Source organism: Aeromonas sp. 1HA1 (assembly GCF_029237385.1).
Classification (GTDB): domain Bacteria; phylum Pseudomonadota; class Gammaproteobacteria; order Enterobacterales; family Aeromonadaceae; genus Aeromonas; species Aeromonas popoffii.
On the sequence record NZ_JAACGC010000007.1, the window covers coordinates 1 to 107,722 of the forward strand.

Annotated in this window: 100 protein-coding genes, 2 pseudogenes and 1 riboswitch; of the genes and pseudogenes, 72 read left to right on the forward strand and 30 right to left on the reverse strand. The window is 60.3% G+C overall.

From position 1 onward, the window contains the following. Positions 1 to 310: 310 nt before the first annotated feature. From GWQ22_RS03745 to GWQ22_RS03765, 5 genes are all read right to left on the reverse strand, one after another. Positions 311 to 766: a hypothetical protein gene (locus GWQ22_RS03745; protein ID WP_275929496.1), complete on the reverse strand. Its 456-nt coding sequence runs from the start codon at positions 764 to 766 to the stop codon at positions 311 to 313. A 203-nt stretch (positions 767 to 969) separates the two neighbouring features. After that, entirely contained in the window at positions 970 to 1,182 is a 213-nt protein-coding gene (locus tag GWQ22_RS03750; RefSeq protein ID WP_042038728.1) for a hypothetical protein, read from the reverse strand. Positions 1,183 to 1,374: 192 nt separating this feature from the next. Further along, positions 1,375 to 1,716 carry a DUF1294 domain-containing protein gene (locus GWQ22_RS03755; protein ID WP_042038729.1) on the reverse strand — a complete coding sequence of 114 codons (342 nt, stop codon included), beginning with the start codon at positions 1,714 to 1,716 and terminating at the stop codon, positions 1,375 to 1,377. Next, positions 1,713 to 2,303, reverse strand: a complete 591-nt coding sequence (locus GWQ22_RS03760; protein ID WP_212513446.1) for a sugar O-acetyltransferase — start codon at positions 2,301 to 2,303, stop codon at positions 1,713 to 1,715. Before GWQ22_RS03760 ends, GWQ22_RS03755 begins: the two co-directional genes overlap by 4 nt. A gap of 77 nt (positions 2,304 to 2,380) precedes the next feature. Further along, a complete protein-coding gene (locus GWQ22_RS03765) occupies positions 2,381 to 3,643 on the reverse strand; it encodes an MgtC/SapB family protein (protein ID WP_275929497.1) in 1,263 nt (420 codons plus the stop codon). A gap of 208 nt (positions 3,644 to 3,851) precedes the next feature. Between GWQ22_RS03765 and GWQ22_RS03770 the strand changes: the two genes are divergently transcribed. The 7 genes from GWQ22_RS03770 to cbl all read left to right on the forward strand — a co-directional run bounded on the left by GWQ22_RS03770 (position 3,852) and on the right by cbl (position 9,828). Further along, a complete protein-coding gene (locus tag GWQ22_RS03770) occupies positions 3,852 to 4,853 on the forward strand; it encodes a sulfate ABC transporter substrate-binding protein (RefSeq protein WP_275929498.1) in 1,002 nt (333 codons plus the stop codon). A gap of 56 nt (positions 4,854 to 4,909) precedes the next feature. Next, the gene (locus GWQ22_RS03775; protein ID WP_275929499.1) at positions 4,910 to 5,485 is read left to right on the forward strand and encodes an alpha/beta hydrolase; all 576 of its coding nucleotides are present in this window, start codon (positions 4,910 to 4,912) and stop codon (positions 5,483 to 5,485) included. A gap of 278 nt (positions 5,486 to 5,763) precedes the next feature. Next, positions 5,764 to 6,603 (forward strand): sulfate ABC transporter permease subunit CysT, encoded by an 840-nt coding sequence (gene cysT, locus GWQ22_RS03780; RefSeq protein WP_181364798.1) that lies wholly within the window; start codon positions 5,764 to 5,766, stop codon positions 6,601 to 6,603. After that, the gene (gene cysW / locus GWQ22_RS03785; protein ID WP_275929500.1) at positions 6,600 to 7,490 is read left to right on the forward strand and encodes a sulfate ABC transporter permease subunit CysW; all 891 of its coding nucleotides are present in this window, start codon (positions 6,600 to 6,602) and stop codon (positions 7,488 to 7,490) included. The genes cysT and cysW overlap by 4 nt, the downstream gene beginning before the upstream one ends. A 152-nt stretch (positions 7,491 to 7,642) precedes the next feature. Next, positions 7,643 to 8,713: a sulfate ABC transporter ATP-binding protein gene (locus GWQ22_RS03790; protein WP_275929501.1), complete on the forward strand. Its 1,071-nt coding sequence runs from the start codon at positions 7,643 to 7,645 to the stop codon at positions 8,711 to 8,713. 39 nt (positions 8,714 to 8,752) lie between these two features. Next, entirely contained in the window at positions 8,753 to 8,884 is a 132-nt protein-coding gene (locus tag GWQ22_RS03795) for a hypothetical protein (protein WP_258224749.1), read from the forward strand. Then, on the forward strand, positions 8,881 to 9,828 hold the full coding sequence (gene cbl / locus GWQ22_RS03800) for an HTH-type transcriptional regulator Cbl (RefSeq protein WP_042038740.1): 948 nt from the start codon (positions 8,881 to 8,883) through the stop codon (positions 9,826 to 9,828). The genes GWQ22_RS03795 and cbl overlap by 4 nt, the downstream gene beginning before the upstream one ends. A gap of 74 nt (positions 9,829 to 9,902) precedes the next feature. Here the strand turns inward: cbl and gbpA are convergent, their stop codons facing one another. Together gbpA and GWQ22_RS03810 are read right to left on the reverse strand one after the other, a co-directional pair. After that, a complete protein-coding gene (gene gbpA / locus GWQ22_RS03805) occupies positions 9,903 to 11,324 on the reverse strand; it encodes an N-acetylglucosamine-binding protein GbpA (RefSeq protein ID WP_275929502.1) in 1,422 nt (473 codons plus the stop codon). Positions 11,325 to 11,390: 66 nt separating this feature from the next. Further along, positions 11,391 to 11,476, reverse strand: a riboswitch (cyclic di-GMP riboswitch). 263 nt (positions 11,477 to 11,739) lie between these two features. Continuing rightward, the gene (locus GWQ22_RS03810) at positions 11,740 to 13,422 is read right to left on the reverse strand and encodes a methyl-accepting chemotaxis protein (RefSeq protein ID WP_275929503.1); all 1,683 of its coding nucleotides are present in this window, start codon (positions 13,420 to 13,422) and stop codon (positions 11,740 to 11,742) included. A gap of 295 nt (positions 13,423 to 13,717) precedes the next feature. Between GWQ22_RS03810 and GWQ22_RS03815 the strand changes: the two genes are divergently transcribed. After that, entirely contained in the window at positions 13,718 to 15,565 is a 1,848-nt protein-coding gene (locus GWQ22_RS03815) for a M3 family metallopeptidase (protein WP_275929504.1), read from the forward strand. 67 nt (positions 15,566 to 15,632) lie between these two features. Here the strand turns inward: GWQ22_RS03815 and GWQ22_RS03820 are convergent, their stop codons facing one another. Next, positions 15,633 to 17,822 (reverse strand): glycoside hydrolase, encoded by a 2,190-nt coding sequence (locus GWQ22_RS03820; protein WP_275929505.1) that lies wholly within the window; start codon positions 17,820 to 17,822, stop codon positions 15,633 to 15,635. Positions 17,823 to 18,153: 331 nt separating this feature from the next. Here GWQ22_RS03820 and GWQ22_RS03825 point away from each other — a divergent pair, with 331 nt between their 5' ends. From GWQ22_RS03825 to GWQ22_RS03840, 4 genes are all read left to right on the forward strand, one after another. Continuing rightward, positions 18,154 to 18,816 carry a hypothetical protein gene (locus tag GWQ22_RS03825; protein WP_275929506.1) on the forward strand — a complete coding sequence of 221 codons (663 nt, stop codon included), beginning with the start codon at positions 18,154 to 18,156 and terminating at the stop codon, positions 18,814 to 18,816. A 21-nt stretch (positions 18,817 to 18,837) separates the two neighbouring features. Continuing rightward, entirely contained in the window at positions 18,838 to 20,181 is a 1,344-nt protein-coding gene (locus GWQ22_RS03830; RefSeq protein WP_275929507.1) for a M12 family metallo-peptidase, read from the forward strand. Between the two features lie 46 nt (positions 20,182 to 20,227). Next, entirely contained in the window at positions 20,228 to 20,428 is a 201-nt protein-coding gene (locus tag GWQ22_RS03835; protein ID WP_275929508.1) for a hypothetical protein, read from the forward strand. Between the two features lie 178 nt (positions 20,429 to 20,606). Then, entirely contained in the window at positions 20,607 to 21,896 is a 1,290-nt protein-coding gene (locus tag GWQ22_RS03840; protein ID WP_275929509.1) for a ferric reductase-like transmembrane domain-containing protein, read from the forward strand. Here the strand turns inward: GWQ22_RS03840 and GWQ22_RS03845 are convergent. Next, entirely contained in the window at positions 21,879 to 25,028 is a 3,150-nt protein-coding gene (locus GWQ22_RS03845; RefSeq protein WP_275929544.1) for a S41 family peptidase, read from the reverse strand. The two genes, GWQ22_RS03840 and GWQ22_RS03845, sit on opposite strands and share 18 nt — an antisense overlap. 263 nt (positions 25,029 to 25,291) lie before the next feature. Here GWQ22_RS03845 and GWQ22_RS03850 point away from each other — a divergent pair, with 263 nt between their 5' ends. From GWQ22_RS03850 to GWQ22_RS03875, 6 genes are all read left to right on the forward strand, one after another. After that, the gene (locus tag GWQ22_RS03850; protein ID WP_042038753.1) at positions 25,292 to 25,768 is read left to right on the forward strand and encodes a L,D-transpeptidase family protein; all 477 of its coding nucleotides are present in this window, start codon (positions 25,292 to 25,294) and stop codon (positions 25,766 to 25,768) included. 140 nt (positions 25,769 to 25,908) lie between these two features. Then, positions 25,909 to 26,628: an AzlC family ABC transporter permease gene (locus GWQ22_RS03855; protein WP_042038754.1), complete on the forward strand. Its 720-nt coding sequence runs from the start codon at positions 25,909 to 25,911 to the stop codon at positions 26,626 to 26,628. A gap of 2 nt (positions 26,629 to 26,630) precedes the next feature. Further along, positions 26,631 to 26,963, forward strand: coding sequence for an AzlD domain-containing protein (locus tag GWQ22_RS03860; protein ID WP_275929510.1), 333 nt, complete (start codon positions 26,631 to 26,633; stop codon positions 26,961 to 26,963). A 115-nt stretch (positions 26,964 to 27,078) separates the two neighbouring features. Next, positions 27,079 to 28,617 carry a YjjI family glycine radical enzyme gene (locus GWQ22_RS03865; RefSeq protein ID WP_275929511.1) on the forward strand — a complete coding sequence of 513 codons (1,539 nt, stop codon included), beginning with the start codon at positions 27,079 to 27,081 and terminating at the stop codon, positions 28,615 to 28,617. Continuing rightward, positions 28,617 to 29,516 (forward strand): YjjW family glycine radical enzyme activase, encoded by a 900-nt coding sequence (locus tag GWQ22_RS03870; protein WP_275929512.1) that lies wholly within the window; start codon positions 28,617 to 28,619, stop codon positions 29,514 to 29,516. Before GWQ22_RS03865 ends, GWQ22_RS03870 begins: the two co-directional genes overlap by 1 nt. Before the next feature lie 206 nt (positions 29,517 to 29,722). Next, positions 29,723 to 30,046 carry a DUF1820 family protein gene (locus GWQ22_RS03875; protein WP_275929513.1) on the forward strand — a complete coding sequence of 108 codons (324 nt, stop codon included), beginning with the start codon at positions 29,723 to 29,725 and terminating at the stop codon, positions 30,044 to 30,046. Between the two features lie 109 nt (positions 30,047 to 30,155). Here the strand turns inward: GWQ22_RS03875 and GWQ22_RS03880 are convergent, their stop codons facing one another. Together GWQ22_RS03880 and GWQ22_RS03885 are read right to left on the reverse strand one after the other, a co-directional pair. After that, entirely contained in the window at positions 30,156 to 31,079 is a 924-nt protein-coding gene (locus tag GWQ22_RS03880; protein WP_212513430.1) for a LysR family transcriptional regulator, read from the reverse strand. Positions 31,080 to 31,137: 58 nt separating this feature from the next. Continuing rightward, positions 31,138 to 32,334 carry an amino acid aminotransferase gene (locus GWQ22_RS03885; RefSeq protein ID WP_042038764.1) on the reverse strand — a complete coding sequence of 399 codons (1,197 nt, stop codon included), beginning with the start codon at positions 32,332 to 32,334 and terminating at the stop codon, positions 31,138 to 31,140. Positions 32,335 to 32,504: 170 nt separating this feature from the next. Between GWQ22_RS03885 and GWQ22_RS03890 the strand changes: the two are divergent. Beyond that, positions 32,505 to 32,864: pseudogene (locus GWQ22_RS03890) on the forward strand (cation transporter); the annotation flags it as partial. 56 nt (positions 32,865 to 32,920) lie between these two features. Here GWQ22_RS03890 and GWQ22_RS03895 read toward each other — a convergent pair. Next, positions 32,921 to 33,331, reverse strand: coding sequence for a hypothetical protein (locus GWQ22_RS03895; protein ID WP_108536060.1), 411 nt, complete (start codon positions 33,329 to 33,331; stop codon positions 32,921 to 32,923). Between the two features lie 270 nt (positions 33,332 to 33,601). Here GWQ22_RS03895 and pulA point away from each other — a divergent pair. Further along, a pseudogene (gene pulA, locus GWQ22_RS03900) lies at positions 33,602 to 36,904 on the forward strand (pullulanase-type alpha-1,6-glucosidase); the annotation flags it as partial. 223 nt (positions 36,905 to 37,127) lie between these two features. Here pulA and GWQ22_RS03905 read toward each other — a convergent pair. Beyond that, complete coding sequence (locus tag GWQ22_RS03905) at positions 37,128 to 39,578, reverse strand: zinc/cadmium/mercury/lead-transporting ATPase (RefSeq protein WP_275929515.1); 2,451 nt, start codon at positions 39,576 to 39,578, stop codon at positions 37,128 to 37,130. 239 nt (positions 39,579 to 39,817) lie between these two features. On the opposite strand from GWQ22_RS03905, the gene tpx reads away from it, so the two are divergent. Continuing rightward, positions 39,818 to 40,318, forward strand: a complete 501-nt coding sequence (tpx, locus tag GWQ22_RS03910; protein WP_042038768.1) for a thiol peroxidase — start codon at positions 39,818 to 39,820, stop codon at positions 40,316 to 40,318. Positions 40,319 to 40,387: 69 nt separating this feature from the next. On the opposite strand, the gene GWQ22_RS03915 is transcribed toward tpx, so the two are convergent. After that, a complete protein-coding gene (locus GWQ22_RS03915; protein WP_275929516.1) occupies positions 40,388 to 41,215 on the reverse strand; it encodes a transporter substrate-binding domain-containing protein in 828 nt (275 codons plus the stop codon). Between the two features lie 152 nt (positions 41,216 to 41,367). Between GWQ22_RS03915 and GWQ22_RS03920 the strand changes: the two genes are divergently transcribed. Then, complete coding sequence (locus tag GWQ22_RS03920) at positions 41,368 to 42,588, forward strand: DEAD/DEAH box helicase (RefSeq protein ID WP_275929517.1); 1,221 nt, start codon at positions 41,368 to 41,370, stop codon at positions 42,586 to 42,588. Positions 42,589 to 42,669: 81 nt separating this feature from the next. On the opposite strand, the gene GWQ22_RS03925 is transcribed toward GWQ22_RS03920, so the two are convergent. The 5 genes from GWQ22_RS03925 to GWQ22_RS03945 form a co-directional block, all read right to left on the reverse strand. Next, entirely contained in the window at positions 42,670 to 43,458 is a 789-nt protein-coding gene (locus tag GWQ22_RS03925; RefSeq protein WP_275929518.1) for a hypothetical protein, read from the reverse strand. After that, positions 43,455 to 44,771, reverse strand: coding sequence for a sphingomyelin phosphodiesterase (locus tag GWQ22_RS03930; RefSeq protein ID WP_275929545.1), 1,317 nt, complete (start codon positions 44,769 to 44,771; stop codon positions 43,455 to 43,457). Before GWQ22_RS03930 ends, GWQ22_RS03925 begins: the two co-directional genes overlap by 4 nt. A gap of 303 nt (positions 44,772 to 45,074) precedes the next feature. Next, the gene (locus GWQ22_RS03935; RefSeq protein ID WP_275929519.1) at positions 45,075 to 45,905 is read right to left on the reverse strand and encodes a type II CAAX endopeptidase family protein; all 831 of its coding nucleotides are present in this window, start codon (positions 45,903 to 45,905) and stop codon (positions 45,075 to 45,077) included. A 208-nt stretch (positions 45,906 to 46,113) separates the two neighbouring features. Continuing rightward, positions 46,114 to 46,413, reverse strand: a complete 300-nt coding sequence (locus GWQ22_RS03940; protein ID WP_042038776.1) for a hypothetical protein — start codon at positions 46,411 to 46,413, stop codon at positions 46,114 to 46,116. Between the two features lie 50 nt (positions 46,414 to 46,463). After that, a complete protein-coding gene (locus GWQ22_RS03945; RefSeq protein ID WP_042038777.1) occupies positions 46,464 to 46,838 on the reverse strand; it encodes a YacL family protein in 375 nt (124 codons plus the stop codon). Between the two features lie 208 nt (positions 46,839 to 47,046). Here GWQ22_RS03945 and GWQ22_RS03950 point away from each other — a divergent pair, with 208 nt between their 5' ends. From GWQ22_RS03950 to GWQ22_RS03980, 7 genes are all read left to right on the forward strand, one after another. Further along, on the forward strand, positions 47,047 to 48,162 hold the full coding sequence (locus tag GWQ22_RS03950) for a sugar diacid recognition domain-containing protein (protein WP_275929520.1): 1,116 nt from the start codon (positions 47,047 to 47,049) through the stop codon (positions 48,160 to 48,162). A gap of 119 nt (positions 48,163 to 48,281) precedes the next feature. Continuing rightward, the gene (locus tag GWQ22_RS03955) at positions 48,282 to 49,544 is read left to right on the forward strand and encodes an SLC13 family permease (protein WP_275929521.1); all 1,263 of its coding nucleotides are present in this window, start codon (positions 48,282 to 48,284) and stop codon (positions 49,542 to 49,544) included. A gap of 9 nt (positions 49,545 to 49,553) precedes the next feature. After that, a complete protein-coding gene (locus GWQ22_RS03960) occupies positions 49,554 to 50,687 on the forward strand; it encodes a glycerate kinase (RefSeq protein WP_275929522.1) in 1,134 nt (377 codons plus the stop codon). Positions 50,688 to 50,899: 212 nt separating this feature from the next. Then, positions 50,900 to 51,463 carry an NnrU family protein gene (locus GWQ22_RS03965; RefSeq protein WP_275929523.1) on the forward strand — a complete coding sequence of 188 codons (564 nt, stop codon included), beginning with the start codon at positions 50,900 to 50,902 and terminating at the stop codon, positions 51,461 to 51,463. Between the two features lie 67 nt (positions 51,464 to 51,530). Next, positions 51,531 to 52,064, forward strand: a complete 534-nt coding sequence (locus tag GWQ22_RS03970) for a glutathione peroxidase (RefSeq protein ID WP_108537405.1) — start codon at positions 51,531 to 51,533, stop codon at positions 52,062 to 52,064. 82 nt (positions 52,065 to 52,146) lie between these two features. Continuing rightward, positions 52,147 to 53,082: a LysR family transcriptional regulator gene (locus GWQ22_RS03975; RefSeq protein WP_042038929.1), complete on the forward strand. Its 936-nt coding sequence runs from the start codon at positions 52,147 to 52,149 to the stop codon at positions 53,080 to 53,082. A 182-nt stretch (positions 53,083 to 53,264) separates the two neighbouring features. Further along, a complete protein-coding gene (locus GWQ22_RS03980) occupies positions 53,265 to 54,461 on the forward strand; it encodes a NupC/NupG family nucleoside CNT transporter (RefSeq protein ID WP_275929524.1) in 1,197 nt (398 codons plus the stop codon). 526 nt (positions 54,462 to 54,987) lie between these two features. On the opposite strand, the gene GWQ22_RS03985 is transcribed toward GWQ22_RS03980, so the two are convergent. Both GWQ22_RS03985 and arfB read right to left on the reverse strand, forming a co-directional pair. Continuing rightward, positions 54,988 to 55,506 carry a methylated-DNA--[protein]-cysteine S-methyltransferase gene (locus GWQ22_RS03985; protein ID WP_275929525.1) on the reverse strand — a complete coding sequence of 173 codons (519 nt, stop codon included), beginning with the start codon at positions 55,504 to 55,506 and terminating at the stop codon, positions 54,988 to 54,990. Between the two features lie 43 nt (positions 55,507 to 55,549). Then, positions 55,550 to 55,966: an alternative ribosome rescue aminoacyl-tRNA hydrolase ArfB gene (arfB, locus tag GWQ22_RS03990; protein WP_042038790.1), complete on the reverse strand. Its 417-nt coding sequence runs from the start codon at positions 55,964 to 55,966 to the stop codon at positions 55,550 to 55,552. Positions 55,967 to 56,167: 201 nt separating this feature from the next. On the opposite strand from arfB, the gene glnK reads away from it, so the two are divergent. From glnK to GWQ22_RS04015, 5 genes are all read left to right on the forward strand, one after another. After that, a complete protein-coding gene (gene glnK / locus GWQ22_RS03995) occupies positions 56,168 to 56,506 on the forward strand; it encodes a P-II family nitrogen regulator (protein ID WP_042038791.1) in 339 nt (112 codons plus the stop codon). 251 nt (positions 56,507 to 56,757) lie between these two features. After that, positions 56,758 to 57,765: a Fe(3+) ABC transporter substrate-binding protein gene (locus GWQ22_RS04000; RefSeq protein ID WP_042038792.1), complete on the forward strand. Its 1,008-nt coding sequence runs from the start codon at positions 56,758 to 56,760 to the stop codon at positions 57,763 to 57,765. A 39-nt stretch (positions 57,766 to 57,804) separates the two neighbouring features. Beyond that, on the forward strand, positions 57,805 to 59,430 hold the full coding sequence (locus GWQ22_RS04005; RefSeq protein ID WP_108537210.1) for an iron ABC transporter permease: 1,626 nt from the start codon (positions 57,805 to 57,807) through the stop codon (positions 59,428 to 59,430). Positions 59,431 to 59,504: 74 nt separating this feature from the next. After that, on the forward strand, positions 59,505 to 60,539 hold the full coding sequence (locus GWQ22_RS04010; RefSeq protein WP_042038931.1) for an ABC transporter ATP-binding protein: 1,035 nt from the start codon (positions 59,505 to 59,507) through the stop codon (positions 60,537 to 60,539). Between the two features lie 102 nt (positions 60,540 to 60,641). Beyond that, complete coding sequence (locus GWQ22_RS04015; RefSeq protein ID WP_275929526.1) at positions 60,642 to 61,547, forward strand: Dyp-type peroxidase; 906 nt, start codon at positions 60,642 to 60,644, stop codon at positions 61,545 to 61,547. A gap of 87 nt (positions 61,548 to 61,634) precedes the next feature. On the opposite strand, the gene argR is transcribed toward GWQ22_RS04015, so the two are convergent. Further along, positions 61,635 to 62,105 carry a transcriptional regulator ArgR gene (gene argR, locus GWQ22_RS04020; protein ID WP_005308670.1) on the reverse strand — a complete coding sequence of 157 codons (471 nt, stop codon included), beginning with the start codon at positions 62,103 to 62,105 and terminating at the stop codon, positions 61,635 to 61,637. 201 nt (positions 62,106 to 62,306) lie between these two features. Here argR and GWQ22_RS04025 point away from each other — a divergent pair, with 201 nt between their 5' ends. The 6 genes from GWQ22_RS04025 (at position 62,307) to GWQ22_RS04050 (ending at position 67,456) form a co-directional block, all read left to right on the forward strand. After that, entirely contained in the window at positions 62,307 to 63,047 is a 741-nt protein-coding gene (locus GWQ22_RS04025) for an ATP-binding cassette domain-containing protein (protein ID WP_042038796.1), read from the forward strand. 25 nt (positions 63,048 to 63,072) lie between these two features. Continuing rightward, positions 63,073 to 63,810 carry a transporter substrate-binding domain-containing protein gene (locus GWQ22_RS04030; protein WP_275929527.1) on the forward strand — a complete coding sequence of 246 codons (738 nt, stop codon included), beginning with the start codon at positions 63,073 to 63,075 and terminating at the stop codon, positions 63,808 to 63,810. A gap of 3 nt (positions 63,811 to 63,813) precedes the next feature. Next, entirely contained in the window at positions 63,814 to 64,464 is a 651-nt protein-coding gene (gene artQ, locus GWQ22_RS04035; RefSeq protein WP_042038799.1) for an arginine ABC transporter permease ArtQ, read from the forward strand. 3 nt (positions 64,465 to 64,467) lie between these two features. Beyond that, positions 64,468 to 65,130 (forward strand): arginine ABC transporter permease ArtM, encoded by a 663-nt coding sequence (gene artM, locus GWQ22_RS04040; RefSeq protein ID WP_042038800.1) that lies wholly within the window; start codon positions 64,468 to 64,470, stop codon positions 65,128 to 65,130. A 221-nt stretch (positions 65,131 to 65,351) separates the two neighbouring features. Further along, on the forward strand, positions 65,352 to 66,287 hold the full coding sequence (gene mdh / locus GWQ22_RS04045; RefSeq protein ID WP_275929528.1) for a malate dehydrogenase: 936 nt from the start codon (positions 65,352 to 65,354) through the stop codon (positions 66,285 to 66,287). A 569-nt stretch (positions 66,288 to 66,856) separates the two neighbouring features. After that, the gene (locus GWQ22_RS04050) at positions 66,857 to 67,456 is read left to right on the forward strand and encodes a flagellar protein MotX (protein WP_275929546.1); all 600 of its coding nucleotides are present in this window, start codon (positions 66,857 to 66,859) and stop codon (positions 67,454 to 67,456) included. Positions 67,457 to 67,557: 101 nt separating this feature from the next. Here GWQ22_RS04050 and hmpA read toward each other — a convergent pair whose 3' ends face one another. Next, positions 67,558 to 68,751 carry an NO-inducible flavohemoprotein gene (hmpA, locus tag GWQ22_RS04055; RefSeq protein WP_275929529.1) on the reverse strand — a complete coding sequence of 398 codons (1,194 nt, stop codon included), beginning with the start codon at positions 68,749 to 68,751 and terminating at the stop codon, positions 67,558 to 67,560. Positions 68,752 to 68,862: 111 nt separating this feature from the next. On the opposite strand from hmpA, the gene GWQ22_RS04060 reads away from it, so the two are divergent. Beyond that, entirely contained in the window at positions 68,863 to 69,330 is a 468-nt protein-coding gene (locus GWQ22_RS04060; RefSeq protein WP_042038804.1) for an Rrf2 family transcriptional regulator, read from the forward strand. 30 nt (positions 69,331 to 69,360) lie between these two features. Here the strand turns inward: GWQ22_RS04060 and GWQ22_RS04065 are convergent, their stop codons facing one another. Further along, complete coding sequence (locus GWQ22_RS04065) at positions 69,361 to 70,641, reverse strand: CNNM domain-containing protein (protein ID WP_108536166.1); 1,281 nt, start codon at positions 70,639 to 70,641, stop codon at positions 69,361 to 69,363. A gap of 43 nt (positions 70,642 to 70,684) precedes the next feature. Then, positions 70,685 to 71,476 (reverse strand): cytochrome c biogenesis protein CcsA, encoded by a 792-nt coding sequence (gene ccsA / locus GWQ22_RS04070; protein WP_042038807.1) that lies wholly within the window; start codon positions 71,474 to 71,476, stop codon positions 70,685 to 70,687. A gap of 202 nt (positions 71,477 to 71,678) precedes the next feature. On the opposite strand from ccsA, the gene ffh reads away from it, so the two are divergent. The 5 genes from ffh (at position 71,679) to rplS (ending at position 75,196) form a co-directional block, all read left to right on the forward strand. Beyond that, on the forward strand, positions 71,679 to 73,055 hold the full coding sequence (gene ffh / locus GWQ22_RS04075; protein ID WP_042038808.1) for a signal recognition particle protein: 1,377 nt from the start codon (positions 71,679 to 71,681) through the stop codon (positions 73,053 to 73,055). Positions 73,056 to 73,237: 182 nt separating this feature from the next. Then, complete coding sequence (rpsP, locus tag GWQ22_RS04080; RefSeq protein WP_021141082.1) at positions 73,238 to 73,486, forward strand: 30S ribosomal protein S16; 249 nt, start codon at positions 73,238 to 73,240, stop codon at positions 73,484 to 73,486. A gap of 24 nt (positions 73,487 to 73,510) precedes the next feature. After that, on the forward strand, positions 73,511 to 74,032 hold the full coding sequence (gene rimM, locus GWQ22_RS04085; protein WP_042038809.1) for a ribosome maturation factor RimM: 522 nt from the start codon (positions 73,511 to 73,513) through the stop codon (positions 74,030 to 74,032). A gap of 34 nt (positions 74,033 to 74,066) precedes the next feature. Further along, the gene (trmD, locus tag GWQ22_RS04090) at positions 74,067 to 74,816 is read left to right on the forward strand and encodes a tRNA (guanosine(37)-N1)-methyltransferase TrmD (RefSeq protein WP_005340400.1); all 750 of its coding nucleotides are present in this window, start codon (positions 74,067 to 74,069) and stop codon (positions 74,814 to 74,816) included. A 32-nt stretch (positions 74,817 to 74,848) separates the two neighbouring features. Beyond that, positions 74,849 to 75,196 carry a 50S ribosomal protein L19 gene (gene rplS / locus GWQ22_RS04095; protein WP_005313505.1) on the forward strand — a complete coding sequence of 116 codons (348 nt, stop codon included), beginning with the start codon at positions 74,849 to 74,851 and terminating at the stop codon, positions 75,194 to 75,196. Positions 75,197 to 75,325: 129 nt separating this feature from the next. Here rplS and GWQ22_RS04100 read toward each other — a convergent pair whose 3' ends face one another. Together GWQ22_RS04100 and mutH are read right to left on the reverse strand one after the other, a co-directional pair. Beyond that, a complete protein-coding gene (locus GWQ22_RS04100) occupies positions 75,326 to 75,649 on the reverse strand; it encodes an isoamylase early set domain-containing protein (protein WP_042038811.1) in 324 nt (107 codons plus the stop codon). A gap of 82 nt (positions 75,650 to 75,731) precedes the next feature. Further along, complete coding sequence (gene mutH, locus GWQ22_RS04105; protein ID WP_042038813.1) at positions 75,732 to 76,406, reverse strand: DNA mismatch repair endonuclease MutH; 675 nt, start codon at positions 76,404 to 76,406, stop codon at positions 75,732 to 75,734. A gap of 732 nt (positions 76,407 to 77,138) precedes the next feature. Between mutH and rppH the strand changes: the two genes are divergently transcribed. The 8 genes from rppH (at position 77,139) to GWQ22_RS04145 (ending at position 84,829) form a co-directional block, all read left to right on the forward strand. Beyond that, on the forward strand, positions 77,139 to 77,666 hold the full coding sequence (rppH, locus tag GWQ22_RS04110) for an RNA pyrophosphohydrolase (protein ID WP_108536555.1): 528 nt from the start codon (positions 77,139 to 77,141) through the stop codon (positions 77,664 to 77,666). A 13-nt stretch (positions 77,667 to 77,679) separates the two neighbouring features. After that, the gene (gene ptsP, locus GWQ22_RS04115; RefSeq protein ID WP_275929530.1) at positions 77,680 to 79,959 is read left to right on the forward strand and encodes a phosphoenolpyruvate--protein phosphotransferase; all 2,280 of its coding nucleotides are present in this window, start codon (positions 77,680 to 77,682) and stop codon (positions 79,957 to 79,959) included. Positions 79,960 to 80,026: 67 nt separating this feature from the next. Further along, positions 80,027 to 80,854: a prolipoprotein diacylglyceryl transferase gene (lgt, locus tag GWQ22_RS04120; protein ID WP_275929531.1), complete on the forward strand. Its 828-nt coding sequence runs from the start codon at positions 80,027 to 80,029 to the stop codon at positions 80,852 to 80,854. A 91-nt stretch (positions 80,855 to 80,945) separates the two neighbouring features. Then, on the forward strand, positions 80,946 to 81,740 hold the full coding sequence (thyA, locus tag GWQ22_RS04125) for a thymidylate synthase (RefSeq protein ID WP_042038818.1): 795 nt from the start codon (positions 80,946 to 80,948) through the stop codon (positions 81,738 to 81,740). Between the two features lie 226 nt (positions 81,741 to 81,966). Then, entirely contained in the window at positions 81,967 to 83,157 is a 1,191-nt protein-coding gene (gene nhaA / locus GWQ22_RS04130) for a Na+/H+ antiporter NhaA (protein ID WP_275929532.1), read from the forward strand. A 20-nt stretch (positions 83,158 to 83,177) separates the two neighbouring features. Further along, positions 83,178 to 83,558, forward strand: a complete 381-nt coding sequence (locus tag GWQ22_RS04135) for a hypothetical protein (protein ID WP_275929547.1) — start codon at positions 83,178 to 83,180, stop codon at positions 83,556 to 83,558. Next, entirely contained in the window at positions 83,545 to 84,477 is a 933-nt protein-coding gene (nhaR, locus tag GWQ22_RS04140) for a transcriptional activator NhaR (RefSeq protein ID WP_042038824.1), read from the forward strand. Before GWQ22_RS04135 ends, nhaR begins: the two co-directional genes overlap by 14 nt. A gap of 49 nt (positions 84,478 to 84,526) precedes the next feature. Continuing rightward, a complete protein-coding gene (locus tag GWQ22_RS04145; protein WP_275929533.1) occupies positions 84,527 to 84,829 on the forward strand; it encodes a metalloregulator ArsR/SmtB family transcription factor in 303 nt (100 codons plus the stop codon). A gap of 48 nt (positions 84,830 to 84,877) precedes the next feature. On the opposite strand, the gene rpsT is transcribed toward GWQ22_RS04145, so the two are convergent. Next, positions 84,878 to 85,141 carry a 30S ribosomal protein S20 gene (gene rpsT / locus GWQ22_RS04150; protein WP_005892298.1) on the reverse strand — a complete coding sequence of 88 codons (264 nt, stop codon included), beginning with the start codon at positions 85,139 to 85,141 and terminating at the stop codon, positions 84,878 to 84,880. Positions 85,142 to 85,332: 191 nt separating this feature from the next. On the opposite strand from rpsT, the gene murJ reads away from it, so the two are divergent. From murJ to tapY2, 12 genes are all read left to right on the forward strand, one after another. After that, positions 85,333 to 86,892: a murein biosynthesis integral membrane protein MurJ gene (murJ, locus tag GWQ22_RS04155; RefSeq protein WP_275929534.1), complete on the forward strand. Its 1,560-nt coding sequence runs from the start codon at positions 85,333 to 85,335 to the stop codon at positions 86,890 to 86,892. Positions 86,893 to 87,063: 171 nt separating this feature from the next. Then, on the forward strand, positions 87,064 to 88,038 hold the full coding sequence (ribF, locus tag GWQ22_RS04160; protein ID WP_275929548.1) for a bifunctional riboflavin kinase/FAD synthetase: 975 nt from the start codon (positions 87,064 to 87,066) through the stop codon (positions 88,036 to 88,038). Then, on the forward strand, positions 88,038 to 90,899 hold the full coding sequence (gene ileS, locus GWQ22_RS04165) for an isoleucine--tRNA ligase (protein ID WP_275929535.1): 2,862 nt from the start codon (positions 88,038 to 88,040) through the stop codon (positions 90,897 to 90,899). Before ribF ends, ileS begins: the two co-directional genes overlap by 1 nt. Continuing rightward, positions 90,899 to 91,414: a signal peptidase II gene (gene lspA / locus GWQ22_RS04170; RefSeq protein ID WP_042038832.1), complete on the forward strand. Its 516-nt coding sequence runs from the start codon at positions 90,899 to 90,901 to the stop codon at positions 91,412 to 91,414. Before ileS ends, lspA begins: the two co-directional genes overlap by 1 nt. A gap of 8 nt (positions 91,415 to 91,422) precedes the next feature. Then, positions 91,423 to 91,875: an FKBP-type peptidyl-prolyl cis-trans isomerase gene (gene fkpB / locus GWQ22_RS04175; protein ID WP_181364586.1), complete on the forward strand. Its 453-nt coding sequence runs from the start codon at positions 91,423 to 91,425 to the stop codon at positions 91,873 to 91,875. Next, the gene (gene ispH / locus GWQ22_RS04180) at positions 91,875 to 92,810 is read left to right on the forward strand and encodes a 4-hydroxy-3-methylbut-2-enyl diphosphate reductase (RefSeq protein ID WP_275929536.1); all 936 of its coding nucleotides are present in this window, start codon (positions 91,875 to 91,877) and stop codon (positions 92,808 to 92,810) included. The genes fkpB and ispH overlap by 1 nt, the downstream gene beginning before the upstream one ends. 110 nt (positions 92,811 to 92,920) lie before the next feature. Then, entirely contained in the window at positions 92,921 to 93,328 is a 408-nt protein-coding gene (gene tppA / locus GWQ22_RS04185; protein WP_219615116.1) for a type IVa pilus pseudopilin TppA, read from the forward strand. Between the two features lie 3 nt (positions 93,329 to 93,331). Beyond that, entirely contained in the window at positions 93,332 to 93,898 is a 567-nt protein-coding gene (tppB, locus tag GWQ22_RS04190; RefSeq protein ID WP_275929537.1) for a type IVa pilus pseudopilin TppB, read from the forward strand. Continuing rightward, positions 93,895 to 94,881: a type IVa pilus pseudopilin TppC gene (gene tppC, locus GWQ22_RS04195; RefSeq protein WP_219615118.1), complete on the forward strand. Its 987-nt coding sequence runs from the start codon at positions 93,895 to 93,897 to the stop codon at positions 94,879 to 94,881. The genes tppB and tppC overlap by 4 nt, the downstream gene beginning before the upstream one ends. Further along, positions 94,878 to 95,315: a type IVa pilus pseudopilin TppD gene (gene tppD / locus GWQ22_RS04200; RefSeq protein WP_275929538.1), complete on the forward strand. Its 438-nt coding sequence runs from the start codon at positions 94,878 to 94,880 to the stop codon at positions 95,313 to 95,315. Before tppC ends, tppD begins: the two co-directional genes overlap by 4 nt. 11 nt (positions 95,316 to 95,326) lie before the next feature. Further along, on the forward strand, positions 95,327 to 98,938 hold the full coding sequence (locus GWQ22_RS04205) for a PilC/PilY family type IV pilus protein (RefSeq protein WP_275929539.1): 3,612 nt from the start codon (positions 95,327 to 95,329) through the stop codon (positions 98,936 to 98,938). Next, positions 98,935 to 99,210, forward strand: coding sequence for a type IVa secretion system protein TapY2 (tapY2, locus tag GWQ22_RS04210; RefSeq protein WP_265461900.1), 276 nt, complete (start codon positions 98,935 to 98,937; stop codon positions 99,208 to 99,210). Before GWQ22_RS04205 ends, tapY2 begins: the two co-directional genes overlap by 4 nt. 3 nt (positions 99,211 to 99,213) lie before the next feature. On the opposite strand, the gene tppE is transcribed toward tapY2, so the two are convergent. Continuing rightward, complete coding sequence (gene tppE, locus GWQ22_RS04215) at positions 99,214 to 99,711, reverse strand: type IVa pilus pseudopilin TppE (RefSeq protein WP_275929540.1); 498 nt, start codon at positions 99,709 to 99,711, stop codon at positions 99,214 to 99,216. Positions 99,712 to 99,857: 146 nt separating this feature from the next. Between tppE and GWQ22_RS04220 the strand changes: the two genes are divergently transcribed. From GWQ22_RS04220 to luxS, 4 genes are all read left to right on the forward strand, one after another. Further along, the gene (locus GWQ22_RS04220; protein WP_275929541.1) at positions 99,858 to 101,480 is read left to right on the forward strand and encodes an NAD+ synthase; all 1,623 of its coding nucleotides are present in this window, start codon (positions 99,858 to 99,860) and stop codon (positions 101,478 to 101,480) included. Positions 101,481 to 101,489: 9 nt separating this feature from the next. After that, a complete protein-coding gene (gene glnB / locus GWQ22_RS04225) occupies positions 101,490 to 101,828 on the forward strand; it encodes a nitrogen regulatory protein P-II (protein WP_005308848.1) in 339 nt (112 codons plus the stop codon). A gap of 61 nt (positions 101,829 to 101,889) precedes the next feature. Next, a complete protein-coding gene (locus GWQ22_RS04230; protein WP_275929549.1) occupies positions 101,890 to 102,483 on the forward strand; it encodes a hypothetical protein in 594 nt (197 codons plus the stop codon). A gap of 18 nt (positions 102,484 to 102,501) precedes the next feature. Further along, positions 102,502 to 103,011, forward strand: a complete 510-nt coding sequence (gene luxS, locus GWQ22_RS04235) for an S-ribosylhomocysteine lyase (protein WP_005340462.1) — start codon at positions 102,502 to 102,504, stop codon at positions 103,009 to 103,011. 62 nt (positions 103,012 to 103,073) lie between these two features. Here the strand turns inward: luxS and GWQ22_RS04240 are convergent, their stop codons facing one another. Then, positions 103,074 to 104,096, reverse strand: coding sequence for a GGDEF domain-containing protein (locus GWQ22_RS04240; RefSeq protein ID WP_275929542.1), 1,023 nt, complete (start codon positions 104,094 to 104,096; stop codon positions 103,074 to 103,076). Between the two features lie 134 nt (positions 104,097 to 104,230). Here GWQ22_RS04240 and rnr point away from each other — a divergent pair, with 134 nt between their 5' ends. Next, positions 104,231 to 106,591, forward strand: a complete 2,361-nt coding sequence (rnr, locus tag GWQ22_RS04245) for a ribonuclease R (RefSeq protein ID WP_042038847.1) — start codon at positions 104,231 to 104,233, stop codon at positions 106,589 to 106,591. Positions 106,592 to 107,034: 443 nt separating this feature from the next. After that, positions 107,035 to 107,601 carry a hypothetical protein gene (locus GWQ22_RS04250; protein ID WP_275929543.1) on the forward strand — a complete coding sequence of 189 codons (567 nt, stop codon included), beginning with the start codon at positions 107,035 to 107,037 and terminating at the stop codon, positions 107,599 to 107,601. Positions 107,602 to 107,722: the final 121 nt, after the last annotated feature.

Sequence of the window (107,722 nt, forward strand, 5' to 3'; positions counted from 1 at the left end):
TCGGCCGCACGATGAAGAGCAAAAGTTAGCATGATCGTTACCATGTTCGGGAGTCACATAGGAGATCAGATCCTGGAAATCGGGAAAAGTGCCAATCAGTTCACAATATTTGTGTATAAGAGTCAGGCCTTATGCCGTAAGACTTAATAATCTAGACACTTCATTCTGATACCTACAGGCGCATGGGCAGGTAGAGATGGCAGAGTCTATGTTGAGTCCACCATCGTCGCTGCCACAGCAATAGATTATCCCGTCTGGTCTCAATAAAAACGGCAATCCAAGGTTGCCGTTTTTATGTGTTTATTTGCAATCACGCACTGGCATTAAGCAGTTTGCCAACCCCCTCTCCCTTGCCATTGGGCAAGGTCTGTTTAAAGGCGCCGAGCAGCTGATCGAGGTTGAGATCGCTGGCACCGAGGGAATCCTTGAGGGTATTGAGCTCGCTTTGCAGCGCATCGAGGCGTGTACTCTGGGTGCCGCTCGCCAGCTGGCTGCGAGCGCTATCGATGGCGGCAGGGAGGGATTGACCATTATTCTCCTGCCCCAGGGTCTGCAGCAGCTCGCTCATGAAGTGGTTGATGGCCGAGCGGTTCTGTTCGCTGTCGGCATCCTTGACCCCCAGCCGCTGGAACAGGCTCTGGACTGTGGGCGGCAGGCGTTCTTCCTGTACCGGCGCAGGTGCGGGCTGGGCCTTGGCGTTGCTGCTCAGCAGATAGCTGCCCAGCTTGAGGGCGATCGAGGCGATGGGAAGCAGGGTGCTGATCATGGTGTCACTCTCCGGTACGGCTGGTGACAGTGATAGAGCAGGGATTGGGCCAGTTTGGTTAAGAATGCGGCAGTCGTGGGCAGGTCGCTGATCCTGCTCCGAATTTAGTTTTTGGGGCGAAACGGGGGAGGGGGAAGGGGGGCGGGAGAAGCGGCAAACCCTTGCAGCGCCAGGCTGGCCGGTTTGCCGCCGTGGCTGCCAGTTCACAGATTCTTGAACGGGCGGCGCTTCTCCTCTTCGATGACGATGGCTTCCAGATTGGCAATCCGTTCCTGCAGCTCCTTGATGAGCACATCCTGTTTGCCGAGGCGATCCGTGATGCGGATATCCCCCAGCTGATAGCGGGCGCGCTTGCTGAGATAACCAAACAGCATGCTGATAAAGACGATCAGGACTATGCCTGTCCACATGGTCATGGGTGACTCCTTGTCGATAAACACGCGAGAAAACCTGCCTTGCAGGCCCTTTGTTGTCTCATACGCCGGGATGGGTCGCAATGCCCGCACTGGTCGGAAGTATGAGCCTTCAGCTCAGGACAGTGCCGATGCACAAACCGCCTCACTCTTTTGATCGTCTGGCCGCTTGTAGTGCTGGAGCCCTGGCGCTCCTTAAATCCCTTGCCAGAGTGGTCGGCCGAGCCAGAGTCCCCACAGGGTGAGGTGCAGCAGCACGATAAACCAGAACACCAGCCGGTAGCTGCCCTTCTGGGTCTTGTGGCGCAGCCAGTGACGGGCCACGAGGGCCCCGGGCCAGCCGCCGCACAGCTCCAGCAGGTGAAGGCGGGATTCGGGAATGCGCCAGCCACCGCGAATGGCTTGCCGCTTGTCGTGGGCATAGGCCAGCGCCGTCAGCAGGCTCATGGTGGTGACGATGGCCAGCGGCCACCAGTTGGCGTCAGCAAGGCCAAGCCAGGCCGTCCCGAGCAGGGGGAGCAGGGCAAGCCAGATCACAGTGCCAGCTCCCTGTTACGGTGGGCATCCGGGGTCAGGGTGCGGATCACCTTGGCGGGGTTGCCCACCGCTACCGAGTCTGCCGGTATGTCGCGGGTGACCACGGCACCGGCGCCTATGATGGATCGCGGTCCTATGGTGACGCCGGGGCAGATGATGGCGCCACCACCGATCCAGCAGTCGTCGCCAATGTGAACCGGCTTGCTGTAAGCGGCCCAGTTGCGCCGCTCCAGATACTCCGTACTGTGGGTGGCAGTGTAGATCTGCACGTTGGGGGCCAGCAGCACATGGCTGCCGATATGCACCTCGCCCACGTCGAGTATGGTGATGTTGAAGTTGAAGAAGGTCTTCTCGCCGATATGGATGTTGCGGCCAAACTCGCAGGTGAAGGGGGTGCTGATCCAGCAGGAGTCGGGGCAGTGGCCGAACAGTTCACGGCAGATCTGCTGGCGCAGGGGCTGATCCCCTGCCGGGGAGGCATTGAGTTGTGCCAGCAGCGCCTGGCCGCGGATCCGGTCGTTCGCTATCTCCTCGCTCTGGCTATCCAGGGCGCCGCCCGCCAGTACCTTGTCCCAATCGCTTGCCATGCCTACCTCCGAAAGATGCAAGAGGCGCCATTATACGCGAGCACTCCGGCGCCGTCAGGCTGTCACTTGCAGCAACATCAGGCACCCGGCCAGATGAGCGGCAGGATCAGCAGGGCAGAGATGAAGTAGGGCAGCAGCACCCTCAGCCCCAGCCTGCGCCCGCCGATCCCGAGCGCCAGCAGCCCCTTCACCAGCGAGTTGACCAGCCCGGCGAGCAGGATGCCGCGGGCAGCCACCTCCAGCGCCAGCTCCTTGTGGGAGAGTTGGGAGAGCGACAATGTGATGGCGTCCACGTCCGTGATCCCTGATACCAGCGCGAGCAGATAGACCCCGGAGTTGCCCACCTTGCTCTGTAGCAGGGTGGCCATGAAGCCGATCAGCGCCAGCAGCAGGCCGAACTTGATGGCGGTGGCGAGATCGAGCGGGTTGCTGGTTTGGGGCTGCACCGGGCTATCGGTCAGCTCCTCGCGCTGGCGCCAGAACCAGAAGGCGAAGCCGTAGACGGTCGCCGCCAGCAGCAGCAAAGGCGCCGCCAGGCGCATCGCCAGCTCGCTGTGAATGAGCAACGCCAGCACCAGCAGCCGCAGCCACATGGTGGCTCCCGCCAGCAGGATGCCGGTGGCTAGCAGCCGCTCCAGCCCGCCCTGTTCCCTGTTGAGGCGGGCAAACTGCAGGGTGAGGGCGGTGGAGGAGGCGAGCCCGGCCAGTATGCTGGTGAGCACCAGTCCCGACCGGGTGCCGAGCAGGCGTACCGCGAAGTGTCCCGAAAACGAGATGCCAGCGATCACCACCACCATCAGCCAGATCTTGAAGGGGTTGAAGGCATTGAGGGGCCCCATCTCCTCGTTGGGCAGCACAGGCAGCAGCACCAGGGAGATGAGCAGAAAGCGCAGGGTCGCGTGGAATTCGGTCTCGCTCAGAAACAGCATCCCCTGCTGGATCTTGCCCTTGAGCCCCATCAAGAGGGCTGCCAGCACGGCGCAGGCCACCGCCTCGCTCGGGCTCAGCAGCACAGACATCAGGCCAAGCAGGTAGGTGAGCAGCATGGCGACCGAACTGGTGAGGCCGAACTCCCCCTGCCAGCGCTGTGCCAGCCAGACCGAGAGGCCGCAGCCCGTCACCACCGCCAGCAGGCCGAGCAGCGGCAGCCAGGGGCCCAGCGTCGGCAGCAGCAGGGCGCAGACACCGCCGAGCAGACCGATGAGGCCGTAGGTCCGCATCCCGGCGATGCGCTGGTTGTCCCCCAGCTGGCGCACCTGCCAGCCGCGTTCCAACCCTATGATGAGGCCGATGGCCAGCGACACCATGGCCCCATTGATGGGGTCCGCATTGATCCACATAACGACTTCCTTTTCGCTGTGTCATGGCCTGGATCCCATGATGGCACAGCCAACGGGGGGGCAGGGAGGCATGGCTCACAGAGTGTGCGAGCGGAGCCGGTCGGCGGGTTGATATGAGCAAAAGAGATAAGCAAAGCGTTATTTCTTGGTTCTCGGCATAACAAGCCCACGGCATGCTGCATTCAACCCAACGATATGGAGTATCACCATGACACTGCGAATGACCGCCCTCACCCTGTTTTCTCTGCTGGCCCTCGGCCAGGCGAACGCCGCCGAGATCCGCCTGCTCAACGTCTCCTACGATCCGACTCGCGAGTTGTTTCAGGAGTACAACGGCGCCTTCGCCAGGGAGTGGAAAGCCAAGACGGGTGACGACGTCGTGGTGAGCCAGTCTCACGGTGGCTCCGGCAAGCAGGCCCGCGCTGTGGTGGACGGGCTGGAAGCAGACCTGGTGTCGCTGGCGCTGGCCTATGACATCAACGCCGTCGCCAGGCAGGGTTTGATCGCCGCCGATTGGCAGAGCCGGCTGGCCAACAACGCATCTCCCTATACCTCCACCATCGTCTTTCTGGTGCGCAAGGACAATCCCAAGCAGATCAAGGATTGGGGCGACCTGGTGCGCAAAGACATCGCCATCGTGACGCCGAACCCCAAGACCTCCGGCGGGGCGCGCTGGAACTATCTGGCGGCCTGGGGCTATGCCCTGAAACAGAGCGGCAGTGAGGAGGGAGCCAAACAGTTCGTCGGCGATCTCTACAAGAATGTGAAAGTGCTGGATTCCGGGGCCCGTGGTGCCACCACCAGCTTCATCGAACGCGGCCTCGGCGACGTGCTGCTGGCGTGGGAAAACGAAGCCCTGCTGGTACTGGGTCAGCCCGGCAACCGCGACAAGTTCGAGCTGGTCGTGCCGTCGGTCTCCATTCTGGCGGAGCCGCCGGTGGCCGTGGTGGACAAGGTGGCCAAGAAACATGGCACCGAAGCGGTTGCCAAAGCCTATCTCGAGTACCTCTACTCCGACGAGGGGCAGCGCATCATCGCCAAATATCACTACCGCCCCAGCAATCCGGCGATCCTGAAGGAGGCTGCGGCCCAGTTCCCGCAACTGACTCTGTTTACCGTCAAGGATCTGGAAGGGGATTGGGACAAGGCCCAGAAGAAACACTTCGCCCAGGGTGGTCTGTTTGACCAGATTTACCAGCCGGGTCGTTGATAGCCGCCATATCCATCACTGAACTGGCCCCTGTGCCAGCTGATAGGAGTACCAAGATGAACAAGATCCTCCTGGTTCCCGGTCTGCACAACAGTGGGCCGGATCATTGGCAGAGCCGCTGGCATCAATATTTCCCTCACTGGCAGCGTATGACTGGCCTGCCGTGGGACAAGCCGGACCTGACGGTCTGGAGCGCCAAGCTGGCGAGCAAGCTGCGCAGTCGGCGCGGCCGGGCCCATCTGGTGGCTCACTCCTTCGGCGCGCTGGCGGCCATCACGGCGGCGCGTCAGCAGCCCGACAAGGTGGCCTCGCTGTTTATCGTGGCGCCGGCCGACCCGGCCCACTTTGGCATAGTGGATGAGGCGCTGGCGGGTTCGCTCAAGGTATCGGCCCAGCTGATCGCCAGTCGCAACGATCCCTGGATGAGCTTCGAGCGGGCCGAATACTGGAGCCGCCAGTGGCAGGTGCCGCTGTTCGATGCCGGCGAAGTGGGCCATATCAATGCCCAGTCCGGCCATGGAGAGTGGAAGCAGGGGCTCAATCTGCTCGGCACTCTCTATCGGCGGGCCGAGATGGTGGTCGAACCGGCGCCGGCCGTGTGGGGGCGGCGCGCAGCTCTCAGTTTCCGTTGATGTTCTCGCGGATCAAGTTCAATACGCTGACAAGGAGAGAGATAGCGCCAGACACCATAACAGTTGATGTTTGATGGCTTGGTACATGGCACGACGCGCCATTTTTTAGGTCTTTTATTTATATAAAAGACCTTTTTTTCATTTTATGGCTCTAAAAGCCTGATCCGCCGTTGTTAGATAAAAAAGTGCTTAGCAAAGGCATTATTGGTGTTTGTTGCCCCAAACAGGAATGCGCAGAATCGCGATATCGAATGTTTTTCATAACAAACGGAAGCGTTATGCGATTTGGTTCTTACTCCGTCCTGCCGGGCTTTGGCCCAACCCTCGGCTTCAGCCTGCTCTACCTGGGCGTGCTGGTGCTGCTGCCGATCTCCGCGCTGGTGCTGTTCGCGGTGAACAATCTCACCCTCGCCGAGTTCTGGCAGGTGATAGGTTCTCCGCGGGTGCTCGCCTCCTTTCGCCTGAGTTTCGGGGCCGCTTTTATCGCGGCGCTGCTCAACAGCCTGTTCGGCCTGATCCTGGCCTGGGTGCTGGTGCGTTACACCTTCCCCGGTCGCCGGCTGGTGGATGCGCTGATCGATCTGCCGTTCGCCATGCCCACCGCCGTCTCCGGTATTGCCCTGTGCGCCATCTTCGCCCCTAACGGCTGGATCGGACAGTGGGTTGCCCCGTTTGGGATAGAGCTCGCCTACAACCCCATCGGGGTGGTGATTGCGCTCACTTTCATCGGCCTGCCCTTCGTGGTGCGCACCCTGCAGCCCGTGCTGCGGGAAGCAGAGACAGAGCAGGAGGAGGCTGCCGCCAGCCTGGGTGCTGACCGCTGGCAGACCTTCCAGCGCGTGCTGTGGCCTACCCTGGTACCTGCGTTGATCACCGGTTTTGCGCTGGCATTTGCCCGTGGGGTGGGGGAGTACGGCTCCGTCATCTTTATCGCTGGCAACCTGCCCATGGTTTCCGAAATCGCGCCGCTGATGATCATGAGTCATCTGGAGGAGTACGACTATGCCGGTGCTTCCGCCATCGCGGTGGTCATGCTGCTCATCTCTTTCATCCTGTTATTGCTGATCAACAAGTTGCAGGCCTGGAGCTGGGCGCGCATAGGAGGGAGCCGGATATGAGTTCATCTGCCATCACCATTGAGGTTGCCCCTGTGGAGGCGGCGCCCGGCCGCAAGGCGCCGACCGTGATCCGTGAACCCCAGTGGGTCAAGTGGTTGCTCATCACGGTTGGCCTCGGCTGGTTTGCTGCCCTGCTGCTGCTGCCGCTGGCCACCGTCTTCATTCAGGCGCTAAGACCGGGGCTGGCCTTCTTCTGGCACGCCATCAGCGAGCCGGATGCCCTGAGTGCGCTCGGGCTGACCGCCCTGGTCACACTTTGCGCGGTTCCCCTCAACCTGCTGTTCGGGCTCGCGGCGGCCTGGGCCATAGCGCGCTTCCGTTTTCCTGGCCGGCAGCTGCTCATCACCATCATAGATCTGCCGTTCTCTGTCTCGCCTGTGATTGCAGGGCTGATGTTCGTGCTGATGTTTGGCAGCCGCGGCTGGTTTGGCGACTGGCTGAGCGAGCACGACATCAAGGTGATCTTCGCCACCCCTGGCATCATTTTGGCGACCACCTTCATTACCGTGCCCTTCGTGGTCCGCGAGCTGCTGCCCCAGATGGAGGCGCGCGGCCCGGAAGAAGAAGAAGCCGCCATCATGCTGGGGGCGAGCGGTTTGCAGATGTTCTGGCGGGTCACCCTGCCCGGCATCCGCTGGAGCCTGATGTATGGCCTGCTGCTCTGTACTGCCCGGGCGGTGGGGGAGTTTGGTGCCGTCTCCGTGGTCTCAGGCCATATTCGTGGCCAGACCAATACCCTGCCGCTGCACATCGAGATCCTCTACAACGAGTACCAGACCGGCGCCGCCTTCGCGGTGGCCAGCCTGTTGGCCCTGTTCGGGATCTTCACCCTGCTGGGAGAGACACTGCTGGCCCGGCTGCGTGGGCAGCCCACCAAGTCCCATTGATGTTATTGCGACACGGGTCTGGCCGCGCGGTCAGCCCGACCCGGATACCCCATTGATATGGATTGGGGAGTGATGGCGAGCATGGCCAGCTGAGCGGGCTGGCCAGCTCAGAGACGCCATCCACCCCGATTTAACGGTTTAGAGAGGCAGCCATGAGCATTCAGGTTCAACAACTCAACAAGCATTTCAATCAGTACGCGGCCCTGGCCGATATCAACCTCGACTTTCATGATGGCGAGCTGGTGGCCCTGCTCGGCCCTTCCGGCTGCGGCAAGACCACCTTGCTGCGGATCATCGCCGGGCTGGAGCAGGCCGACAGCGGCAGCGTCATCATTCGCGGGGAAGATGCCTCGGATCTCCATGTGCGCGAGCGCAACGTCGGCTTCGTGTTCCAGCACTATGCCCTGTTTCGCCACATGACGGTGTTCGAGAACGTGGCGTTCGGCCTGCGGGTCAAGTCGCGCAGCGAGCGTCCGGCCGAGGCGGCGATCCGAGTCCGGGTCAAGGAGCTGCTGGATTTGGTGCAGCTCAGCCACGTGGCCGAGCGCTATCCGACCCAGCTCTCCGGTGGCCAGCGCCAGCGGGTCGCACTGGCCCGCGCCCTGGCGGTGCAGCCCAAGGTGTTGCTGCTGGACGAACCTTTCGGCGCCCTCGATGCCCAGGTGCGCAAGGAGCTGCGCCGCTGGCTGCGCGAATTACACGACGAGTTGCACGTCACCAGCCTGTTCGTGACCCACGATCAGGAGGAGGCGCTGGAGGTGGCGGATCGGGTGGTGCTGATGAACGCCGGCCGGGTCGAGCAGATTGGCACCCCGGCCGAGGTCTATGACCAGCCCGCCAGCTCCTTCGTCCACAGCTTCCTCGGCAGTGTGAATCAGTTTCGCGGCCGGGTGGCGGAGCAGGGCCTGGGTATTGGCGAGCAGTGGCTGGGCGGCCCCATCAGCGCTCATCATCTGGCTCATGGCAGTGCGGCTATCGCCTATGTGCGCCCCCACGAGCTGGAGATACTGCCGGCGGATGCGCCCGGCGGGATCAGCGCCACCATCACCCGTCTGTTACCCATGGGGCCGCGCATCCGGGTGGAACTGCGTGGTAATGGGGATACAAACGGTGCACACTTCGAGGCCGAACTGAGCAAGGAGGAGGCCAAAGCCTTCACATCGGGTCAGGAGGTACGACTGGTCGCCAAACAGGCTCAGCTCTATCCGGACTACCAGATCTGACGGTCATCGACGATTGAAATGGACAGATAGGATGGCGGTGTGAGCCCGCCTGGGATACAAGGGTGTCAGGCCGTTGCCGGACTCGATGAGGAGTCAGGTCAGGCAGATAACAAGAAAACGGCGGCGGGGTCGACCCCGACCGGCCAGTCAGCGCAGGAGGCGATGACGTGAATTTTCAGCAGTTACGTATTATTCGGGAGGCGGCGCGGCGGGATTACAACCTGACCGAGGTCGCCAATGCCCTGTTCACTTCCCAGTCCGGGGTCAGCCGCCATATCCGCGAGCTGGAGGAGGAGCTGGGAATAGAGCTGTTCATTCGCTATGGCAAGCGGCTGCTCGGCATGACGGAGCCGGGCAAGGAGTTGCTGGTGATCGCCGAGCGCATCCTCAACGACGCCAACAACATCCGCAAACTGGCCAGTACCTTTGCCAATCGCGAATCGGGCCGGTTGCTGGTGGCGACCACTCACACCCAGGCACGCTACGCCCTGCCACGGGTGGTGAAGGCCTTTCGTGAGCAGTTTCCGCTGGTGCAGCTGGAGCTGCACCAGGGTAGCCCGGAGGAGATAGTGCGGCTGGTGCAGGCTGGCGAGGTGGACATAGGCATCAGCAGCGAGCAGCTCGACAAGAGCGAAGGGGTGGTGGCGTTTCCCTATTACCGCTGGCACCACAACATAGTGGTGCCCGAGCAGCACCCCCTCACCGCCGAGCGGGAGCTGACACTGGCGGCACTGGCGAACTGGCCCATCATCACCTATCAGGCCGGGCTGACCGGACGGGCGCGGGTGGATGAGGCGTTTGCCGAGGCGGGGATTGCGCCGCAGATCCTGCTGACCGCCCAGGATTCCGACGTCATCAAGACCTATGTCGAACTGGAGATGGGGGTCGGCATACTGGCGGACATGGCGTTCGACACCCAGCGTGACAAGGGGTTGGTGCAGCTCGACGGCAGTCGGCTGTTTGCGCCGCACACCGCCTGGATCGGTCTCAAGCAGGGGCAGTTCCAGCACAACTTCGCCTGGCAGTTCATCCAGCTCTGCAACCCCGAGCTGGCGCTGGCGGACATTCAGGCTCGCGCCATGGGCGGCGAGCCAGCCCTCGACTTCCAGATCTGAGGCTTGTCACACCATACACAACGGGGAGCCAGTGGCTCCCCGTTTTCGTGATGGCGTTATGGCTTGGAGCCGGATCAATTCAGCGCAATCCAGGCGCCTTGCCAGTGGGTACCGATGCCAGGTTCATATTGGGTGGTGCTGGCTGACCACTGGCTGCACCAGCCACTGGAGGGGAAGGGCCTGCACTGATAGACCTTGCCGTTCTTGGGTTGCAGCACCTTGGTGCCGTCGGTGTAGGACTTGAGCCCTTCCGGGAAGGTGAACTGGTAGTCACCACCGGACGGATCCTTGAGCATCAGATCCAGCGTCTGCTGCAGGGCTTCGCCACCCGCCTTCGGCTTGGCCTCGATCACCAGCTGATGGTGGCCGGCGCTGAGTCCCGCGAGCGGCATGGTGAAGCTCTGGCTGCTGTCCTTGATGTCGGCAGAGGAGTGGCCCTTGGCCACACCACCGTGGTCATACAGGGTGTTGGTGACGGCCAGATCCCCTTGTGCTGTGACGGTGAAGTCGAGGGTCAGCCTGCCGTTGTCGAGCAGGTATTCGCTCTCCAGACCGCTCACGCTGATGTCGTTGCCCACCGGTGGCTCCAGCTGTTCGAGCTGGATCTCGACCCGTTCCAGCGTGCTGCCTGCCTTGAGGTAGACGGGGTTCTGGCCGTAGACAGGGTTGAATTGGCCGTCGGCGTTCTGCTGACCGGCGCGGATCTGGCTCTGCTCGGTATTGATCTTGCTGGCCAGGGCATGGGCCCAGTTGTTTTTCTGGCCCTGCTCTGTGGTGGTGATAGTCAGCTCGGTCTGCAGATCGGGGCGTACACCATTGGCGTCGAATACCAGGGCTCTGGCCCTGTCACCGGCCGCCAGATCGGTGGAAGGGTAGATGGTGCCGCCCTGGCTCCAGCTCAGTGGTGGCTGGGTGCCACCCTTGAAGTTGGCGTCGATCAGGTTGTAGAAGCTGTTGCTGGTGTCGCCCACTTCCCACACCCCCAGGATCAGCTGATAGCCGGTGCGTTCTGGCAGGGTGCACCAGTGTGTGACCTGTTTGGGCGGCTGTACCATGTTGCCATCCACCACGCAGAAGGGGGTGAGATCGAAGGCCGCGCGGGTCAGCGACTGGTTCGGGTTCCAGTCCTGTTTAGTGAGGTAGTAACGCCAGTTGCGGGTGACGTGGTTGGCGGTGAAGGTCCAGCTGATGGCGAAGGGGCCGGCCTGCACTTCCCGCCGGGCCCAGCGATCGCTGGTCTGGGCGTTGAGTTCGCTCCAGTTGGGACTGCCCGCCGAGGCAATCTGACCATCCTGAGGGCCGGATTGCGGGAAGCCGGAAGGGCCTTCCACGCTCTGGGGCTCCCACTGCACCGCGCCACACTGGCTGTTGCCACCGGTCTTGCACAGATAGTTGCGCGATTCCGGCTGGCTGATATAGCCGTGGGCGAGCACACCCCCGCTGGCCAGCAGCGCCAGCGCCGTCGCGATATGATTGAGTTGGATTTTTGCTGCCATACAGTCCTCTGTTCGATAGATGTGGGCAGTCAAGTTGGCAGGGGAGTTCCCCGATACACACCTGCGTGTGGCAACCCCGCTATCCTGGACGACATGTCTTTAGACCGGAGGCTTTGCGTCCTGGCCTTTCAACCAGTTTGCAAAATGACTACATAAAGGGTCGTGCCGTCTCGTTTGACGACAATCTCATCATGACTAGTTTTGATTAAATAATTAAATATAAATGTTTGAGCTTAACCGCCTTGGCGTGGTGCGAATGCTTAACTTGATGTTCTTAAATGTATATTTAAGCTACTCACCTTGCTGAATGTCGTGAATCATCTCGATAAGATGCAAAAAAACGACATTTTTTATCAATAAAAAAAACCTGCCAGCGAGGCTGGCAGGGATGGGCATTGCGACAGGGCCGGACGGATCAGTGACGAACGCGGGGACGTTCGGTTTGACCGGTCTGCGGATGCAGGGGCGCCCGTTGCCGGTCTATGGTGCTGCCGAGTTTGAACACCGCCAGTCGCTCGTCCAGGCTGCGGGAGAGGCCGGCCAGCAGCTCGCTCTCCTGGGCCAGTTGCGAGGCGGACTGGGACATCTCCAGTGCCGAGTCGTTGATGCCGCTGACGTTGCGGTTCATGTCCTCGGCCACCATGCTCTGCTGTTCGGCGGCGGTGGCTATCTGGGTTGCCATATCGCTCACGTGCTGGATGTGATTGACGATGAGGGAGAGATCCTGCCCTGCCTTCTCCGACTGGCTGACGCTGCTCGCCGCCAGCTTGCGGCTGGCATCCATGGCGCTGGCTGCGGTGACGGCCCGCTGTTGCAGTTGGGCTATGGTGCTCTGGATCTCCTCGGTAGACTGGCGGGTACGGCTCGCCAGGTGGCGCACCTCGTCGGCCACCACGGCGAAGCCGCGTCCCTGTTCTCCGGCGCGGGCTGCCTCGATGGCGGCATTGAGCGCCAGCAGGTTGGTCTGTTCCGAGATGGCGCTGATGACGGTGGTCACCTCGCTTATCTGCATCACCCCCTCCTTGAGCTGATTGACCTGCAGTGTGGCCTGCTCCACCTCGGTGGCCAGTGCCTGAATACCATGCACGCTGGCATGCACGTCCCGGTTGCCGAGCCCGGCCTCGCTGGTGGCATCCTGGGTATCGCGGGCAGTATTTTCCGCGTGGCCCGCCACATCCGAGATGGTCGCGCTCATCTCGTTCATGGCGGTGGCGAGTTGAGCCAGCTGATCCCGCTGGCTGTTGACCGCCTGATTGGTCTGCTCGGCGGCTGCGGCGATGCGCAGGGCGGCATCCGCCACGTTGCGGGCACCCTGGCTGGCCTCGATCAGCGCGTGACGGATGGCGTCGAGCCCCTGGTTGGTGCAGGTGGCGACGACCCCCAGCTCATCCTTGCCGTGTATCGGTATGCTGACCACCAGATCCCCGGCAGCCACCTGCTGCATGGCCCGCTTGATCTCGGCCAGCGGATTGACGATGGAGCGACTGATGGCAAAACCCAGCAGCCCCATCAGCAGGATCACCAGCAGGGTGGCGCCTCCCATCAGCTGGTACTGGGACCAGATGGTGGCCTCGATGTCTTGCAGCGGCACGCCGGATCCCAGGATCCAGCCCCAGGGCTGGTAGCCCGCCACCAGCGACATTTTCTGGGCCGTCTCACCCGTGGGGGCAATCCATTGATATTCCAGCCGGCCATGCTGGCCCCCCTTGCCAAGATCCACCATGCGCTGCCAGTGCGCCCCGGTGGTTGTGCCGCTCTCTCCCATCTGCTGGCCGACCAGCTCCGGTTTGGTGGGGTGCACCACCACGTGGCGGGTCTCATCGATCACGAACAGATAGTTGTCGCCATCGAAGCGCATGCTGCTGAGCATGGCCTTGGCTTCGGCCTGGGCCTGAGCGGCGGGCAGTGTGGTAGCGAGGGCCTGGATCCGGCTCATGGCGAGATCCAGCACAGCCTGCAGTCGTGCCTCCCGCTCACTCATCAGATTGCGATGCAAGGCACTGGCCGAGATGAGCAGCAGTGCGATAAAGCCGACCAGTGCCAGTGAGAGCAGCAACATCAATTTGCGGCTCACGGCGATATCACCGAGCTTGAACATAAGCTATTCCTTCTTTCCCGTACGGGTCTGGTTATGGCCAGTCATGACGATGGCCCTGGTTATTTCGGTGTTAACATTTAATTAACTTTCAATGATTTGTGGTGACTGAACGCTAATTGAGCGTGTTGACAATTAGTATAGCCAGCAGACAGAAACCCTCACTTTTGGTAGCGTGGTTGTGCGCATCCCGGCGCACTATTTGCCTGCCCTATTTGCAAAAAGTGTGAATGAGTTGGCATTTCACCAAAAAAAGGAGTGGGCGCCCCAGGGGCTGCCCCATAACAAGAGGGAATTTATGAGTTCCATTGCCAGGAATTACTTGAACCAGCTCAACGCCGACTACCTGCAGGTACACAGGCACAAGGAGGACCTGTTCTGGTCCACCTACATGGGCACCAGTGACAATCAGGCCGGTTTTACCGCCGCCGAGCAGGCCTACAAGGCCTTCTGTGCCGATCCTGCGCGCCTGCCGGTACTGAGGGAGATGCAGGCCCTGGCCGAGGAGACAGAGCTCAAGCGAGGTCTGGGGGGCTGGATTGCCTTCTTCGAGTGCAATGTCATCGAGGATCCGGCGGCGGCCGCCCTGATGGATGAGCTGGTAGCGGCCGAGGCGGCGCTGTTCGCCCGTCGCCGGGAGCTGAAGCTGACCTTGTTGGACGAGCAGGGCCGCCAGGTGTCCGGCAGCCTGCCCGCCGCCAGCACGGCACTGGCTGCCAGCGCCGATGAAGCGGTGCGCCAGAGCGCACTCGCCATGTTCCATACCCTGGAGCAGTGGGTGGTCGACAACGGCTATCTGGAGATAGTGCTGCTTCGCAACCGCTTCGCCCGCGCCATGGGCTATCGCGACTATTTCGATTACAAGGTGCGCAAGAACGAGCAGATGAGCCCGGCGCAGCTGTTTGTTGTGCTGGATGACTTCATCGCCCGCACCGAGCAGCGGGTGCAACAGAGCCTGGCGGAACTGGCGGCCAAGGGGGAGGCGGCGCTCTTGCCCCACAACCTGCGTTACTTCGTCAGCGGCGACGTGACCCGTCAGCTCGATCCCTATGTGCCCTTCTCCCGGGCGCTGAAGGATTGGGTCGAGAGCTTCCGCCGGCTCGGCATCCAGTATCGGGACGCGACCCTCACCCTGGATCTGCTGACCCGGGAGGGGAAATACGAGAACGGCTTCTGCCACGGCCCTGTGCCCAGCTTCTGGCAGGAGGGCAAGTGGGTGCCCGCCGTGGTCAATTTCACCAGCCTGGCCAACCCATCTCAGGTAGGCAGCGGCTGGAGCGGTCTCAACACCCTGTTCCACGAGGGGGGCCACGCAGCCCACTTTGCCAATGTGACCGGCAACGCACCCTGTTTCTCCCAAGAGTTCCCGCCCACCTCCATGGCCTATGCCGAGACCCAGTCCATGTTCTGCGACAGCCTGCTGGACGATGCTGACTGGCTCAAGCGCTATGCCAGAAACGAGGCGGGGGAGGCGATCCCCGATTCGCTCATCAAGGCGATGATAGAGGCGCGCCAGCCCTTTCGTGCCTTCAACGAGCGCCAGATAGCGCTGGTCTCCTACTTCGAGCGAGATCTCTACGCCATGGCCGACGGCGATCGCACCCCGGCCGCCGTGCTGGCGCTGGCTCGCCAGTGGGAGCGCAAGATCCTCGGCACTGAGAGCCCGCGTCCGCTGCTGGCCATTCCGCACCTCCTTAATCAAGAGTCGGCTTGTGCCTACCACGGCTATCTGCTGGCGCTGATGGCGGTGGAGCAGACCCGCGCCTACTTCCTCAAGCGTGACGGCTATCTCACCGACAACCCGCGCATCGGGCCGGATCTGGCCGCCCACTTCTGGGGGCCGGGCAATGGCATGACCCATGACCAGACGCTGCAGAGCCTTACCGGCGAGGGCTTCAGCGCAGCCCCCCTGGCCCGGGTATGCAACCAGAGCGTGGCCGATGCCTGGGCGCAGGCCCAAGCCTGCATGGCGGCGGCGCAGCAGCGGCCGCCGGCGGGCGAGGGTGCGCCGCTCAATGCCCGCATCCGGGTGGTGCACGGGGATCTGCTTGTCGCCGACAACAGCCATTCGGAGGCAGCCATGCTGGCCGACTTCGAGGCCTGGATCCGGCGCTATGGCGAGGCCGAGCACGCCACCCTGAGTTAGGAAACCCCGCCTGCAAAAGAGCCCTGCCAATTGGCAGGGCTCTCTTTTTAGATGACGAGCGGGGGCGTCACATCTTCAGCAAGGTCACCGGCTTGCCCTTGAGGGCGACCAGCAGCTGCCTGCCCGGCAGCTTGTGGCCATCGAGTATCATGGTGCTTTGGCTGAAGTTGGCCACCAGCCGGCTGCCATCGGAAAAGCGGGTCTCCTGCACCCGGCCCACCCCGTCCCGCCAGCGGAATCCCACCAGCGCCTTGTCCCACAGCGCCTCGTGCAGCGGGGCAAACTGGCTGTCGAGCCTCACCAGCTCCGGCAGGCGACTGTCCAGCGTACTGCGGCTCAGGTTGACAAGCGGTGGCGTGTTGTAGAGCAGGCCGAGCAGGGCGCGCTCCTCCTTGATGCCCGGGAACTTGAGGTTGTCCAGCAGCCAGTGGTGGCTATTGAGCACAGCGTCGTGGAACACGGCCTGGTAGAGGGGCAGTCGATCCGCCGGGTTGAACACGGTTTTCAGGTAGCGCGGCTTGAGCCGGGCAGGCTGGAAGAAGAGCTGCGGCGCCTCGTCCGGCCACCATTTGCCGAGGTAGTAGGGGGACTTGGCCTGCTGGCGCATGGCGGCATCCTCCCAACCGAAGCCCCAGCTCTGGATGCCGTGGGCAAACATCAGCGGCTTGCTGGTGAGGGCGTTGCCATCCTCCGAGCCCAGCACCAGCCCGAGCCGCTCCCCCACCCAGCTCATGCGGGCGTTGCGGTCGGCGATCATGGCCTGGCTGCCCTGCTGGTGAGCCGGGTTGTCATCGTTGGAGGCCATGGCGGTGCCGTCCACGTCGAGGAACAGGCTGTTGATGCCGCTGGTCCTGGCTAGCTCGCTCATGCGGCTCTTGGCGAAGGGCAGGGTGCAACCCGGGTTGAGGTAGACCCCTTCTCCGCCGAATCCGGGCTTGGGTGTGCCGTTGGCCTCAAGGATGGCGCAGCGCTTGCCGATCTCGACAGGCAGCTGGGCGGTGAGCCAGCTGTCGTTGCTGCCGGGGGGGATGGCGGTATCGTAGGAGTCATAGCTGCCCACCAGATAGCCCAGGCGCTGAGCGGCGGTGAGGGCATCACCCTGTTGCAGGGCGGCCGTCCATTGCGGTGTGCCGAGCCAAAGCTTGCGCAGCCCCGCCTGTTGCAGCGCCTCAACCACAGGCAGCGATAGCCCCTGGCCCCAGCGCTCCTGCGCCACCAGCTGCTCGCCGAACTGGCCCTTGACCCACTGCTGGCGCAGGGCCAGCACCTTGCTCTGGCTCAGGGGGCCCTGCTGGGCAGGCAGGGGCAGCAGGCTGGCAATCAGCCGGTTGAGGCCGGCCATGATCAGCGTCTGCTGCCAGGGCTCGGGCGGCGAAGCCACCAGTGCCGCTCGCTCCTCGCCGCTGAAGCCTTGCAGCCAGGCCGGCTGTTGCCGGAGTGTGGCCTGCAGGCCGGGCCAATCCTTCACATCCTGCCTGTCGAGCAGGGCATCGCCCCACAAATAGACATGGCTGGCGCCGATCAGCCGCCGACCGGCAGGAATGCGGGCAAACTTGTCGGCGAGTGACTGCCAGGCTCCCTCGCCCTGCAACCACGCCCGGTAGCGGCGGGCGCCGGCCAGCCAGTCATCCCCCACGCTCAAGCGCACCACCATGGGGGCCTGCCGGTTGACGCTGCTGAACTCGTGCTGGGCGCTCAACTGCAGCCGTCCCCCCTTGCGGGTGAAGCTGAGCTGGTTGTCATAAGGGGTCTGCAGGATCCAGCTGTAGGTCTGCTTGCCCGCATCCTGGCTCCAGAGCGGCAGCTTGAGGTCGTGGTGGGTGTTGAGCTCGGCCAGCTCGTCGCCGACATAGCCGAGCCAGTCGCTGTCGCGTACCGAGAAGCGGCTGCCCTCGCCAAAGGCCAGCGACAGGTGGGTCTGGTTTTTCGGCAGGCTGTACCAGGCCAGTTGGCGGGGACTGTCGCTGACCAGCGTCAGCAGCAGGTCATCGCCGTCCAGCTTGACGTTCACCCTGGCGTCCTGAGCGGGCCAGTGCCAGCTGGCCTGCTGCTCGTCCTGTTGCAACTGATCGACCTGGCGGGCGGGTTGGCCCGCGCTGACCGGGATCGTGTTGACCGAAATGGCCAGGGTGTCGGGATCTATGCTGTAACTTTGTGTCTCACCCTGCAGCGTCAGGGGGGCGGCGGCCAGCGGTGCCGCCAGCAGTGACATCAGCAGCCAGCCCAGTGCGGGTGACGTTGTCTGTAAACCCTTCATTCAACATCCTCGACCTGATTGATGGCTCAGGGTACGCCGTTGCCCGCCCGCCGGTACAGCCAAATCTGTTTAACCCATATGGGGTGAATGGCATCGAGTCCGCCGTTTTTTAAGTCGTTCTATTTCGAATAAAAAGCATCATTTGAACCCCTTTGCAGCCCCCGCCAGCACTGGTTTCATCGACCTTCACAGGCGGCTGGATCTGCCACGCCTCCTCTTTTAGACGCCCCATATAGGGGGATGCCAGCTTGGTCACCAGTTTCTAGCATGCCGGCTCATTTTGAACTCAAGACCTTGTTTTATAAGATTTGTTTCTGACTGGAATATCAATATGAAGGCGACAAAATGGGGTGTGGGGCTGGGGTTGTGCACCCTGCTGGCCGGGGTGATCGGCTGGTGCCTGTGGCCGCAGCCAGCGGCGCCGGACCTGGAGGCTGGCCACAGCGGCGAGCGGTTGGTGGACTCCCCCGAGCTGGTAGAGCCGGCTCAGCTTGCCGTGATGTCGACACCCGAGATCAAGTTCGCGCCGGCAGAGGTGGCCGCCAAACCTGGCCGGCTGCGTGCGGATGGGAGCCAGCAGCTTGATGCTCCCTGGCAGGTGGCCGAGGTGGATGCCGACTTTCCGCTGGTGGAGCCTGGCGAGGGGGTGGAACAGCTCCTGCCGATCGCTTTGCAGGGCAGCGAGCTTGGGCAGGCCCAGGTTGGCGATCGCGTGACCCTGCTGCTGCCGGACAGCAGCACGCTGGAAGCCAGGGTGACCAAGGTGGAGCTGCAGCGCGGCGGGGAGCGCAACTGGCAGGGTGAAATACGAGTCGACGGTGACAGCTATCCGGTCAATTTCACCGTCGGCAAGCAAGCCACCTTCGGCTTCATCGGCACGCCGCAAGGCAGTTACTCCGTCGAGACGCTGGGGGGCAAGGGCTGGGTTTACAAGAACCCGCCACTGGATCGGGGTCATGGCGGCAGTGACGCCCTGATCCCGACTCATCAATAACAACAGCAGAGGGAAAATCACATGCAGAAAACGACATTGGGGATCATGATTGCGGGTTTGCTCGGTGCCACGCCCGTACTGGCGGAAACCATCGACCTGATGGTACTGCACAGCCCAGGGCTGGCGGCCCGTTATCAGGGAGATGCCCAGACCCGGATCCAGCACATGATCAACGTCACCAACCAGATCTATGCTGCCAGCGGTCTGGATCTGACGGTGCGTGCCGTGCATAGCCAGCAGGTGAACTATCCGGATAGTGGCACGGACGGCCAGGCACTCAGGGATGTGACCAAGCAGCGTGTGCCAGCCTTCAAGGATGTGCCTGCCCTGCGGACCCGCTATGGCGCCGACATGGTGGTGCTGATGCGGCCCAACACGGGTGACCACGGCAGTTGCGGGCTGGCCTGGCTGGGGGGCTCGGCCACCTATGCCGATGGTCGCAAGGCGTATGCCGACGGGGATGTATCCAAGGAAGCCGACAGCATGTTCAGCCATATCACCGCCACCGGCTGCGGCGACGTAGTGCTGGCGCACGAGCTTGGCCACAACATGGGGCTCAACCACTCCCGTCTGCTGGATGGCACGGGTGGCACCTACCATTATGCGCTGGGGCACGGGGTGCAGGGATCCTTCGCCACCGTGATGGCTTACCCCTCCAGTTTCGGGGTCTACAGCCACGAGTACAAGTTCTCCAGCCCGGATCTGGTCTGCAAGGGCCAGCCTTGCGGCGTGGATCACCAGGATCAGGCCAATGGCGCTGATGCGGTGCGGGCGCTGCGGGTCACCACGCCCCAGATCGCCAACTTTTATCCCACCATGGTGACGGAGGAGATACCGGATATGGGTGAGCTGGAACGCTCGCTCGAGGCTCGTCGTCAGGATCTGGCGATGGCTCAGGCCCACTACAGCCAGCAAGTGGCAGCCAGTACCGCGCTGCAGGACCGGCAGCAGGCGCTGCTGGCCAACTTCGATCGCTACCCGCGCGAGCAGGCCTCCCTCCATCAGCGCAGCAACCAAGCCCTTCAGGAACGCAACCGGCTGGTGCAGCAGCACAACAGCTACAACGGCAGCTACAGCCCTGCCGAGTATCAGCGGATCCGCACCATTCAGGCGGGGCTGATTACCCGGATCAACCAGTTGTGTGACGAGAGCAATGCACTGATCCGCCAGTACAACGAGATCAGCCAGCGCTTTAATGATGAGGTGGCCGAGTACAACGGCAGCTGGGATCGCTACAACCAGCTGATGGCGGCGGTGAAGCGTGCCGAAGACAAGGTAGGAGAGGCGCGTCGCGAGGTGGAGCTGGCCGAGCACAGATATCAGCTGGCACTGGCCCGCCAACCGGTCAAGACGCTGTCTGCCTGATATGAGCCGCGCCCTTTGCTGCACGCAGCCAGGGGCGCGGTGACTCATGTTGTTGCTGCCTGCCATACCCTCGGCCTTCTGCCATGGCGTCAGCGCCCCTGATCCCGAATTGCCCCGCTTTCCCCACGTGACAGGCCCATTGTTCCCCTATCTTGCGCTGTTGCTCGGCATCTTGCTGCTGAGCGCCAACTACAATCGGCTGCTCTCTCGCCTGATACGCAGGCGGGCATTGCGCAAAGCCGGTTAACCATGGGGCCATAAGGCCCCATTTTTGGGTCTGCCCTCTTGTCACACTCTGTCACCAAGTCACCTCTGGCTGGCAAAGTCTTGTCATGGCACAGGCGTGTAATGGGGCAAGGATACTAGCGTGGCCGTTGGGTGAGCCGGGCGAGCAATGCACAATAAGACGGGACAAGGAGCAACAAATGGTGACCAAGCGGGCGTTATGGCTGCTGCCGGTGCTGGCGACAGTGATCTGGTGGGCGGGATATGCAGGGGATGCCAATGGCGTCTGGCCATGGCGCCATGAGATGTTGTTGCTGACCGGCCTGCTGGGGTTGGGCTACATGGCGCTGACCCTGTTGCTGGCGCTGCGTTTGCCGAGGTTGGAAGTCTGGTGTGGCGGGCTGGATCGCATGTTGCGATTCCATCGTCACAGCGCCATGGCCGCGACCCTGGCCCTGACCAGTCACTGGTTGCTGGTGGAGGCGCCCAAGTGGGCGGTGACGGCCGGCTGGTTGACCCGGCCTGTCCGCCGGGCTGCGGGCAACGGAGCGGGGACAGGTAATGGCATCTCCCTGCATGCCCTTGGCAATACGCTGGGAGAGTGGAGCTTCTATCTGCTGATCGCCCTGGTGGTGGTGAGCCTGTTATCACTGGTGAGCTATGGCCGTTTTCGGGTGATCCACCGTCTGGCGCCGCTCATCTATCTGGCGGGGTGGATACACGCTCTTTGCCTGTTGCCCCAGATTGGCCTGCTGACACCCGTGGGGTTAGGCATCGCTCTGCTGGGCGGTGCAGGGGCGGTGGCTGCCGTTTACTCCCTGCTGGGCTTGACCGGTCAGCGGGATCGTCATCAGGGCCGCATAGTGGCGCTGCGCACCCTGGCGGACAGTACCCGTGAATTCACCTTGCAGCTGGAGACGCCGCTGTCGCACTACAGGCCAGGCCAGTTTGCCTTCTTCGAGTTTGATGCGAAGGAGGGCCCTCATCCTTTCACGCTGGTGCGGGTGTCGCCGGACAAGCGTCAGCTGGTGATCGCGGTGCGGGCGCTGGGAGACCATACCCGTCAGCTGGTCGAGGCGGCCCGGTTCGATGACGCTGTGACGGTGACAGGGCCTTATGGTGCCTTTGTCTGTCCCGCTCGCCGGGGGCAGTCGCTCTGGCTTGGCGCCGGGATCGGTATTACGCCCTTCGTCGCCTGGCTGGAGGGGTTGGTAGTCAGTGGTGAACGGGGGGAGGGGATCACATTGATCCAGTGTGCACCGGATCTGGCCGGCGCCGTCTATCACCAGCGATTGGCCGAGTTATGTCAGCGTACCGGGGTTCGCTATCAACTGCACCTGGACCGGGAGGCGGGGCGGCTGGACTTGGCCAGCCTTGCGCAGAACAAGCCTGCTGCCGTCTGGTTCTGTGGGCCGGAAGGGATGGCAGAGGCCCTGACCCGGTTGTTGCCGGGCGGGCGTCTGCATCGCGAGCTATTTCGGTTTCGCTGACAACTGGGCGAGGGCGGCCTCTACCGCGGCTTCCAGCTGGGGATCTCGCCCGCCAACCATGTCGGTCGGGGTGAGTGCCACCTGCACGTCCGGGATCAGCTCCTGATTTTCGTAAAGGGTGCCGTCCGGATTGCTCAGCCCCAGGGTCGGGATGCCGTAGGCAAGTCCCGGGATCAGTCTGGATGTGTGGGCATAGACCATGGTGCCCGTGCCCGGCACTGGCTCGCCGACGATGGGGCCCACCTTGAGGGTGTGGTAGTACTGGGGGAAGGCCGAGCCTTCCGAGTAGCTACCTGCGTTGACCAGTACCACAGAGGGCTTGGTCCATTGGCGGGTGGCGGCGTCCGTCTCCCCCTTGCCGAGCCGTGGCCAGCTGCGTGCCATCCCCTTGGCGCTGCCGTTGCCCGTCAGAAATTCCACCAGGGTGTTGGCCAGGTAGCCGCCCTTGTTGAAGCGCACGTCCACGATCAGTGCCTCGCGATTGCGCTGACGGCCGAGGGCATCGGCAACCATCTCCTCATACACGGCGCTGCTCATCTCCGGCAGATAGACATAGCCAACCCGCCCCTGACTCAGTTGCGCCACCTGTGCGCGGCGCTTGGCGACCCAGCCATCCAGTTGCAGACGGTACTCCTGCGGCAAGCCCATGGCGGTGACATCGAGTTGCACCGTATCCTTGCTTCCCTTTGGCAGCAGGGTGAGGGCCAGTCGCTGGCCGGCCTGGTGATTGAGCAGGGCATCCAGCTCGTTCAGGCTGTGCAGCGCTGCGCCGTTGATGGCCAGCAGGCGGGCGCCCGGTACCAGATCCGTCTCCTGATCCAGCGGGCCGCCAGCCAGCAGGGCCGTCAGTGTTACCCCGTGCTTGTCTTCGTGCCAGTAGCCGCCGAGGCTGGCGGTATCATCGGGCAGCCGCGGGAAGGGCGCCGGGCCATAGCCCCAGGTGTGGGAGACGTTCAGCTCGCCGGCCAGCTCCGCCAGCAGATTGCCAAAGTCCCGACCATTGCGGATGCCGGGCAGCTGGCGACGATAGGCCGCCACATAGCCATCCCAGTCCACCCCGTTCATGTCGGCCCGATAAAATTCGTCCCGGGTGAGCCGGGTGATCTGGTCGAAGACGGCAGTCATCCGATCCCGCCAGCTGGCGGTGATCAGCAGGTTGTAAGGGTGTCTGCTGGCTTCGCCGGAGCGGGGGTCGATGAGGGCAATTTCCCCCTCCCGCACCAGGGTGGCTAGGCTGGCGTCCTCATTGAGGCTGGCCAGCGCAGGGCCAGGCTGTTCGGCGAACAGCAGCCGGGTCTCTCCCTTGCGCAACGCCTGGGCGTAGCCCTTGATCTCGCGCTCGCCATTGGCATCTGTCTCCTCCACCAGATAGATCAGGTGATCATCGACGATGCGGCTGGCGAGGACGGGGCCGCGTGGTTGCAGCTGCAGTGCCTCCCTGTGTGCCAGCTTGTCGCTCTCGAAGCCGTAACCCGCCTTGGGGGGCGCCTGTTCAGCGAGGAAGTCGCTCTTGGCGGCACGGCTGCTGTAGAGGCCGAGCAGGCTGCCATCCAGCGGCTCACCGTCGGCGCCGAGCTTGCCGTATTTGGCGGATTGCCAATAGAGGATACCGCCATCCTGACTCCAGGCCGGGCTGCCGTCCTGATAACCGTTGAGGCTGACGTTGACCGGCTTGGCTCTGGCGTCCCGGGTGTCGATGACGGCGATCTCCTGCTGGGCCGAGTCGGGCTGTATGGTCAGTGCCAGATGGTGAGCGTCGGGGGCGAAGGCCAGCTCCACTGCGTGGCGAGAGGGGTTGAACTCGGCGGCGACCAGCGGTCGCTGCTTGCCGCTGGCCAGATCCAGCAGGTGCACGGCCTGACCGTCCACCACGAAGGCGAGCTGCTTGCCGTCGGGGGAAAGGGTCGGCTTGCTGATGGCAACGCCCGGCATGGCCAGCAGCTTCTCTTCGATGAGGGGGCCGGGCTCGCTGAACAGCCGGTCCGGTTGCGCCTTCTTCAGGCGATAGAGGGCGGCCGGCCCCTCCTGCTCGGAGAGATAAATGAGCTCCTGTTCCTTGTCCACGTAGCGCGGCGATGACTGCTCGCTGGGGTGGCGGGTGAGCTGGCGTACCCGCTCACGGCGGGTGTCGACCGCAAACAGATCCCCCTGACTCACCAGGATCACCTCCTCCCCATCCTGGCGGGCGAGGGCCTCGTCGATGACGACGGGGGCGTCGCTCTGTTCGTCGGGAGCCTGGGCCCAGCGCGGCCGGATCGCCAGCTTGCGGGGCGCCTCGCTGCCGGCATCGAGCCGGTAGAGCTCACCTTGCCAGGACCAGACCAGATCGCCGTATCGGGAGGCGCTGAGGCCACGTACCGGATGGCCCTGATAGTGGGTGAGCTGGCGATCCTGACCGCTGGTCAGCTCCCGTTGCCAGACGTTGAAATCGCCGCTGCGCTCGCTCAGGTAATAGAGTGCCTCGCCCTTGTCATCCCAGACGGGATCGCTGGCGGCGACCCTGTCTTCGGTCAGCTGGCGATGCTGTTTGCCATCGAACAGCCAGAGGCGAGAGACGGCAAAGGAGCGCTGGTGCTTGCGAAATGGCTGATCCATGCCTGGCATCTGATAAGCCAGCTGGTTGCCATGGGGGCGGGCCAGGGTGGCTGGCAGGGGCTGCGCCGGGGTCAGTGCGCCGCCATCTATGGGGGTCCAGTAGAGGGCGCTGGCTTGCAGCCCCTCTGCCACGAAGTGATCCGCCTCCGGACTGGTCAGGCGCTGGCTGCTCAGCAACAGCTGCTTGCCATCGGTGCTGAATGCCTGGGGCAGATCGGGGCGCGAATCCCGGGTCAGCCGCACCATCTCACCCCCCTCGCTCGGCACCACGAACACATCTTCATTGCCATAGAGATTGGCGGCGAAAGCAATCTGCTTGCCGTCCGGTGACCAGATCGGACGCTGGCTCAGGTAGTCGCTGCCGGTGAGCGGTGTGGCGAGGCCGCCGTCCCCTGCGCTCAGGTAGATGCGTCCCTGCCAGGTGAATGCAAGCTGCTTGCCATCGGGGGAGAGAGCTGGCTCGCGCAACCAGAGCGGCTCGGCAGCCTGCAGGGGGGCGCAGATCAGCAAGATCAGCAAGGAGAGTCGGTATCGCATCATGGAGATTTCCTGATAGGTGAAAAGCGCCTTATCTTCCCCCAATCGCTAGGGGGGGACTATCCCGAGATAGGGGGGATATCCCATTGTTTTGGCTGTTAATTGTAACAATTCTTAAAAGCTGGCGCGGGATATGTTTCTCTGGATATATTGAGTATTGATGGCGATCCAATATGATGGCGCTCGCCCGCCGCTCGGGGCGGTGCAGTTCAGATGATTTGGTAACAAGAAAAGCCCTTATCAGAGGCTTGTCGAGGGATGGAATGAGAGTCGTATTACTGTGTTTGCTGGGGCTGTGGCCCGCACTGAGTTTTGCCACCCTGTCCGCCGATATGGTGGTGGTGAAAAAGTCGAGTTATAGCCTGACCCTGATGAAGGACGGCAAGGAGGTCAAACGCTACTGGATCGCCCTGGGGCCGGCCCCCAAGGGTCACAAGCAGCGGGAAGGGGATCAGCGTACGCCGGAAGGGCGCTACATCCTCGACTACAAGAAGACCAACTCCAACTATTACAAGGCCATCCACATCAACTACCCGAACCTGGACGACATCAAGGCGGCTAACGAGATGGGGGTGTTACCGGGTGGCATGATCATGATCCATGGTCAGCGCAACAGCATAGGGAACACCCGTTTGCAGCCGTCCAACTGGACCAATGGTTGCATCGCAATGCTCAACCATGATCTGGACGAAGTGTGGAACGCCATCGAACCCGGAACCCCCATTGTCATCCAGCCCTGATTGCCTGTCGCGCGCCACCATCAGGGTGGCGCGCGACTGTTCGGCTGCCTCCATACCTTCTCTGTCTGCTGCCCCCTTGGTATCTGTCCCCTTGCTGTGCTAGTTTTCCGGCTTGCCGTAGATGTAACAAGGATGATCCCATGCCGTCAGCAACCAGTACCCAATCAGTTGTAGCCGAGCGCACCCACGTGCTCTGGTGGCGCGCCACCCTGGATATGCTCCCGCTCTCCATTTCGGTGATCCCCTGGGGGATCCTGTGTGGCGCCCTGGCGCTGCAGGCGGGGCTTAGCCCGTTGCAGGCACAGCTGATGTCACTGCTGGTCTATGCCGGTGCCGCCCAGCTCTCGGCCACCACGCTGTTCGGGGCGGGCACGCCTCTGCTACCCATCATGGGTTCCACCATGGTGATCACCTCCCAGCATCTGCTCTACGGCTTCACCTTCCGCCGCGATGTCTTGCCGCTTTCTCTGCGCTGGCGGGCTAGCCTGGCCTTCTTCCTGACCGACGAGATGTTCGCGGTGGCGCTCAAGGATAGGGAGCGCAGCGGCAGCTTCAACCCGGCCTACGCGCTGATCGCCGGTTTCATCTTCTACCTGTTCTGGAATCTGGCGACCCTGCTCGGTATCGCTGCTGGTCAGTACATAGACGGGCTGGACAAGATGGGGCTGGACTTTGCCATCGCCGCCACCTTCATTGCCATGACCATTCCCGCCATGAAGAACCTGCCCATGGTGGCGGCGACCCTGGTGAGTGGCGGCACTGCGCTGCTCACCAAGCCACTGCTGGCGGAGGTTTACATCATCATCTCGGCACTCGCCGGCATGGTGGTGGGTTATGTGTTGCATCGGATGAGGAGGTGACCATGAGCTGGCTGATGATAGGCCTGCTGGCCCTGATCACCTTCTTCAACCGCTTCGCCTTTTTCTCGCGGCTGACCCGCTATCAACCGGGTGCCGAGATGGGGGCGTTTCTCAGCTTCTCGGCCCAGTCGGTGTTGACCGCCATCTGGCTGCCCATCGTCTTTAGCTATGAGTCGGGCAAGGGACTGGTGTGGGATCAGGACTACCTGGCCGCCACCCTGCTGGTGACGGCGCTGACCCTGCTGCGGCTACCGACGGTCGTGGTGGGCATGGGGGGCTTCTTCCTGCTGCGCTGGCAGGGGGGGCTGGCGGCGCTGCTGACCTGGTTCGGCTGAGCCGTGATCCCGCATGGTGGATGTCTTTTATGGATATCCACCATGTTGTGAATGTCACTTCAAAAAACACCTCTCAAGTGTGAGGATTTAGGGACTATCCGCCAAGGAGCTCCCCATGTCTTTCACCGAAACCTGTCAGCGCATAGTGCGTGATCACCACCTCTCTGCCGCCCAGAAGAGTCATGCCCTGGCGCTGGCCGCCGAAAATGCGCTGCCTTACCCCGAGCTGCCACCGGCGGTCGCCGAGGCAATGGTGCAGGGATTTATCTGCGACATGTTCGAGGGGCACGCCCCCTACAAGCCGCGCTATGTGCTGCCGGACTATGAAAAATTCCTGAGTCAGGGATCCGCCTGGCTGGAGCTGGCGGCGCCGCAGGATTTCGATGAGGCGCTCGATGCCCTGCGCATTCTCTATCACCATGTGCCCTCCGTCACCGGCATGCCGGTCTGGCTGGGTCGACTCGACCATCTGCTGCTGCCCTTTGTCGGTGAGCTGGATGACGAGACCCTCTATCGCAAGCTGAAGGGGTTCTGGGTCTATCTGGACAGGGTGCTGCCGGACGCCTTTATGCACGTCAACATCGGGCCGGATGACAACCGTATCTGCCGTCTGATCCTGCGTATCGACAATGAGCTCAAACAGGTGGCGCCGAACCTCACCTTCTTCCACGATCCCGAGCAGACCCCGGACGATCTGCTGTTGCAGGCGGTGAAGAGCATCGCCGAGTGCAGCAAGCCGCACATTGCCAACTACCCGATCCACCGCGATACCTTCGATGCCCGCGGTTTTGGCATCGTCAGCTGCTACAACGCCCTGCCGCAGGCCGGTGGCGCCAATACCCTGGTGCGGATCGCTCTCAAGCGGGTCGCCGAGCAGTGCCAGGGGATCGATGACTTCCTCGGCTGCCTGCTGCCTCACTATTGCCGTCTGACCTCCCAACTGATCGCCGTGCGTGCCGCTTTCCTGCATCAGGAGTCCGGCTTCTTCGACAGTTTCCTGGTCAAGGAGGGGCTGCTGGATGAGGATCGCTTCGTCCCAATGTTCGGCATCTATGGTATGGCGGAAGCGGTCAATATCCTGATGGATAAAGAGAACCTGCCGGATCGCTATGGCCACGGCGAGGAGGCGAACCAGCTTGGCTATCGCATCTCGGCCCAGCTCTCGGAATATGTCACTGCGACGCCGCAAACTCACGCCTCGGGTGGCCGCGCGCTGCTGCACTCGCAGGGTGGCCTCAGCATCGATGTGGCCGTCACCCCCGGGGTGCGCATCCCTTACGGCCATGAGCCGGATCCGGCCAGCCATGTGCTGGCGCTGGCGCCGCACCACACTTATTACCACTCGGGGATCAGCGAGATCCTGACACTGGATCCCACCATCCGCCAGAACCCGCAGGCGCTGTTGCAGCTCTGCAAGGGGGCGCTCGCCATCGGCATGCGTGAGTTCACCGCCAACGTGGCCGACAGCGATCTGGTACGGGTGACCGGCTACATGATCCGCAAGAGCGACGTGGCCCGTTTCGCAGAGGAAGGCTCGCGGTTGCAGACCACTTGCCTCGGTGCCGAGGCGAGTGAAGTGACCGCCATCCGTCAGCGGGCGCCGCGGGTGGTCGCCCACGAATCGACCATCTGCGAGTATTTAGCTCGAACCTGATGGCTGACGCCTTGCCAACACGCAGCGCCCTGGTGAGCAGGGTGCTGCCGTTCTCTTGCGTCGACGGGCCGGGCAACCGGCTGGTGCTGTTTCTGCAGGGGTGCAACTTCCGCTGCCCCGGCTGCCATAACCCGCACACCATAGGGCTGTGCGACGATTGTGGTGACTGCCTCGCGGTCTGCCCGAGCGGAGCCCTCACTCTGGATGAGGGCTGTCTTGGCGAGCGCAGAGTGCGCTGGCAGGCGGCGCTCTGCACCGATTGCGACGCTTGTCTGGATGCCTGCCCGCGCAGCGCCAACCCCAAGACCGCCACCATGACGGTGGTCGAGGTGCTGGCTCTACTGCGCCGCTACGGCCCCTTGCTGACCGGCATTACCGTCTCCGGTGGTGAGGCGACCACCCAGCTCCCCTTCGTGGTTGCGCTGTTTTCCGCCATCAAGGGGGCGCCGGATCTGGCTCATCTCAGTTGCCTGCTCGATAGCAACGGTTCGCTGGCCGAAACCGGCTGGCAGCGACTGCTGCCGTTGCTCGACGGCGCCATGATCGATCTCAAGGGGTGGCGCGACTCGGTGCATCACGCTCTGACCGGTTATGGTCGCGAGCGGGTATTGGCCTCGCTGCACCTGTTGGCAAGCCACGGCAAGCTGGCCGAGCTGCGGCTGCTCCATGTGCCGGGACGCAGCGATTTCATCGATGCCGATGGCAAGCTGGAGGCTGGCCTGGCCAGCTTTCTGCAGAGCCTGGGGCCAGTGCCCATTCGCCTTAACGGCTTTCGCCATCACGGGGTGCGCGGGGTGGCGACGAGCTGGCAGGAGGCGGACAGGGAGGCGTTGACCCGGCTTGCCACAGCGCTGAGCGCAAGGGGGCTGGGGCCTGTATCACTGCCGGCGATCTGCTGAGTGGTCACTCGATGCTAATAAACTGATCGCAAAGGTATTTTGGTGTTTTCTTGGTTGGTATCCGGCGAGTAGGCTGCAAGTTTGTGGCTTGACCCCGGGCTTTTGGCGCCGTGAGTCTCAAGATGACGTAACTGTGATTGCTGTCTATTTGAGCTCCGCGAAGGGGCGGCTAGAATGGGGCATTCGCCCACTATCAACAGACGAACATGAGTAAATCCAACGTCCTATACCGAGTGCAGTTCATTTGTCACAATGAGCGTTACGAAGTTTATGTCAGGGAAGTGAGTCAGGGTCAGCTGTTCGGCTTCATCGAGATAGCGAACTTCGTGTGGGACACTCACACGGCGCTTATCGTCGATCCCAGCCACGAGAAATTGAAGAGTGAATTTGCCGACGTCAGCCGCACCATGGTCCCTATGCACCATGTGCTGCGCATCGATCAGGTGCGCAAGCAGGGGGCGGCCCGCATCACAGAGCTGGGCAACAAGGTCACGCCCTTTCCCAGCCCCATCTATACCAAGAAGCCGTGAGGCTTGCTCCTCTCTGAGCGCCTTGCCATGGGGATCCCCTGGCGAGGCTCTCCCCCTTCGGGTCGGTCATGGCGCCCGCAGGATCTGCAATGTGTGCAGCCTGGGTGCGCTAACCCAGTTCCCGGGCCAGTTGCAGGATCCGTTGGCGGAACCAGCACCGCGCGGGCTCTTCACCTGCCGGGCCATACCACACCAGGCTGTGAGTGACGGCGCCATAGTCGAACGGGACGGGGCGGATCACCAGATCCCGGCTCATGGCTTGCTCGGCCCAACCTTTGACGGCGGTGAGGATGAGATCGCTCTGGCGCAGCAGGGCTGCCGCGCTGCCAAAATCCGGCAGGGTGGCACTGATCTGGCGGCGCACCTGCAACTGGGCCAGGCTCTGCTCGAAGAAGGGGTTGGCCAGTTCCTGATCGCGAATGGCGATATGGCGCCAGCTCAGGTAGGCATCCAGATCCCAGGGTTTGTCCAGTGCCGGGTGGCCCGCACGCAACAGGCAGACCAGCTTGTCTTCCCGCAGCGTCTCCCATACCAGACCCGGTTGGCGGGGCAAGGGTTGGCTCTGATCGTGGGGCAGGATCACGAAGTCGAGCTTGCCCGCCGCGAGCGCCGTCAGCCCCTGTTCATCCTTGTTCCAGATGTCGGGCACCAGGCCGGGCACCTCCCGCATCAGCTGGCCCAAAATGGGGCCCATGGGCCAGACCATGCCGCTTTCCCGCAGTGCAAATTTCAGTTGTCCCTGCCAGGTAGCAGGGTCGAAACCGCCCTGGCTGGTGAGGCTGTTCAGCTCGCTCAGTAGCCGGTGCAGGGTGGGGCCGAGTCGCTCGGCAAACGGGGTCAGCAACAGCTGGTTGCCCTGGCGGTAGAGCAGCTGATCGCCGAGCAGACCCCGCAACTGGTTGAGGGTCTTGCTGACGGTGGAGGGGGTGGTACAGAGCCGCTCGGCTGTGCGGGTGACGCTCTGGCTGTCGAGCAGCAGGTGCAGGGTGACCAGATGACGGCCTCCCAGCCTGGACAGTGCAATCAGATCCATGACAGCTCCACAACATAGGGACACATAAAAAGCCCCGCTTGAGCGGGGCTTGCACGGATTAGCCTTTGAGCACGGCTGCCATGGCGTCGGCCACATAGTCGACGTTGCGGCTGTTAAGGCCAGCCACACACATGCGACCGGAGCGCACCAGATAGACGGCGAACTCTTCGCGCAGGCGGTCCACCTGCTCCGGCGTGAAGCCGGTGTAGCTGAACATGCCACGCTGGCTGATGAAGTAGCCAAAATCACGGCCCGGCACCTTGGTGCTCAGCACCTCGAACAGCTTCTGGCGCATCGCCTTGATGCGGGTGCGCATCTCGGTCACTTCATCGACCCACAGGGCGTGCAGTTCAGGCTGGCTCATCACCGCCGCAGTGATCTGGCCACCGTGAGTGGGGGGGCTTGAGTAGTTGCGACGCACGGTCGCCTTCATCTGGCCCAGTACCCGGCTCGCCTCTTCGGCATCTTGGCAGATGACCGACAGGCCGCCGCAGCGCTCGCCGTAGAAGGAGAGGTTCTTGGAAAACGAGTTGCTGACGAAGAAGCTGACGCCGGCGGCCACCATGGCGCGGATAGCGTAGGCATCCTCTTCCAGCCCATCACCGAAGCCCTGATAGGCGATATCCATAAAGGGGATCAGGTTCTTCTCGACCACCAGCGCGATCACCCGATCCCACTGGGCAGAGGATAGGTCCACCCCGGTCGGGTTGTGGCAGCAAGGGTGCAGTAGCACGATGCTTTTCGCTGGCAGGGCGCTCAGGCAGTCGATCATCCCATCGAACTGCACGCCGCCGGTAGCGCCATCGTAGTAGGGGTAGTCGTGCACCTTGATGCCAGCCCCCTCGAACATGGCCTTGTGGTTATCCCAGGTCGGATTGCTGACCCACACCTCGGAGGTCGGGAAGTAGCGCTTGAGCAGGTCTGCGCCAATCTTGAGCGCGCCCGAGCCGCCGATGGTCTGGATGGTGGCGATGCGGCCGGCCTTGACCGCCTCATGCTCGGCGCCAAACAGCAGGTGCTGCACTGCTGTGCGGTAGTTGGCGGCACCCTCCATCGGTTGGTAGGGGCGCGGTGCCGGGGCGGCGGCGCGCTGCGCTTCGGCCTGCTGCACCGAGGCCAGCAGCGGAATGCGGCCCTGCTCGTCGTAATAGAGACCGATCCCCAGGTTCACCTTCTGTGCACGGGGATCTTTGTGGAAGGTCTCGACCAGGGTCAGTATGGGGTCGCCAGCGTAGGCATCGACGTGTTCAAACATGGGGGGTCCTTGCGAAGTGGAATCCAGAATAAGGCGATCAACGATCGGCGGTCATGATGGCGTAAAGCGGGCGAGGGCTCAAGTCTGAAACGGGCCAAGGATGCCCGGTCGGCTCAGCTTTGCTGTCAAGCGGCCCGCGTTGCCGATGCGTTTCACAACCGGCATGCAAGCTGGCCATCCTGGCGCTGGTGGGGGGGATGCTGTGGGGGGCCGACTGGCTGGATCCCCTGATGGGCATAGCGGGCGCCGTGCTGGTGGCCGTGTGGGCCTGGGGTCTGCTGCGCGACTCCGGCCGGGTGCTGCTGGATGCCGAGATGGATACCCCGCTGGTGGCGGAGATCCGCGAGCTAATCGCCGAGCTGCCGGGCACCGAGATCCGCGATCTGCACGTTTGGCGGGTAGGGCAGGAGCAGTATGCCTGCGTGCTCTCTCTATTGATGGCGACGCCCATCCCGGCTGGCCAGATCCGTGAGCGGCTCGCCATTCATGAGGAGCTGGTGCACGTCACCATAGAGATTGCCCAGCCCTGATCATCCCAGCTTGCCAGCATGAGATATGAAGAAGGGCCCCAGGCCCCTTCTTCATATCAGTGGTGCTGGCCGTGGTCATCGTCCGGCTTGTGCTGCCAGATGGCCCCCAGCAGCAGCTTGAGTAGCAGCTGGGGCGGGTTGTCCAGCAAGGACCCCGACTCCAGCAGCAGGTGGCCATCGGCCCGAAAACCCAGGCTGGCGTGGACGACGCCATCTTCGCTGCGTACCTGGATAAGGCCGCTCAAGGTGCCACGCTCCCCCGGCTGGCAGCGCAGGTGCAGCTCGCGCGGCTCCCCCAGCAGGGTGAAGGCCCGGCAGAGGGGCGGTGTGTCTTCATAGTCGGGCCAGTTGAAGAAGTGGTACTGTTCGGCGAGCAGGCCTGCCTGCTGGCAAAATTGATCAAACAACAGCGCGATCGCCTGATACTCCTGATCCAGTCGTTTGGCTTGTTCCTCAATTCGCTTCATATGCGGTGACTCCCTCTTTATCCATATCCATTTGATCGGAAATTGATTTTTCCGGTATGGGCCCGTCTGTCTGCTGGTATGGGCCTAAAGTGAGGCCGGGTCTGTGAGCCCGATCCAACTTTCGTTATGAAAACGTTATCTTGTTGAAAAGGGTTGGTTTTTTGCCCTGTCGCTCACATTTCAAACGATTCCCGCTGATTAATATGGCACCGCTCGGCAATGACCGGGTACTCGACTATCGAGATTAACTACAGCGGGAATTATAAAAAAATGGATATGAAAAAGACCAAAGTGGCGCTGGTAATAGCCTCACTGCTCGCGCTTTTGTCCGGCTGCAATGACAACAGCTCCTCCCCCTCTACCCCTGACGGCCCCGTTGCCCGTCTGCCCAATGTACAACCTCCTGCCGAGCAATTGGTGGCCGGGCCCGATCAGGCGGTCATTGCCCTGGTGGATACCCAGACCAGCGCCGCGCGCGGGGTGGATGGTCCCTTTGCCAATTACAGTCTCCACCTGTGGAACAACGACGCCTGCAACGCCACCGCCGAGAGCGGTATCAACGCGGGCTGGGATGACAAGGTCAATACCCCGGCGGCGGCCGACGGCTTCGGTCCCAGCTGGGTGGTACCGCTGGCCAAGCTGGAAGGCTGTATCAACTTTATTGCCCGCAACGGTGACCTGGCCAACCTGACCGGTGCCAACATGAAGGTGATCTTCAGCGATCATCCGGATCGCACCGTGGCCATCGTCGCGGGCAAGAGCGAAGTCTTCGGCAGTCGTGCCGACGCCTTTAACGCCGCCTTTGGCGTGGCGGGGGCCAGCGCCCATCTGATTGATGGCAACACCCTGATCTGGCAAGGGGGCAAGGACAAGCCTCATGTGCGCCTCTATTACACAGCGTCGGGCACCATCAAGGCCAATGGGGAAGGGGTATTCGACTTCCCCTACATTACCCTGACCCCGACCAGCCTGACCGCCGAGCAGCAGGCCAAGTATCCGCACCTCAAGGATGCCGCCGCCTTCGCCCTGCCTTTGGCTGCAGATCTCAAGCCTCTGCTCAAGGGCGAGCTGGTGGCCATCGGCACAGATGCTGACGGCATCTTGCAGGGGGCGACCCTGGTGCAGAGCGCCGGTGCCCTCGATGCCCTCTATGCCGACGCCGCCGCCAAACTGGCCTATGGCGCCATCGTCGAGGGGGGCAAGGTCACCTTCCGGCTGTGGGCGCCGACCGCCAAGTCGGTCAAGCTGGCGCTGTTCGATGCTCAGCATAGGGCGCTGGGCGTGCGCACCATGACTCGGGACCAGGCCAGCGGCAGCTGGAGCGTGCAGGGGGGCAGCGAGCTTGTCGGCAAGTTCTACCGCTACGACATCCAGGTCTATCACCCGGTCAGCCGCAAGCTGGAGTCCTATCAGGTGACAGACCCCTACTCCCTGAGCCTGGCGATGAACTCCGAGTTCAGTCAGGTGGTGGATCTCGACGATCCGGCCCTCAAGCCGGAAGGGTGGGACAGCCTCAAAGCGCCTCACAGTCAGCAGAATCCTGCCGACATCACCATCTATGAGGCCCATGTCCGCGATTTGACCGGCAATGACGACTCCACCTTGCCTGCGCACCGCGGCAAGTTCCTCGGCCTGACCGACAGCGACAGTGTGCCGGTCAAGCACCTGCAGGCGCTGGCCAAGAGCGGCGTCAGCCACCTGCATTTGCTGCCTGTGTTCGACCTTGCCACCGTCAACGAGGATCCGGCCAAGGTGGCCAACCTTGGCGATGATTTCAGCAAGTTGTGTCAGATCAACCCGGAGGTGCTGGGTTCCAAGTTTGGCGGCTACTGCGGCGGCGGCCAGACCATAGCGGCTGTGCTGACCGATCTGCAGGGGGCCGACAGCAAGGAGAACCCGCAGGTGCAGGAGCTTTATGGCTATCTGCGCGGGGTAGACTCCTTCAACTGGGGTTATGACCCTTACCACTACACCACGCCGGAAGGCTCCTACGCCACCAATGCCGAAGGTAGCCAGCGCATTCTGGAGTTCCGCGAGATGGTCAAGGCCATCAAACAGAACATAGGCATGAACGTGGTGATGGACGTGGTCTACAACCACACCCACGACGCTGGCCTGGGTCCCAAGTCGGTGCTCGACAAGATAGTGCCCTGGTACTATCAGCGCCTCAATCCGGAGACCGGCTCGGTCGAGACCTCCACCTGCTGCTCCAACACGGCGCCGGAACACGCCATGTTCGCCAAGCTGATGGATGACTCGTTGGTGACCTGGGCCCGTGACTACAAGATCGATGCCTTCCGCTTCGACCTGATGGGCCACCACCCGAAAGATCAGATGGTGCAGGCGCTGGCCGTGGTGAAGCAGGTCAATCCCGAGATGTACTTCTACGGCGAGGGCTGGAACTTCGGCGAGGTTGCCGATGACAAGCGTTTCGTGCAGGCGACCCAGAAGCATCTGGGCGGCACCGGCATCGGCTCCTTCTCCGACCGGCTGCGAGATGCGGTACGCGGCGGCAGTCCGTTTGACGGCGGCGACACCATTCGCAAGACCCAGGGTTTTGGCAACGGCGCCCTGGTGGATGCCAACGAGATGGATGGTGTCGATCTGGCCACCGCATTGCACCAATCTGACCTGGTTCGCCTCGGCATGGCCGGCAACCTCAAGGATTTCGTGCTGACTGACAAGGATGGCATACCGAAGAAGGGCTCCGACATCGACTACGACGGTCAGCGCGCGGGTTATGCCCAGGATCCGACCGAGATCCAGAACTATGTCGACAAGCACGACAACCAGACCCTGTTCGACAACCTGATCTACAAGGCGCCGGAAGGAGCCGATCTGGTGCGGATGCAGGGGGTGTCGCTCGCCACCGCTATGTTGGGACAGGGTATTCCGTTTACCCACGCCGGTGTCGAGCTGTTGCGTTCCAAGTCCATGGAGCGGGATAGCTTCGACTCCGGTGACTGGTACAACAGGGTCGATTACACCCTGACTGACAACAACTTCGACAAGGGCTTGCCGCGCAAGGATAAGGATGGCGACAACTATCCGCTGATCGAGCAGGTGCTCGGCAAGCACGTCAAGCCGAGCGGGGCCGACATGGCGACCATGGTGGGCTTCTACCAGGAGCTGGCCGAGCTGCGTCAATCCTCCCGTCTGCTGCGTCTGGGCAGTGGCGCCGAGGTGATCAAGCGGGTCGATTTTCGCAATACCGGGCCGGATCAGGTGGCGGGCCTCATCGTGATGACGGTGGATGACGGCGTGACCTCAGGTGCGGATCTGGATCCCGCCATCGAGGGTCTGGTGGTGATGATCAACGCCACCAACCAGCCCCAGAGCATCGGCGACTTCCGTGACGGCAAGGATCAGCCCATCGACCTGAGCACACTGCAGCTGAGCCCGGCCCACCGCGTCGGCGAGAGCATAGCCCGTGACGCTGCCGCCAATGGTGGCACCCTGACGCTGGGGGCCTGGTCGGCGGCTGTGTTCGTCAAGCCGCAGGCCGGTGCCCAGGGCGCGGGTCTGCCGGTGAGCAAGAAGATAGATCTGAGCACAGTGCTGCCGTTCGGTAACGCTGCGACCAAATAAGTACACCCATCGAGTCCGGGGCTGGCTCGGCATCCCCGGGTTGAATTCCACCTTGCCAAGGGTGGGATAACGCCGAGAGAGTAAGTAAAGCGCGACTGCCAACCGGCAGCCGCGCTTTTTCTTTGCTGGTGTCAGAAGGAGGAGAAAGGGAAAAGCCGTCCCTGGCGGGGGACGGCTTTGTATATGGGTACTTCGCTTGCGGGCTGGATCAGCGCTTGCGTAGCAGGCGCAGGGCGTTGGCCGTTACCAGGGCGGTGGCGCCAGTATCCGCGAGTACGGCAATCCACAGGCCGGTGAGGCCGAGCAGGCTGGTGACCAGGAAGATGGCCTTGAGCCCCAGCGCCAGCGCTATGTTCTGGTGGATGTTGGTCAGTGCCGCCCGCGACAGGCGGATCATGGCGGCGATGCCACCGAGCTGGTTGTGGGTCAGGGCAGCATCGGCCGTTTCCAGCGCCACGTCTGTGCCGCCGCCCATGGCGATGCCAATGTTGGCCCGCTTCATGGCGGGGGCGTCGTTGATGCCATCCCCTATCATGGCGACCTTCTGGCTGGTGGCCAGCTTGGCTATCTCCTCGACCTTATCCTCCGGCAGCAGGCTGGCACGCCAGCCCATGCCGAGTTCGTTGGCAATTGCCTCGGCGGCGCGGGGGTTGTCGCCGGTCAGCATGATGCTGCGCAGTCCCAGCCCCTTGAGCTCCGCCAACGCCGCTGCTGCGTCGGGCCGGATCTGATCTCGCAGTGCCAGCAGGGCCGCCGGCGCTGAGCCCGGCTGGCCGAGCACGACCACCGTCTTGCCCTGCTGCTCCAGGGTGGCTATCTGTGTGTTGAGGGCATTGTCCAGCGAGGCAACCCGGTTCGGCGCCAGCAGTTGCCAGAGGGTGCCGTCGATGCGCCCCTCAACCCCCATGCCCGGGAGGGCGCGCAGATCCTGAGCCGCGGGCAGGCTCAATCCCTGCTCCTTGGCGTTGGCTACCACGGCCCGGGCCAGCGGGTGGTGGGAGCCCTGCTCGATGGCGGCGGCCAGTGCCAGCAGTTCGGCCTCGGGTCGGCCATTGAGGCTGACAAGCTCGGTCAGTTGCGGCTTGCCCAGCGTCAGGGTGCCGGTCTTGTCAAACGCGACTGTCTCGATATGGGCCAGTCGCTCCAGCGCGGCGCCGCCCTTGATCAGGGCACCCTGCCGGGTGGCCGCCGCCAAGGCGGAAGTGACCGCTGCCGGGGTGGAGATCACCAGGGCGCAGGGGCAGCCGATGAGCAGCAGCGTCAGCCCGCGATAGATCCACTCATCCCAACTCTGGCCGAAGGCCAGTGGCGGCACTATCACCACCAGCAGGGCGACCAGCATCATGGCCGGGGTATACCAGCGGCTGAAGCGGTCGATGAAACGCTCTATGGGCGCACGCTGGGTCTCGGCCTCCTCGATCAGATGCAGTATGCGGTCGATGGCGTTATTGCCGGGTTCGGACACCACCTCGAGACGCAGCACCCGATCCGCCGCCACACTGCCAGCGGGCACCTTGTCGCCCTGATGACGTTCCACCGGAATGGATTCACCGGTCAGTGCGCTTTCATCAAACGTCCCGAGGGCGTCGAGCAAACGGGCATCTGCGGCCAAGCGGGCACCCGGGGCGATTTCTATGATGTCGCCGGGACGCAGCACGTCGGCCGCCACCTCTTCCTGGATGTCGCCGTCAACCCTGGTGCGGATACGCATTGCCTTGTCGGGCACCAGCGCCATCAGGGCCGTGACGCCAGCGCGGGCACGGCTGGCGGCGTAGGCCTCCAGATGTTCCCCCAGCATGAAGAGCAGCAGCACCATGGCTGCCTCGGCGGTTTCGCCGAGGAAGAGGGCGCCCAGCGCCGCTACCGTCATCAGGGTCTCGATGGCGAAGGGGGAGCCGCTCTTGGTCAGCGCCCAGGCCTTGCGGGAGATGGGCCACAGGCCCCAGAGGGTGGCCAGGGTAAACAGCGGCTGGCCGAACTCTTTCGGCAGCAGGGCCGCCACCCCCATCAGGCCGGCCAGCGACAAGGGCTGCCAGTATTTGCCGAAAAAGTTGCCGAGCAGGGTCAGCAGCGGGCCGCCCTTGCTGGCGGCTTGCTGTTTGCCACTGTTTTCCCCCTTGAGCCGGAAACCGGCGGCCAGCACGGCGGCGGTGACGGGATCAGGGGAGAGGCCGGGGGCCAGATCCACCACCAGTTTCTCGGTGGCAAACAGCACGCGAACCTGCTGCACGCCAGCAACGCGGCTGACAGCGGTCTCGATCTTGCGGGCACAGCTGGGGCAATCCATTCCCAGCACCTGCCAGCGGTGGCGGCGACTCTCCTGCTCTGGCGCAATGAGTGGCTCGGCGGTGTCGGTGGTTTGCTCATGATGGTCATGGTCATGGTCATGGTCATGGTCATGGTCATGGTCATGAGGCAGCTGCGGGCTGCTGCAGCAGCCCTGGCTGTGACAGCCTGCTCTGGGGGGCTCTTCATCCCCCGGTGATTCACTGACCCCCTGATCCTGATGATCATGGGGAGCCTTGCTGGCACAAAGGCTGACCGGCGTGGCACTGTCACAGCAGTGGCTGTCGTGCTGATGCTCGTTCTGGCGGGTGGCAGACTTGCTGACGGCCCTGATGGGGGCGGCGGCTTGATGGCTACAGCAGGATTTGCTCATGATGAGTTCCTCTTGGATGGATCCCGCCGGTGCGAGATCTTCGATGACTGAATCGAGTGTAAACCTTGGTGTTAAGTCCAAGGTCAAGCCTCTTTGCTCTTGCTGTTTGAGCCAGCAGGGGTGATTTGTCCGGGTCAGGGTAAAGCGCGCTTATATCCTTGTGGTTGGCGGGTGTTTGTCCCGTCTCGGCGCGCCTATACTGGGGGGCCCTATCCTCCCTCGATAATCAAGGACATAACATGAGCCATTCCGTTACCCTGCAAGGCAACCCCGTCTCCGTCGCCGGCCACTTCCCCGTTGCCGGTGAGCAGGCCAAACCCTTCTCCCTGGTTGCCAAGGATCTGTCTGACGTGACCCTTGCTAACTTCACCGGCCAGCGCAAGATCCTGAACATCTTCCCGAGCGTCGATACCCCGACTTGCGCCACGTCCGTGCGCAAATTCAACGAGCAGGCCAGCGCGCTGGAGAACACGGTCGTGCTTTGCATCTCCGCCGATCTGCCGTTCGCCCAGTCCCGCTTCTGCGGCGCCGAAGGTCTGGACAAGGTGGTGACCCTCTCCACCCTGCGTGGTGCGGCCTTCCTGCAGGACTACGGCGTAGCCTTCTCCTCCGGTCCGCTGGTGGGCCTGACTGCCCGTGCTATCGTCGTGCTGGATGCAGATGACAAGGTGCTGCACAGCGAGCTGGTGGCTGAGGTGGCCGACGAGCCGAACTACGCCGCCGCCCTGGCTGCCCTGTAAGCTCCCGAGCACAAAAAATCCCGCCACGGCATGCCCGCGGCGGGATTTTTTATCGTTGGAATTCAGTTATCAGGGGGTCTTTACAGGCTTGGCTGCGGGTAATGGCTCCGGGTATGGCTGCCAGTGTTCGTAGGGGCAGTGGATCTTGCTGTATATCGCCTCCAGCTTGCCTGATTCAGCCAACTTTTCTATGGCCTGTGCCAAAAACGCATCCATATCGTTACCGGCTGCCCCCTTCTGAATAATAAACACATCTTCAAAGTCGCCAAAAAACTCTCGCTGGATATTGGTCAGCCCCAGTTGGCGCAGCATCAGGTCTGCCTCTTCCTGCGCCCAGACAAAGGCGTCGATGCGGCCGCGAGACAGCTTGCGCAGCGACTGCTCGATGCTCATCGAGCGTTGTACCGAGAAGGGCATATAGTCCGGTACAGCTTCGATCAGCAGATCCCGTTCGGTGGGGACAATGCCATAGGCCATATCGGTGGTGACCGGATTGGCTGTGTTGCTGTAAATCACATGGGCCACCTTGCCAAAGCTGCGGGTGCTGAAACGGTAGGGCAGCATATCGACATCCTTGAGATTGCGGATAGCAGGCAGGCCCAGGTCGGCCTTGTGGTTGATCACGCCAGCCATGGCGCGGGCGATGGGATAGATGGTGATCCGGATGGTCACATCGGGGTGGAGATCATCAATGGCGCGCACCAAATCGACGAAGGGGCCCGTCTTGTCGGCATTGATCAGCCCAGGCAGCTCGCCGAGGTGGGCGTTGAGGATGCGCACCGGTTTGGCTGGATTGGTTGCGAGGTTGCTCGCCATGCTCTGTGAGAGGCCGAGGGTTGCGCTGCCGAGCAGTGCCACCAGGAGCAGCAGGCTGGGAATATGTCTGGTGAGGTTCATGGCCTGTCTCCCTTTACGATGGGTCAGGTCAAGTGTAGTCAGCCGCTGCCCTCACCTTGGTCTGGTCACTATGGATAGGGTTTTACTTCTCCCCCCCCGCTCACTAGACTTCGCCTCCCACTTCTTTATTTAGCCGATATCAGCGTAGCCCCATGACCTTTAGCGAACTCGACCTCAATCCCGCCCTGCTGGCGGCCCTGCCTGCCACCCTGCAGACGCCGACCCGCGTCCAGCAGCTTGCAATACCCGTGGTATTGGCGGGGCGGGATCTGCTGGCGCTGGCCCAGACCGGCAGCGGCAAGACACTGGCGTTCGGGCTGCCGCTGCTGCAACGGCTGGATCCCGCCTCCAGTCTGGTGCAGGGACTCGTACTGGTGCCGACCCGCGAGTTGGCCACCCAGGTGAGCGCCGCCTTGCAAGGGTTCGCCGAGGCGCTGGGGCTGCGTATCGTGACGCTGTGTGGGGGCGTCGCACAGGAGCGACAACAGGCCGAACTGGCGCTGGGGCCGCCACTGCTGGTGGCGACGCCGGGGCGACTGCGGGATCTGCTCACTCAGCAAGTGTTGGGACTGGATGGCCTGCAACAGCTGGTGCTGGATGAGGCAGATCGCCTGCTGGAGATGGGCTTCTGGCCCGACATTCAGTGGCTGATGAATGAGATGCCCTCACCGCGTCAGACCCTGCTCTTCTCCGCCACCTTGCCTGCCGAGCTGGATGCCCTTGCCAATGGCCTGCTGACAGAGCCGACCCGCATCGAGGCCAACCCCCTCAATAGCCTGGTGAACGAGATCGAGGAGCGGCTCTATCTGGTCAACAAGAGCAGCAAGGTGCCGGCGCTGATCGGCTTGCTCAAGGAGCAGGACTGGCCGCAGGTGCTGGTCTTCATCAGCGCACGGGATGATGCCGACGGCGTGGCCAAAAAGCTGGCCAGGGCGGGCATTGCGGTTGCCGCCCTCCATGGCGAGAAAGAGCAGGCGGTGCGGGATCAGGCGCTTGACGATTTCAAGGCCGGCAAGGTGCGGGTGCTGGTGGCCACCGATCTGATGGCGCGGGGCATACATGTGGAGGCGCTGCCGGTGGTGATCAACCTGGACTTGCCGGCCAGCGCCCCCGTTTATGTGCACCGTATTGGCCGCACCGCCCGCGCCGGGCGCGAGGGGCTGGCCATTTCGCTCGTGTGCCACGGCGAGAGCGATACCCTTGCGGCGATCCGCACCCTCACCGGCCGTGCGCTACCGCTGGGGGAACTTGCCGGTTTCCCGGTGACTGACCTGCCCGCCAGCGGGGAGGGCAAGCGCCCCCCGCGTGACAAGCAGGCCAATCGTCGTACCGCCAACAAGCGCAGCGTCAAGCAGTTCAAAGGCAAGGCCTAAAGGGGGGCTTGCCCGATGGGCAGGCAAAAGCAAAGGGCCCTGTTTTCTTGTCAATGTCAGGCTCCCCGGGCGGTTTCATGCTCAGGGCTTGCCCTGTGCCCGGGCGAAGAAGTCGCGCCTAAACTGGCTGAGCACCTCCTCCCTGTGCTGCTGCCAGCGCTCGGGATCCATGTTCCCCTGACTGGCCGCCAGTTGCTGTTCCAGCTCGGCCAACTGTTGCTGGTAGTGAGCGCGCTGATCCAGCTGCTGCTGGCGTGCACCGGTAAACGCCACGCTGGCCTCGGCCCGATCGGCAGGCAGGAAGTGGCGAGCCAGTGTCTCCAGTTCTTCATCTCCCCACAACTGGCGTGCCTGCAAGAGGCGGGCATCCGGGTTGAACAGATCCTCCGCCAGATCCGGGTGATCCGCCGCCCACTCATCCTGCAGCCGGGTCAGGGCCGCCAGCCGCTCCGCCAGGGTCAGCTGTTCACCCTCGCTGGTCAGCTGCGCCAGCGACTCGGCATAGCGCCCCTGCAGCCGGGTCAGGCTCTCCCCCTCACTCATCCACTGGGATTCCAGCGCGATCAGATTGACCAGCCGCTCGCTCAGTGGCTGGTCGGTGTCGCTTATCTCGCTGGCGAGCAGCTGGCTCAGCTCCGCAGGCATCTCTCGCCAGCTGGGGGGCTGTTTGGTGGACTGGCCCCCGCTGGCCGTCGGGGTGAGCCCGGTCACAAGGGCTGTTATCTGGGTGGCGGGTGTCTGCTGCTGACTGCTCCCATGCTGATAAACCTCGGTGCTGGCCGGGGCCGACTCTGGCTCATTCTGCCAGCCGAGGTTGAGCAGCAAGAGCGAGAGGACCGCCAGAGCCAGGATCCCGTAGCGGCGCTTCATCGACGGATCTCTCCCTTGACCGGGAAGTGATCGGAGAGGTTGCTGGCGGGCCAGAGGCTGCCATCGCTGCTGCGGGGGATCCAGACGGTGTTGAGGTTATCACTGGCGGTGCCGTACTCCCGGCTCACCACCAGATAGTCCAGATACTCGACATTGGGGCCACCGGAGAGGAGCCCGCCTGCGTAGGGGTTGATCCTGGGATCGAAGGTGGCTTCTGTATAACCGCCATAGCCGGGTTCATGGGCGTCAAGGTTGGCCAGCATGCTGGCGTAGTCGTCGGCGAACTTGCGCTTGTTGACGTTGAAGTCACCGCCATAGATGACGGTGTCGCTGGTCGGGATCTTGAGGCTGGCGGCCAGGGTGCGAATCTGGCCGAACTGGATCTGGCGCAGCCGTCTCGCCTCGTCGGTGTCGAAGCTGGCGGTGTGGGTGGCGAACAGATGCCAGGCCTTGCCTCCCTTGATCACCTCGGCGTACATGACCCCCTTGTCGGCGAAGCAGTCGGTGCCGGTGCACTGGGGATAGACCAGCTGGGCCTCGCGTACTATGGGGTAGCGACTGACGATCACCACGCCGCCGTCGTGAATGTTGACACCCGGCTTGTCGAGCACCTTGGTCTGATAGGGATACTCTTTCGCCAGCGCCTGCAGAAAGCCCTCGCGGCGGCCGTCGAACACCTCCTGCAGCAGCAGGGCGTCATAGCCCTTGAGATGGTCGGGCAGCAGGGCCAGCCGCTTACCTATGCTGGCGGCGATGACAGGCAGTGCCCAGATGTTGTAGCTGGCTACCTTGAGTGTGATCTCTGACGGTTCTGGCTGCTCCTGCGGTTGTGGCGGCGTCAGCATGTAGTGCAGGTCGTCGTAACGGCCGGTGAACTTGGCGGCGAAGGCCAGCTCCTGCGGGCCCTGGGTGCGATGCAGTGCGCGAGCGCTCTGCCAGCCCGAGCTGGCGGTCGGGGTGTCGCCACCGTGCTGCAGTGTGGTGTTCCACCAGGTGCCCTCCATCAGCTGGTTGAGGCGATAGGTGTCGCCCCCGGCCGTGGTGACACGGGTTTCGAACAGATAGCTTTTGCCCGCCTTCACCCCCTCGTAGCGATTGAAGCTGAGTACCATGGCGCTCTGCCAGGGGCCCAGCGCTGTCCTGTGCTGGATCCACTGGCTGCCTGCCTGAAGCTGGCCAGTTCCGCTTTGGCGGATGTCGATCTGGAGCGGTTCAGGGCTGTTGTTGGTGAGGTAGACATCGGTATCGGCCAGCGCCTGCAACGGAAACTGGCTGGCCAGCAGCAGGGCGGCATAACTGAGGGGCTTGTGCATCATGAAGTCCTTTTGGTTGAGGCACGCTGGAAAGTGACTGTTATGGCGGGTACAGACGTCATTTCATTTACATTTTCGTTACAAATAAATGAAAGGCCCCATATGGGGAGAGGAGATGGCATTGAGGGGAAGGCGCTTGGGCGGAGGGCCGTGCAGGCTCGGTTATCTCTTGGCTTGGTTCAATGAATTGACACGGGATCCTGGCAAACAAGTGTAAACAGAAAGTCTATATCGAGCGGACAGACCGCTGGCTGGGGGGTGAAGAAGAGGGAAACAAGGGCGCCCCGGGCGGGGCGCCAGGGATCAGCGACTGGCCAGCGGGTAGGTAAAGAGGGCCAGATGGGCGAAGTTGAACAGAAAGTGGATCGCGATGGCGATGCTCAGACGGCTACTGAACTGGAACGCCAGGCCGTAGCAGGCGCCTGCCAGGGCGGCAAACAGCATCAGCAGCGGGCCTCCGGCCAGGTGGGCGGCACCGAATAGCAGGCTGGCCACCAGGATGCCGAGCCAGAGCCGGCTGCGGGCGGCCACCCCTTGCTGGATAAAGCCGCGAAACAGGGCCTCTTCCGCCACGCAGGTGAACAGCAGGTTGTTGAGAGCAAACAGCCACCACCAGTGGGGCAGGCCCACTTCGGGCTTGAGTGCCCCGAGTTGCCAGGCAGTGACCAGCAGCGCGGCCAGCGGCAACAGCAGCAAGGCCAGTGCTCGCCAGCGGATCGCACCGCCCTGGCCGAGCAGGCCAGGCCAGGCCAGCAGCAGGCCGAAGAAGACCAGCGGCTTGTCCAGATTGAGGTACATGTTGAAGGGCACGCTGGCGGGGCCAGCCAGCACCTGGTCCAGCACTTTCAGATTGCTGAAGCCGGGGATGAGGTGCAGCATCAGCGCTATGGCCCACAGCAGTATCAGGGTCAAGGCGGCGCCACGCCATGGCTGGGGCAGGCTGGGAGTACGCCAGGCCAGCAACAGTCCCGCCAGCGTGATCAGCAGGGCGAAAAGGCTGAGGTGGTCGAGGTAGCAGGCGGCCAGCAGGGCGACCCCCAGCAGGATCAGGCCGGGCAGGCGTTGCCGGGCCAGACAGAGCAAGACGGCCAGCGTCAGGGCTCCCCAGATGAGCGAATCAGGTAGAGGTAACATTGAGTCTCCAAGGCCGATAAAAGCCCCGCACCTTAACAAGCCGTCACATCATGACACAAGGCTCAATAGGCAGGTTCAAATCCCTGTCTGGGCGGGTCAGCTGCGGGGCACAGCCATGAAAAAGCCGGAGCTTGGGCTCCGGCTTTTCTGATACTGCATTGCCAGTTCGGAGGCGTGTTAGCGACCCGCACCGGCAATCACACGGGATTTATCGACCGGATTCGGCGATGACGCGGGCTATGATATCGGCACGCTTGGTGGCTTCCAGCTCGCCCAGGGCGATGAGGCCAGCCTTGAAGATGACGTTCTTCGGCAGGCTGACGTCGTCCAGGGTGGTGATGGCTTCGACATGCAGGCCGTTCAGACGGCTGGCATCGCGCGGGCTCAGGTTGACCTGAGTGTTCATCACCTGCTTGCCTTTCTTCTTGGCAGGCACGGCGTGTTTGGTCTGGTCCTGTTCGTCTTCCGGCTGTTCTGGTTGTTCGCCGTCAAAATCATAAATAGACATAGTCAATCCTGTTGGGTTGCAAGGGGCATGCTCGCCCGAAATGTGGGTATTCAGCCCATATCCTCGTTGCGGATAAAGGCGCGCCAGGAGCCGAGCACCTGGGCAAAGTCTTCCAGTCCGCACATGGCCAGCTGCTCATCATCGTAGTAGGCGAGATCGTCGAGATCCTCATCCAGCTCGATATTGAGGACGTTGGCCTTCACTTCGGCCTCCTCATGGGTGAGCAGCAGTGAATAGTCACCGCCGTGCAGCAGGTATTCTGTGCGGGTGCGATTCGACAGCTGGTCGATGATGGAGAAGAGTTCGTCGAGCTTCTCCTCATCCTTGCCAACTTCATCGATCAACCACTGACCGATGGCCTCATGGCCCATGGAGAACCGGGCGCGATAGCCACCGAACGGGTCGCGGCGAAATTCATAGTCCATAGTGGAGCCCATATCGGAAAGATGAAGCCACCACGCCACACAGCGGCATAACGCCAGATCCATGATCCATGGTGGGGCACATATAGCGTAAAGTGGCCTATTCTAGCGATCCCCCCTGCGCTTGTCTTGATGATGTGGGATCTTTGCGCGTCGGCCCGTGCGATTGTGGGCCCCCAGGCGTCATGCCAGCTTGTTGTCCGGAGATGTTATGCAGCTAAACGATACCCTGGCCCGTCAGATAGTGAGCAGGGCGATGAAGATACTGTCGTTCTCGGTCAACGTGATGGATGAACACGGTTTGATCATCGCCTCCGGCAATCCCGAGCGACTTCATCAGCGCCACGAGGGGGCCGTGCTGGCACTGACCGAGAACCGGGTAGTGGAGATCAGCGAGGCGACCGCCCAGCAACTCAAAGGGGTGCGTCCCGGCATCAACCTGCCCATTGCCTATCAGGGGGAGCTGCTCGGAGTCATCGGCATCTCGGGTGATCCGGACATCGTTCGTGCTTACGCCGAGCTGGTGCGTATGACGGCCGAGCTCATTCTGGAGCAGGCGGCGCTCACCGAGCAGTTGCAGTGGGACAAGCGCCACAAGGAGGAGCTGGTGCTGCAGCTCATCCGCGGCGAGGGGCGAGTCGATCAGCTGCAACAGGCGGCCCGTTTCCTCGAGCTGGATCTGGCCCAGCCTCGGGTGGTGGCCGTGCTGGCGCTGGAGGAGGCAGATCCCGCCCGCCTGCGGGAGCTGGTGCATCTGCTGGAAAATCCGGAGCGGGACAACCTGGTGGCCATCAATGGTCTGGACGAGATAGTGGTTCTCAAACCGGCCCAACTGAGCGATGGCGTCTGGCAATCTGAGCAGGAGCGCAGTCGCATCAAGCAGTTGCTGGCCCGCATTCCCCACTTCAAGGTGCGCATCGGGGTGGGTGATTACTTCGGCGGCATAGACGGGCTGGCACGCTCCTATCAGACGGCGCGGGACACGTTGCGCCGGGGCATGCGGCAGGCGCCGCGCAAGCAGGTCTACTTCTTCGAGGATTACCGGCTGCCTGTGCTGCTCGGCAGTCTGGCGGACTCCTGGCAGGCGGATCAGCTGCGCGCCCCCCTGCTCAAGCTGGCGCAGGAGGACACAAAGGGAGCGCTGCAAAAAACACTGCGCCAATATTTCTTGCTGGATTGTGATCTGCATCCCTGTGCCGAAGCGCTGTTCATCCACCCCAATACCCTGCGCTACCGACTGACCCGGATTGAGCAAATAACTGGTTTGAATTTCAATAAGTTAGATGACAAGTTTTTGCTCTACCTCGGGCTCAATCTCGATAACTGATTTGTTGTAATGAACAAAAATAATCTTTTTAAAGAGATGTTATTTGGCTTTTAAACCAAAGTATTCCGATCCCGGATCACCATAATGGCCACCATTCACTCCCACTCAAGGTGCCCGTCATGATCCCTGTATCCGCGCTCGGCGCTCTCGCCGCGCTCTCCATCGCCATCTTCTTCATTCTGAAGAAGGTTCCGCCCGCTTACGGCATGATAGTCGGCGCCCTGGCCGGTGGCCTGATCGGCGGTGCCGATCTGACCCAGACGGTCGCCCTGATGATAGGTGGCGCCCAGGGGATCACCACGGCCGTGATGCGGATCCTGGCGGCCGGTGTGCTGGCGGGCGTGCTGATCGAATCGGGCGCGGCTACCACCATAGCCGAGACCATCGTCAAGAAGCTGGGCGAGACCCGCGCCCTGCTGGCACTGGCCCTCGCGACCCTGATCCTGACTGCGGTCGGTGTGTTCGTGGATGTGGCGGTTATCACGGTTGCCCCCATTGCGCTGGCGATTGCTCGCCGTGCCGACCTCTCCAAGGCGGCTATCTTGCTGGCCATGGTCGGTGGTGGCAAGGCGGGCAACGTGATGTCCCCCAACCCGAACGCCATTGCCGCCGCCGACGCCTTCCATCTGCCCCTCACGTCCGTCATGGCGGCGGGCATCATCCCGGGCCTGCTCGGTCTGGCGATGGCTTACTGGCTTGCCAAGCGCCTCAACAATAAAGGCAGCAAGGTCGCTGCCGATGAGGTGGTGAGCTTTGCCGGCACCAAGCTGCCCGGCTTTGCTGCGGCCATCAGTGCACCTCTGGTCGCCATCCTGCTGCTGGCCCTGCGCCCGCTGGCCGGTATCGTGGTGGATCCGCTCATCGCCCTGCCCCTCGGCGGCCTGGTCGGCGCCCTGATGATGGGCAAGTTCAGCAAGGTGAATCAATTTGCGGTCTCGGGCCTTTCCCGCATGGCGCCGGTAGCCATCATGCTGCTGGGAACCGGTACCCTGGCGGGCATCATTGCCAACTCGGGTCTGAAGGATGTGCTGATCAGCGGCCTGACCGCCTCCGGTTTGCCCTCCTACCTGCTGGCCCCCATCTCGGGCGCTTTGATGTCGCTGGCGACCGCTTCGACCACGGCCGGGACAGTGGTGGCCTCCAACGTGTTCAGCGCCACCCTGATTGAGCTCGGCATCAGCAGTCTGGCGGGGGCCGCCATGATCCATGCGGGTTCCACTGTGTTTGACCACATGCCCCACGGCTCCTTCTTCCATGCCACGGGTGGCAGCGTCCACATGGGCGTGGGGGAGCGCCTGAAACTCATCCCCTACGAAACTGCCGTCGGTCTGACCATCGCAGCCGTCTCCACCCTGATGTTTGGCGTGTTTGGCCTCGCCTAAGGAACTGATATGAAAATTGTTATCGCACCGGATTCATTCAAGGAGAGCCTGAGCGCCATGGCGGTGGCTGATGCCATCGAGGCGGGTTTCAAGCAGGTGTTGCCAGATGCCACCTACATCAAGTTGCCCATGGCCGATGGCGGCGAGGGGACAGTGCAATCCCTGGTGGATGCCACCGGTGGTCGTATCCTGCCGGTCGAGGTGACTGCGCCGCTCGGTAACAAGGTGCAGGGCTTCGTCGGCCTGCTGGGGGATGGCGAGCGCGCCGTCATCGAGATGGCCGCCGCTTCAGGGCTGCATCTGGTCGCGCCGGAACTGCGCAATCCGCTGCTCACCTCCAGCTTCGGCACTGGCGAGCTGATCCTGGCTGCGCTGGAGATGGGGGTGAAGCACCTGATTCTCGGTATCGGCGGCAGCGCCACCAATGACGGCGGTGCCGGCATGATCCAGGCGCTCGGTGGCAAGTTGCTGAAAGCGGATGGCACTTCTATTGCGCTGGGTGGTGCTGGTTTGGCCGAGCTGGCGACCATCGACCTGAGTGGCCTAGACTCCCGTCTGAGCAGGATCACCATAGAGGTGGCTTGCGATGTGGACAATCCACTGTGCGGCCCGAAAGGCGCCTCCGCCGTGTTTGGTCCGCAGAAGGGGGCCAACCCCGACATGGTGGCGCAGCTCGATGCCAACCTTTCCCGCTATGCCGACTGCATCGAACAGGCGCTCGGCAAACAGGTGAAGGATATTCCGGGGACGGGCGCAGCTGGCGGCATGGGCGCGGCCCTGGTGGGCCTGCTCGGTGCCGAGCTCAAGCCAGGTATCCAGATCGTCATAGCGGCGCTGAAACTGGCCGAGGCGGTGGCTGATGCGGATCTCGTCATCACCGGCGAAGGGCGCATCGATAGTCAGACTATTTATGGCAAGACGCCAATCGGTGTCGCACGCTGTGCCAAGCAGTTTGGCAAGCCGGTGATAGGTATTTCGGGCTGTCTCACCGACGATTACGGTGTCGTGCATGAGCACGGACTGGACGCGGTGTTCGCCGTGGTCAACCGCGCCATGTCGCTGCCGGAAGCGCTGGCCAGCGCCACCACCAACCTGCAGCTCACGGCCCGCAACGTGGCCGCGCTCTATATGATGCGACGCTAATCCTGTTCTGGCCGGTGCCTGGCACCGGCCAAACCCTGCCCCGTGTAGCGGTAATGACCAGCATCTGCTGCCGGTCTGCCCGACACACCTTGCCGATCTGTCGATCGGCTTTTTTCATTATCCTGCTGTATCCCTGCCACTTTTCTGTGGTTTCTGTGTTCCGGTTGCGCACTTTGCGGCATAGTGATCTCCCATAGTACAAGGAGCCACCCATGATCTTGCTGACCCTGGGGGTACTGCTGTTTACCCTTATCCACCTCTACCCCTGCTTCGCCGCTGCCCACAGGGACCGCTTGCGCGACCGGCTGGGGGAGAACCGTTACAAGGGGCTCTTCTCGCTGCTGCTATTTGTCGCCATTGGCTTTATTCTTGCTGGCTGGCGTTCGTCCAGCCCCATGCCGCTCTACTTGCTGCCCACCTGGGGCCCGACCCTGATGATGGGCGCCATGCCAGTCGCGCTGATCCTGTTCTTCTCCGGCCAGGGGCCCAATCACCTGCGGCGTTGGCTGGTGCATCCCCAACTGCTTGGTACCCTGCTCTGGGCTGGCGCCCATCTGACGGTCAACAGCGAGGCCCGCTCTCTGGTGTTGTTCGGCGGTATCGGTCTGTGGGCGCTGATCAGCATCATCTGGATTTCGGTGCGGGACTGGCAGCGCTATCCCCGTCCCGCAGCGAACTGGGTGGGTACTGGTATCAGTGTGGGAGCTGGACTCGCGTTCACGGCTGTCTTGATCTTCTGGGGTCATGGCTGGCTGACCGGCATACCCTTGCGCTAAATGATGGGGATGAACCGGCAGCGCCACCTGTGCGTATGACGCTCATCTGTTCAAAAGGAGTTGCCCGATGAAATGGTTCACTTTGTTATTACTGCTTGGTGTGGGGGCTGTGTCTGCTGCCTGTCCCGACTACTTCAATGTGGAGATGCGGGAGCTCAACAACACCCAGCGCCACAACCTGTGTCAGCTGACCGAAGGCAAGGTGGTGCTGGTGGTCAACACAGCGTCTTATTGCGGCTATCGCGGGCAGTTTGGGGATCTGGAGACGCTTTACCAGACCTACAAGGATAAAGGACTGATCGTGCTGGGTTTTCCGTCAAACGACTTCTGGCAGGAGTCGGGGGATGAGGACAAAACCGCTGCTGTTTGCCGCCGTGACTACGGGGTGACCTTCCCTATGTTCAACCGGTTGGCGGTACGCGGTGACGATGCCAGCCCGCTCTACAAGGGGCTGGCCGCGGCTGCGGGCGAGGCGCCGGGCTGGAACTTTCACAAGTACCTGATAGGGCGTGATGGCAAGCTGGTCGCGAGTTATGGTGCGAACCAGAATCCGGCCGACGATCCCCTGCAAAAAGAGGTCAAACGGGCACTCGGGCTTTAGGCCTACCCCGCTGCGGGCCGCTCTGGAATAATGGAGGCCCGCTTTCTTATCTGGTAATCCCGTGCTGCAACGTCTGCCCCAAATGGTGATCTTCGATGCCTTGGTCCGTGAGCAGGGCATCTCGGCGGCCGCGCGGCGGCTCGGCGTCTCCAAGTCCCACATCAGCAAGCAGCTGGCCCAGCTTGAGACCGAACTCGGTGCCCAGCTGGTGCAGCGCACGACTCGCCGCTTCTCCCTGACCGAACTCGGTCAGGAGTATGCCCGTCACTGCCGCGCGTTGGTGGCGGTGGCGCTGGAGGCGGACTCCATGGTGGCGGAGCGCCGTGGCAAGGTGAGTGGCGTCCTGCATCTGGGAGTCGGTCAGTCCTTTGGCCGGTTGCATGTGATCCCGCGCCTCAAGGCGTTTCAGGATCGCTACCCCGAGCTGGAGCTGGAAGTCTCCCTGTTCGATCACAGAACCAACCTGGTGGATGAGGGACTGGATCTCTGGATCACCACCTATGAAGACAAGCCCGAAGCGCTGGTGGGGCAGCGGCTGGCGGATATCCACTTCGTGCTGGTGGCCTCGCCGGACTATCTGCTGAGCCACGGTACCCCGCTGCACCCCAAGGAGCTGGCCCAGCACAACTGCATCACCTACCAGAGTCGGGAGCGGCGCTACCACGAGTGGTCGTTTCGCCAGGGCAAGGAGCGCCAGACGGTGCAGGTGGCCGGCAACTACCGGGTGGATCTGGCGGAGGCGGTGCGGGATGCCGCCCTGGCCGGACTCGGTATCGCCTATGTCGCCAATTACTTGCTGGACCAGGAGTTGCAATCCGGTCAGTTGATCCCCCTGCTACCCCAGTGGCGGCCGAACCAGAAGATGGCGGTGCACGCCGTCTACGCCAGGCGCGAACATCTGGATCCCAAAATCCGGCTGTTCATCGATTTCCTCAAGGAGAGCTTCGGTCCCAATCCCTATTGGGAGCAGCGACTCGCCCCCTGGCTCGGCGGCAAATTGTCTGGCATAGAGGAATGATCGTTTCCATATAAGAACGCCGGCTTTCGTGTGATACCAAAATTGAACCAAATCAGCGGGTTGGCTCAACCGGTATCGTGCAAACGTTTTTGCTAACAGGGCTGTAACCAAGCGGGCTTGCAGTGGCTGAGCGTGGAGCGCAGAATCCGCGCCCATCTTTTGCCCCACCTGATGGAGTCCCTATGATAGCCCTGCTCGGCATACTGAGTATCCTGGCGCTGGCCGTGATCTGCTCTGATAATCGTCGTCGTATCCTACTGCGAACAGTCGGCCTTGCCCTCTGCCTGCAAGTCCTCTTTGCCGGTCTGGTGCTCTGGCTGCCTGCCGGTCAGCATGTGTTGAACGGGGTCAGCGAGAGCGTCAGTAGCGTGATAGGTTACGGCCAGGAGGGGATCGCCTTCCTGTTCGGGGACCTGGCCAAGTTCAAGCTGGGCTTCATCTTTGCGTTCAACGTGTTGCCGGTCATCATCTTCTTCTCGGCGGTGATCGCCATCCTCTATCACATAGGCTTGATGCCGCGGGTCATCGCCCTGCTGGGCGGCGGTCTGCAGAAGCTACTGGGCACTGGCCGCGCCGAGAGCCTCTCCGCCACCGCCAACATCTTCGTCGGCATGGTGGAAGCGCCGTTGGTGGTTAAACCCTACCTCTCCAAGATGTCTGACTCCCAGTTCTTCGCCGTGATGAGCTGCGGTCTCGCCTCCGTGGCTGGCGGCACCCTGGTGGGCTACGCCAGTATCGGGGTCGAGCTCAAGTACCTGATCGCGGCGGCCTTCATGTCGGCGCCCGCCGGTCTGGCCATGGCCAAGATCCTGGTACCGCCCGGAATCGGCGAGGTGGATCACCATCAGGACGTGGAGATCCCGCGTGCGACCAATGTCATCGAAGCGGCGGCCGATGGTGCCATGGCTGGCCTCAACATCGCGGTCGCGGTCGGTGCGACCCTGTTGGCCTTCGTCGGGGTGATTGCTATGCTCAACGGCCTGCTGGGTTGGGCTGGCGGTCTGGTGGGGCTGGATCTGAGCTTCCAGATCATCCTGGGCTGGCTGTTTGCCCCCGTCTCCTGGCTGATAGGCGTGCCCTGGGATCAGGCCCAGGCGGCCGGTGCCCTGATCGGGACCAAGATAGTCATCAACGAATTCGTCGCCTTCATCGCCCTGGTGCAGGATCAGACTCTGAACGAATCGAGCAGGGCCATCGTTACCTTCGCCCTGTGCGGTTTCGCCAACATCTCCTCCATGGCGATCCTGATCGGTGGTCTGGGCGCCATGGTGCCGGAGCGCAAATCCTTCATCGCCCGTTATGGCATGCGCGCCATATTGGCAGGTGTGCTGGCAAACCTGATGAGTGCCTCGCTGGCGGGGCTGTTCCTCGCTCTCTGATTAACCTCGACGCTAGCACCTTACGGTCAGAGCCCGCTTCGGCGGGCTTTTTTGTTGGCCGCGTTCGGGCAAAAAAAAAGCGCCTCAGAGGAGGCGCGGGGAAAAAACAGATTGGAAGCGTCACATGGGTGCCACTTGAATGAGGGATGAGCCATGCCATCCAAGTGTGAAGCCATGATGCCTGACGCTGTCTGAAGCCCTTCTGAGGCGATTCTTCATGCTGTGTTCATTTTGTTAAACGCGAAACGGGACCAATCCAGTGCCTGAAGCCTGTGTGTTATTGGAGTGCCGCTGCCATCCCATCAGGGGTCAGCCTGAATGAGTGGGCGTTTTGTTGTTGCAGAGCCAGCAACCAGTGTTTTACAGGGATGCCGCTGTCATCCCATCAGGGGTCAGCCTGCATGCATGGCCGTTCTATTGTTCCAGAGCCAGTAACCAGCGTTTTACAGGGATGCCGCTGCCATCCCATCAGGGGTCAGCCTGAATGAGTTGATGTTCTGTTGTTGCAGAGCCAGCAACCAGTGTTTTACAGGGATGCCGCTGTCATCCCATCAGGGGTCAGCCTGCGTGAATGGCCGTTCTGTTGTTCCAGGGCCAGCAACCAGCGTTTGATGGGTATGCCGCCGGCATAACCGGTCAGCTGGCCGCTGCGCCCAATCACCCTGTGACAGGGCACTATGATGCTGAGGGGATTGCGGCCATTGGCGGCCCCCACTGCGCGTACCGCCTTGTGATTGCCGATGGACTGGGCTATTTCGAGATAGCTGACGGTCTCGCCGTAGGGAATGTCGCACAGGGCGCGCCATACCGATTGCTGGAAGGGGGTTCCCTTGGCGGCGAGCGGCAGATCGAAGCGCTGCAGGTGGCCAGCGAAATAGGCGGCAAACTGCTCGACGTAGGGCGCCAGCGCCAGATCATCCTGGCGCCACTGCGGGGCTGGCATGATGGGGCGTTCACCCTGCATGAACTCCACGTGGCGCAGGCCATCCCGATCGATGGCGATGAGCAGGGGACCGTGGGCGCTGTCGCAAAAACTGTATCTCATCTTCTCTCATCCTTGGCGTGGGCAAGTCGTAAGGCTGGCAGCATTACTCCAGCACGGGTTTGCCGCGGGCCGACTTGATGTCGCCCTTGCGCTTCTTGGCGTCGACTCGCTTGCGCTGGGAGCTGCGGGTCGGCTTGGTGGCATGACGGGCCTTGGGACGCCAGGCGGCTTTTTTAAGCAGCTCCACCAGGCGGCTCATGGCCTCCTTGCGGTTCATGTCCTGGCTGCGATGGGTCTCGACGCGGATCTGGATAAAACCGTCGTGTACCCGGCTGTCGCTCAGCTTGTCGAGTCCCTCCTTGTAGAGATCCGGCAGGCTGGGGGAACTGCGGTAATCGAAGCGCAACCAGACGGCGGAGTCGGTCTTGTTGACGTGCTGGCCGCCGGCGCCCTGAGCTCGCATGGCTTGAAACTGCAGCTCATGCCAGGGCAGGGTCACGCTGTTGGAGATGACTAACATACTGCTGTGCTCTTGTTTGGTGCATCGGGAGAGGCTGGTTCAGCTTGGTGCCTCATTATGGGGCGAGATGCGCTCCCTGGGTGATATTGTGGGGTGCCTATCCCAGAATAAAAAACTATCCTTTTGAAATTTAACAATAAAAAGACTTGGCACGAGAATTGACTCCCAATTCATGACATACCATGGATTGGGAGCAACCAGATGAAGCTGATTACTGCGATTATCAAACCGTTCAAGTTGGACGATGTGCGCGAAGCGGTCGCCAACCTGGGGATCGAGGGCCTGACCGTGTCCGAGGTCAAAGGGTTTGGTCGTCAGAAGGGGCACACCGAATTATACCGGGGAGCCGAGTACCAGGTCGACTTCTTACCCAAGGTAAAGCTGGAAATAGCGACGGTCGATGACAACGTCGAAGGGGTGATAGAGGCGATCTGCAAGGCGGCCTACACCGGCAAGATCGGTGACGGTAAGATCTTCGTCTACGACTTGCTACAGGCGGTGCGCATTCGTACCGGCGAGAGCGACGATGAGGCGCTCTGAACTCTCGCGCGTGATGCTGGTTTGAGCAAGGGGACTCTGTTGCGGATTGGCCAGACCGGACAGATTGCCGATGTGAAGTCGCGGATGGACCCCATGGTGGGGCTGGATAGGATTCTATCCGGCCCTTTTGTTTGCAAGGCGTTTAAATATGTGATCCCGCACTCGATGTTTTCTTGATCCCGCTGTCGAGGCCAATGCAAAATACAAACAGCAATGGTTATCACTCGATATAGCAACTCAAGGAATGGATGATGAAAATGAAGATGTTGGCACTGGCTTTCTCGACCCTGGCTGCTCAGGGAGCGTTGGCGGCAGGGGAAGTGAATGTCTACTCCAACCGGCAGGATGAGCTGATCAAGCCCATCATCCAGCAGTTCGAGAAGGAGTCGGGCATCAAGGTCAACGTGGTGTTCGCCAAAGAGGGGCTGAACGAGCGTCTGGAGCGGGAAGGCAAGCTTTCCCCGGCCGATCTCATGCTGACTGTTGATATCAGTCGGCTGACCGATCTGGTGGACAAGGGGTTGGTGCAGCCGGTAGACAGCAAGATCCTGCAGGAGAATATTCCCGCTATCTATCGTGACCCGGAGAACCGCTGGTTCGCCCTGACCACCCGGGTGCGTGCCATCTATTCGAGCAAGGATCGCCTCGGCAAGCTGGACACCATCAGCTACGAAGATCTGGCCAAGCCTGAATTCAAAGGGAAAATTTGTACCCGCAGCGGCAAGCACGAGTACAATGTGGCGCTGGTTTCTTCCATGATCGCCCATCACGGCATGGCCGAGACCAAAACCTGGCTGGAAGCGGTCAAGGCCAACCTGGCGCGCAAGCCGCAGGGCAACGACCGGGATCAGGTCAAGGCGATCAAAGATGGCATCTGTGACCTGTCGCTCGGCAACAGCTACTACCTGGGCGCCATGCTGAAAGATCCGGCGCAGAAGTCCTGGGCCGATGCGGTCTATATCAACTTCCCGAACCAGGCTGACCGTGGCGCTCACGTCAACGTGAGCGGCGTGGCCATGACCAAGCACGCCAAGAACAAAGATGAAGCGCGCAAGCTGATGGAGTTTCTGGCTGGCGACACGGCCCAGCACATGTATGCGGACGTGAATGCCGAGTATCCGGTCAAGGCCGGGGTCGAGCCGTCCGCCATGGTCAAGGCCTGGGGCAGTTTCAAGTCTGACGCGCTACCGGTCAGCGATTATGCCAAGCACCGCAAGGACGCCTTGCAGCTGCTGGATGAAGTGAAATTCGACTTGTAATCAGATGGGGCCAAGGGCCCCATCAACTTCTGTGGTCTCATGAAAAATTGTGGATGGATTGCCGGCAGCTGGGCCACCGCCCTGCTGCTGGGTTTGCCGGTGCTCGCCCTGATCTTCTCTGCCTTCTCGGCAGATGGAGACCTGTTTCGTCACCTCGTCGATACGGTGCTGCTCGATTATCTGGCCAATACGCTGGCGCTGGTGGCGGGTGTTGTGCTGCTCAGCCTGCTGTTTGGCGTACCCACCGCCTGGCTGGTCGCCATGTGTCAGGTGCCGGGGCGCCGAGCACTGCAGTGGGCGCTGATGTTGCCCATGGCCATGCCCTCCTACATAGTGGCCTACGTCTACACAGACCTGCTTGACTACTCTGGCCCGCTACAGGCCGGATTGCGCGCACTCTTTGGCTGGAACAGTCCGGCCGATTACTGGTTTCCGGCCATTCGCTCCCTGGGCGGCGCCGCTTGGGTGCTGGCGCTGGTGCTGTTCCCCTACGTTTATCTGCTGGCCCGCGCCTCCTTTCTGGAGCAGTCGGTCAGCCTGATCCACTCCAGCCGTCTGCTTGGTTGTACGCCCTGGCAGAGCTTTCGTCGCCTCAGCCTGCCGCTGGCGCGCCCCGCCATCATGGTGGCCGTGTCGCTGGTGGCGATGGAGACCCTGGCCGACTTTGCTACCGTCCACTTCTTTGCCATCAATACCCTGACCACGGCGGTCTACGATACCTGGCTCGGCTACGGCAGCCTGGCCACTGCCGCCAAACTCTCCTGCCTGATGCTGCTGGCGGTGGTGCTCTTGATCGCGTTGGAGCGCCGCTCTCGCCGTCGGCAGCAGGTGTTCCAGAAATCCATGGGCCATGAGCAGCCGCTACGCTACCCGCTCAAGGGGGTGAGTCGCGCAGCGGCCGGGCTCTGGTGCTGGGGATTGGTGCTGGCCGGTTTCGGTCTGCCATTCGTCATCCTGCTCGATTACGGGGTGCGCTATTTCGAACTCTCCTGGACGCCGGAGTTTGTTCGCTTCGCCGGCAACAGTCTGCTCATCTCGACGCTGACCGCCCTGCTTGCCATGGGCATCGCCCTGCTGCTCGGTTTCTTCCGTCGCCTCGATGGCGGGCTCAAGAGTCTGCTGCCCCTGCGCATCTCTGCCATGGGGTACGCCATGCCGGGTACCGTGCTGGCCATCGGCGTGCTGGTGCCGCTGACGGCCCTCGATTTTGCCATCAATGATCTGGCCGAGTGGCTTGGCCGCCAGGGCCCCGGCCTGCTGTTGACCGGCACCATCACCGCCATCGTGTTCGGCTATCTGGTCCGCTTCGTGGCCATCGCCATCGGCTCGGTGGAGACCAGCATGGGCAAGATCTCCCCCAGCCTCGACATGGCGGCTCGTTCCCTGGGGCAAGGGGATGGCGGCATGCTGCGCCGGGTTCATCTACCGCTGGTACGGCGAGGCCTGTTTGCCGGCGCCATGCTGGTGTTCATCGAATCGATGAAGGAGCTGCCCGCCGCCCTGCTGCTGCGGCCCTTCAACTTCGACACCCTGGCGACCCACGTCTATCAATTCGTGTCGGACGAGATGCTGGAGCGGGGGGCGCTCGGCGCCATCGTCATCGTGTTGGTGGGCTTGCTGCCGCTCATCTGGGTCAACCGCAGTCTGGATAGTCCGGGCCACTGATCGGGCAGATGAATCTCTGCAATGTTGTCCGGCCGCAGGTCGGTCTGAACCAAAAGAATATGAGGAAGTCAGCCGTGTCTTGCTTGCAGGTTGAAAATGTCAGTTGCCGTTACAACGGCCGCAATGTGCTGGAACAGCTCTCGCTGATAGTGGCCGACAACGAGATCGTCTGTCTGCTGGGCGCTAGCGGTTGTGGCAAGACCACACTGCTCAAGGCCATCGCCGGTCTGCTGCCGCTGGCAGAGGGCACTATTCGCCTCGGCGATACCCTGCTCGACGGGCCGGATGCCAGCGAACCCCCAGAGGCGCGTAACATTGGCATGATATTTCAGGATTACGCCCTCTTTCCCCACCTGACGGTGGCCGAGAACGTCGGCTTCGGCCTGACCCGACTCGATCGCCGCATTCGCCAGCAGCAGGTGGATGAGGCGCTGACGCTGGTCAATCTGCAGGGGCTGGGTGCGCGTTATCCGCATGAACTCTCCGGCGGTCAGCAGCAGAGGGTCGCCATCGCCCGCGCTCTGGTGTGCAAGCCCAGGCTGATGCTGTTGGACGAACCCTTCTCCAACATAGATACCCAGGTGCGGATGAAGCTCATTCTCGAGATCCGCGCCCTGCTCAAGCAGCAGGGGATTGGCGCCATCTTCGTCAGTCACAGCAAGGAGGAGGCGTTCGCCTTCGCCGACCGGCTGGCGCTGTTCCGTGCCGGTCATATAGAGCAGGTGGGTCAGCCGGAGCAGCTCTATCGCCGCCCGCAGAACCGCTTCGTGGCGGAGTTTCTTGGCGGGGTCAACTACCTGGCCGCCGAGGTGGTAGACAGCCACTGCGTGCAGACGTCGCTGGGGGTGGTGTGCGGCACCGAGCCTCACGGCCGCGCCGTGGGCGAGTTGCTGCAATTGATGCTCAGACCCCAGCAACTGTTGCTGGAGGCTGTCGACGGCGGTGAGCTGGTGGTGCTGGAGCAGCAGTTTCTCGGTCATCACTGCCGGGTGTTGTTCGAGTGTGGCGGCCAGCGGCTCGAGGCCAGCATTGGCGAGCCGCTTGGCGGGATGCGGGCACGGGTCAACCTTGCCCCGCATGCGCTCGTGCTGTTTGATCCATTGCCGTGACAGAGCTGATATCGTTGTGAAATCAAGGAACTGGATTCACTCTGGTTTATAATCGCGCAACGCAATGCCAACATCGCTAATGCCTGTTCAGGGGAGAGAGATATGAAAGCCCAAGCCGGGATCTGTGCAGAGCCGAATCTGCACGCCCTCTATCTGATGTTCAATCGCACCGGCGACGGCGCCGAACTGGTGGCCCGTCTGGCCAGCTTGCCCGCCCTGTGGGCGGCGGTTGCCGCCGATTTTCCCGATGCCGGTTTCAGCGGTCTGGTCGCCGTCGGTGCCGATGCCTGGGATGGTCTCTACCCTGCCGCCCGTCCGCCCCAGTTCCGTGGCTTCATGGCGCAATCTGCCAACGGTCAGCAGGCGCCGAATACCCCGTTTGATCTCTTCGTGCAGTTGCGCGCCGATCGGGTGGATGTGCTGCACCACGCCGGTCAGCGCGTGATGGCTTTGCTGGCGGGGCTGGTGGTACTGGCCGAAGAGGTGCGCGGTTTTCGCAATCTGGATTGCCGGGACCTGACCGGCTTCGTCGATGGCACCGAAAACCCGCAGGATGAGCACAGGGCCGACGTGGCGCTGCTGGGCGGCGGCGAATTTGCCGGTGGTTCCTATATCCACGTCCAGCGCTGGGTGCATGCCATGAGCGACTGGGAGGCGCTGGCTCTGAAGGAGCAGGAAGACATCATAGGTCGCACCAAGGCCGACAACATAGAGTATGAGTCGGCCGACAAGCCGCTGACCGCCCACATCAAGCGAGTCAATCTCAAGACCCCCAAGGGTGAGTCCATGGAGATACTGCGCCAGAGCATGCCCTGGGGCACCATGACCGAGCAGGGGCTCTACTTCATCTCCTGCTGCAGCACGCCGCTGCACTTCAACGCCATGCTGGCCAGCATGTACAAGGGGGAGGGCAGTCACTTCGACCATCTGCTGCGTTTCACCAGGGCCGTGACCGGGGCCGCCTTCTTTGCGCCTTCCGAGGATTATCTGGTTTCCAGGGGCAAATAAGCGCGGTGACGTCACCAACAAAAATCCCGGCCTTGGCCGGGATTTATCGTTCAGGGGGCGTCACCACAGCGGGACGGACGAGCCTGATTAAGGGGTCTGTTCGAACAGCTCGAGGGCGGAGAGGTAGAGCTCTTCGATGTCGGTGTCGCTGGTCGGGGTGATGAAGATGGTGTCATCACCGGCGATGGTGCCGAGGATCCCTTCCGCCTTGCCGAGGGAGTCGAGCAGGCGAGCGATGAGCTGGGCTGCACCCGGGCTGGTGTGGATCACCACCAGGGCGCCGTTGTGGTCGACGTCCAGTACCAGGTTTTTGAGCGGGCTGGAGGTGGTGGGCACGCCCAGTTCCACCGGCAGGCAGTAGACCATCTCCATCTTGGCATTGCGGGTGCGAACGGCGCCGAAGCGGCTCAGCATGCGTGATACCTTGGACTGGTTGATGTTCTCGAAGCCCATCTCTTGCAGGGCAGTCACTATCTCTGCCTGGGAGCCAAATCGTTCTTCTTTCAGCAAGGCTTTAAAGGCCTTGGCCAGTTTTTCTTGCTTGTCGTTATGCTTCATCTTGGACTCACGAATGAGGAGGTATGGCGGCCTGTCACGCTCAGGCGGCAGATATGAACAGCGAGTCCATTTTGCATTCATGTGCCTAATTTTGCAAGGAAGCGGCGCTTGTTCTGCATATTGATTCAAAATTAGCTTGCATCCACCCATCTTGGGGCTAAAATCGGGACGAAATTTTGAAAACTTATTCAATTGGGCTGTATGGGTATTGAATTAATCGGTATCGAAAAATCCTGGCACAAGGTGCCGGTACTGCAAGATGTCAGCTTTCGGACTGCTCCCGGTGAAACCTTGGTGCTGCTGGGCCCAAGCGGTGCCGGCAAGAGTTCGCTGCTGCGCATGATGAACCTGCTGGATACGCCGGATGCCGGTGTATTGCGCATAGGTGAAAGTGAATTTTCTTTCCCGTCCAGCCTCTCTGCCGCCGAATTCAACCGTCAGACACAGGCGCTGCGCCGCAAGGTGGGCATGGTGTTCCAGCAGTACAATCTGTGGCCACATCTGACAGTGATGGAGAACCTGATCGAGGCCCCTGTCAAGTTGCTCGGCATGAGCAAGGCGGCTGCCATCGAGAAGGGCGCCTATCTGCTGACCCAGCTGCAACTGGCGGATAAGCGCGATGCCTGGCCTGCCCGGCTGTCCGGCGGTCAGCAGCAGCGGGTGGCCATCGCCCGTACCCTGATGATGGATCCGCAGGTGCTGCTGTTTGACGAGCCGACGGCGGCCCTCGATCCCGAGATCACCAAAGAGGTGGCGGAGATCATCCGCAATCTGGGCCAGACCGGCATCACCCAGGTCGTGGTGACCCACGAGGTGGAGTTCGCCCGCAAGGTGGCCAGTCAGGTGATCTATCTGGAGAAGGGACGGATCATCGAATCCGGCTCCGCCGCCATTTTCAACTCTCCGCAAACCAGCCGGTTTGCCGAGTTCTTGATGCATTGATATTCAAATCGATAAGGAAGCTGTCATGAAAAAAAGTCTATTGCTGGTTGCTGCCATGGGCCTGTTGAGCACCTCTGTGCTGGCCAAGGAGATCAAGTTCGCCACCGAGGCAACTTATGCTCCGTTCGAATACCTGGATGACAAGAACGAGTTCCAGGGTTTTGACATCGATCTGGCCCGCGCGATCTGCGCCCAGGCCAAGCTGGAATGCAGCTTCCACAACCAGGCCTTTGACAGCCTGATCCCCAGCCTCAAATTCCGTCGCTATGATGCCGCTATCGCCGCCATGGACGTGACCCCGGAGCGCTCTGCCCAGGTCGACTTCTCCGACATCTATTACGAGAACTCCGCCGTCTTTGTGGCCAAGAAGGGCGCTTTCAAGGGACCGGAAGAGCTGGTGGACAAGACTGTTGGCGTGCAGAACGGCACCTCTCACCAGTCCTATCTGGTGGATAACTGGGTGAGCAAGGGTCTGCTGACCGTGCCTTATGCCAGCTACCAGAGCGCCTTCCTCGATATGATGAACGGCCGTACCGACGGCGTCTTTGCGGATACCGCCGTCGCAGCCGACTGGCTCAAGCAGCACAAGGAGTATGCCGTGGTGGGTACGCCGGTGACCGATGCCAAGTACTTCGGTACCGGCTTTGGCATCGCGGTCGCCAAGGGCAATCAGGAGTTGCTGACTCAGCTGAACAAGGGGCTGGCCGAGATCAAGGCCAACGGCACCTATCAGCAAATCTTCGACAAATACTTCGCGCAGTAAGCCATGTTGAGCCTGTTGTTGGATGCAGCCTGGATGACCCTCGGGCTGGCTTTGGCATCACTGGTCGGGGGCATGGTATTGGCACTGGCGTTCAGTGCCGCCGAGCTCAGCAAGCAGCGTGCGCTAGTGTGGCCCGTGGCCACACTCACCACGCTGATCCGTGGCCTGCCCGAGCTGCTGGTGGTGCTGTTCATCTACTTCGGCTCGACGCAGCTGCTGTTCCTCATCACGGGTGAGTACGTGGAGTTCAGCCCGTTCGCCTGCGGTGTGCTGGCGCTCTCCCTGTTGTTTGCCAGCTATGCGACCCAGACCCTGCGGGCGGCGCTCAATGCCGTGCCTGCCGGGCAACGGCTGGCGGCGCTGGCGCTCGGCTTTGGCAAGAGTCACATCTTCTTTCGCATCGTGCTGCCACAGGCGTGGCGTCACGCCCTGCCGGGCCTTGGCAATCAGTGGCTGGTGCTGCTCAAGGATACGGCGCTGGTCTCCCTTATCGGGGTGAACGAGATGATGCGTCAGGCGCAGATGGCCTCGGCCAGCACCTATGAGCCGTTCACCTGGTATGCCGCTGCTGCCCTCATCTATCTGGCGATCAGTCTGGTGAGTGAATATGGCTTGAGTCTGGCTGCCCGCTACACCCGCCGCTACGGAGGCTAACTGATGCAAGAGTATTTCATCACCCTGCTGGGCGGTTTGGTTACTACGCTGGAGCTGACTCTGCTCAGTCTGCTGCTGGGGATTGCGCTAGCGCTCCTGATGACCTGGGTGCTGGAGTTGCGCATTCCGGTGGCGACCCAGCTGGTACAGCTGTGGGTGCTGATCTTCACCGGCACGCCGCTGCTCATCCAGATTTTCCTCATCTACTACGGGCCGGGCCAGTTCGAGTGGCTCAAGTCCGGGCCGCTCTGGCCGCTGCTCAAGCAGCCCTGGTTCTGCGCTGTGTTGGCCCTTGGCTTTAACACGGCGGCTTACTCTACCCGGCTGTTCAAGGGGGCACTGGATGCCATTCCATCCGGCGAGGTGGAGGCGTGCCGCGCGCTCGGTTTCTCGGCCGGGCAGACCTTGTGGATGAAGGTACGCCACGCCGCCCGGCGGCTGGTACCTGCCTATTCCAACGAGGTGATCCTGGTGCTCAAGGGGAGTTCGCTCGCCAGCACCATTACCATCATGGATGTGATGGGTCTGGCCCAGCGTCTCAACGCCCAGACTTATGACACCCTGGCGGTGTTCACTGTGGCCGGTGCCCTCTATCTGACCATGAACGGATTGTTAACAATTGGGTTCCGCTGGTGTGAACGGCGAGCCCTGGCATTCCAGGCCTGAGTTCGGTATATCTACCTATTTATGGTCGGGGGAAGTGCAGGAAATCTGTGCTTTCCCTCTGATTTTCTGCATTTTCCCCCATTTTTATTCGCCGCCTGTTTCTTGGCTCACAGAACCCGTGATTACAACTGTTATCAGATTGTTTTTTAGGGGGGGATCCATTAATGTTGGGCCCACAACAAGAAACAACCTTAAACCTACGCTTAAACATGGAGTTGATCATGAAAGTTGCCGTTCTGGGTGCCGCCGGTGGCATAGGCCAAGCCCTCGCTCTGCTGTTGAAAAATCGCCTTCCTGCTGGCTCCGAGTTGAGCCTGTATGACATTGCCCCGGTAACTCCGGGCGTGGCGGTCGATCTGAGCCATATCCCGACTGACGTGAAAGTAAAAGGTTTCTGCGGTGAAGATCCGAGCCCGGCTCTGGTCGGCGCCGATGTGGTGCTGATCTCCGCCGGTGTGGCGCGCAAGCCCGGCATGGATCGTTCCGATCTGTTCAATATCAATGCCGGTATCGTCAAGAATTTGGTGGAAAAATGTGCCGCTACCTGCCCGAAAGCGCTGATCGGCATCATCACCAACCCGGTCAACACCACGGTCGCCATCGCCGCTGAAGTGCTGAAGAAAGCCGGTGTTTATGACAAGCGCCGCCTGTTCGGTGTCACCACCCTGGACGTGATCCGTGCCGAGACCTTCGTGGCCGAGGCCAAGGGTCTGAACGTCGACAAGGTGCGTGTCAACGTGATCGGTGGCCACAGTGGCGTGACCATTCTGCCGCTGTTGTCCCAGATCGAAGGGGCCAGCTTCTCTGCCGAGGAAGTGGCTGCCATGACCAAGCGTATCCAGAACGCCGGTACCGAAGTGGTGGAAGCCAAGGCCGGTGGCGGATCTGCCACCCTCTCCATGGGCCAGGCGGCCTGCCGTTTCGGTCTGTCTCTCATCAAGGGCCTGCAGGGCGAAGCCAATATCATCGAGTGTGCTTATGTCGAAGGGGATGGCAAGCACGCCGCCTTCTTCGCGCAACCCATACTGCTGGGCAAGAACGGCGTCGAAACCGTGCTGGACTACGGCAAGCTGAGTGCCTTCGAGCAAGCGGCGATGGATGGCATGCTAGCCACCCTGAAAGCCGATATCCAGCTGGGTGTCGACTTCGTCAAGTAAGCCGTATGGCTGACAAACAAGGGGAGCTTCGGCTCCCCTTTGTTATGGGTGACAGCTGCAGATGGCGACGGGCTAAGGGGATGGGGCCGGCTGCCGATAACAGAGAGCAGCAGGAGAACCTTATGATGAAACCACTTACCCTTGTCGGCCTTGTCTGTTTGCTGACCACCCAGGTACAGGGCGCGGAGCCTAAGGCATCCGCCGCCGCATCCACACCGAGCCGCGTGGTGTCAGCGGCTGAGCAAGCGATAGCATCCCTGCCCGCAGTGTCTGCCGCCGAGTCGCCAGCGGTTGCAGCTCCGCCCGCAGTGTCTGCCGCCGAGTCGCCAGCGGTTGCAGCTCCGCCCGCAGTGTCTGCCGCCGAGTCGCCAGCGGTTGCAGCCCCGCCCGCAGTGTCTGCCGCCGCCCAGCCTGCTGGATCTGACGCAGTCCCCGCTGCCGCACCATTACCTGTGGCGTCCGAGTCGACACCAGCAGCGGAGCCCGCTGCCGTTGTGACTGAATCTGCACCCGCGACCTCATCCCCCGCAGCCACAGTGGAGAGCGGACTCTCTCCGACCAGCCGACCCATGACCAGCACCCCATCGGGTGGCGGCGGTCTGGGTATCGACAGCCGCAATTTGCAGGCAGTCCCCCTCTACCGCCAGGATGAGTTGCTCAACTGGATTGCACAGGGGCGTCACTTGCAACAGGTGAAGCAGGACAGGTGCCAGCTTACTCAGGATATAGAGGTGCGGGCCGAGGTGATGAAGGTGCCTGCCTATCAGTTCCTGTGGGGCGACATGTTGGCCTGGGGGGTGTGCATCAAGCCCAATGCCGAGCTTGGGGTCAAATTCATGTGGGACGCGGCCAATCAGGGGCTGGCACCGGCGCTGGAACAGCTGGGCCGCTACTACTGGAAGGGCATCTTGGTGCAGAAAGATCTGGTCAGGGCCGAGACCCTGATGCGTGAAGCCGCCAGACTGGGGTTTCAACGGGCACAGGTCGAGTGGGTCGAGATGCTGCTGCAGGGGATGGGCAGCCCGCTGGATTATGAAGAGGCCTATCACTGGCTGCACAGCACCGTCATTGGTGACAAGGCCCAGCACCAGAGGGCGGCCACTCTGCTGAGTCGGCTGGGCAACCGGATGCCGGCCAACGCCATCGCCCGAGCCAAGGCGATGCACTGACCAAAAAAACGACCCACGGATCTGCATCCGTGGGTCGGGAGGTGCCAGCCGCCGTGCCGTGACAGGCTGGATCCTCCTTGCTTTATACGTGGCCGCCCCGTTTAAAGATCCTGATGGGGGCCAAAAACTTCGTAGTGCAGCTGATCGGCTGGAATGCCCATCGCGTTCAACTGCGCCTTGATCGCCTGCATGAAGCCAAGCGGACCACAGAAATAGTAGTGGGCCTGCGGCGCCAGCAACTCGGCCACCTGACTCACGTTCATGGTGCCGTGGAAGTCGTAGTCCTTCCCTTGCTCATCCAGAGCCCCCGGCTCCCGATACCAGACCCGGCTCTGTAGCAAGTCGTGTTGTTCGTGCTTGCGCTGGATATCCTCCTTGAAGGCGTGCAAGGAACCCTGTTCACAGGCGTGCAGCCAGCAGATGTCGGCAGCATGGCCTGTGGCCAGCAGCTGGTTGAGCATGCTCAGCATGGGGGTGAGGCCCACACCGGCGGAGAGCAGCACCACGGGGGTGGTGGCATTGGCCTGCAGGAAGAAGTCGCCGGTCGGCGGCATCAGATCTACCTGATCGCCAGTATGCAGATGGTCGTGCAGCAGGTTGGAAACCTGACCCTGCGGCTCGCGCTTGACGCTGATGCGGTAATCGCGACCGTTCGGCGCATCAGAGAGGGAGTATTGGCGGATCTCCTGATATTCGAGCTCTGGGTGGGCCAGCTTGATGCTGAGGTACTGGCCCGGTTTGAAATGCAGTACGGGTTTGCCGTCGACGGGCGCCAGCACGAAAGAGGTGATGAGTGTGCTCTCGACCCGTTTCTCCTTGATGATGAAGGCGCGAGGACCTTGCCAGCCACCGATCTCGCTCGCCTTCTCCTGATAGATCTCGCTCTCCCGGCCGATGAAGATACTGGCCAGCACACCGTAAGCCTTGCCCCAGGCATCCAGCACCTTCTCGGTGACCGCACTTCCGCCTAATTCTTTGAGCGTGGCCAAGAGATGACTACCTACAATGTGATATTGTTCCGGTTGGATCAGGAAACCCGTGTGCTTGTGGGCGATGCGTTCTACCGCTCCGGCCAGGGCTCCCAGGTTGTCGATATTCCTGGCGTAAGCCGCCACCGCGTTGAACAGCGCCAGCGGTTGACCGCCGCTGCGCTGGTGCGCCAGGTTGAAAATATCTTTCAGCTCAGGGTTGTGGCTGAACATGCGTTGGTAGAAGTGCTGGGTGAGGGCTGGCCCCGCCGATTCGAGCAACGGGATGGTGCTTTTGATGACGGCGATGGTGGCTTGGTCTAACATAGGAGGTCCTTACTAATTGAACATCTAAAATGTCACTTAATAAGCTGCATCCTAGATGTTTATTTGATATGAATCAATAATCAATTTTTCGCGTTATGCGACACAGGCACTATGAGACTAACTAGCTATACCGATTTTGGATTGAGAGCTCTGCTCTATCTGGCGACCTTGCCACAGGGTGAATTGTCGAGCGTGGCCAAGGTCTCCGCCTTGTATGGCGTCTCCCGCAACCATATGGTCAAGGTGGTGAATCAACTGGTGAAGCTGGGCTATCTACAATCCCAGCGCGGCAAGAATGGCGGGATCCGCATGGCCTGCGCGCCGGAGACAGTTAATATCGGTCAGGTGATCCGGGCGTTGGAGGGCAATCTGGATGGCATCGACTGCAACTCACCCGTCTGCCACATCGTCTCTGTCTGCTTGCTGAAGAATGCACTGAAGGGGGCGATGAATGCCTTTTTGGCGGTGATGGACAGCTACACGCTGCAAGATCTGCTTGCCAATCGCGAGGAGTTGCAGAAGGTGTTCGGTGACGTGATCCCGACCCTGGTGCTGGAGCCGGATGAGGAGAGCGAGTGAGATAAAAAGGCTGCCATCGGCAGCCTTTTTTCAATCTTCGAACCTCGACTCGTTACGGTATAAGTCCGGCATGATCCGCGCCATCTTGACCATGTTGTTCTCCACTTCTAGGATCTCGATGGGATAACCGGCGAGCCGCAGGCTGATGTTGGGCTGGGGGATCTCCTCCAGATATTCCAGGATGACACCGTTCAGGGTTCTGGGCCCGTCGATGGGCAGTCGCCAGCTCATCTCTTTGTTCAGCTCACGAATGCTGGCCGAGCCTTCCACCAGAAACGAGCCATCCGGCTGGGGGTGGATCTCGTCGCTGGGCGCCGGTGTCATGGAGGTGGTGAAGTCGCCGACTATTTCTTCCAGTATGTCATCCAGGGTGATCAACCCCTGAATATCCCCGTACTCATCCACTATGAGGCCGATCCGCTCCTTGTTGCGCTGGAATTTGGCCAGTTGTACGTTGAGCGGCGTGCCTTCCGGGATGAAGTAGATCTCGTCCACTTCCCGCAGCAGGCTCGACTTGTTGAACTGATCCCTGGCCATCAGCCGCAGTGCATCGCGGGCGTGCAGGAAGCCCACCACATCGTCGATGTTGTCGCGGTAGAGCAGGATCTTGGTGTGGGCACAGTGGGCCAGCTGACGCAGTATGGTCTTCCAGTCATCGTTGATGTCGATGGCATAGATATCGCTGCGCGGCACCATGATGTGCTCCACCGTCATCTTGTCCAGATCCAGAATGCTGAGCAGCATCTCCTGATGGCGCTGGGGGATCAGGCTGCCCGCCTCGTTGACTATGGTGCGCAGCTCCTCGGTGTTGAGGGCGTCATCCTTGCTGGGATGGAGCCGAAGCAGCTTGAGCAGGCCACTGGTGATGCCATTGATAAGCCAGACAAAGGGGTAGAGTGGCACCATCAGCCCCTTGAGGACCCAGGAGGCGGGATAGGCGATCTTCTCCGGGTACATGGCCGCCAGTGTCTTGGGGGTCACCTCGCCAAACACCAGCACTATCAGGGTCAGGCCGAAGGTGGCAATGGCTACCCCGAAGGCGCCAAACAGTCTGATGCAGACGATGGTGGCGATGGCCGAGGCGAGGATGTTGACCAGGTTGTTGCCGATCAGGATCAGACCCAGCAGGCGATCCGGGCGGGACAGCAGCTTCTCTACCCGACGGGCAGCCTTGTGCTTGGTTTGAGCCAGATGCCGCAGTTTGTAGCGGTTGAGCGACATCATGCCGGTTTCAGAACTTGAGAAAAAAGCAGATAAGAGGATCAAAATAACGAGAACAATCAATAATGTGCTCGTTGATATGCTGTCCAAGAAGGGCTCCTGTGGGGGGTGGATGAGTAAAGGGGGGTGGGTATCAGCTCAGCAGGACTTCTTTGACGAAGCGGCTGCCGAAATAGGCCAGGGTCAGGATGAAGCTGCCGATCAGGCTCAAGGTGATGACCTTGCGCCCGCGCCAGCCACGGGTGTGATGACCCCACAGCAGCAGCATGTAGACGCACCAGGCCAGGATCGAGAGGATCGCTTTGTGGGATTTGCCTTGGGCGAACATGTCTTCTAGGAAGAAGAGGCCGGAGGCGATGGAGAGGGTCAGCAGGAACAGGCCCGCCGAGATGAGCTGGAACAGCCGCTTTTCGACCGTCATCAAGGGCGGCATGGCTGGCAACTGGCTGATCTTGCGGGATTTGAGCTGCCTGTCCAGACAGGCAAGCTGTAGCGCGAACAGACAGGCGATCATCAGCACCGAATAGGCCATCAGTGCCAGTCCTATGTGCAGCAGCAGCTGGGGATGGGCCTCCAGATGGGTGATATAGCGGCCCGGGATCAGGGCGCTGGCGGCCAGCAGCAGAGCGGAGAAACTGTAGACCACGGGCAGCAGGATCCAGCCGTTGAAGCGGCGGGTGACGCAGGTCATGAAGCAGCCGATGATGAGACTCACGAGAGATGCAACGTTGAGCATGCTCAGGTTCTGGCCGGAATGGGTCACCAGCACTTCGCCGGCCACAGCGGCGCCGTGCGCGATCAGGGCCAGTCCGATACAGGCAAACAGGGGAACTTGCCCCACAGGTTTGGCACTGAGCAGCAGGTGCAGCGAGGCGATGATGGCCAGCAGATAAAACGCCAGGGCCAGAACAGAGATCACGATCATAACCAGGTCGTTGTTGAACAGGCTGTTGGGAATAAGAGAGGCAGTATACCTTGCACAAGATGTGCTCGCCAGTTGTGCAGCCGCCGATCTGCCCATATATAAAGAGAAGGTCCCCATGGCTGCCGTGCGGTGAATAATCGTCCTCGCGTCTGCTCTGGGTTATAATGCCCCCAATTTATTATGCCAAGAACCGGAATCCGTCATGTTTGAGAATTTGACTGAACGACTCTCGCGCACCTTGCGCAATGTCAGTGGGCGCGGTCGCCTGACCGAAGAGAACATCAAGGATACCTTGCGCGAAGTCCGCATGGCGCTGCTCGAGGCGGACGTCGCTCTGCCGGTGGTGCGGGACTTCGTGGCTCGCGTCAAGGAGCGGGCGGTTGGCCAGGAAGTGGCCAAGTCCCTGAGTCCGGGCCAAGCCTTCATCAAGATAGTACACGGTGAACTGGTCTCGGTGATGGGCGAAGCCAACGAGCAGCTCAACCTGGCCGCCCAACCGCCGGCCATCATACTGATGGCGGGTCTGCAGGGTGCCGGTAAGACCACAACCGTAGGTAAACTGGCCAAGCTGCTCAAAGAGCGCAGCAAGAAGAAGGTGCTGGTCGTCAGTGCCGACGTCTATCGCCCCGCGGCGATCAAGCAGCTGGAGACGCTGGCAAGCGACATCGGCGTCGATTTCTTTCCAAGCGACGCTAGCCAGAAGCCGGTCGACATCGCCACTGCCGCCATCGATCAGGCGCGCAAGAAGTTCTATGACGTTGTGATCGTGGATACCGCCGGTCGTCTGCACGTCGACAGCGACATGATGGACGAGATCATCCATCTTCACGCCACCATCAAGCCGATCGAGACCCTGTTCGTGGTGGACGCCATGACGGGGCAGGATGCCGCCAACACCGCCAAGGCGTTCAACGAGGCGCTGCCGCTCACCGGCGTGATCCTCACCAAGGCGGATGGCGACGCTCGCGGTGGTGCAGCCCTCTCCGTGCGCCACATCACCGGTAAGCCGGTCAAGTTCATCGGTATGGGCGAGAAGACAGATGCGCTGGAGCCGTTCCACCCGGATCGTCTCGCCTCCCGCATCCTCGGCATGGGCGACGTGCTGTCGCTGATCGAGGAAGTGGAGCGCAATGTCGACAAGGAAAAAGCCGCCAAGCTGGCCAACAAGGTCAAGAGTGGCAAGGGCTTCGATCTGGAAGACTTCCGCGAACAACTGGCCCAGATGCGCAATATGGGCGGCATGATGGGCATGCTCGACAAGCTGCCCGGTATGTCCGGTCTGCCGGACAACGTCAAGGATCAGATGGATGACAAGCTGACCGTGCGGATGGAGGCCATCATCAGCTCCATGACGCCCAGGGAGCGTGCCCATCCCGACCTCATCAAGGGCTCCCGCAAGCGCCGTATCGCCGCAGGTTCCGGCATGCAGGTGCAGGACGTGAACAAGCTGCTCAAGCAGTTCACCGAGATGCAGCGCATGATGAAGAAGATGTCCGGCAAGGGCGGCATGCGCAAGATGATGGGGCAGATGAAGAACATGTTGCCACCAGGATTCGGTGGCGGTCGCGGCCCCTTCTGATCCCGACCGTTTCAGCCAGGCCAGGGGCTCACCAGAGGTGGGCCCTTTTCATTGTGAGCCTTGTGCAAAAAATGGCTGGCTTGGTTGCAATTATTACGAATCCAAGTAGAATTACGCGGCTTATTTTAAGCTAGGGTCCGCGTGTTTGCGGGCCTTGTTCATTAGATGTTAATGAGGACGATATGGTAACCATTCGTTTACAACGTGGTGGCGCGAAAAAGCGTCCGTTTTACCAGGTAGTAGTTTCTGACAGCCGTTGCGCCCGTGACGGTCGCTTCATCGAGCGCGTTGGTTTCTTCAACCCGGTTGCTTCTGGTTCTGCCGAAAAGCTGAACCTGGACTTGGCTCGTATCGAGCATTGGGTTGCTACTGGTGCCGCTGTTTCTGACCGCGTTGCCAAGCTGATCAAAGACGCTGCCAAAGCTGCTTAATCAGCCCAACGGTAAGGAGTTAAGGTGGAAAAACCTATAGTTCTGGGCACCCTGGGTACCGTTTATGGCATCAAGGGCTGGCTTAAAGTGAACTCCTTCACCGATGTTGCCGAAGCGATTTTCGATTACAACCCCTGGCTGATCAATCAGAACGGGGGGTGGCGTGAACTCAAGGTTTCGGCCTGGAAGCGTCACAACAAGGGTCTGATTTGCAAAATCGATGGTATCGATCTGCGTGAAGATGCCCTGGCATTGACCAATGTCGAGATTGGCGTACCCGCTGATCTGTTGCCTGCGTTGCCTGAAGGTGAGTTCTACTGGCGTGACCTGATTGGTTGCTCGGTATCGACCACCAAGGGATACGACCTGGGCAAGGTGACCGAATTGATGGAAACCGGCTCCAACGATGTGTTGGTGGTTGAAGCCAATGTAAAAGATGCCTTTGGCGCAAAGGAGCGGTTGATTCCGTTCCTGGAAGAGCAGGTGATCAAGCATATTGATCTGACTGCTCGAACAATCGAAGTTGATTGGGATCCTGGTTTCTAGTTTCCCGCGCTAACACGGGTGCCGGAGGTTTCTTATGTGGATTGGGGTCATTAGCCTCTTCCCTGAAATGTTCCGAGCCATTACCGAGCACGGGGTAACGGGTCGGGCCGTCAAGAGTGGCCTGCTGCAGATTGAGTGCTGGAACCCCCGGGAGTTTACCCACGACAAACACCGTACGGTCGATGATCGTCCTTATGGTGGTGGGCCTGGCATGTTAATGATGGTTCAGCCGCTGCGTGACGCGATTCATGCAGCCAAGCAAGCGGCGGGAGACGGGGCGAAAGTCATCTATCTCTCCCCTCAGGGACGCAAGCTGACTCAAGCGGGCGTAACCGAGTTGGCGACGAATCAGAAGCTGATTCTGGTAGCCGGTCGATACGAAGGTATCGATGAACGCGTGATACAAACCGAAGTCGACGAAGAGTGGTCTATCGGGGATTACGTGTTAAGTGGTGGCGAGTTGCCTGCCATGACCCTGATCGATGCGGTTTCGCGTCTGGTCCCGGGGGTTTTGGGTGATCAGGCCAGTGCCGAGCAGGACTCCTTCACGGATGGCTTGCTGGATCATCCCCACTACACTCGGCCGGAGGTGTTGGATGGATTGGCGGTGCCAGAGGCGCTGACAAGCGGCAATCACGAAGTGATTCGACGCTGGCGTCTCAAACAGTCGCTCGGACGAACCTGGCAAAGAAGGCCGGAACTTATTAACAACCTAGCTCTGACTGACGAGCAAGAATCACTTCTTGCCGAGTATGTCCGCGAAGTGCGTGACAGCGTTAAGTAGAGTTTTCAGTTTATCCTAGGTAAGGAAAGACAATGAGCAAGATTATTCAGCAGCTTGAGCAAGAGCAACTGCGTACCGACATCCCGGCATTTGCCCAGGGCGACACTGTACGTGTTCAAGTTCGTGTTAAAGAAGGTGGCAAAGAGCGTCTGCAGGCTTTCGAAGGCATCGTTATTGCCAAGCGTAACCGCGGTCTGCACTCTGCTTTCACCGTTCGCAAGATCTCCAACGGCGAAGGTGTTGAGCGTGTATTCCAGACTCACTCTCCGCTGATCCACAGTGTAGAACTGAAGCGTCGTGGTGATGTTCGCCGCGCCAAACTGTACTACCTGCGCAACCTGTCCGGCAAAGCTGCTCGTATCAAAGAGAAGCTCAACTAATTCGATTCGAATTGGTGTCGATATGTCGGCAAATAGCTCGACAGGTAGTGAAAAGGCTCGCCAATGGCGAGCCTTTTTTGTGTCCGCAATCCGGGGGCTGGCCAGATGGGCCAGTGTTCTGGTCGTCGCCTACTGGCTGACACGCACCACTGAGTTGTCACGTCCGAAGGGGCCCGGCACATAGTCGTCCGCCTCCCAATCGTTGTCGTAGAGTGTCTCTCCGTTCGGTTTCACCAGCTGGTAGCAGTATTCGAAATGGCTGGGACCATCGGTGGGCAGGTTGAGGGTGGTTCTAAACTCTCCGCTCTTCATCCGTTTGAGCTCTATGGGTTGCCACTGGCTAAATTCCCCCAGCAGCAGTACCTGTTCTGCCTCACCGGCAGCCACTTTTTCCACCGCGAAGGTCACCTTGACCTCGGGACGGGACTTGAGGAATTGCTTGTTGATCGGCATGACGCCTCCTTGTCATTGGTGCGAAGAAAGTGGTTCTGCCTATTTTTATATCACTTTATGACAAGGATGTTGATAGAACAGATCAAACGGGCAAGGCAAAGTGGCGTTGCAGCAGGCCGTGGGTGAATCCTGTCTTGAGGTAAAAGCCCCGTGGTAGGGTCAGGATCGGCTGGCCATTACGACCGATGGCGCGGGTCAGCGCCTTGTTGTTAGCGGCCTTTGGGCGCAGTTGCATCACCTGACCGTGGCGAGCGCTGATCTGCTCCACCTCTCCCAGCACTATCATGTCCATCAACTCCTCCCAGTCCTGGCGCAGCAGCCGATCCTCCTCCTCATTCGGGCTCCACATCAGCGGCATGCCGACCCGGCGCTCGCCTATCGGGATATCGCGACTTCCCTCAACCGGGATCCAGAGCACCCGCGAGAGTTTGTTGCGCACGTTTGACTGCTCCCAGCGCTGGCCGCTGACGCCGATCAGCGGCGCCACGCAGACGAAGGTGGTCTCCAGGGGTTTGCCCTGAGGATCGATGGGGATCGTCTTTAGCTCTATGCCAAGTTCCGGGAAGTCCTGCTCTGGCTTGCTGCCGGCGCTGGCACCCAGTTGCCACTCGATCAGCTGGCCGACCCAGCCTTTGTCCCGTCTCAGATCCCGGGGGACGGCGAGGCCGGCATCGGCAGCCAGCTGTGCCAGTGTGAAGCCTGCCATGGCATGGGCTCGGCTCAATAACTCCTGCTCGGACTGGGGCTGGGTGGGCATGAATGACTCCTGCAAAGGGGATTATTCTAGCAAGTCTGCTCCTTGGTGAGGATCGCTGTTTTTATAACCGATCCTGCCGAGGGGTTGCACTGGGGGGGGGATTTTGCACCTTATTACTTATCATAATGATTTTTAACGAATTTGTCTTTATTGTACCGATCTTTTCCACGCAGGATCCCGGCTTGGAATAGTTGTCCAAGGGTTTGCTCATGCTGTTGCACACAGTTATCCACAGAAATCTTGGATAACTGGCTCAAAGTGGTGATAGTGGGGGTGTTGTTACAAAAAAATGTGAAACGGCAGCGATTTTTGCTGCGATGGCAGGGCAGATAGTGTGCCACTCCTGTGGATAAATTAGCCGTGGTGGATCTTTGAGCAGACGAACTTGTTCACAATCAGGATCCCGGATCTTTGGCCGGGAAAGACATGGATCTTGATCCAGCACTATGAATATAACACATTGTATTTAAATGAATGTTTAGTTTTATAAACCATACCGCATGCTGGTTCCTTGAGTAGAGCAGATAAACAAAACTACTGTATATACCCGCTTGCTCACAGGCTTATACACAGTCTGGGTGGGCAACTTGCGGGGTTTGATCCTTGGATTTGTTTATAAGTCGGCTTGAAATTGAAAGTTATTCATGAGTGGGGGATTGCAGTCCTTGTTTGCTGCCACGGGGTGAATGTGGAACAATCTCCTTATAGATTCAGCCTTTATAAGGTGATCACGTGATAGATGGCGACGGGTTTCGTCCCAATGTCGGAATCGTGATCTGTAACCGTGACGGGCAAGTATTGTGGGCTAAGCGCTATGGGCAGCACTCCTGGCAGTTTCCGCAGGGGGGAGTTGATGACGGTGAGACGCCTGAGCAGGCCATGTATCGTGAGCTGTATGAGGAGATAGGCCTCAAGCCCGAGGATGTGACCATCATGGCCACCAGTCGCAACTGGCTGAAGTACCGCTTACCCAAACGCCTTGTTCGTTGGGACAGTTCACCGGTCTGTATTGGCCAAAAACAAAAATGGTTCTTGTTACAACTGGATCCTGACAGGGAGTCCAGAATCCAGTTCGGTTGTCATGGTCACCCCGAGTTTGATGATTGGCGTTGGGTCAGCTTCTGGTATCCGGTACGCCAGGTTGTCTCTTTCAAGCGAGAAGTCTATCGACGGGTGATGAAAGAGTTTGCTCCGCTGGCGATGCCAGTGCCCGTGGTGCAAGTTAATCGGAAAGATGGGCGGCGCAACCGCTCTCGCTAAGGAGCACACCTAGTTGCTGACGGAACTCAGACGCATCGTCGAAAGCATGGCCGAAGCCAACACCTTGGAGCTGGCCCTGCAGGCATTGGTCAGTCAGACCCGGCTGGCCATGATGGTGGACTGCTGTTCCGTCTATGTTTCTGAACCGGACATGCGCCGCTACCGGCTGGCCGCGACCGATGGTCTGGCCGAGTCGGCGGTGGGCAAGGCGATCCTGCCATTTGAGCAGGGCATCGTCGGTCTGGTGGGTCAGCGCGAAGAGCTGATCAACCTGGCTGATGCCCCCTCCCATCCCAGTTTCAAATTTCTGCCCGATGTCGCCGAAGAAGAGTTTCGATCCTTCCTTGGCGCCCCCATCATGCATCAGCGCCAAGTGGTGGGCATTTTGGTGGTGCAGCAGAAGGAGTGTCGCCTTTTTGATGAGGGGGAGGAGTCCTTCATGGTCACGCTGGCGGCTCAGCTGGCGGCCCGCATCGCCCAGGCGCAAGCCAAGGGGTGGTTGCAGAAGACCGACTGGAGCAAGCCGCTGCGCGGTATCGCCGGGGCCAGCGGTATTGCCATGGCCAAAGCCTGGGTGTGGCGGCCCCGCAAGGAGCTCAGCTCCATCACCCCACGCAAGGATGAGGAGCACGCCAAGCAGCTGGAGCGGCTGAACGTAGCGGTGGAAGAGGTACGCCACGATCTGGAGAGTCTGGCACTGCGGTTTCGCGAGAGCTACGGCGAGGATTCGGTTGCCATCTTCGACATTTATCTGCATCTGCTCAACGATCCCGGTTACATCAAGCCCATCCGCAACAAGGTGAGCAAGGAGCACTGGACGGCCGTGTCGGCGGTCAAGCTCATCAGCGACCGACTGATCGACCAGTTCAAGGGGATGAAGGATCCCTACCTGCAGGAGCGCTCCACCGATGTGAAGGACATAGCCCAGCGGCTTATCAGCCGGCTGGTGCAGAATGAACCGGAACATATCACGGTCGGCGAGCCCGTGGTGCTGGTGGCCGACGAGGTGACGGCCACCATACTTGCCGAGGTGCCGAGGGAATTCCTGACCGGGGTGGTCTCCCTCAAGGGCGGCACTAATTCCCATGCCGCCATTTTAGCCCGTGCCATGGGGGTCGCGGCTATCATGGGGGTGGATCTGCCGCTCGGCGACATCGGCGGTCGCATGCTGGTGGTCGACGGCTACAGCGGCGATCTCTTCATCGAGCCCAATCAGGTGATCCTGACCGAGTATCGGCAACTGCTCAACGAGGAGCGGGCGCTCGATACCCTGGTGCGCAGCGTCGACAGTCAGCCATCGGAAACCGCCGATGGCACCCCTGTCTCCTTGCTGCTCAACGCTGGCCTGAGTGCCGACACCGAGATCTCCCTCAATCATCTGGCAGACGGGGTTGGGCTCTATCGTACCGAGATCCCCTTCATGCTGCAGGACAGCTTCCCCTCCGAGTGGGAGCAGACGGCGCGCTATCGCGGCATTCTGGAAACCTATCGCAATCGTCCTGTGTGCATGCGCACGCTGGACGTGGGGGGAGACAAGCAGCTGCCCTATTTCCCCATCGTCGAGGAAAATCCCTTCCTTGGCTGGCGGGGGATCCGGCTCACTCTGGATCACCCCGAACTGTTTCTGGTCCAGCTCAAGGCCATGCTACGAGCGAGCGAGGGGCTGGACAACCTGGCCATCATGCTGCCGATGATCAGCAGCGTCAGCGAAATCAGGGCTTCCCGTCGGTTGCTGGACCAGGCTTGGCGAGAAGTGTCGGAAGAGGCGGCCAGCCGCGATGCGGTGATCCGCTACCCCAGCCTGGGAGTGATGATAGAGGTGCCGTCCGCCCTCTATATACTGCCCGAGATGGCGCCGCTCATCGACTTCTGGTCGGTGGGCAGCAATGACCTGACGCAATACCTGCTGGCGGTGGACCGCAACAATGCCCGCGTCGCCAACATCTACGACGCTTTCCATCCTGCGGTGATCCGCGCCCTGCAACAGCTGGTTGATGCCTCCCATCGCTACCAGAAGCCGGTGTCGGTTTGTGGCGAACTGGCCGGCGATCCGGTCGGTGTGCTTTTGCTGCTGGCCATGGGCTATCGCCGCTTCAGTATGAACACCCACAATATCGCCAGGATCAAGTACGTGCTGCGTCAATCGACTCTGAGCGAGCTGACCGCGCTGATGGCCGACGGCCTCAAGCACGACAATCCTCACGTGCTGCGCGGCCTGTTCGCCCGCTACCTGGAAGAGCACGGTCTGGGTGGCTTGCTGCGGGCCGGTCACAAAACGAAACAGACTGATTGATAATCATGCCTTGTCCCTGCTGACGAATGATCGGAAAATGCGGCTTTTCTTATGACTGGGGCCGCATATGCAGCACGATGGATATTGGGTTTTCTCGCAGGTTGATCCTGTCGCATTCAGTTTGGGGCCACTATCGGTACGCTGGTACGGTCTCATGTACCTGTTTGGTTTCGCTTTTGCTATGTGGCTGGCGGGGCGTCGCGCAGACGCACAGAACAGCGGCTGGACCCGCAACGAGGTCTCTGACCTGCTGTTCTATGGCTTCCTCGGGGTGATCCTGGGTGGTCGGGTCGGTTACGTGCTGTTCTACAACGTCGACATGTTCTTGGCTGACCCCCTCTACCTGTTCAAGATCTGGACCGGCGGCATGTCGTTCCACGGTGGTCTGATCGGGGTTATCACCGCGATGATCTGGTTTGCCCACAAAACCAAGCGCCACTTCTTCACCGTGGCCGACTTTGTGGCTCCGCTCATTCCGTTTGGTCTCGGTGTTGGCCGGATCGGCAACTTCCTCAACGGTGAGTTGTGGGGTCGGGTCACCGATGTGCCCTGGGCCATCATCTTCCCGGAGGCAGGCCCTGAGCCGCGCCATCCCTCCCAGCTCTACCAGTTCGCACTGGAAGGGGTGGTGCTGTTCATCATCCTCAACCTGTTTTGGCGCAAGAACCCGCCCCGTGGTGCCATCTCAGGCATGTTCTTGCTGTTCTACGGCCTGTTCCGCTTCCTGGTGGAGTTTGTGCGTCAGCCGGACAGCCAGCTGGGTCTCTATTTCCAGGAGATCAGCATGGGCCAGATCCTCTCCACCCCGATGATTATCGCCGGTGCCCTGATGATTTGGGCCGCCTACAAGCGCCCGCAGTTATTTGGTAATAGGGTGAAGGAGGCAAAGCAATGAGAGCCTGCCTCGTTCTTATGCAGAATAACCTGCCCCAAAATGCCTGCGGTAGCGTGAAGATGTTTGGTAATGCCGTGAAGGAGGCGAAGTAATGAGAGCTTATCTCGACCTGATGCAGAAGATCCTCGATGAGGGCACCGCCAAGTCAGACCGTACCGGCACCGGTACCGTCTCCCTGTTCGGCCATCAGATGCGCTTCAATCTGGCGGACGGCTTTCCACTGGTCACCACCAAGAAATGCCACCTGCGTTCCATCATTCACGAGTTGCTCTGGTTCCTCAACGGCGACACCAACACTGCCTATCTGAAAGAGCACGGCGTCAGTATCTGGGATGAGTGGGCCGACGAGAATGGCGATCTGGGGCCTGTCTATGGCGCCCAGTGGCGCTCCTGGCCGGCGGCCGATGGCACCGTCATCGATCAGATCCAGCGGGCAGTGGATGACATCAAGCACAATCCGGATTCGCGCCGTATCATCGTCTCCGCCTGGAACGTGGGCGAGCTGGATAAAATGGCGTTGGCACCCTGCCACGCCTTCTTCCAGTTCTATGTGGCAGACGGCAAGCTCTCCTGCCAGCTCTACCAGCGCAGCTGTGATGTGTTCCTCGGTCTGCCGTTCAACATCGCCAGCTACGCCCTGCTGACCCATATGATGGCCCAGCAGTGCAACCTGGAGGTGGGTGACTTCGTCTGGACTGGTGGTGATGTGCACCTCTACTCCAACCACATGGAGCAGACCGCGCTGCAGCTTTCCCGCGAGCCACGGTCCTTGCCGCAGCTGGCGATCAAGCGCAAACCGGATTCCCTCTTCGACTACCGGTTTGAGGATTTCGAGATCCTGGGGTACGACCCCCATCCCGGCATCAAGGCGCCCGTCGCTATCTAATGTCAAAGGCGCCTTGAAGCGCCTTTTTTATGCATAAAAATAACTGAAAATTCATTTTATTGATTGCGTCATCAAGGGCGCCGGCGCACAGTGAAGCCTGCTTATAGCAGGTATCTTCTGTTTCTTCCTTCGGTTTTCTCGTGGTATTCAGCAGTAAGAAACGATTTTCCATTAATTGTTATGGGATATAGACTTAAACTAAAGTAATTCTGTGGATAATTTAACCATGAACGACGTAATAAAGAAGTTTCTGAAGCTGGAGGCCGCCTCCGGAATAATTCTGATCATGGCAGCCATAGTGGCGATGGTATTGGCCAACACGGTTCTGGCCGGTGGCTATCAGGCATTCCTCGATACGCCGGTGCAGGTGCGCATCGCCGCTCTCGACATCAACAAGCCGCTGCTGCTCTGGATCAACGACGGTTTCATGGCAATCTTCTTCCTGCTGGTCGGGCTTGAGGTCAAGCGCGAGATGCTGGAAGGCGCGCTCTCCTCCCGGGTGCAGGCGACCTTCCCGGCCATAGCCGCGGTCGGCGGCATGTTGGCTCCCGCGCTCATCTACACCTTCTTCAACTACTCGGATGAAGTGGCGCGTGCTGGTTGGGCTATCCCCGCCGCGACCGATATCGCCTTCGCCCTCGGGGTGATGGCGCTACTGGGCAAGCGGGTGCCGGTCAGCCTCAAGGTGTTCCTGCTGGCGCTGGCCATCATGGATGACCTCGGGGTCATCATCATCATTGCGATCTTCTATACCCAGCAGCTGTCGCTGACGGCGCTGGTGGTCAGTATCCTGGCGATCCTGACCCTGCTGTGGATGAATCGGCGTGGCGAGGACAGGATCGGCCTCTACATGCTGGTGGGTCTGGTGCTCTGGGTCGCGGTACTCAAGTCCGGTGTCCACGCGACCCTGGCTGGCGTCATCGTAGGCTTCATGATACCGCTCAACGGCAAGCGTTATGCCTCGCCGCTCAAGCATTTGGAGCACTCGCTGCATCCCTGGAGTGCTTACCTGATACTGCCGCTGTTCGCCTTTGCCAATGCGGGCGTTCCACTGGGCGGAATAAGCCTGTCGGCCCTGCTGAGCCCTGTGCCCCTTGGCATCATGCTGGGGCTGTTCGTGGGCAAGCCGCTTGGGGTATTCACCATCAGTTGGCTGGCGGTCAAGCTGGGTATCGCCCAGTTACCGGCCGGGGTCAACTTCAAGCAGATTTTTGCGGTCAGCATACTGTGTGGCATTGGCTTTACCATGTCGATGTTCATTGCATCGCTGGCGTTCGAGTACGGCGGATTGGATTACGGCAGCTATTCACGCCTCGGGATCCTGGTAGGATCTACGCTGGCGGCAGTGGTCGGTTATTTTGCCCTGCGGATGTCGCTTCCCAACCGTGCGGCGGATCAAAACACGGAGGGGTTATGAGAAGACTGGTATGGTTGGTTATGCTGGCGAGCCCGGGGCTCTGGGCGGCCAGTCTGGAAGATTGTCAGCAGGATCCGGCATCAAGCAGCTGCTCTGCTTACCTCAATGGCGTGGTCGACAGCGCCGTCATGCTGGGGGACAAACAGGCCAAGGCCCAATTCGGTGAGACCTTCGCCGAGCGGGCCCTGAGTAGCCGGGCCGGTGAACGGGTCAAGCAGTCCAACAAGCGCTACTGCGGCGAACGGATGCCTGACAAGGCGCGCCTCAAGGCCAGCCTGCAGACGCAGTTCACCGCAAACAAGGTTGACTCGATCAGCGACATGTATGACATTCTGGCGGCTGAACTCAGCTGCTACCGGAGTCCGCGTACCGCGGGAACCCCATCGGATGTCACACCTTAATTACAACCACCTTTACTATTTTTGGATGACTCAGAAAAAGGGCTCCGTCACTCAAGCGGCAGAAGCCCTCTTTTTGACCCCGCAGACAGTCACCGGCCAGATCAAACTGCTGGAGCAGCGCCTCGGTGGCAAGTTGCTCAAGCGCAAGGGGCGCTCTCTCGAAGCGACCGAGCTGGGCCAGCTGGTATTCCGCTACGCCGACAAGATGTTCAGCCTCTCCTACGAGATGCTGGATATCGTCAACTACCGCAAGGAGAGCCAGATCCTGTTTGACGTCGGCATCGCCGATGCGCTCTCCAAGCGCCTTGCCAGCCGGGTACTGCTCTCCGTCATTCCCAACGATGGCTCCATCCACCTGCGCTGCTTCGAATCGACCCACGAGCTGCTGCTGGAACAGCTGAGCGAGCACAAGCTCGACATGATCCTCTCCGACTGCCCGGTAGACTCAGGCCAGCATGCGGGCCTGTTATCCAAGCGGCTCGGCGGTTGTGGCGTCAGCTTCTTTTGCAAGGTGCCGTTGCCCGAGAAACCCTTTCCCGCCTGTCTGGAGGAGCGAAAGCTGCTGATCCCGGGGCGCCGTACCGCCATGGGACGCCAGCTGACCCAGTGGTTCGAGCAGCAAGGAATCTCCCCCAGCATCCTTGGGGAGTTCGACGATGCGGCCCTGATGAAGGCCTTCGGTTTCTTCAACCAGGGCATCTTCATGGCCCCCACCATCTATCGGGAGGAGATCCTGGAAGGGGAGGGGGTGAGGCTGCTCGGGGAGACTCAGGATCTGATGGAGGAGTATTACGTCATCTTTGCCGAGCGAATGATCCAGCATCCGGCGGTAAAACGGGTGTGCGAGAGCGATTTCTCTTTCCTGTTTGCCGGGGAAGAGGACTTCACCACGATTCAACCGGCAACCCTGTCATTTTAAATCGACGGGTCACAGAGTATGATTCTTGCCTCGGACGAGAGGGGATGAGATGCAACTGGAAGATATGGAGGCGAATGCGAGCCGCGCTGTGGCACTGCTCAAGGCACTGGCCAACGAACGACGATTGTTTATTTTGTGTCAGCTGCAGGATCGGGAACTGTCGGTGGGGGAACTCAACGAGGTGCTCGGGTTGAGTCAGTCAGCCCTGTCACAGCATTTGGCCGTGCTTCGGCGGGATGGGTTGGTGGAGACACGAAAAGAGGCCCAGACGGTCTACTATTCGCTGCGCAGCCATGAGGTACGCGAAATGATTGCCCTGCTGCACAAACTTTACTGCAGCGCAGATAAATAAAAACCGGCACTGAGGCCGGTTTTTTTAGCTTTATGCAGCCGAAGCTGATTAAGCCATAGCTTTGATCTGGGCAGACAGGCGGCTCTTGTGACGAGCAGCTTTGTTCTTGTGGATCAGGCCTTTGGTAGCCATGCGATCCATGATCGGCTGAGCGGTAGCAAAAGCAGCAACAGCAGCAGCTTTGTCGCCAGAAGCGATGGCAGCAATTACTTTCTTCAGATAGGTACGGGTCATTGAACGACGGCTGGCGTTGTGTTGACGACGTTTCTCTGACTGAATCGCGCGCTTCTTAGCAGATTTGATATTAGCCAAGGTAAAACTCCTAAAACTGTCTTAGCGAGTGTATTGAAAAGGCCCGGAAATATGCCTTCTCAACCACATATTGTCAAATGATTTGTGCAAATAAACACCGCCCCCCGGTGGTGTGTCTGTTGGGAGGCGGTTAAACTGTCGGCCGATTCTACCAGCATTCTTTCCATTCTGACAGTTCCAGAGGCTTCGTCTTGAGTAAGAAATTGATCAAATCCGGCATGATAGTGTCCGTAATGACGCTGGCGTCCCGTGTGATGGGCTTGGTTCGCGATGTGGTCATCGCCAATCTGCTCGGCGCCGGGGCGGCTGCAGACGTCTTCTTCTTTGCCAACCGCATTCCCAATTTTCTGCGCCGGCTGTTCGCCGAAGGGGCCTTCAACCAGGCTTTTGTTCCCGTGATGACGGAGTACAAGAAGAAGGGTGATGAGCGCGAGGTGCGCGAATTGCTGGCTGCCGTGGCGGGTACGCTCGGTGGCATAGTCACCATAGTCACCCTGCTCGGGGTGCTGGGCTCGGGCGTGCTGACGGCCCTGTTCGGCTGGGGCTGGTTTTGGGACTGGTTACATGGCGGGCCAGCAGCCGAAAAGTTCGAGTTGGCCAGCCTGATGCTCAAAATCACCTTCCCCTATCTCTGGTTCATCACCTTCACCGCCATGGCGGGGGCCATACTCAACACCTTTGGCCGCTTTGCCGTCGCGTCCTTCACGCCGGTGTTTCTTAACCTCACCATGATAGCGGCGGCCTGGTGGATCGCACCCTTGATGGAGCGGCCAGAGATAGCTCTTGCCATCGGTGTCTTTCTGGGCGGTCTGGTGCAGTTCCTGTTCCAGTATCCCTTCCTGCGCCAGATCAACATGCTGGTGTGGCCCAAGTGGGGTTGGCATCATCCCGGGGTGATCAAGATCCGCACCCTGATGATCCCGGCGCTGTTTGGCGTCTCGGTCAGCCAGATCAACTTGCTGATCAACACCATGCTCGCCTCCTTCCTCGCCACAGGCGCCATCAGCTATCTCTATTACTCGGATCGCCTGCTGGAGTTCCCCCTTGGCCTGTTTGCGGTGGCCATCAGTACCGTGATCCTGCCTGCGCTGGCCAAGAAGCATGTGGATGAAGACCCGGCCGACTTCTCCCGCACCATGGACTGGGGGGTGCGCATGGTGATGCTGCTCGGCCTACCGGCCATGGTGGGCATAGCCGTGTTGCGCGAGCCCATACTGCGAGTGCTCTTCATGCGCGGCGAGTTCGGCATGCATGAGGTGAGCATGTCCAGTGCCAGCCTGCTGGCCTCCACGACGGGCCTGCTCTCCCTGATGCTGATCAAGGTACTGGCGCCGGGTTATTACGCCCGCCAGGATACCCGGACCCCGGTGCGGATCGGGGTGATGTCCATGGTTGCCAACATGGTATGTAACCTCATTTTCATCTTTCCGCTCGGCTATGTTGGGTTGGCGCTGTCGACCGCTTGCTCAGGCACCTTGAATGCGGCCTTGCTGTTCAAGGGCTTGTATCAGCAATCGGTCTACCGTCCGTCCCGCAATACCGGGATCTTCTGCCTCAAGCTGCTGGTGGCCACCGTGCTGATGGGGGGGCTGCTTGGCTATCTGTCACCGGATCTCGCTCAATGGAGCGCCTGGGGCATGGGCAAGGCTAGCGTGCAGCTGACCATGTTGCTCTGTCTGGGGGGGGCCGTGTATGGCGTTATCCTGCTGGCGCTTGGCATTCGGCCAAGACACCTGAGATCGGGTCAGTAGCAGGGTTGACCCTGTTTCCATGAGCGGGTGAACCTTGTACGGGATAGTCCTGATGGCGCTCGGCATTGGGAATTTGGCCAGGATGCCTGAAATCGGGCCATGAGGGCTGACCCTGCCTGCCGGCTGATATATAATCCGCCGATTTCCATGGCAGCAACGCACAAGGCACTGATGGAGCTTATTCGCGGCATTCACAATCTCAAGCCCCGTCACCGGGGATGTGTATTAACCATTGGCAACTTTGATGGGGTTCATCAGGGTCACCATGCGGTATTGGCACGTCTCAAGGAGAAAGCGGCCCAGCTGGGATTGCCCGCCTGCGTCATGCTGTTCGAACCGCAGCCGCTGGAGTTGTTCGCAGGCAGCGAGGCCCCTGCCCGGCTGAGCCGGTTGCGGGAGAAGTACGAAGCGCTGCAGGGGCTGCATATCGATCGGATGCTCTGTGTGCGTTTCAGCCACCGTTTTGCCGAGCAAGTCGCCTCGACCTTCATCGAGCAGTTGCTGGTGGAGAAGCTCGGGGTGCGCTATCTGGTGGTCGGTGACGATTTTCGCTTCGGCAAGGAGCGGGAAGGGGACTTCCACCTGCTGGAGGAGGCGGGGCAGCGCTTCGGCTTCGAGGTGATCAGCACCCAGAGCTTCCAGCTCGAACGGCAGCGGGTCAGCAGCACCCTGGTGCGTGAGGCCCTCAAGGCGGGCCGCATGGCCGAGGTGGAGTTGATGCTTGGCCGTCCCTATACCATCAGCGGCCGGGTGGCCCACGGCGACAAGTTGGGGCGCACCATAGGTTTTCCTACCGCCAATCTGGCCCTCAAGCGTCAGGTGATCCCGGTCGGTGGCGTGTTTGCGGTGGAAGTGATATGTTCCGGCAAGACCTTCCTCGGTGTCGCCAATGTGGGTGTGCGGCCGACCTTGAGCGGTACACAAGCCAGATTGGAAGTACATGTATTTGATTTTTCTGGTGATCTATATGGTCAGCAGGTCAAGGTGCTGCTTCGCCACAAGCTGCGCGAAGAGCAGAAGTTTGCCTCTTTCACTGCCTTGAAAGAGCAGATCGAACGAGATGCCCTGGCGGCCCGAGCCTGGTTCGGGCTGCCACAATTCAATTTACCCAGCACTCTTTTAGAAAAGAAGGGAACCCAGGACTGATGAGCGACTATAAACACACCCTGAATCTGCCGGAAACCGAGTTTCCGATGCGTGGCGATCTGGCCAAGCGCGAACCCAACATGCTGAAACGTTGGTACGATCAGGATCTCTACGGCGCTATTCGCCGCGCCAAAGCGGGTAAGCCTTCTTTCATTCTGCATGATGGCCCCCCCTATGCGAACGGCAACATTCACATCGGTCACTCGGTCAACAAGATCCTCAAAGACATCATCATCAAGTCCAAGGGCCTTTCTGGTTTCGATTCCCCCTATGTGCCGGGTTGGGATTGCCACGGTCTGCCCATCGAGCTGAAAGTGGAAGGCATGGTCGGCAAGCCGGGTGAGAAAGTCTCTGCTGCCGAGTTCCGCGCCGAGTGTCGCAAGTACGCCAAGACCCAGATCGACGCGCAGAAAGTCGACTTCATCCGTCTGGGTGTGCTGGGCGACTGGGAACACCCCTATCTGACCATGGATTTTGGCACCGAAGCCAACATCATCCGCTCCATGGCCAAAATTGTTGAAAACGGTCACCTGCACAAAGGCTCCAAGCCAGTGCACTGGTGTACCGATTGCGGCTCCGCCTTGGCTGAAGCCGAAGTGGAGTACTACGACAAGAACTCCCCCTCCATCGACGTGCGCTTCAAAGCCGTCGACGAAGCTGCCGTTGTCGCCAAGTTTGACTGCGCCGAAGGCCACCCCGGTAAAGGCCCGATCTCTGCGGTGATCTGGACCACGACCCCGTGGACCCTGCCTGCAAACCGTGCCATCGCCATGCATGCCGACCTCGATTATGCGCTGGTGCAGGTTGAAGGCGAGCATCCCGAGCGTCTGATCCTGGCCGCCGAGCTGGTCAAGGATGTGATGGATCGTGCCGGTATCGAGAAGTTCCACAATCTGGGCTACGCCAAGGGCGCTGCGCTCGATCTGCTGCGCTTCAATCACCCCTTCTACAGCTTCGATGTGCCGGTCGTGCTGGGTGACCACGTCACGCTGGATGCCGGTACCGGCGCTGTACACACCGCCCCTGGCCACGGTCAGGAAGACTTCGTGGTCGGTCAGAAGTACGGTCTGGAAGTGGCCAACCCGGTTGGCAGCAATGGCGTTTACCTGCCGGATACCGAACTGTTCGCCGGCCAGCACGTGTTCAAGGCCAACGCCTCTGTGGTCGAGGTGCTGACCGAGCGCGGCGCCCTGCTGCATCACAAGGTGTTCAACCACTCCTACCCGCACTGCTGGCGTCACAAGACCCCGATCATTTTCCGTGCCACCCCGCAGTGGTTCATCAGCATGGAACAGAAGGGTCTGCGCAAACGCGCGCTGGAAGAGATCGAGCGCATCGAGCAAGACGGTATCAAACAGCACGGCCAGAGCGGCTGGGTACCTGCCTGGGGTAAAAACCGTATCCAGGCGATGGTCGAGAACCGTCCTGACTGGTGTATCTCCCGTCAGCGTACCTGGGGCGTGCCCATCTCCCTGTTTGTCCACAAAGAGACTCAGGCATTGCACCCGGACTCCGTGCGCCTGATGTTTGAGGTGGCCAAGCGGGTCGAGCAGTCCGGTATCCAGGCATGGTGGGATCTGGACAAGGCCGAGCTGCTGGGTAGCGACGCGGACATGTACGACAAGGTGCCCGACACCCTGGACGTCTGGTTCGACTCGGGCTCAACCCACTCCTCCGTGGTAGATGCTCGTCCCGAGTTCAACGGGCACTCCGCCGACCTCTATCTGGAAGGCTCTGATCAGCATCGCGGCTGGTTCATGTCCTCCCTGATGATCGGCGTGGCCATGAAAGACAAGGCTCCCTACAACCAGGTGCTGACTCACGGCTTCACCGTGGATGGTCAGGGCCGCAAGATGTCCAAGTCCATCGGCAACGTGGTCAGCCCGCAGGACGTAATGAACAAGCTGGGTGCCGACATCCTGCGTCTGTGGGTAGCGAGCACTGACTACACCGGCGAGATGACCGTCTCCGACGAGATCCTCAAGCGTTCTGCCGATGCTTATCGCCGGATCCGCAACACTGCCCGCTTCCTGCTGGCCAACCTGAACGGCTTCAATCCGGCGACCGACATGGTGGCACCTGCCGACATGGTGGTGGTGGACCGCTGGGCAGTGGGTCGTGCCAAGGCGGTACAGGCCGAGATCATGGCGGCATTCGACGAGTACAACTTCCACGGTGTGACCCAGAAGCTGATGCAGTTCTGCTCCATCGAGATGGGCTCCTTCTATCTGGATGTCATCAAGGACCGTCAGTACACCGCCAAGGCTGATAGCCTGGCCCGTCGCTCCTGCCAGACCGCCCTCTATCACATCGCCCAGGCCATGGTGCGTTGGATGGCACCCATCATGAGCTTCACCGCTGATGAAATCTGGGTGCTGCTGCCGGGTGAGCGCGGTGAGTTCGTCTTCACCGAAGAGTGGTATGACGGCCTGTTCGGGCTGGATGCCGGCGAGCAGATGGGTGATGCCTTCTGGGCCGAGATCCTCGCCGTTCGAGGTGAAGTGAACAAGGCGCTGGAAGCGGCCCGTGGCGAGAAGCGCATCGGTGGTTCCCTGCAGGCCGAACTGACCCTGTTCGCCAAACCGGCTCTGGCCGAGTGCCTGAATGCCCTGGCAGACGAGCTGCGCTTTGTGCTGCTCACCTCCAAGGCCAAGGTCGTTACTGCTGACAGCGCACCGGAGGGTTCCGTTGCGACCGAGCGCGATGACCTCTGGCTCTGCGTGGCCCAGTCTGCCGCCGCCAAGTGCGACCGCTGCTGGCACCATGTGGAAGACGTGGGTACCATTGCCGGTCACGAAGAGATCTGTGGCCGCTGTGTGACCAACGTTGAGGGTGACGGCGAAACTCGTCAATTTGCCTGATGAACATGACTCACAACACGATGCATAACAAAACCGGCCTGCGTTGGCTGTGGCTGGCGGTGCTGGCCTTTGTACTGGACCAGGCGAGCAAGCTCGCCGTGGTCAAGTTGCTGCCATTTGGTTACCCGGGGGTGGAGATCACTCCCTTCTTCAATCTGGTCCACGTTTACAACAAGGGCGCCGCATTCAGCTTCCTGGCTGATCAGGGGGGCTGGCAGCGCTGGTTCTTCGCCGTGCTGGCGTTTGCCATCTGTGGTTTGCTGATCCACTGGTTGCGCAAGCAATCCGTCACCCAGCGCTGGAGCGGCATCGCCTATTCGCTCATCATCGGTGGCGCCCTTGGCAACGTGTTTGATCGACTGGTGTTGGGCCATGTGGTCGATTTCCTCGACTTCTACTGGCAGCGTTCCCATTGGCCGGCATTCAACCTGGCCGACAGCTTCATCTTTATCGGGGCCGCCATGATAGTGCTGGAAGGCTTCCGTTCCGAGAAGAAGAAGGAGGAGATGGCATGAGTCAGCCTATCGCCACCGGGATTACGGCCAACAGCAGCGTGCTGTTCCACTTCACCATCAAGCTGGAAGATGGCTCGGTTGCCGACAGCACGGCGCTGCACGGCAAACCGGCCCGTTTACGGATGGGCGATGGCAGCCTGACGCCCACCTTCGAACAGTGCCTGCTGGGCTTGTACGAGGGCGAGAGCAGGAGCTTCACGCTGGCGCCGGAGCAGGCGTTTGGCCTCTCCAATCCCGACAACATCTACCATCTCGACCGTGCCAAATTTGGCGCCGATGTGGAGCCCAAGGTCGGCACCATCATACTGTTCGACCAGCCCAACGGTAGCGAGTTGCCAGGGATCATCCGGGCGGTGGAAGGCATGTCGGTGACGGTCGATTTCAATCATCCCCTGGCCGGTCATACCGTCACCTTCGAGGTGGAGATCCTAGGTGTTGATGATGAGGAGAAGGTGCACTAATGGATATTCTGCTCGCTAATCCTCGTGGTTTCTGCGCTGGCGTTGATCGTGCCATCAGCATTGTCGAGAGCGCGCTGGAGAAGTTCGGCGCCCCCATCTATGTCCGCCACGAAGTGGTGCACAACCGCTATGTGGTGAACAAGCTCAAAGAGGCGGGGGCCGTGTTCGTCGAGGAGCTGGACGAGGTGCCGGATGACAGCATCGTCATCTTCTCCGCCCACGGCGTGGCCAAGACGGTCCGCGAGATGGCCAAGGCCCGCGCCCTCAAGGTATTCGATGCCACCTGTCCGCTGGTGACCAAGGTGCACATGGAGGTTCATCGCGCTAGCCGCAAGGGCTCCGAGGCCGTGCTCATAGGTCATGCTGGCCACCCCGAGGTGATCGGCACCATGGGGCAGTACGAGAATCGCGAGGGTGGCATGTATCTGGTGGAGACACCGGCCGATGTGGCCAAACTCAAGGTGAAGAATCCGGATGACCTCTGCTTCGTCACCCAGACCACCCTGAGTGTGGATGAGACCTCGGATGTGATCGACGCGCTGCGCAAGCAGTTCCCAAAGATCCAGGGGCCGCGCAAGGACGACATCTGCTACGCCACCCAGAACCGTCAGGATGCGGTGCGGGAGATGGCGGGGCTGGTGGATGCCATGCTGGTGGTGGGGTCTCGTAACTCTTCCAACTCTAACCGGTTGCGCGAGCTTGCCGAGAAGGTAGGCAGCAAAGCCTATCTTATCGACGATGCTTCCATGATCGAAACCGGCTGGCTGGAGGGCGTCAAGGCGATCGGCGTCACTGCGGGAGCCTCCGCGCCGGACGTGCTGGTGCAGAACGTCATCGCCCGCCTGCGCGAGCTGGGTGGCAATATGGTCGTCGAGCACCCGGGTCGTGAAGAGAACGTGGTGTTTGAAGTGCCGCCGGAGCTTAGAATTATTTGAGTGCAGCCAGAAAGGCTTAAGAATAAAGTATGATGATATTGACGCCGAGTTTGTCGTGGTGACAGGCTCGGCGTTAAACTTGTAACGCGGTCAATCACCAAGGATGGGATATGATTGGGTTCTTTCGAGGCTTTTCTCTTGTTGAGTTGATGATTGTCGTCGCCATTGTGGCGATCCTTGGCACCATCGCTTACCCCTCTTATCAGCAGTACCTGCTGACCAGCCACCGTGTCGATGCCAAAAAGATGCTGTTGGACGCTGCCAACCGGCAGGAAACCTACTTCATGGATTTCAATCAATACACCTCCTCGGCTGCAGACCTCAATCTTTCTGAAAGCTCGGATGCTGGCCATTATCGTCTGGTTTTGTCTGCCGCTGGCAACTCTTTCCGGTTGTCCGCAACAGCATCCGGTGCGCAAGGGGCTGATAGTGACTGCGTGGTGTTTTCAATCGATCAAAATGGTACGAGAAGCGCTCTGGATAGCAGCGACAGTACCAACAACGATTGTTGGGATTGAGTGATGAGACGGCTAACTTGCCTGGCTGGATTCAGTCTGCTGGAAGTAATGATAGCGGCGGTAGTGCTTTCGTTTGGTCTGTTGGGGTTGGTTGCCATGCAGGTACAAGCAAAGTTTTCCAGTTATGAGGCAAGACAGAGAACTATTGCCAGCTGGCTGGCCAATGACATGGTTGAGCGTCTCAAGGTAAACCGTGGGGCATGGGAGCTTCAGGCCAGCAATACCTGGATTGTCAGTGGCGGCACCTCATCCTTGCCATCTTGTGCCAATGAGAATGGCACCATGAGCGGTTGCAGCAATGCCGATTTGCTGGCGCTTGACCTTTATTATTGGCGACAGTCGCTACTGGGTAGTGCGGCATCCGGGGCTGGAACGACCTTGCGCAATCCTATCGGCTGCATTATCAAAGGTGCAAACAATGCGTTGACCGTCTCCATCTTCTGGGCGGGTCGCGAATCGTCCCATGATGGTGCTGCAGCCGGTGCTGTAGCCCCCGCCATTACCGCTTCTTGCGGAATTGCTGGCCTGGATTTGACGAGGCGTCAGTTTGTTCTGACGACCACCCTGTGAACAGTCGCGGTTTTACTTTGGTTGAATGGCTTATCGCCATGGTCATCGGCGTTTTTTTGCTGGGTGGCGTGTTGGCTGTTTTTGTTGCCTCCCGCTCTACTACCAATGAGTCCTTTGATCAGAGCGAGCTGCTCGAGAACGGCCGCATTGCCATGCGTCTCATCACTCAGGATTTACGCTGGGCCGGATTCTGGGGTGACTTCACGGGGGGGGCTTTGACTGTGGGCGATGAGCTGACCTTGTCTTCCGGGGCTACCGTGGCAAATGATTGTCTGGATGAGCGAAATGAAGGGAGCCTTCCCTCCAGCCTCTTCCCGGTGCGCCCACTCTGGGTTGCCCATATCAGCACGGCAGGCACCATGAGCGGTTTTGCCTGTATTTCATCCCCTACTCGCGTGGCCAACACGGATGTCATCAGCATCAAGCGCCTGATTGGAAATCCGGTGACGGGAGGGTTGGATGCCAATCGCTTCTATATGGCTACCAATACTCAACTGGCTCATTTATTCAGAGGTAATGAGACAGCTCCCTCCGAGACAACCATGCCGATGCGTCAGATTTGGGAGTACCAGCACCACGTCTATTATCTCTCTCCTAACGGCAGCGGTGGTTTTGAACTGCGCAAGCGAATGCTCACTGCTGATGGTGGCTCCTGGTTGATATCAGGGGCCTTGGTGGATGGTATTGAGCGGATGGTGCTGCTGTTCGGGGTCGACACCAGCAATGTACCGGATGGTCGTATCGACAAGTTTTCTGCCATAGATGCAGTCACCTCGCAAGAGTGGGGTGAAGGGCGGGTGATAGCAGTCCGTGTGTTTTTGCTGGTGCGCTCGCTGCAGGCATCCAGCCGCTACACCAATAACAATGTCTATCAACTGGGTGATGTCAGCGTGGCCGGCAATGGGGATGGATTTCGCCGCCTGCTTCTGGAAAGCACTGTGGTGCTGCGCAATCCCATGATGATGGCGGGAGGTGGGCAGTGAGGCATTCACGTGGTGTGGCATTGATAGTTGCGCTGGTGATCCTGGCTCCTTTGACACTGATCGCCGTGGTGTTGATGCAATCTGGTGGCATGGATCTGCGTGCCAGTGGGGCGGCTGCAGCGCTACAGCAGGTCGAGCACAGGGTGGAGGGCATCATAGGTGGCGCCATGCAGCAAACAGGGCTCGCCACCCAGATTGCTCAGATGCCTTCTGTTTCGACTGCGACGTCAACAGTGAGTGGCTCTATGGGTAATGCCATCATGCAATATAGAAGTGAAACCGTGTGCAAGCGACGCTTTGACGCAACTAGCAAGAACGTCATACCCGCCTGCCGTTATGTGGAGCTCGAGGCAAGCCAGGTGTACGGGAAGCAGGGACGTCCCATGACCTGGACTGTTGGGGTCGAACAGCCATTGTTAAAGAAGGCTGAATAGGAGCGGCAGCGATGTTACATCATGGAAAACTGTGGTTGATGGCCCTGTGCGCACTGAGTGTGCCTGCTGTCGCCAGTGATGCCTACTCGGATGATACCGAGTTGTTTATCTATGACTTCTCGAAAGCGGGGGATTATCGGCCCAAGGTGCTGATCATCTTCGACAACTCCGGCAGTATGGCGGAAACCATGGAGCTGGAGCGAGAGAAGTACAATCCTGCCACTGTCTATCCATCGTTGAACCGGGATCCGGATACCGGCAACTCGCGTAATTATGTCTATTACTCGACCGACGGTTCGGTGCCAGCCATCAACAGCAATCGACGCTTTCGCGACAGTATCAATGCTTGCGCTTCATCCAAGACCCCTCTTGGTACTGTAGGTTACTTTCAGTCCCAAGTCTGGACCTATGTCTATTCAAGCTATCGCAATGGGGTGCCTCGTCAGGGGGATTGGGAGACCATCTCTGGCGAGAACGAAGATGACATCACCATCGTCGACTGCAAGCAGGATATTCAGAACCGCAATCCAGCCAATCCTTTCAGCGGGACGCTGGAGGTGGGGTCGGTCAGTGACGGTTATCCGGTCGACAAAACCAGCAACACTCGTGGTGAATGGTACTACACCGGTAACGCGAATGACGCCACATCGGGTAGCAACACCAGTGTAACCCTCTACACGGCCAACTATATCCGCTGGTATTACGGGCCGACGGGGTACGCCGTCGAGTCACGTCTGCGCATCGCCAAGGATGCGGTCAAGTCTGTGATCTCCTCCACTCCCGGGGTTGATTTCGGTTTGGCCATTTTCAATACCAACAACAGTACCAGTACCAATGGCGGCAGAGTGGTGCGTCGCATCCTCAGCAATGACTATATGGTCGGCACCATCACAGCCGAGCAGAACTTGCTCAATACAGTGGAGGGCCTGTCTGCCACGACCAATACGCCACTGTGTGAAACCCTCTATGAAGCCTACCGTTTCTACGGGGGGCAACCCGTACTCTATGGCAAACAAGGCGGGACGCGGGACAAGCTCGCCGAAGACCCTGAAGGTACTTACACCTCGCCTTATGACAAATGTTCAAATAACGGCTATGTCATCTATGTTACCGATGGTGCACCAACCAGCGATACGGCTGCTGACAGCGCAGTAAAGGCGTTGACGGACTCGCTAAGCGCAGATGAACGGGCTGCCTACGGCTCGACAGTGGGATATGGTTCTGGCACCTCCAAGAGCTATCTAGCAGCGATGGCCGGTTACATGAAGAACAAGGATGTGAACACTTCATCGCCCGGCAAGCAGACTGTGACCACGTTTACCGTGGGATTTGGTGATGAAGCCATCTCCGGGGCAGGCAATCTGCTGGCAGAGACGGCGAGGCGTGGAGGCGGTCAATACTACCCGGCGGTCAGCGCTGAAGCGCTCACGCAGGCGTTGCGGTCTTCCCTGCTGGCCATTTTGCGGATAAACACCTCTCTGGTGTCTCCGGCGATCACCACCAACAACTTTGACCGGACTCGCAGCCTCAACAATATCTATTACGCCATGTTCGAGCCAGATACCGGGCCGCGCTGGAAGGGCAACTTGAAGAAGCTGACTCTGTCTGGCGATGGGTATGTGGCGGATGTTAACGGCCTGCCCGCCATCAAGGCGGATGGTTCCATTCTGGAGCAGGCTCAGACCTACTGGTCATCGGAGCGGGATGGTAATTCGGTTGCCAAGGGCGGTGTGCAGGCCATGTTGGCCGAGAAGACCAATCGCAACCTTTATGTGATCAATTCAGTTGCATCACCCAAGCGATTGGACACTTTTAACAAAGCCAATCTTGTGTCGATTGCCGGCTCTGCCGACAACCTTGCCAGTTACATGCAGCTGGCCAGTTCCACCGAACTCGACGGCCAGATCGACTGGACCAAAGGGGTCGACGTGGATGATGAGGATTATGATGACAGTACCACCATCCGCCCATACATAGTGGGGGACCCGTTGCACTCCCGTCCATTGGTGGTCAACTATGGCTGTACCATTCCTTCAGGCCAGAGCACCTGTACGCCTGACTTGCGCATCCTGATGGGAACCAATGCCGGTTTCCTGCACATGTTCAAGGACCTCGGCAGTACGGTTGATGAGAGCTGGGCGATGATCCCCTACGAGCTACTGCCCAAACAGGAGGCTCTGCGTCTCAATGCCGAGTCTGCGGATCATCTCTACGGCGTTGATGCTTCTCCGGTGGCGCTGATCAAGGATGCCAATAGCAATGGTGTCCTCAAGGCATCAGAGGGGGATTTTGTCTGGCTGTTCTTTGGTTTGCGTGCTGGCGGCAGTAGTTACTATGCACTCGATATCACCAATCCTGATGCGCCCAGCTTGAAGTGGGTGATCAATAGTCAGACCACTGGCTTCTCGTTGCTCGGCGAAACTTGGTCAGTGCCGGAGGTAGCCTATGTACCTTGGGATGCCTCCCCGAGTAACAAGCGACTGGTGATGGTGTTTTCCGGTGGTTACGACGCCAACAAGAGCAAGGTCGGGATCGGTAGCTCCGACAGCAAGGGGATGGGGCTCTACATGGTCGATGCCGATAGTGGCGCACTGGTATTCAGTGCAACACCGGGAACGGGCTCCAGTACCAACAAGGAGGTGACTGGAATGGTCGACAGTATGCCGGGGCCGGTTTCCACACTCGACAGTGACGGTGACGGGAGAACCGACCGGATTTATGCCGGGGATACGGGCGGTAATATCTGGCGTTTGGATATGCCCTCAACCAGCACCAGCGCCTGGAGCGTTTTCAAGTTCGCCAGCCTGGGGTCTGACGATGTGCAGGCGAATGACCGCCGCTTCTTTACCCAGCCGGTGGTGGTGAGGACCATTAACAAGCAAGTGACCAAGACGGTGATCAGTGGCGAAGACTATTTCTCGTTCAAGGAGAGGCCATTCGATGCCGTGCTGATTGGTTCTGGTGATCGAAACCGTCCATCGTCCGAGTCTACAGTGCAAAACGCCTATTTTATGCTGCGTGACTACGGGGTTGTTGCCAAGAATTACAACACCGGGGCTCCTGCTCCCATCACGATGACGGACTTGTATGATGTATCGGTGGATCCTCTGGCCGGTGTGACGGCGACCAATGACTTGCTCAGTCTGAGAGCGGCCATCACCAGTAAATCGGGTTGGAAGTATTGGCTGGCGGAGTCAGGAGAGAAGTCCATGGGGGCGGGGGTCGTGCTGCAAGGCAAGCTCTATTTCACTTCTTTCTTGCCGCAGGTCCAGTCATTCGAGGAGTGTACTATCCAATCCATTGGTGCCATGCGGCAGTATATGGTCGACATGCATTACGGTACGTCTTTCAAATACGTGGTGGACCAGGACGGTAACGAAACCCCTCAGCGCTATGTGGAGGTAAACAACAAGGTGGCCGACGACCTGGTGATCCATGCGGGTGACGATTCGAAGATCCGGATTATTGGTGGCGCACCGGGTGAAGAGGTCATTCTCAAAGACGAGGGCGAGGGTGTGCCTGAACGCTGTACCGGAGAGGGCGAGTGTTCGGAGGGGGCGGATGAGGCTGAAATGGATATGACGCCCAAGAAAATATACCTGTATGAGGATGAGCCCCAATGAAAAGGATCCTGTGGCTGATGGCCTTGTTGAGCGCAGCCAGTGTTCATGCTGGAGTGGATAGAAAATGCTATGTCGAGCTGGATAATGGTGTCTATGTCGTCATTCAGGGGACGATAACGGATAGCCAGAGGGCTGAAATCGCCTTTAAAAAGAAAGGGTTTGAAATGGATGGGCAGCTTTTAATGGTCAGGAGGGTAGTGGAGTGCCAGCCAACAGAACAGCCATTCAGCCAGGAGGCTGCCAGACAGCAGGAGGCGTCACAGCCCAGATAATGGCTAGGGGCAGATGACGGCGGTATCTGTTTTGCTGCTGCGCCCTGATGCGGCAATGACGAGGTTAATGGTCGGTTCCCCGCTGACGCATATTGAAATGGTCATATTTGTCCCAAGGCTGGTGCCATCAGTGGCGAATAAGACGCGGGTTCTTGTCGAACTGAGAGAGGTATCGGCTGAAAACACGGGGGTTCTGGATAGCTCGGTTTCACCATTATCCAGCCTGGCGTTGCTGTTGCTGTCAGTGAACACCAGCAATTGGCTTGGACTGTTTGTGACACATTGATTGCCGGTGTTGACCAGGCATGCAGTCACGGTCTGTTGATCGCTTATCGCCTGATTGCGAGCAAAACGCAGATGTTTCATGAGGCGCTCACTTTCATAATTGGCGCGGTTATCTTGAAGCAGGTTGCCGAGGGAAGGAATGCCTATGCCGAGCAAAATGACGGCCAGGGCAATAGCAACCATCAGCTCCAGCAAGGTAAATCCGGCTTGTTTCATATGAACTTGGGCCTGTCGTTCCGTGACTATTTACAGCTTATCCCTCCCTGTGGTTGCTGTCACATGCTAACACCCGTCTTGAACTGGCAGATTGCCCCCCTTTTCTTTATCATTCCCCATCATTTTTGATTTTAAGATGCATTGCCATGGCAAAAGCCCTCTCTCTGATGCTTGCCCAGTTGAATCTGACGGTAGGCGCCATCGAAGATAACACTGACAAAGTGCTCGCTGCGGCTGCTCAGGCCGAGCAGCAAGGCGCTGATCTGCTGGTCTGCCCCGAGCTGGCCCTGACCGGCTATCCACCGGAAGATCTGCTGCTGCGTGCCGATCTGATGATACGGGTCGATTCCGCACTGGCTCGTATTGCCGAATGGCAGGGAAACTGTGCCATTTTGGTGGGACATCCCTGGCGTGAAGGAGAGGCTCTCTACAATGCGGCTTCCCTCTATGAGCACGGCAAGCTGATTGCTCGTTACTTCAAGCAGGACTTGCCCAACTACGGTGTGTTTGACGAGAAGCGCTACTTCACCGCTGCCACTGAGACCCGCGTGGTGCCGTTCCGTGGTCACAAGCTGGGGCTGCTCATCTGTGAAGACTTGTGGCAACCGGGCCCGGCGCTGGCCGCCAAGGCAGCGGGAGCCGAGCTGCTGCTCACCATCAATGCCTCGCCCTACGATCAAGAGAAACCCTGGATCCGCCATGAGCTGATGACGACACGCTGTCAGCAGACAGGTTTGCCGCTGGTGTATCTCAATCAGGTGTGTGGCCAGGACGAGCTGATCTTCGACGGTTGTTCCAAGGTGTTCAACGGTCAGGGCGAGCTGACCCACAAGTTGGCCCCCTTCGCCGAAGAGCTAGCGCTAGTGCGCTTTGCCAATGGTGAACCGGTGAAAGAGTGTGAACCGGCTGCCCCGCTCGATCCTTTGGCCGAGACCTATCAGGCGCTGGTGCTGGCGGTGCGTGACTACATCACCAAGAACGGCTTCCAGGGCGCAGTGCTGGGTCTCTCCGGCGGGATCGATTCCGCCTTGACGCTGGCCATCGCGGCCGACGCCATCGGGGCCGACAAGGTGCAGGCAGTGATGATGCCGTTTCGCTACACCGCCCAGATGAGTGTGGAAGATGCCAAGGAGCAGGCCGAGCGAATGGGGGTGGAGTTCAACATCATCTCCATCGAGCCCATGTTCGAAGGCTTTATGACCCAGCTGGCGCCGCTGTTTGAAGGCACCGCCCGCGACACTACCGAAGAGAACCTGCAGGCGCGCTGCCGCGGTGTGCTGCTGATGGCGCTCTCCAACAAGCGTCGCCGCATCGTGTTGACTACCGGCAACAAGAGCGAGATGGCGGTCGGCTACGCCACCCTGTACGGTGACATGGCGGGCGGTTTCGACGTGCTGAAAGATGTGCCCAAGACGCTGGTCTTCAAATTGTGCGAATATCGCAACTTGGTCGATTATGTGATCCCGCAGCGGGTCATCGATCGTCCCCCTTCGGCAGAACTTGCGCCAGACCAAGTGGATCAAGACAGCCTTCCCCCCTATGACATCCTGGATGCCATCCTCAAGCGTTACGTGGAAGAGGATGCGTCGGTCGCCGATCTGGTGGCGGAAGGCTTCGAGGAGGCTGTGGTGCGCAAGGTGATCCGGCTGGTGGATCTCAACGAATACAAGCGCCGTCAGGCCGCCGTCGGGCCCCGTATCACGGCCCGCAACTTTGGTAAGGATCGCCGTTACCCCATTACGTCGGGGTTTGGCAAACAGAACTGGTAAGGAGTCACCATGAAGAAGATTGAAGCCATCATCAAACCGTTCAAGCTGGACGATGTGCGCGAGGCCTTGGCCGAGATCGGCATCAACGGCATGACAGTATCCGAAGTCAAAGGCTTCGGCCGCCAGAAGGGGCACACCGAACTCTATCGTGGCGCCGAATATATGGTCGACTTCCTGCCGAAAGTGAAGGTGGAGCTCGTGGTGCAGGACGAGGATCTCGATGCCTGTCTGGAAGCCATCCAGAACACAGCCCGCACCGGCAAAATTGGTGATGGCAAAATCTTCGTCTGCGAGGTTGAACGGGTCATTCGTATTCGTACCGGCGAAGAGAACGAAGACGCGATTTGATGTGATGCATGTGCCTCGTAACGATCAAGAGAACGAAGATACAAGCCTTCAGATGTCATGGATGCGCCTCTTCGTGGCTGCAGGCCTGTTGATTGGCCTGACAGCCTGCAGTACCCGGCCGCCGGCCCAGCCAGAGAACCTGTGCCAGATCTTTCGGGAAAAACCCGAGTGGCACAAGGCGGCACTCAAGATGAACGAGACGTGGGGCACACCGATCCCGGTGGTGATGGCCATGATGTATCAGGAGTCCTCCTTCGTGCATGACGCCCAGCCGCCGATGGGGTATTTCCTCTTCATCCCGACCGGGCGGGCCAGTTCCGCGTATGGTTATGCCCAGGTGAAAGATGAAACATGGGACGATTACCAGCGGGAAACCGGCAATCGCTGGAGCAGCCGTGACGACTTTGCTGACGCCATCGATTTCATGGGCTGGTACACTAACAAGGCCCAGCGGCTGAACGGCACCTCCAAGTGGGATGCCTATGGCCAGTACCTCAACTATCACGAAGGGTGGGGTGGCTACCGGCGCGGCAGCTACCGCAGCAAGGGGTGGTTGATGAAGACCTCCCGCAAGGTAGAGGCTCGTGCCCAGCGCTACGGCGCCCAGTATCGACAATGCAAGGATCAGCTCTCCAGCGGGGGCTGGTTCTGGTAACCAAATCAGGAGTCAGAAATGCCGTTATTGGACAGTTTTACCGTTGACCACACCCGCATGGAAGCGCCCGCGGTACGCGTGGCCAAGACCATGCAGACCCCGAACAAGGACACCATTACCGTGTTCGATCTGCGTTTCTGCGTGCCGAACCAGGAGATCCTCTCCGAGCGCGGTATCCATACTCTGGAGCACCTGTTCGCCGGTTTTATGCGGGATCACCTGAACGGCAACGGCGTGGAGATCATCGACATCTCCCCCATGGGTTGCCGTACCGGCTTCTATATGAGCCTGATCGGCGCACCGGACGAAGCTCGTGTCGGCGCAGCCTGGCAGGCCGCCATGAGCGACGTACTGACTGTGCAGGATCAGGCCAAGATACCAGAGCTGAATGAGTATCAGTGCGGCACCTACAGCATGCACTCGCTGGAAGAGGCGCACGCCATTGCCCGTCATGTGCTGGAGCGCGGCATCGGCGTCAACCACAACGACGAGCTGGCCCTGCCGGAAGAGAAGTTGAAAAGCCTCTGAAGCTGGTGTTGCAACGATGAAAAAGGCCGGTCATTGACCGGCCTTTTTGTTGCCAGGAAGGATCAGGAGGGCAGTGGCATCACGCGGTTTCGGCCCAGCTCCTTGGCCTTGTAGAGCAGCTTGTCGGTACGTTCGATCAGGGCATCGCCCGTCTCCTGGCCATTGTACTCGCCTACCCCGAACGAGGCCGTGATATGGTCGATGCGGCGGCCGGACTTGCGATCCAGAATGGACATTTTCTCGATGGCCCGGCGCAGGCTCTCGGCCATTTGGCGGCTCAGGGCCAGGCTACGCATGGGTACCAGCAGGGCAAACTCCTCGCCACCGAGCCGGTAGGCGGTGACGCCCTCCTTGCAGGTTTCCCGCAGTCGCTTGCTGAAGGCGCGCAATACCTGATCTCCCAGCAGGTGGCCATATTCGTCGTTGAAGTTCTTGAAGCGGTCTATGTCTGACAAAATGAGCGAGAAGGGCCGTTTGCTGCGGATCAGGCCGTCTATCTCCAGATCGAAGGCGCGCCGATTGAGCAGTGAGGTGAGGGCATCCTCGTTGGCCAGCTTGCGAGTCTCATTCAGTGTCTCACGCAGCTCCTTGATCTCCTTCTCGGCGTTACTGAGCTGATTGCGAAAATGCATGGTCGACATGCGAATATCTCGCGACTCGCGTACCAGATCCCGCAAGATACCCATGGTATCCTCCAGGCTAAGCCCCTCATCGTCGATGAGGCTTAGTCGATCGAAGCTCTTGTCGAGTATCTCCTGGAACATGCCGGTGTCGGAGATGGCGTCCTGCATGGTATGGCCGAGCTCGTTGGCCATGGCGGCCAGACTGAGTTTCATCGCTTCCATCTGCTGCTCGTCCTGGGCGGCGAGATGCTGGTGATAGAGCCGTTCACAGGTGATGAGAGAGCAGGTGCCCTGTAGCTTGATGGCCTGTTCGATAGCCTGATTGAGCTCGGGCATGCTGGCGGCCACATAGTTATACCAAAGGGTGTAATTATCCGGTGTCGTGGGAATTTGATACTTGATCATCAGGGGAACCGCCTGCTTCAGATAGGCGGCAGATTGGGCAAACGAGTCCTTGCTCATGAGTTCCGTGTCTCATCATGACTGCAAACTTTGCATAGTATGACAGAGAGATTGGCCAAAAGGCAGCCGATGGATGCCATTAGCTCCCCCCTTCGATATAATGTCTGCGTTATTACCTACCCTAAGGCCTGCTTATGTCTCAAAAAGATCCTTTCCTCCAACGCGAGGCCGAAAAATACGAAAACCCCATCGCCAGTCGCGAGATGCTGCTGGAGCTCATCAAGGGCCATGAAAAACCCATGTCCCGGGAAGAGCTGGCCAAGGCACTCAAGCTGACCGACGAAGAGCCGTTGGAAGCATTGCGCCGTCGTCTGCGCGCCATGGAGCGTGATGGGCAACTGGTATTCACTCGCAACCAATGTTATGCCCTGCCGGATCGTCTGAATCTGGTGAAGGGGTATGTACTCGGCCACAAAGATGGTTTCGGTTTTCTGCGCCCGGAAGGTGGTGGACCGGATCTCTATTTGAACAACCGCGAGATGCAGCGCCTGATGCATGGCGACTACGTGCTGGTGCAGCCGACCGAGATTGACCGCAAGGGTCGTCAGGAAGCGCGTCTGGTACGTCTGCTCAAGTCCCGCGAGGCGGATATCGTCGGCCGTTACTTCGTCGAGAATGGCGTCGGTTTCGTGGTGCCGGATGACAGCCGCATCGGCCAGGACATCATCATCCCCGAAGGGGAAAACAAGGGCGCCCGCCAGAGCCAGGTGGTGGTTGTGCGCATCAATCAGCGTGCCACCTCCCGCATCAACGCGGTCGGTACCGTGCTGGACGTGCTGGGCGAGAACATGGCGCCAGGCATGGAGATCGAGATCGCCCTGCGTACCCACGGCATTCCACATACCTGGCCGGAAGAGGTGACCAAGGAGGTTGCCGGTCTGGGCGAACAGGTACCAGAGAAGGCCAAAGAGGGTCGTATCGACCTGCGCGCCCTGCCGTTGGTCACCATAGACGGCGAAGATGCCCGCGACTTCGATGACGCTGTCTTCTGTGAAGCCAAGCGCGGTGGCGGCTGGCGCCTGTGGGTGGCCATCGCGGATGTCTCCTCCTATGTGAAGCCCGGCACAGCGCTGGATGCCGAAGCGTATCAACGCGGCAACTCTGTCTACTTCCCCGAGTTCGTGGTGCCCATGCTGCCGGAGGTGCTCTCCAACGGTCTCTGCTCCCTGAACCCTCAGGTCGACCGCCTGTGCATGGTGTGCGAGATGACCATCTCCGCCGCCGGCCGCATGTCCGGTTACAAGTTCTACGAAGCTGTGATGAACTCCCACGCGCGCATGACCTACAGCAAGGTGGCGGCGATCCTGGATGGCGAGCCCAAGCTGCGTCAGCAGTACGAGCCGCTGGTGGGCCATATCGAGGAGCTCAACAACCTCTACAAGGCGCTCAAGCACGCCCGTCACCAGCGTGGCGCCGTGGAGTTCGAGAGCGAAGAGACCCGTTTCATCTTCAACGCCCAGCGCAAGATTGACCAGATAGTGCCGCTGGTGCGCAACGATGCCCACAAGATCATCGAAGAGTGCATGATCCAGGCGAACGTGGCCGCGGCCCGTTATATCGAGAAGAACGAAGCCTTTGCCCTGTTCCGGGTGCATGACCGTCCGGGCGAAGAGCGCCTGACCGGTTTCCGTGATTTCCTGGCCGAACTGGGTCTGGAGCTTAAGGGGGGCCTTGAACCCGAGCCGAAAGACTTTGCCGAGCTGGCCGCCAAGTTTGAAGGGCGCCCCGATGCGGAGCTGCTCTCTACCATGCTGCTGCGTTCCATGCGTCAGGCGGTTTATCAGGCCGACAATATCGGCCACTTCGGTCTGGCATTGAAGTCCTACGCCCACTTCACCTCGCCGATCCGTCGTTACCCCGACCTTATCCTGCACCGCGCCATCAAGTACCAGACGGCCAAGGAGCAGCAGGGCAACCTGCGCCACAAGTGGACCCCGAGCGGTGGTTATCACTACCAGCTGGAAGAAGTGGACCCGATGGGCGAGCACTGCTCCATGACAGAGCGCCGTGCCGACGATGCGACCCGCGACGTGGCCGACTGGCTCAAGTGCGAGTACATGCTGGATCACGTGGGTGACGAGTTCGACGGCGTCATCGCCAGCGTCACCGGCTTTGGTTTCTTCGTCCGTCTGGCGGAGATCCACATCGACGGTCTGGTGCACGTCAGCACCCTCACCAACGACTACTACCAGTTTGATCCCCTGCACATGCAGCTGATTGGCGAGAACTTCCGCCGTCGCTACCGTCTGGGTGACAAGGTGCGGGTCAAGGTGATGGGCGTGAATCTGGACGATCGCAAGATCGACTTCGTGATGGTGGAAGCGCCACTCACCGGCAAGGATGGCAAAGAGGTGGTGCGCAAGCCTGCCAAGGGGGGCCTGCGTCACGATAAACGCAAAGAGGGCAAGGAGACCGGCAAATCCGACAAGGGTGGCCGCGCCAAGCCCAGCAACAGACGACCGAGCAAAAAGGCTCGTGACAAGGCCAAGGGTTAAGCCCTCGACCCATGGCCTGGGTCCAGCGACCTGGGCTGAGGTCGTAAGGGGCTGATGGCCCCGGGGTATCTTCGCCAGCGCCCGGGTTATCACTGCAAAAGCCTGCGACTCTTGAGATGAAAAAATCCGAACCCTGTTACCGGGGTTCGGATTTTTTATGGTCAGCGAAGTGGGGGAGAGGCTTAGCCCTTCGGCGGAGTTCGGCCAAGCTCCGTGTCTATGGCTAGGGGCACAATTCCTTCGCGATTGCCATTCTATAGGTTGCTACGCTGCACTTAAAAAGGTGGGTGTCCTATTTTTCCGCCGCCCCATCACTCAATAGCGCCGCATCTGTCAGCAGATCTTGCTGTCATGATAATCTGGTACGCCCTACGTCATTCAAATTTTGTCTCGCCTGTAGCTCATGGCACAATGCCCGCTTAGTTTTTTGGTGTGAGGGAAACATGACTCCGGCTCAGATGAAGCAATACGGTAAGGGATTGGGCCTGTGGCAAGACAAGACGTTGGCCACTGGTGAGCCGATCCAGTACACGAAAAAGGATAACGGTGGCTTCGTGCAACTGATTAAGAAAGCCGAAGGCAAATGGATTGAATCGGACAACGAGTGTAAGAAGCCGTTCAATCCGATAGAAAATGGCGTATTTGTCTGGACAGAGATTAAAGGTGCTGGACATGCTTTTCTTTCTGTCCATGAAAGCAATAGCCCATTCGTTTACACCTATGGCCGCTTTGGTCGTGTTGGGAATCCTCGCGGTGCTGTTGGGGATGGCATCCTGAATTTCTTCAAATATGAAGATGCCAGAGAATATTACCGTGATGAACTTTATAGCAAATCAGCCAGGGTTTTTATGATTACTGATGCTGACCCTGCTATTGCTAGAAAATATTTTGAACGTCTTTGGTCTAATGGGGTGCCAGCAGTACCTACTCCTGATATGGGGTCTATGACGAAGAAAAATGGGCATACCATAGATAGATATGATGTGACAGGAAAGAACTGCACAACCTGACTCTTATACACAAATATTGTGAACTGATTGGCACTTTTCCCGATTTCCAGGATCTGATCTCCTATGTGACTCCCGAACATGGTAACGATCATGCTAACTTTTGCTCTTCATCGTGCGGCCG

What these genes read in the sequence shown, in the direction of transcription:
- GWQ22_RS03955 (WP_275929521.1), top strand. Translation starts at nt 48,282, where the DNA reads ATGATCCCTGTATCCGCGCTCGGCGCTCTCGCCGCGCTCTCCATCGCC.
- cysT (WP_181364798.1), top strand. Translation starts at nt 5,764, where the DNA reads ATGCGATTTGGTTCTTACTCCGTCCTGCCGGGCTTTGGCCCAACCCTC.
- rpsP (WP_021141082.1), top strand. Translation starts at nt 73,238, where the DNA reads ATGGTAACCATTCGTTTACAACGTGGTGGCGCGAAAAAGCGTCCGTTT.
- GWQ22_RS03980 (WP_275929524.1), top strand. Translation starts at nt 53,265, where the DNA reads ATGATAGCCCTGCTCGGCATACTGAGTATCCTGGCGCTGGCCGTGATC.
- GWQ22_RS04135 (WP_275929547.1), top strand. Translation starts at nt 83,178, where the DNA reads ATGCTGGCGAGCCCGGGGCTCTGGGCGGCCAGTCTGGAAGATTGTCAG.
- GWQ22_RS03815 (WP_275929504.1), top strand. Translation starts at nt 13,718, where the DNA reads ATGAGTTCCATTGCCAGGAATTACTTGAACCAGCTCAACGCCGACTAC.
- GWQ22_RS04205 (WP_275929539.1), top strand. Translation starts at nt 95,327, where the DNA reads ATGTTACATCATGGAAAACTGTGGTTGATGGCCCTGTGCGCACTGAGT.
- GWQ22_RS03850 (WP_042038753.1), top strand. Translation starts at nt 25,292, where the DNA reads ATGAGAGTCGTATTACTGTGTTTGCTGGGGCTGTGGCCCGCACTGAGT.
- ispH (WP_275929536.1), top strand. Translation starts at nt 91,875, where the DNA reads ATGGATATTCTGCTCGCTAATCCTCGTGGTTTCTGCGCTGGCGTTGAT.
- artM (WP_042038800.1), top strand. Translation starts at nt 64,468, where the DNA reads ATGCAAGAGTATTTCATCACCCTGCTGGGCGGTTTGGTTACTACGCTG.
- trmD (WP_005340400.1), top strand. Translation starts at nt 74,067, where the DNA reads ATGTGGATTGGGGTCATTAGCCTCTTCCCTGAAATGTTCCGAGCCATT.
- rplS (WP_005313505.1), top strand. Translation starts at nt 74,849, where the DNA reads ATGAGCAAGATTATTCAGCAGCTTGAGCAAGAGCAACTGCGTACCGAC.
- luxS (WP_005340462.1), top strand. Translation starts at nt 102,502, where the DNA reads ATGCCGTTATTGGACAGTTTTACCGTTGACCACACCCGCATGGAAGCG.
- nhaA (WP_275929532.1), top strand. Translation starts at nt 81,967, where the DNA reads ATGAACGACGTAATAAAGAAGTTTCTGAAGCTGGAGGCCGCCTCCGGA.
- GWQ22_RS03940 (WP_042038776.1), bottom strand. Translation starts at nt 46,413, where the DNA reads ATGTCTATTTATGATTTTGACGGCGAACAACCAGAACAGCCGGAAGAC.
- GWQ22_RS03975 (WP_042038929.1), top strand. Translation starts at nt 52,147, where the DNA reads ATGGTGATCTTCGATGCCTTGGTCCGTGAGCAGGGCATCTCGGCGGCC.
- GWQ22_RS04240 (WP_275929542.1), bottom strand. Translation starts at nt 104,096, where the DNA reads ATGAGCAAGGACTCGTTTGCCCAATCTGCCGCCTATCTGAAGCAGGCG.
- GWQ22_RS04000 (WP_042038792.1), top strand. Translation starts at nt 56,758, where the DNA reads ATGAAAATGAAGATGTTGGCACTGGCTTTCTCGACCCTGGCTGCTCAG.
- tppA (WP_219615116.1), top strand. Translation starts at nt 92,921, where the DNA reads ATGATTGGGTTCTTTCGAGGCTTTTCTCTTGTTGAGTTGATGATTGTC.
- cysW (WP_275929500.1), top strand. Translation starts at nt 6,600, where the DNA reads ATGAGTTCATCTGCCATCACCATTGAGGTTGCCCCTGTGGAGGCGGCG.
- ccsA (WP_042038807.1), bottom strand. Translation starts at nt 71,476, where the DNA reads ATGATCGTGATCTCTGTTCTGGCCCTGGCGTTTTATCTGCTGGCCATC.
- glnB (WP_005308848.1), top strand. Translation starts at nt 101,490, where the DNA reads ATGAAGAAGATTGAAGCCATCATCAAACCGTTCAAGCTGGACGATGTG.
- GWQ22_RS04145 (WP_275929533.1), top strand. Translation starts at nt 84,527, where the DNA reads ATGCAACTGGAAGATATGGAGGCGAATGCGAGCCGCGCTGTGGCACTG.
- GWQ22_RS03745 (WP_275929496.1), bottom strand. Translation starts at nt 766, where the DNA reads ATGATCAGCACCCTGCTTCCCATCGCCTCGATCGCCCTCAAGCTGGGC.
- tapY2 (WP_265461900.1), top strand. Translation starts at nt 98,935, where the DNA reads ATGAAAAGGATCCTGTGGCTGATGGCCTTGTTGAGCGCAGCCAGTGTT.
- GWQ22_RS03810 (WP_275929503.1), bottom strand. Translation starts at nt 13,422, where the DNA reads ATGTTCAAGCTCGGTGATATCGCCGTGAGCCGCAAATTGATGTTGCTG.
- GWQ22_RS03860 (WP_275929510.1), top strand. Translation starts at nt 26,631, where the DNA reads ATGAGCTGGCTGATGATAGGCCTGCTGGCCCTGATCACCTTCTTCAAC.
- lspA (WP_042038832.1), top strand. Translation starts at nt 90,899, where the DNA reads ATGAACATGACTCACAACACGATGCATAACAAAACCGGCCTGCGTTGG.
- GWQ22_RS04050 (WP_275929546.1), top strand. Translation starts at nt 66,857, where the DNA reads ATGACCAGCACCCCATCGGGTGGCGGCGGTCTGGGTATCGACAGCCGC.
- mutH (WP_042038813.1), bottom strand. Translation starts at nt 76,406, where the DNA reads ATGCCCACCCAGCCCCAGTCCGAGCAGGAGTTATTGAGCCGAGCCCAT.
- thyA (WP_042038818.1), top strand. Translation starts at nt 80,946, where the DNA reads ATGAGAGCTTATCTCGACCTGATGCAGAAGATCCTCGATGAGGGCACC.
- GWQ22_RS03820 (WP_275929505.1), bottom strand. Translation starts at nt 17,822, where the DNA reads ATGAAGGGTTTACAGACAACGTCACCCGCACTGGGCTGGCTGCTGATG.
- nhaR (WP_042038824.1), top strand. Translation starts at nt 83,545, where the DNA reads ATGTCACACCTTAATTACAACCACCTTTACTATTTTTGGATGACTCAG.
- GWQ22_RS03880 (WP_212513430.1), bottom strand. Translation starts at nt 31,079, where the DNA reads ATGGATCTGATTGCACTGTCCAGGCTGGGAGGCCGTCATCTGGTCACC.
- GWQ22_RS04015 (WP_275929526.1), top strand. Translation starts at nt 60,642, where the DNA reads ATGAAAGCCCAAGCCGGGATCTGTGCAGAGCCGAATCTGCACGCCCTC.
- hmpA (WP_275929529.1), bottom strand. Translation starts at nt 68,751, where the DNA reads ATGTTAGACCAAGCCACCATCGCCGTCATCAAAAGCACCATCCCGTTG.
- GWQ22_RS04025 (WP_042038796.1), top strand. Translation starts at nt 62,307, where the DNA reads ATGGGTATTGAATTAATCGGTATCGAAAAATCCTGGCACAAGGTGCCG.
- GWQ22_RS03770 (WP_275929498.1), top strand. Translation starts at nt 3,852, where the DNA reads ATGACACTGCGAATGACCGCCCTCACCCTGTTTTCTCTGCTGGCCCTC.
- ffh (WP_042038808.1), top strand. Translation starts at nt 71,679, where the DNA reads ATGTTTGAGAATTTGACTGAACGACTCTCGCGCACCTTGCGCAATGTC.
- GWQ22_RS03830 (WP_275929507.1), top strand. Translation starts at nt 18,838, where the DNA reads ATGCAGAAAACGACATTGGGGATCATGATTGCGGGTTTGCTCGGTGCC.
- gbpA (WP_275929502.1), bottom strand. Translation starts at nt 11,324, where the DNA reads ATGGCAGCAAAAATCCAACTCAATCATATCGCGACGGCGCTGGCGCTG.
- GWQ22_RS04100 (WP_042038811.1), bottom strand. Translation starts at nt 75,649, where the DNA reads ATGCCGATCAACAAGCAATTCCTCAAGTCCCGTCCCGAGGTCAAGGTG.
- mdh (WP_275929528.1), top strand. Translation starts at nt 65,352, where the DNA reads ATGAAAGTTGCCGTTCTGGGTGCCGCCGGTGGCATAGGCCAAGCCCTC.
- GWQ22_RS03775 (WP_275929499.1), top strand. Translation starts at nt 4,910, where the DNA reads ATGAACAAGATCCTCCTGGTTCCCGGTCTGCACAACAGTGGGCCGGAT.
- GWQ22_RS03760 (WP_212513446.1), bottom strand. Translation starts at nt 2,303, where the DNA reads ATGGCAAGCGATTGGGACAAGGTACTGGCGGGCGGCGCCCTGGATAGC.
- GWQ22_RS03970 (WP_108537405.1), top strand. Translation starts at nt 51,531, where the DNA reads ATGAAATGGTTCACTTTGTTATTACTGCTTGGTGTGGGGGCTGTGTCT.
- GWQ22_RS04005 (WP_108537210.1), top strand. Translation starts at nt 57,805, where the DNA reads ATGAAAAATTGTGGATGGATTGCCGGCAGCTGGGCCACCGCCCTGCTG.
- tppE (WP_275929540.1), bottom strand. Translation starts at nt 99,711, where the DNA reads ATGAAACAAGCCGGATTTACCTTGCTGGAGCTGATGGTTGCTATTGCC.
- GWQ22_RS03865 (WP_275929511.1), top strand. Translation starts at nt 27,079, where the DNA reads ATGTCTTTCACCGAAACCTGTCAGCGCATAGTGCGTGATCACCACCTC.
- GWQ22_RS04220 (WP_275929541.1), top strand. Translation starts at nt 99,858, where the DNA reads ATGGCAAAAGCCCTCTCTCTGATGCTTGCCCAGTTGAATCTGACGGTA.
- glnK (WP_042038791.1), top strand. Translation starts at nt 56,168, where the DNA reads ATGAAGCTGATTACTGCGATTATCAAACCGTTCAAGTTGGACGATGTG.
- GWQ22_RS03965 (WP_275929523.1), top strand. Translation starts at nt 50,900, where the DNA reads ATGATCTTGCTGACCCTGGGGGTACTGCTGTTTACCCTTATCCACCTC.
- GWQ22_RS03875 (WP_275929513.1), top strand. Translation starts at nt 29,723, where the DNA reads ATGAGTAAATCCAACGTCCTATACCGAGTGCAGTTCATTTGTCACAAT.
- GWQ22_RS03905 (WP_275929515.1), bottom strand. Translation starts at nt 39,578, where the DNA reads ATGAGCAAATCCTGCTGTAGCCATCAAGCCGCCGCCCCCATCAGGGCC.
- GWQ22_RS03895 (WP_108536060.1), bottom strand. Translation starts at nt 33,331, where the DNA reads ATGAAGCGAATTGAGGAACAAGCCAAACGACTGGATCAGGAGTATCAG.
- GWQ22_RS03840 (WP_275929509.1), top strand. Translation starts at nt 20,607, where the DNA reads ATGGTGACCAAGCGGGCGTTATGGCTGCTGCCGGTGCTGGCGACAGTG.
- GWQ22_RS03920 (WP_275929517.1), top strand. Translation starts at nt 41,368, where the DNA reads ATGACCTTTAGCGAACTCGACCTCAATCCCGCCCTGCTGGCGGCCCTG.
- GWQ22_RS03950 (WP_275929520.1), top strand. Translation starts at nt 47,047, where the DNA reads ATGCAGCTAAACGATACCCTGGCCCGTCAGATAGTGAGCAGGGCGATG.
- GWQ22_RS03915 (WP_275929516.1), bottom strand. Translation starts at nt 41,215, where the DNA reads ATGAACCTCACCAGACATATTCCCAGCCTGCTGCTCCTGGTGGCACTG.
- GWQ22_RS04060 (WP_042038804.1), top strand. Translation starts at nt 68,863, where the DNA reads ATGAGACTAACTAGCTATACCGATTTTGGATTGAGAGCTCTGCTCTAT.
- GWQ22_RS03960 (WP_275929522.1), top strand. Translation starts at nt 49,554, where the DNA reads ATGAAAATTGTTATCGCACCGGATTCATTCAAGGAGAGCCTGAGCGCC.
- tpx (WP_042038768.1), top strand. Translation starts at nt 39,818, where the DNA reads ATGAGCCATTCCGTTACCCTGCAAGGCAACCCCGTCTCCGTCGCCGGC.
- GWQ22_RS03930 (WP_275929545.1), bottom strand. Translation starts at nt 44,771, where the DNA reads ATGCACAAGCCCCTCAGTTATGCCGCCCTGCTGCTGGCCAGCCAGTTT.
- GWQ22_RS03925 (WP_275929518.1), bottom strand. Translation starts at nt 43,458, where the DNA reads ATGAAGCGCCGCTACGGGATCCTGGCTCTGGCGGTCCTCTCGCTCTTG.
- artQ (WP_042038799.1), top strand. Translation starts at nt 63,814, where the DNA reads ATGTTGAGCCTGTTGTTGGATGCAGCCTGGATGACCCTCGGGCTGGCT.
- GWQ22_RS03985 (WP_275929525.1), bottom strand. Translation starts at nt 55,506, where the DNA reads ATGAGATACAGTTTTTGCGACAGCGCCCACGGTCCCCTGCTCATCGCC.
- ribF (WP_275929548.1), top strand. Translation starts at nt 87,064, where the DNA reads ATGGAGCTTATTCGCGGCATTCACAATCTCAAGCCCCGTCACCGGGGA.
- GWQ22_RS03885 (WP_042038764.1), bottom strand. Translation starts at nt 32,334, where the DNA reads ATGTTTGAACACGTCGATGCCTACGCTGGCGACCCCATACTGACCCTG.
- lgt (WP_275929531.1), top strand. Translation starts at nt 80,027, where the DNA reads ATGCAGCACGATGGATATTGGGTTTTCTCGCAGGTTGATCCTGTCGCA.
- arfB (WP_042038790.1), bottom strand. Translation starts at nt 55,966, where the DNA reads ATGTTAGTCATCTCCAACAGCGTGACCCTGCCCTGGCATGAGCTGCAG.
- GWQ22_RS03855 (WP_042038754.1), top strand. Translation starts at nt 25,909, where the DNA reads ATGCCGTCAGCAACCAGTACCCAATCAGTTGTAGCCGAGCGCACCCAC.
- GWQ22_RS03870 (WP_275929512.1), top strand. Translation starts at nt 28,617, where the DNA reads ATGGCTGACGCCTTGCCAACACGCAGCGCCCTGGTGAGCAGGGTGCTG.
- GWQ22_RS04230 (WP_275929549.1), top strand. Translation starts at nt 101,890, where the DNA reads ATGCGCCTCTTCGTGGCTGCAGGCCTGTTGATTGGCCTGACAGCCTGC.
- GWQ22_RS04030 (WP_275929527.1), top strand. Translation starts at nt 63,073, where the DNA reads ATGAAAAAAAGTCTATTGCTGGTTGCTGCCATGGGCCTGTTGAGCACC.
- GWQ22_RS03825 (WP_275929506.1), top strand. Translation starts at nt 18,154, where the DNA reads ATGAAGGCGACAAAATGGGGTGTGGGGCTGGGGTTGTGCACCCTGCTG.
- argR (WP_005308670.1), bottom strand. Translation starts at nt 62,105, where the DNA reads ATGAAGCATAACGACAAGCAAGAAAAACTGGCCAAGGCCTTTAAAGCC.
- GWQ22_RS03935 (WP_275929519.1), bottom strand. Translation starts at nt 45,905, where the DNA reads ATGTTACCTCTACCTGATTCGCTCATCTGGGGAGCCCTGACGCTGGCC.
- tppB (WP_275929537.1), top strand. Translation starts at nt 93,332, where the DNA reads ATGAGACGGCTAACTTGCCTGGCTGGATTCAGTCTGCTGGAAGTAATG.
- ileS (WP_275929535.1), top strand. Translation starts at nt 88,038, where the DNA reads ATGAGCGACTATAAACACACCCTGAATCTGCCGGAAACCGAGTTTCCG.
- GWQ22_RS03845 (WP_275929544.1), bottom strand. Translation starts at nt 25,028, where the DNA reads ATGCGATACCGACTCTCCTTGCTGATCTTGCTGATCTGCGCCCCCCTG.
- GWQ22_RS03945 (WP_042038777.1), bottom strand. Translation starts at nt 46,838, where the DNA reads ATGGACTATGAATTTCGCCGCGACCCGTTCGGTGGCTATCGCGCCCGG.
- GWQ22_RS03750 (WP_042038728.1), bottom strand. Translation starts at nt 1,182, where the DNA reads ATGACCATGTGGACAGGCATAGTCCTGATCGTCTTTATCAGCATGCTG.
- GWQ22_RS04250 (WP_275929543.1), top strand. Translation starts at nt 107,035, where the DNA reads ATGACTCCGGCTCAGATGAAGCAATACGGTAAGGGATTGGGCCTGTGG.
- GWQ22_RS03765 (WP_275929497.1), bottom strand. Translation starts at nt 3,643, where the DNA reads ATGTGGATCAATGCGGACCCCATCAATGGGGCCATGGTGTCGCTGGCC.
- rnr (WP_042038847.1), top strand. Translation starts at nt 104,231, where the DNA reads ATGTCTCAAAAAGATCCTTTCCTCCAACGCGAGGCCGAAAAATACGAA.
- GWQ22_RS03790 (WP_275929501.1), top strand. Translation starts at nt 7,643, where the DNA reads ATGAGCATTCAGGTTCAACAACTCAACAAGCATTTCAATCAGTACGCG.
- GWQ22_RS03835 (WP_275929508.1), top strand. Translation starts at nt 20,228, where the DNA reads ATGTTGTTGCTGCCTGCCATACCCTCGGCCTTCTGCCATGGCGTCAGC.